Genomic DNA, 115,343 nt, shown 5'->3' on the forward strand with positions numbered 1-115,343 from the left:
TAGACGACATGGTTGATAGGCCAGGTGTGGAAGAGCTGTGAGGCTTGGAGCTGACTGGTACTAATAGATCGAGGGCTTTACTTAATAACAATAAGCAGATATGTGCAACAAATATATATAACCTTCTATGTGGTTTTCAGAGTACAAACTCTGACAGATTCAGTGGCGATAGCTACGAGGGTCCACCTGTTCCCATCTCGAACACAGTAGTTAAGCTCGTAAACGCCGAAAGTACTTGGCTGGAGACGGCCTGGGAGGATAGGAAGTCGCTGATTAAGCTAAAAGACACACCTTAGGGTGTGTCTTTTTTATATTCTATATTCTTTGTATTCATAATTTTTATCAATTTGTTGTGATATAATATGCATAATATTATGTATGTTACCTAAGGAGGGTTCATGTCTAAGAAGATTGCAGTTCTAGTGAACGAAGACACGATGCAACGTTGTTCTTGCGGTGGTTGTCTTAAGGCATATATGAATAAAGTGGATTCTTTCGAGCGCTATGCTGATGAGGATACTGAGCTGGTTGGTTTTACCCATAGCGGTGGCGATTTGGAGAAGAAATTGGCTTCTTTCAAGAAAAATGGTGTTACTACCATTCATCTTTCCACCTGTACGCGTAGTAAGAATGATAATTATGAAAGCATAGCTCGCCAATGCGCAGCAGCTGGATTTGATGTTGTTGGGTACACTCATGGTGGTGCTGTATCTAAAGATGGTAAGGTAGCCATTGAGCTTGTTGGTGAATCCAATAATTAGGGATCTATTGTTTAAGATGATAAGGTGGCCATTGAACTCGCCGATGAATCGAATTATTAGAAATCTTTGTGTTCCTATGGCGCATTTATGTTGTGAGATAATGAGAGAATAGCACACGTTTATTTTGAGAGATAACTAGAGAATAGAACGCGTTTATTTTGAGAGACAATGAGAGGATTAAATATGAATAAGAAAATTAAATCTTTGGTACTAGCTGCCGTGATGGGGCTTTCATTAACAACAGTTGCCGTAGTACCCGCAACGGTAGAGGCTGCTTCTGCGGGGGCTGCACAAACGTTAATTGGTGGTGCAGTGGCGTATGCATATGTATCCACGGCTTTCAATAAAATGGATAATTCTAAGGAAGGCCAAGAACAAAGCTTAGCTCGTGCAAAGAAACAAACTGGCTATTTAGAGGATAGTGCGGCACAAGCACGGGTGCAACGTATAATGAAGACCTTAGAGGCTTCGCCTAGCGTCAAGCGTTCGTATGTGGTGTACGCAAATCCTAGCGATGATTTCAATGCGTTCGCTACGGTTGGTCGCGTGATGTCTGTTAACAAGGGCGCTTTGGATCTATTAGATGATGATGAACTCGCTTATGTTATGGCTCATGAAATTTCTCATGGCGAGCATAAGGACATTGTCAATGGTCTCAAGAAGCAAGTAGGTTTATCTACAGCGGTGAGCCTTGCTGCTGGCGGTGGCGGTAATGCGGCTATTTTGTCCAATATTGCTGGTAATTACATGGAGAACCAAGTATTCACGATGGGCCAAGAAAAGGCCGCTGACGAATTGGGCTTTAAAATTTTGAGCGAGTCTCCTTATAATGTGGGCGGTGCTGCTGCTTCTATGGCGGTACTTCGTAATAAATATGGTGATTTGTACCGTGAAGGTTTGAACCAAGTATTTAGCCCTAACAATCACCCTAAGACGAGCAGCCGTGTAAAGGACAATATTGATCGTATGTATACGTATTCTGGCAATCACGTTACGGTCGATAATGGGGCGGTATTTGTGAATGGCGTGAATATCTATAGCCCTGCCAATAGCGGTCGTTATACGGGCGAAGAACGAGCTTATTTCATGGCTGGTAAATTGGCGCGCTTGTACCATAATGGTCAAATTCAGCCAGGTGGTGCATCTTATGATGGACCTACTGTGACCGTGGCAGGTCGTTCTATAGTCACAACTCCTAATGCTGATGTGGCCCTTATGGTTGCTACCAATTTGAATAATTCCTTTGTGAAAGCCGCAGGCCCTGCGAAAGGCAAACAAGCAGCAAAAACAAACAAGAAAAAAGCTAGTAAGAAATAGTTAAATAAGCAGCGAGACCAAGTAAAAAAGTTAGTAAGAAATAGTTAAACAAGCATATAGTATGACAGCGAAATACCTTATGTTGTAGTAGTTTGTGCTTTTACCAAAGAAATCGTATGACTCGTAAGTGATATACGGAGAGAGACCGCTTATGAAGAAGATAAAATGGATTGTACTACCATATATAGTGTTGGGCATTTGTATTGCCATAGGTTTAGTTCTAGGGATGGCGCCAGAGTTGTTAGGCGATGTCATACCGAGGCATGGCGTGATAGGCCGGATGATAAATGCTGCGAATCACCGGAAGGTTCAAGATAGTCAACATACGGAGATGGTCGTGCCGGATTATGTACAACGCGTTGTTACCTTGGGGACCGGAACGGTGGACTTAGTCGGTGCTGCTGGTGAGCCCTATGTCGTGGCCACCGATGGGTCTCCTTATGTCTCTGGTACAGAGATCAAGGGCCGTGTGCAGCCTACGGTAGAGTCCATAAAATCCTATGAACCGGATGTGGTTGTGGCACCGGAGACGACACCGCCAGGATTAGTGGCATCGTTGCGTGCTGCAGGCATTCCTGTATTTATTTATACGCTGAAAGATAGTTTAAAGGATGTAACCCTTAGTACGAATCAAGTGGCTAAGTTGTTTGATACCAAAAATGCAGAATATTCGATTAATAATTCTGTTATGAAGGTTAGAAAACAAGTAGAGCCTCATAAAAATGACGTAAAACCGGTGATTGCTTTGTATAATCCAACGCATGGGGTGTATCGGTCTGGCGTGCTTCGCGATATGATTGAAATGATTCATGGTATTGATGGTGCAGGGGACCTGAAGATTAAAGATAGTGGTAAAGACCCTAATGTGCTATCTGATGTATGGGACTATCGGGCGAACTATCCTACTTTCAACATGGAAGCAAATATGGGCACAAAAGCCGATTTGATTCGCATCAACCCAGATGTCATTTTTGTGCCTACCATATATGCGGTCAAACAACCTGAGTATAAGCAGGACATAGATGCTATTATGCATGATCCGGACTTGCAGAATATAACGGCTGTGAAAAAGGGCTATGTGTATCCTATTAATGACATGCACATCATGAGCTATTCGTCGTGGATGTATTATGAAATGGAACAGATGTCGAAATGGTTGTATGGCGATTGGTCGTATAAGAATTATGTAAAATACCAAAGTATGCCAGCTAATTAACGATATAGGTCTTATATTGTTGCTGCTAGTTTACAGTGTATTGCATGATGAGATTTTTTTGAAAGCATAGGAGGAGAGCTTATGCAATTACGTCGTTTGATGATTGTTTTGGCTATTTGTATTGTGGGTCTGGTGGTAGCAGCTCTTGGTATGTACCGTTCTTGGCAAAACTTTACAAGTGAGGGCCTATTTGGCATATTAAGCTCTCACGGGCACTATATGATGGTGGATGGAACCAGCACAACGGTTACATTAGATCATAAGGCAGAGCGTATCGTTGCCGTAGGGCCTAATGTGGCGGATTTGGTGAGCGAACTGGCTGGTGATTCCGTAGTGGCTACTACCGCAGCACCGTATCAAGTGACTAATACCGTTAAGCAACGGGTGGCGCCTGATGTGAATGCTATAGTGGCGTTAAAGCCGGATATTGTTATCATTGAAGATGGCGCTGAATCCATAGAACTCGTTAGTCCGTTGCGAGAAAAGGGCGTTAAGGTAGCATTATTAAGAGCGCCTGCGACTGTGAAAGACGTAGAGGACCAGACGCGCAATGTAGGTAAATTACTAGGCCGTGAAAGCAAGGCGGACAGCCTCATAGCGACGATGATGAACTATATCCGCGATACAGAATCGCTTCGTTTTGCGCACCGCGACGATCCAAAGCAGATCGTTGCTGTGTATAATGAAAACGGATTATATGGTAAACCGAAAACATTAATTGCTGATATGCTCACCTATGTGGGCGTAGATAATGCAGCTGCTAAGATCGGAGTGAAACAATCTAACTTTGGTACAAAGGCAGACCTTATCAAGGCCGACCCTGATGTTATCATTGTACCGATGGACATACATGCACCGGATTATAATCGCGATGCAATCTATGCCAATTACTATAATGACCCTGCATTGGCAAACTTGAAAGCTATTAAAAACAAAAAGGTAGCCATCGTGTCTACGGATGCCCTGTTGGTCAAGAGTTACCATATTGGACGAGGTATTTATACAATGGCTCAGGTGGTGTATGCAAGATAACACAACTGATATATGCGAGATAGTACAAGTGATATATACAAGCTAGTAGATGTGAAGCAAAGCCCCCTAGTTATGGGGGCTTTCATACTTTCACTTATAGGAATAGTAGCGACGATGATAAAACTATAGATTTTCTCTTGTAAAAGCACTATAATAGAATGTATCTATATATATCAATGTATGCGTATTACAGCCTTATTTTTGTGAAAGGCGTTTATTTAGAGGAGTTGGATTCTGTATGGAACTACCGGTTTTATCCCCGTATATGATGGCTCGCAAGCCGTCGGGGATCCGCATGGGGCAAATTAAATTTTTAGAGCGAAAGAACCCACCTATTTTGGTAAATGGTTCTATTGGTAATGTTATGCGTCCTATGCATCCCGCCATGCAGCGCCGACTATTTACGCTAGGCGGACCAAATAGTCCTTTCAGTACAGGCATCGTACCCTATGTACCAACAACGGGGACCGATGAATGTCGTGAAGCATTCTTGCATATTTTGCGTAGCCAAGGTTTCGATACAACAGGCCTTAATGTACTCGTTACAGATGGTGCGTCCATGGCGATGGAAATCATCATGCTTGGCGTTTGTGGCGGTGCAGGTGAAGAGGAACGTCCTCTATTGATGTTCAATCCGTCCTACACGAACTACGATGCGGTAGGTCATCGCATTGGTCGTAAAACGGTAACCGTAGAACGACGCCTGAACGAGAATGGTGAATTTGAATTGCCATCCATTGAAACTGTGGAAAAACGCATTATAGAAACAAAACCAGGGGCATTGTTGATTATTCCTTACGACAATCCAACTGGTCAGCTATTCAGCAAGGAAACTTTGATTGAATATGCATCTTTGTGCGTAAAATATAATTTATGGATTATTTCCGACGAAGCCTATCGTGAATTGGCCTATGAAAAAGGCAAGGAAACATCTAGTATTTGGACATTGACGAATAAGGATGTACCAGGTATCGAAGGCCGTCGTATCAGTCTTGAAACGGCCTCTAAGGTTTGGAATGCTTGTGGCCTTCGCATTGGTGCCATCATTACAGACAATGCGTTGTGTTATGAAAAATCTGTTGCTGAATATACGGCGAATCTCAGTGCTAATACGCTTGGTCAATATATTTTTGGTGCCTTGGCTCATGAAAGCCATGCTGATCTTCATAACTGGTATGAGCAACAACGTGATTACTATCGCGAAATGATTTATGAACTTCACAAGGGATTCAAAGAGGTAGAACCAGATTTCATTATCTCTAATCCAGAAGCGTCCATCTATTTCGTTATCGATGTACGCAATGTAGCAAAACCTGGCTTTGACGGCGTAGAATTTGCTGCTTGGTGTGCTGAACACGGCCGTGTGACCTTGGATGATGGCAATGACTATACATTGCTCATGGCTCCACTAAACGGATTCTACAGTGGTGCCGATAGCGAACACAATCCTGGTAAGACACAACTTCGCATATCCTTCTGCGAAAACCCAGATCTTTTAAAACTAGCGCCTGTATTGCTATCTAAACTATTTAGAGCATACGAAGCACAACGATAAATAAAACGTGTAAGGGCGAGAATCGATAAAACAGAAAAATAAATTTAAAAGGAGCTATATTGCTGAGGATACCCTCTAGCAGTATAGCTCCTTTATTGTTCCCTATAAAGCAATGATAGGGAGTTGTGTTTAGGTATTATCTTTTTCATAGTCTAGTCCCTTAGTAGATATGCCTATGCTTTGTTGTTGATTTAGCATAGAACTATCCTCTGTTGATGGATAGGATGTGTCGTCTAAGGTTACTGTTTCCAACAATTTGTCGATATTATCGGCTTGGATAGATACTTCTTTGTTGTACCATTCGCCAAACTCACGGATAACTGTTTCATTGCGCCTATAATAGGTGTATTGGTCAATTTTTCGCGATTCCACAAGGCCTGCACGCTCTAATATAGTCATAAATGTAGATACAGACGATTGCGATACACCACAGCGTTTTTGAATACTCTTAACGCTAACGCTGTTTGGAAAATCGATGAGAGTTTTAGAGTGTACTTGAACACCGAATTCTTGCTCTGGGTGCTTTAGCCACAATATAATATCTAACCGATGTGGATTGGATAATGCTTTCAGAATTCTTTGCGGATCCATATGGCCTCCTTGAGGTAAATACCAAAATGTTGAGTGCCTTACTTTGACCGTGGTCTTGCATTATGCGGTCGTATTATATACGCGTCTTGCTCCGTATAGAGAATATTACTTACATTTATCATACGCTAATTTTTATGGGTTGGCAATGTGAACTGCCAAAATCTTCCACCGGCCGGGTCTGACTCCGCCCTTCGGGCTACGCAGGGCCAAAGTCGTCTTTTGAAAGCCCGCACCTCCTCGCCAAAAACTTTATGTGCTAGAAGAGAAAGGCCCCTTTTTATTTTCTTATAAAATTTTCATGTACATGTGGTATGTTAAAAAGGTATTTTCAATCTGTATCGTGAATATATAATATATAGACTTATGTAAGTTAGGCTTTCATAAAAAGGAGCTGAGTATATGGCAATAGATCGAAATGAGAGATTTGACGTTATCGTCGTGGGGGCAGGGCCGGCGGGTGCTGCAGCGGCGTTACGTTTGGCGGAGCAGCGTGTGAAGGTGTTGGTCATTGAGCGCGGGATGGCGCCAGGTGCTAAGAATATGATGGGCGGCCGTATTTATACGCATTCCCTAGAGAAATTGGTACCGGATTTTAGGGATCATGCGCCTCTTGAAAGAAAGGTGACAAAGGAACGTATTTCCATCGGTGCTGGCAATGAGATGACGACCATCGAATATAGTTACCAAGATGTGAAAGAAAATGAAGAATCCTATGTTGTGTTGCGTGCTAAATTCGATAAATGGCTGGCCGAAGAGGCTGAGAAGAAAGGGGCTTTGCTCGTTTCTAATGTACAGGTAACGGAACTCATCACCGAAGGGGAAGGTAAAAAACGCCGCGTTGTAGGCGTGCGTTGCCACGATGATGAGGTGTATGCAAAGCTTGTTATCATTGCAGAAGGTACTAACACAGTGCTCTTAGAAGAGGCTGGTTTAACTGGGCCAACCGATCCTAAGACGATGGCTGTGGGTGTGAAAGAGGTATATAAATTCAAAAAAGAGGACCTCGAGAATCGCCTTATGTTATCTAGTGATGAAGGCATGGCATGGCTCACGTTGGGCGATATGACAGATGGTCTACTAGGCGGCGGCTTTATATATACGAACAAGGACAGCCTTTCCGTAGGCATGGTAGTAGGCCTTGAGGACATCGGCTTGGCGGATAAATCAGTTGACGAAATGTTGGAGGCTTTCACCAGTCATCCTAGAATTGCACCACTTTTGAAAAATGGTCAATTAAAGGAACACAGCGCGCATCTTGTGCCTGAAGGTGGTTATGAAGCGATGCCGAAATTGGGCGGCAAGGGTTACATCGTCGTTGGTGATGCAGCGCGGATGTGTATGAATCTAGGGTACACGATTCGTGGTATGGATCTGGCTATCGAGTCCGGCATGTGCGCGGCTGAGGCGGTCAATGTGGCGCTACGCGACGAAAATATGGATCGCGTTACTAAATTGTACGAAAAACAAATCAAGGCGTCTTGGTTGCGTCGCGATATGAAATTGTATAAAAATATGCCGAAATTCTTGGCCTCTAATCCGCGTATTTTTAATGAGTATCCTGCATTTGTAAACAATCTTATGCGTGATGTATTCACCGTAAATGGTGACGGTGCGGTGCCATTGATGAAAAAATTGTTGCGCCGCGTCAAGGATGTAGGCTTATTCAGATTGATTCGTGATGCATGGAAAGGGGTGCGTTCCCTATGAAATTAGAAGAGCGTTTGGGCGCGAATAAATATTATGTAGATGAAACGTGTCCTCACATCATTATTGATGGTGAAAGCGTAAGCCGAGAAGAGGCGATGAAGCTCGTGAATGGTTGTCCTGCAGGTTTATACACATTGCAAGAGGACGGCACGCTTGCTTTTGATTTTGCAGGTTGTCTCGAATGTGGCACATGTCGTGTGTTGTGCGGACATACGATTGTTAAATCTTGGAAATATCCTCGTAATGCCAAGGGAATAGAGTTTAGACAGGGGTGAGTGCATGGAATTATTAGTCTGTATAAAACAAGTACCGGATACGTCGGAAATTAAACTAGATCCGGAAACAAATAATCTCATCCGCACAGGCCTGCCTAGTATTGTAAACCCTTATGACATGCACGCGCTTGAGGCGGCTTTAACTGTGAAAGACCAAATTGAAGGCAGCCGTGTAACGGTTGTCACCATGGGCCCTCCACAAGCCGAAGAGGCATTGCGTCAATGCTTGGCGTTAGGCGCTGATGATGCGGTGCTCGTAACAGATCGTGCCTTTGGTGGTGCCGATACATTGGCTACAAGCTATACGATCGCATCTGCTATTCGTCATATTCAACGGACCATGAACCGTCAGTTCCAAATTATTTTCTGTGGTAAACAAGCTATCGATGGCGATACAGCACAGGTGGGCCCTCAAATCGCAGAGGAACTCGGTATGGCGCAAGCTACCTATGCTTGTGAATTTTCTGTAGACCAAGCCTCTCAAAAGGCGATTGTAAAGCGGGAGCACGAGAACGGTTATGAAGTGATTGAAGCTCCGTTGCCATTGCTTGTGACGACGACAGCCGAACTTAACGAGCCACGTCAACCTGGCCTTTGGAGCTCCATTTACGCGAAACGATATACTATTAATCATATTACCTTGCGTGATATGCCTCATATTGATGAAAGCCGCATTGGCCTTACCGGTTCCCCAACACGGGTACGCAAGGTATACCAACCACCGCTTCGTGGCAAGGTAGAAATGCTTTCATCCGTCGACGAAGGTGCCAAAAAGGTGCTCGAATTGGCGTACCACATCAAGCCTGAAAAGTTCGCACACCTTTTGGTGCCAAATGACACACCGGTTGTAGAGGCGCAAGACGATGAGGGCATTGACGTAAATGACCCAGTACAGCGAGCTGCGTCTGTTGAAAGCGTGGTGCCTAGCGAACCTAAGGCGGTAGATCCAAATACATTTGCAGCAGAGGCCGCTAAAGCTGATGCTGTTTCCGAAGGAGGTGACCGATAATGACAAATTTTGATGAATACAGAGACGTTTTTGTCGTAGCTGATACCATCGATGACGTAGTGCATCCAGTTACGTATGAACTTATCGGTCAAGCCCGCCGCATCGCCAAAGAACTGGGCCAACTCGTGCAAGTCATGCTCCTCGGTGAAAACGTACAAGCTGAGGCGGAGGAACTTGTGGCTCATGGTGCCGATATTGTTCACGTTTTTGAAAGTCCCCTCTTGAAATACTATACAACGGATGGCTATACAAAGGTATTGACGGATTTCTTTGAAGACCATAAACCGAATATCCTTTTAATTGGTGCTACCAACAATGGCCGTGACCTAGCACCGCGCATGTCTGGTCGCATGCAAAATGGCGTTGTAGCAGATTGCACTATCCTAACGGTAGATACAGAAGAAGGCCTTGTAGAATGGACCCGTCCTGCTTTAGGTGGCAATATCTTGGCTGAAATTATTTCGCCAAACCATCGTCCACAAATGGGCTCTGTTCGTCCTAATGTATTCAAAAAACCTGAGCGCATTGCGGACAGTTGGGGCCGTATCCAACTTGAACAATTTGACCTAAAGGCCGAAGACATTCGCACTAAACGGCTAGATTTTATTCCATTCAGCAAGTCTGGTTATAATATCCAAGAAGCGGATATCATCGTAGCTGGCGGTCGTGGTATGGGTTCAAAGGAAAACTTTGATAAACTCTACGAACTTGCTGATGCTATCGGCGGCGTTGTAGGCGCTACCCGTCCACTCGTTGAAAAAGGCTGGATTGAACTGCCATACCAAGTAGGCCAAACCGGTAAAACCGTAAGCCCTAAACTATACTTGGCATTTGGTATCTCTGGCGCTATCCAACACGTAAGCGGCATCTCTGGTGCCGATACAATCGTGGCCATTAACAATGATCCAAATGCAGAAATCTTCCAGCACGCTAACTATGGAATTGTTGGGGATTGTATGGAAGTTCTCAACGATATGTTGGCGCATTTAAAATAGAACATAAAAAGATTGGGCTCTTAGCTTAATTGCCGTAGTAGAAAGGACCCCTTCCAAAAAACTCCACCGGCCGGGTCTGACTCCGGCCTTCGGCCTCCGCAGGGCCAAAGTCGTTTTTCGAAAGGGGTTCTTTCTTATCTCTACAGTCAATACAGCCATAGGCCCAATCTTTTTATGTTTCCCCTTAAATTAGCGCCAACATGTTCGTTGAAATAATATAAGTAGAAATATGGTAAAATGGTGTTATACATATCATAGTTGAATGGACGTAGGGAGGTGATGTTGTGACTGCTGATAGTAATGGTTATGTAGGTTTTGATTTGGCATTGTTTATCGCTGAGAAGTTGCGTGCTCAGTTTGTGTTTGATATGGCTCAGATGGAGGGAAACACGGCAACGTATCCGCAGGTTGAGACGATTGTGTGTGGTACTTCTGTGGCGGGGCTCAGTGTAAGTGAGACTCGACAGATAGATAATATTAATCGTGGCTGGCAAGCCTTGATAGAGGATTTGCGGTTAAAACGATTTCAGATTAATAAGTTAGTGACTATCGAATATAATAAGTTGGTTTCTGAAAGTGAGAACCGGCTAGGATTTGGTGGTTTTCGCAATGCACCAGTAGCTATAGGTGGTACAAGTTACACACCGCCTAATCCTTTGGATTTAAATTCCTGTTGGGACCAATTAATAGCTAGGTGCCAAGAGCTAGAGGATAATCCGTTGGAACAATCGCTTCTATTATATGCCGAGATGGCTCGTAACCAGTTCTTTGGCGATGGCAATAAACGAACCGCTCTGCTCATGATGAATGGGAACCTTATTCAGAATGGATTATGCCCAATTACGATAACAAAATCTCGTGAAGTAGAATATCGGACTGCTTTAATTGGATATTATGAAAGCCCAGAGCAACATCGCATTCAATTCTTCGATTTCCTAAAACAAGAACAACAAACCATGCTAAAACGCTGGGGCTATGAAATCCAAGATATAAATGAAACCGAACTTGGTAAAACAATCGATACAAATCCAAAAGAAGGATCCACTAAACATAAATTATAATTGAGGCCCTGAATTACAACTTTCCCTTTCCCCGTAACAAAAATCTTTGCGGGAAATAAGGATAACGTATTTAAAACAGGTCCAGATGGGCTTCCAAACCCGACTTTGGCCCTACCGTAGAGAGGACACAATCTGATAGAGGTCCTGAATTACTTTCTTTTTCTTTGTTTAGTAATGAAAATCTTTGTGTTTTATTATGTAATTCAGGACCGATGTATTTAAAGTATGTGATGATAGGGGCGGGAAAAAGACTTCGGGTCCCGCTTGCGCGATAGCGTGTCTTTTTTCCGCCCCTGTCATCACTGTTAAATAGAAGGAGGAATACATATGAACCGCAAAATTTTCGTTACAGGTGCTACTTCTGGTATCGGCCTTGAGTGTGCCCGTGCATTCGCTCAAGATGGAGATAATGTATTGATTGCTGGTCGTCGTGCAGACCGCTTGGCGGCGATTAAGGAAGATTTTGAGCAACAATATGGCATTCGTGTGGATACGCTTGTACTTGATGTGAGCAAACGTGAAGATGTAGATGCTAAGGTAAAACCAGCTATCGAAGCTTTTGGTGGCATTGATGTACTTGTAAATAATGCAGGTCTGGCACAGGGACTCGATCCATTTCAAGATAGTACCGTAGAAGATGCAGTCACAATGATTAATACGAATGTATTAGGACTTCTTTATGTAACAAAGGCAGTATTACCTTTCATGATTGATAAAAATGAAGGTCATATTGTAAATATGGGTTCTACAGCTGGGATTTACGCATACCCAGGCGGTGCCGTTTACTGTGCTACTAAGGCCGCTGTCAAAATGTTGGCCGATGGCATTCGTATGGATACTATAACTACAGATATTAAGGTTACCACCATTCAACCTGGCATTGTAGAAACTCCATTTAGTGAAGTGCGCTTTCACGGTGATGCGGAACGCGCAAAATCTGTATATGCTGGTATTGAAGCCGTTCAACCAGAGGATGTGGCAGATGTTGTATTGTATGTAACAAATCAACCTAAGCGCATGCAAATCTCTGATGTGACCATCATGGCGAACCAACAAGCGGCAGGCTTTATGGTTCATAAGAAATAACAGACTATTATACTAAACTTGTTAAAATGATATAGGTAGCATTTATTACTTTAAATCCTACATCATTTAGGATATATTTATTAAGTATATTTTAATAAATATAGTTTTACAAAATTTGTTTTTGGAGATTGTTGTTATGACAACAAAGATAAAGACATTACTAGTGGCTTCTTTAGCATGTGCAGCTATTGGTTCCTATAGCATTACTAGTGCTCACGATCTATCTGTTGGGAATCGTTCTGTGTCTATGACTGGTGGAATCTCAGTTGAACCTAGGGAACCAAATTTTATTATGCCGAGTCCTGTACATGTGTTCACCACAGTTAAAGAAGCGGCGGAGTATATGAATATTACACCACAGATGCCAAAGTTGTTACCTGTAGGCTTTAATATTCAATCTGTCATCACTTTAGAGAAAGATATATTACAAGTTGTGTATGTCTATAAATCTGGTGCGGATCCATGTTATAATCAAGATGGAGGCGCATATATTATATATCGTTCATCTAAGTTAACTGGTGATATCAGTGGTGACCATAAAATTCATAAGGTTATAGAAACTGAAAGTGTAGATGGTACAAAGGTTACTTTCAAAGGCAGTGACAAAATGGCTTATCTTGCATCGTGGATGAAAGATGGACAAAATCATTCTTTAGATTTTTATCGCCCCGTTACACGAGATATGGCGAAGGCTATTATCCGTAATATTGTTGAGGAAAAATCACATACAAAATAAATGTGTTTTTAATAATTTTTATGTTACGCGAAGGGAGATTATACTCATGGTTAAAAAATTTGTATTAATGGCAGTTGCGTGTGCTTGTGTAGGTTCTTACACTGTTGCCGGTGCGCAAGGTACTTTTGATGTAAAACCAGATCCAGCTAAACCTGTAGTTGCAGAACAGGCAGCGCCAATGGTTGGTATGCCAAGTCCAATTCATAAATTCGCTACTATTGATGAAGCCGCTAAATACATGAATATTATGCCTCATCTACCTAAAGTATTACCTGTAGGCTATAATGTTGAGTCTGTAAGTACTATCGAAAAAGATGTATTACAAGTAGTATATGTATACCAAGCTGGCGAAGATGCAACGCGCAATCAAGCAGCAGGCAAACGTATTGTATATCGCGTAGGTACTACAAAAGGTGATATCAGCGGCGATTACAACAATTATAAAGTTACGGCTACTGAAAAAGTAAACGGCACAAAGGTGACTTTCAAAGGCGGTAATTACATGGTATACCTTGCAACATGGGTAAAAGATGGTCAAAACCATTCCATCTATTTTGAACGTCCTGTCAATCGCGATATGGCAAAAGCTATTATTACTAACACAGTGTCAAAAAAAACACATATGCAATAATATAATTTAAAATGTATACATATAAACAGCTCCTCGTATGAGGGGCTGTTTTTTCGTTATGTGAAACTTTCATAATGAGAATAGTTATAATATACCTGGATGGGTATACATGGATGTGCATATTATTGCTACAATAAAGGTGGATAGTTTCTTAGTAATAAAAGAAGGTAGGTGATGGATTGTATCGATTAATACTACAGCGTTTGGTGAGTATAGTTGGTATTTTACTAGTTGTTACTATCGGTACATTTGTATTGATTAAATTGTCGCCTATCGACCCGGTGGCAATGAAATTTAATCTCGTGGGTGCCACGCCTGATCCGGTGTTGGTGGCTCAATTAAGAGAACAATTAGGTCTCAATGATCCGTGGTGGCAACAGTATGTGCGTTGGCTTGGACAAATTGTACGGGGTGATTTTGGGGAATCGATCCTGTATTCAATGCCGGTAATCACATTGTTATCGGGGGCCTTGCCTAATACATTGGGCCTCGTATCACTAGCACTTGTCATGGGAATTGTAGTGACCATTCCACTAGGGATGCTGTCCGCCAAGTACAAGGATTCATGGGTGGATCATGGTGTACGATTATTGACGTTTCTAGCCTTAGCGATTCCTAGCTTCTGGGTGGGGTTATTGTTGCTCTACTTATTTGGCGTTAAATTACAGATTGTATCAGTAACGAACACAAATGGTTTCTCTGCTTATATATTGCCAGCTGTTACATTAGCTCTATGGCTATGTGGACTATATATCCGTCGCTTGCGTAATGCTATTTTAGAGATATCCAGGCGTCCCTTCGTACAAGGGGCGCGTGCATTAGGCTTACCAGAGTGGATGGTATTTACTCGATATATATTCCCTCATGTAGGACTGATGTTATTGCCTATGATGGGCGTAACGATGGGCGCTATGCTTGGTGGCTCTGCTGTTATTGAAACAGTATTCGCCATCAAGGGTATTGGGTACATGATGGTACAAGGCATTATGGCGCGAGACTTTGTATTGATGCAGGGCTATATCATTTGGATTACATTGGTGTTCATTATTATCAATATCATTATTGATGCATTGAGTTATTGGCTAAACCCTAAACGAAGGGCCGCTATACAAGGAGGCTCTTATGAATAGACAAAAGCCGTACACCTTATACATTATGTTAGTCTTAGCAACTTTATGGATTTTAGTATTCCTCTGTGCTCCATACATAGCTCCATTTAATCCAGAGGCTACGAATGTGGCAGACCGGTTGCAAGATATTAGTAGCACGCACTTATTAGGCACTGATCAGCTGGGCCGTGATGTGTGGTCTCGCATCCTTTATGGCGGTAAAGCCTCTTTAGGGATTGCTTTCACCATCATTGGCATTAGTGGGGCCATCGGTATTGTCATCGGTGGCTTGGCAGGATTTTCTACGCCTCGTATTGACCGCTGGCTATCTCGCTTGATTGATTTGGTGTTAGGGTTTCCGAATATGGTGATTGCCATCGCGTTCATCGGTATCATGGGACCTAGCATTCCGAATGTCATTATTTCCTTGTGTATTACAAAATGGGCGGAATATGCGCGCATTACACGTGGTCTTGTACAGATTGAACGTCACGCGGAGTACATTACCTTCGCTCGCATGTCGGGCGCATCAAATCTGCGCATCCTGTGGCGATACATTTTGCCAAATGTACTGCCATCCCTATTGATTGTAATCATTCAACATCTCGGTGACGCTATCATCTTGGTGGCAAGTTTCTCGCTTATCGGTATTGGTGTACAACCGCCAGATCCAGAGTGGGGCACAATCTTATTAAGTTCCCGAGATTTCCTACAAACGGCACCGTGGCTATTGATCTATCCAGGGCTTGCCATTTTTATTACTGTTGTTTTATTCAACTATATTGGCGATGCGTTGCGCGATGCCCTCGATGTATCTCGTTAACTGCGCTTTGTATAGATTTTTTATGGTGAAAGCCCTAGTGGGCGATGTATTTTTAAAGGAGAAAGTATGAAACGTTGGTTATTAGTATGTTTAGCCGTGTTGTCCATGGTGGCCCTCTTGACGGGGTGTGGCAGTGATACGGCTAAGCAAGGAAAACACATGAATGTTGGTCTGTATTGGTTTGGTGAAACATTAGACCCAACACACGAATGGGATGCGTGGACATTGACTCGTATCGGTGCTGGCGAAACATTAGCTGTTGTTACTCCCGACATGAAATTTGCCCCACAATTAGCGGATTCTTGGGAAAATGTGGACCCTACTACATGGAAATTTCATATCCGTGAAAATGTAAAATTCCAAAACGGTACACCTATGACGCCACAAAAGGTAAAAGAGTCCATCGAGTACACTATGAAACAAAGTGCTCGTTCCGCAAAAGCTGTAAAAATCGAGTCCATTACCGTAGATGGTCAAAACTTGATTATCAAAACAACAGAGCCTAATGGCTCCTTGTTGTCTAGCTTAACAGAACCTGCGTTTGTCATCATGGATACAGCGGATCTTAAGGACGTGGCAACAAAACCAGTTCTTACAGGCCCTTATAAAATTAAATCTTTCACAAAGGGTGAAACCATTGAACTAGAAGCCTTTGCAGATTACTGGGGCGGCAAACCAGGTCTTGATTCTGTAACAGTAAAAGACATCGAAGACAACAATAAACGTGCGATGGCATTGCAATCTAAAGACGTTGACGTCATCCAAAAGGTGGACTCTGCTAACCGTAGCTTGTTTAAAGATGGTTTCAATATCCAAGATATCTCTGGCGTTCGTGTGTTCATGTTAAAAATGAACCAAACTGCAGCATCTCCATTACATGATAAAGATGTACGTAATGCAGTAGCTCATATCATTAACTATGATTCCATGGCGAAAATCATCGGTAATGGTTCCACACCAGGTGCAGCACCATTCCCACCTTCTGCAAACCTAGGTTACGATACAATCGCTAACAAAGCGACAACTGATGTAGCTAAAGCGGACCAAATCTTAACACAAGCTGGCTATGCTAAAAATGCAAATGGTGTGTATGCTAAAGATGGTAAAGAATTATCTCTAACATTAGCTGTTTGGGGTAAAGACACTAGTATGTACGAAGAAATTCAACAAGAATTGAAACAAGCGGGTATCAATGTAACGCTTAAGAAATTACAAAGCCCTGATGAAGTGGATACACTAGGTACAGATGGTTTTGACTTGGTAGAACGTAATGTTATTACCATGTCTACAAATGATCCTTATTGGTTCCTCAGCTTATTCTACAAAACTGGTGCGAAATCAAACGTTGGTGGCTACTCTAACCCTCAAGTAGATGCGTTAATCGACCAATTGTCCGTAACATTTGATCAAAACGAACGCTCTAATATTACAAAACAAGCGCAACAAATCTTAGTTGATGACGTAGCAGATATCTATTTGTTGTATCCAAGTGCAACAGTTGTATCCACTAATAAGGTTAAAAATGTACCGGTACATCCAATCGATTACTACTTATTAACAAAGGATTCTACTATTGAATAAATCTGATTGTATCGTATTTGATAAGGTTACAATTTCATATGGTGCGGAAGAGGCGGTGCGTAATGTATCCTTCTCCGTGCCCACTGGTGAGGTCTTTGCCATCGTTGGTGAAAGTGGCTCTGGTAAATCTACATTAGTTCGTGCCGCTTTTGGCATGTTGAAACAAGCTACCATTAGCGGCCAAATTTTGCTAAACGGAACCGATGTTTCTACATTGAGTGATGGTGATTGGCGACAATTGCGGGGCACGAAGATTTCTATGATCTTTCAAAATCCCAGCGCCTATCTAAATCCAAATCGCACCGTAGAAAATCACTTTAATGATTTGTTCCGTGCTCATGGTGAAAGCTATGATGTAAGCCGCGTTATAGATATGCTTAATCTTGTTCACTTAACTGACGGAGAGCGTATCTTGCAGTCCTATCCGTTCCAATTGAGCGGTGGCATGCAGCAGCGATTGGCAATAGCTTTAAGCCTCATCTTGAAGCCGAGCATCGTATTTGCTGACGAACCGACTAGTGCCTTAGATATGCTCGTGCAAGCCTCTGTATTGGATCTTATGAAAGAGGTAACACAGGCTCTTGGGGCAACGGTGATAATTGTAACCCATAATATCAAGGCGGCGGCGCGCATTGCCAATAGGATTGGGGTTATGAATAAGGGGCAACTCGTTGAAGTAGGCTCTACTGAAGAGGTCATGACTCATCCAAAAGATGAGTATACTCGTATTTTGTTAGATTCCGTAATGAAAGTGGTGTAGTATGATTCAACTCGAGAATATATGTAAACAATATACGAACCACAATCATACGGTCCATGCCGTTGATAACGTATCCTTTTCCGTGGATCCCAATGAACGCGTAGGTATTGCTGGTGGTAGTGGTTCTGGTAAAAGTACATTGCTTAGGATGATTGCCATGCTAGAAAAACCTACATCTGGCATCTTGCGACTCTTTGGTGAGGAAATCCATTCCATTCAAAATCATACAGAAATATATCGCTCTATGCAGATGATGTTCCAAAATCCCTTGGCGGTGATTCCATCGAGGATGAAATTAGAAGCATTTCTCTTAGAGCCGTATATCAACTATGGGCTTATGGATATAGCCGCTGCAAAGGAAGATATCCGCCAATGGATTAAACATGTAGATCTACCTGAAACTATTGTTCAGAAATATCCTCATGAAGTAAGTGGTGGTCAGCTGCAACGGTTAGTACTGGCAAGGATTATGTTGATGCATCCAAAACTAGTACTCTTTGATGAACCTACATCAGCCCTTGATGCGGTGAACCAAAAGTTGGCGCTAGACTTATTACAAAAACTACATTCGGAACAACCCTTCGGCTATGTGTTCGTCAGCCATGACATTGGACTTTTACAAGCCGTAACAGACCGAATCATCGTTATGAAAGATGGGCAAATCGTAGAAACTATCGAATCAAAACGACTTAAAGAAGCGGTACACCCATATACAAAATCACTTGTCAGTGCTGGAGAATAAAGAAGGCCCCTGTTATACAGGGGCTTTTTTATACGTATAATCAATAAATTATACGATTTTAACTATAAGTAAAATTATAATAGTATATTATGGTATGATATTTTATGTATAAAAGGAGGTATATATGAGTGAGAGTATTATGGCATTGATAAATTTAGTTAGAAAGCGATTTGATTTATTTACAAAGATTTTTGTTTTACTTTTTTTATTATGTTTGTTTGCTGATTACTTATATACTTATTATGGAGTAAATATATTAGATTTTGAATCTATATTACCTCAAATAGTAAAAGTATTGCTAAAAAAAGTTGAGTTTATTCTTTATTGGCTAATCCCTTTTGTATGTAGCATACCAGGGATATTATTTTTGATACTACTTATAGCTTATATCTTAGAAGTTATAATAAAGCAATTAGATAAAAAAGAATACTTCATGAAATTATCTGAAGATTTTTATAAGTCGTTAAGCCATATGGAGTCATACTGTCAATTTATAAGTAATCAAAGTTTTGACTTATTACAATTATCAATAGTCTATATTCCTTTTATTGGAGGCGTATATTATATTCTTGCGATGTTTAATCATATAGGTGTTTTAATTTCTCCGGATTGGTATACTTCATCATTTGAAATCATCAATCCTATAAAGCACTTAATTTCTTTTAGCTGGTTACTTCCTAATATGACACATAAAGAATGGATTGAATTAGTATTCGTATTTAGTCGGAGCTTTATTTACGGATACTGTATATATTGGTTTTATATTAGTTTATATATCTATATAAAAAAAGAACGTGAACTTTTAAGAAAACGGAGTATAAGAGAGGAATAGCTGCTTGTGAATTAGAATTTTTTAGAACCGATGATAAATACATATTGTAAGATAAAGTATTTTGTAGAATATGTAAGATAGTAGGTCAAATTAGTTATATAAAGGAATTATATTTAGTTCATCTACAAATACTAAAAGGAGATATTTTATGAATACCTTAGAGCGTTTTTATGATGCATTAAAGATTGCATTAGATATGTTATTTTATAAAGATCAATACTTAATATTTAATGAAACTGATAATCATGTAAGTGAGTTGTCCATTTCACATAAAATTGGGCACTATTTATCATTATGTATAGATGAGTATGATGTAGACTGTGAATATAACCGGGATATAGCTGATTCTAAAAAGAATAAGGCTAATGAGTTGATAAGACCAGATATTATAGTGCATAGACGTGGATGTAATAGTAGCAATTTTGTTGTTATAGAAGTAAAACCTTGGTGGAATGATAATGCGGAGGAGGATATCAAAAAATTAGCTGAAATGACAGAAGAAAATGGAAGGTTTGAATATGATTATGGGTGTAGTATAATTATCACAAAAAATAGATACGATGTTACTGCAACCATATTATCTAAGGGGGATATTATAGAACGTAATATCAAGATATAAATCAAATAATATAAATAAAAATAGCTCCCTTAGGAGCTATTTTTATTTATATAAACTATTCAATTTCCGCTTTCAAATCAATAATATTTTTAGCAGCTACACAGCCAGGGCAGTCGCAGAATTCTGCGCCTTCTGCTTTAATGTCTTTAGCATGTTGTAATAGGTTAGCTGCGCCTTCTTCGCCAAGGATTTGTGTAGCAAGTTCAGACCCTGCAAAGCCTATTGTTTCATCGATAAGTGCAATGTTTTGTTCTGCTACGGATACGAGTTGTTTTGTAAGTTCTTCTTGTTTAGGTGTACCTTCTGCATTAATCCAAGATTGAGCGAATTCCTTTACTGTTTCATTGCTTGTAGGTGCATCTAATAAAGCTTGTACGAGTTGTGTTAATCGTGTATGTGTCATGATAATCTCCTTGATATAACTAGTAAATATAAGTTTGGAAAAATACACGTACTATCTATGAGCACCTGTTCATTTTTATAAGTTCATTATAGCACTTACAATAATTTTGAATAGTAGAATTATTTGCGATAGATACTATCAAATAGGATAGATTTATGATGATAGCTGTTTCAATTTTTAATGATATAATTTAGTTAATAAATGTAGTTTGTTTGCAGGGGATTGTATCATGAAAAAGGTTGTATGTGCGTTAGCTACGCTAGCTTTTATAGGTTCCATCAATGTTGTGTCCGCAGATGATTTGTTGCGGTTTCGTCTTAATGGTAATTCGATTTATGATCAGCCCTATGGTGATCGAAATGAGTTTCCTTGTCCAGATAGACTTGGAAGTTGCACTATGACTGATGAGGATTATAGAAGCACTCGTAAAGGTCAATCTTTAGAGGTGTTTGATACTCTATATGAGGCTAAGCAACATTTGAACTTTAAACCGCAGTTGCCAAGTGGTTTAGAGGGATTACGTCCTGTACATGTATCCATTGTAGATCACGATGTATTACAAGTTGTGTATGCTTATCATGAGCTTTTAAAAGGAACATATTTTGACCGTGTAGATGATATGCCAAAGTATATTAAGTATCGCGTATCGACAGTATCGGGTAATATCGCAGGTGACTATAAGGATTATGTACCTCAGAAAACAGAGATTATAAATGGCATGACCGTGACTTATCGAATGGTGGATGACGCCGTTTACTTAGCATCTTGGGAACATAAGGGGCAGAACCATGTGTTCTTATTTAATGAGCCTATTTCTATTGAACAGGCTAGAGAAATGATTAAATGCGTAGGGATAAATTGAGTTACTTATTGTACTATCTTTTTAAATATGATTAGTTTATAATATAAATATAAAGAGAGCCAATTAACGTGATTAGGGCGTTAGGCTCATCTAAAACTTGATAAAACTATGATGGCGCCTAACGTGTTAGAGGAATGCACTCCTTTATACGTTAGGCGTTTATCATTGTACTATTTGACTAGTACAATGATAGTGACTACTGATAACAGAATTATGATAATTACATAGGTAACTTCATGATTTGTCATAGTATCACCTCCTCGCGGAGATGAACCTAACTCACGTCAATTGACTCTCTTCGTAATTAGTATAGCAAAAATTAATACTAAAAATAATGGAGTTTTTTTATGCAAGTAGATAATTACAAGATTTCAAAGTTATCATATATAGAAAATGCCAGCAATGAGATAATGGAAAAGTACAATATAAAAGTGCAATATGAAACGGAACCGCCTCATGGAGATGCTATATATTCTATTTCTATAAAGGAGAAAGTATTGCCGTTTTGGATTTATGGTAGGGATGTTACTTTCATAGGTAATAGCATGGTTATGGTCGAGTCTGTAAGATACAAAACCTGGGATCCCATTGAAACCATCATTATTGATTTAGAGAATGAAGTGTATGCTAGTTTAAAGGAATGGTATACAGATATTTCATTTATTAATGGTCAAATAGAGCTATCTAATAAAGTGGTAAAAATGGATAAACGAATGTTAAATAATTTTGAGAATTTAGAGTGGATAAGCTTTTAAGATTGATTGCGTAGAGGGTACATTGACCATACTATAGTGAAGTGTTATTCTATATATGACAAGGGATGTCAATATGTGACATAGTCTCATATGAACGAAAAAATAGCAGGGCGGTCACCCTGCTATTTTTATTGTCCTATATTGACTCAGTAAAACTTCATCATATCCTAATTGACATTACTCTATAGAATAAAGTACAATATCTTTATATCTTAAAAACAAGCTATGAATGGGTATAAAGGTTTACAGATCCTGCTTTCAGAGAGTTGCCGGTTGGTGCGAGGCAATAGAGGTTGTACGCTGACACTCTCCCGTGAGCTTTGGTGGCGAATTCAGCAGTAGTCATCGACGGTGGTTCCGTTATACCCGCAACGAGTCCCAATTAGGGTGGTACCGTGTTATGTATATAACGCCCCTTTGAGCAACGATAGTTGTTCTGAGGGGCTTTTTTTTATAAAAGTTTAGTCAACCATACTACGTGACCGAATTAAAGTGGTGCTCTGACGCTCCAGCTAGCTTAACGGTCTTCGGTCTAGGGCCTCGACCTACTAAAGTCGCTTGCGAGCACGCACTTTAATTCTACGTTTTGTTTGACTAAACTTTCACAATTGATAGATATAATACAGTGTTATGGTTTATTAGTATAGAAAAGGTGAAGATTATGGATCAAAATCGCGTATATTTCTTCGATACAACCCTTCGTGATGGGGAACAAACACCAGGTGTATCTTTACAAACTCCTGAAAAAATTGAAATTGCGAAAGGCCTAGTACGCCTCGGCATCGATGTAATCGAGGCTGGTTTCCCAGCAGCATCCCCTGGAGATTTTGAAGCAGTACAAACGATTGCACGCGAAGTGAAAGGCGCAACAATTTGTGCGTTGGCACGTGCTAATGAAAAGGACGTACAAAAAGCGATTGATGCATTGAAAGATGCGGAACGTAGCCGTTTGCATGTATTCATTGCTATTTCTGAACTTCATATGGAATATAAATTAAAAATGACTCGCCAAGAGGTATTGGATAAGGTTAAATCCGTATTGGCATATGCAAAAGGTAAGGTTGATGAAATCGAGTTCTCTGGTGAAGATGCGGCACGCTCTGATTTAGATTTCGCATGCCAAGTATTTGGTGTTGCCATTGCTGGTGGTGCAACAATTATTAATATACCAGATACAGTAGGTTACATGAACCCTAATGAGTTCGGTGATAAAATCCGCTATATTAAAGAACATACACCAGGCATTGAAAATGCAATTATCTCCGTTCACTGTCATGATGACTTAGGTCTTGCTAATGCAAATACGTTAGCTGCTATTAAAGCAGGTGCACGCCAAGTGGAAGGCACAATTAATGGCCTCGGCGAACGGGCTGGTAACGTAGCGATTGAAGAAGTGGTAATGGCTCTTAAAACACGCCATGATTACTTCGGCGACCTTCAAGTGAACATTGATACAAAACAATTTACGAAAGTTTCTAAACTAGTAAGTCGTTTGACAGGTGTCGTAGTTCCACCAAACAAACCAATCGTAGGTTCTAACGCTTTTGCTCATGAGTCTGGTATTCACCAACATGGTATGATGAGCAATCCTGAAACATATGAAATCATGACTCCTGAGTCCGTAGGGGCTGAAAAAACAGATCTCGTATTGGGCAAACACTCTGGTCGTCATGCCTTTGCCGATCATTTGGCAAAACTTGGTTTCCAATCTTTCACAGAAGAGAAAATCAACGACCTCTTCGCTAAATTCAAAGAATTGGCAGACCGTAAAAAACAAGTATACGATGATGACATTATCGCTCTTGTAGTAGATAACTTACATCACAAAAAAGCATTCGAGCTTGTGGCTCAATATTACAAATTAGGTGAAAAAGGCTACGCATACGCTGACGTTCGCCTCATGACTCCAGAAGGTGAAAAAGCTGATGCTGCTGTAGGTGACGGTCCAGTAGACGCATCCCTTAAAGCAGTTGAACGTGTGGTTGGCTTGCCAATTAGCTTAAAAGACTACCAAATCCGTGCTATCACAGCAGGTAAAGATGCCCTTGGGGAAGCAACCCTTAAGGTTGAATATAACGGTCGCTTGTACCATGGTCGTGGTATCAGTACCGATATCGTTAAATCAAGTGTAAATGCATATATTAATGCAGTAAACTCAGTATTCCTAGCTATGGAGCTAGAACAACAGGAGGAAGAATAATATGGGTATGACCATTACTGAAAAGAATATGGCTCGCCACGCGGGTCTTGATGTTGTTAAACCAGGCCAAATCATCGAATGTCATTTGGACGCTGTTTTGATGAACGACATCACATTCCCACCAGCGCGTAAAGAGTTCTTAAAAATCGGCAAACCTGTATTTGACCGTCATAAAATCTACTTGGTGCCTGATCATTTCACACCAAACAAAGATATTCAATCTGCTACACAAGCGAAAGTCATGCGCGATTTCGTACGTGAACATGGTATTACAAACTACTTTGAAGTTGGTAGAATGGGTATCGAGCACGTTATTTTGCCAGAAAAAGGCCTTATCGGTCCTGGGGAAATGATGATCGGTGCGGACTCCCACACTTGTACATATGGTGCGGTAAATGCATTCTCTACAGGCGTAGGCTCTACTGATGCGGGCGTTGCTATGGCAGAAGGTAAAACTTGGTTCAAAGTACCTGAAACTATTAAGGTTGAGCTTATCGGCAAACCTAACAAATGGGTAACTGGTAAAGACGTAATCCTTGATTTAATCGGTAAAATCGGCGTAGACGGCGCTCGTTACATGGCCCTTGAATTCGCTGGTGAAGGCGTACAACACATGACTATGGCTGACCGCCTTACAATCTGTAACATGGCCATCGAAGCTGGTGGTAAATGTGGCGTATTCCCATATGATGAAATTACTGAAGAATACATTAAAGGTCGCGTAAATCGTCCTGTAGAACCAATTAATCCAGACCCTGATGCAGTATATGCTCAAACTGTGACTATCGATTTGTCCCAATTGCAACCAGTTGTAGCATTCCCTCATTTGCCATCCAACACACATTACATCAACGAGATCGACAAAGATATTAAAATCGACCAAGTTATCATCGGTTCCTGTACAAATGGCCGTTACGAAGACTTGGTGGCAGCTGCAGAAATCTTCAAAGGTCGCAAAGTAGCTCCGTTCGTTCGTTGTATCGTAATTCCTGGTTCCCAAGATGTATACGATCAAGCTATGAAAGATGGTTTATTGGACATCTTCATTCAAGCTGACTGCGCAGTGTCCACGCCAACATGTGGTCCTTGCCTAGGTGGTTACATGGGTATCATGGCAGCTGGTGAAAGAACCGTTTCCACTACAAATCGTAACTTCCGTGGTCGTATGGGTCACGTTGATTCTGAAGTATATTTGGCAAGCCCTTACGTGGCGGCAGCAAGTGCTGTATTAGGCCGCATTGCAGGTCCTGAGGAGGTTTAATATGGATTTTGAAAGCAAAAAAATCTGGCGCTACGGCGACGATGTAGATACAGACGTAATCATTCCAGCTCGTTACTTGGCAATTGCTGATTGGAACGAATTGGCAGAACATGCGATGGAAGATATTGATACAACTTTTGCTCCTAATGTGAAAGCTGGCGAAATCATGGTAGCTGGCAAAAACTTTGGTTGTGGGTCCTCTCGTGAACACGCACCAGGCGTTATTAAAGCAAAAGGCGTGCCTGTTATCGTAGCACACTCCTTTGCGCGTATCTTCTTCCGTAATGCCATCAATATCGGTTTACCAGTGATTGAAATCGGCGAACAAGTAGACCGTATCGATGCAGGCGATGCTATCGGCGTAGACTTGTCTAAAGGCATCGTGTACAACTTGACTAAAAATGAACAATACCAAGGCACTGAATTGCCACAATTCATTCAAGACATTGCGGCAGCAGGAGGTCTTGTAAACTTTGCGAAACATCGCAAGTAGTAAGTACGTGGCCGAGCCTCGGTGATGCTCTGACACTCCAGCTAGCTTAACGGTCATCGGCCGAGGGCCTTGACCTACTAAAGTCGCGTCAGAGCATGCACCTCGGCTCTACGTAGCTTATCATTGCGATTTTTTTCGCAATGATGTACATATGGATACATGTAGACGATGAAGCCCCGTCGCAAACGACTTTTGCTAGGGCGAGGCCTATGGCCTCGACCCGTTAAGGCAATGGAGGCTTGCAACGGGGCTTCATTGTCGGAGAGGAATATATAGATGAGCGAAAAAAATATCGTATTGATTCCTGGTGATGGTATTGGTACTGAGATTATTGCTGCAGCGAAGGCTGTGTGTGATGTGGCTTTTGAGAAAGCCGGTGTAAAGGTTAATTGGATTGATAAAAAAGCAGGCGGTGCGTCTATTGATGCATACGGTGTGCCTTTGACTGAGGATACTATTGAGGCTTGTAAAAAGGCTGACGCTGTATTGCTTGGCGCTGTAGGCGGTCCTAAATGGGATAATGTAGATCCTTCTATTCGTCCTGAAAAAGCAATTCTTGGCCTTCGTAAGGAGCTTGGTTTGTTCTGCAACTTGCGTCCTGTAAAAATCTATCCTTCCTTGCAAGAGTATTCCCCACTTAAAAAGGAACTTGTACAAGATGTAGATTTCGTTATTGTTCGTGAGTTGACTGGCGGTATTTACTTTGGTGAACGCGAAGAGGCACAAGGGGAAGGTGCTAACGAGTTTGCATGGGATAAAGAAACATACAGCCGTTATGAAGTAGAGCGCATCATGGACATCGCTATGGAAACAGCTCGCAAACGTAATAAAAAGGTTGTATCTGTAGATAAAGCAAATGTATTGGCTTCTTCTCGTTTGTGGCGTAAAATCGCTCAAGAGAAAGCGGCAGCTAATCCAGATATCGCAACAGATTACTTCTACGTAGATAACACAGCGATGCAACTCGTTGTAAATCCTGCACAATTTGACGTTATCGTTACAACAAACTTGTTCGGCGATATCTTGTCTGACGAAGGTGCTGTTATTTCTGGTTCTATCGGGCTTTTACCATCTGCATCCATGGGTACTGGCACAGCATTGTATGAGCCAATCCACGGTTCTGCACCAGACATTATGGGCCAAAACTTGGCGAACCCATTGGGTACAATCTTGTCCGCAGCTATGATGTGCCGTCACTCTCTTGAGTTACCTCAAGTGGCTGACGCTATTGAAAAAGCTGTTGAACAAGTGCTTGTTGATGGTTACCGCACAGGCGATATCTACCGTGAAGGTTTGAAACGTGTAGGTACCACAGAAATGGCGGAAGCCGTAATCGAACGTTTATAATAGGTGCGATTGAGTGCGTACTTATGTATTGAAGAGAGGGTAGTAAGGCCCTCTCTTTTTTGTGGGAGGCGTTATGTTACCATATTTTTTGCTAGCTTTATCTATAGGGCTTGAATTATTTGCAACGACCATGTTGAAAGCATCTGATGGTTTTACGCGGCCGTTACAGACTATTGCTTGCGTATGTGGCTATGTAGGATCTTTCTATACATTGACGCATGTTCTAAAATATATTCCTCTTAGTGTTACCTATGCTACCTGGTCTGGCGTAGGCCTCGTGGTGACAGCACTCATTTCGGTCTTTATCTTTAGTGAGGGCTATAATATGTACACCATTTTGGGGATAGGTCTTATTGTAGTTGGTGTTGTCATCCTTAACTTGTGGGGGAACGTAGGTCACTAATCTATAAGACTGTTAATATAGCCATTAATTAGATTGGTCTTATATCATAATTACCATAATCATATTGTTAGATGAGAGAAGAGCTAATAAGGAGGGCTTTATGAATTCTTCCATGTATCGAAATTTAACCATTACTGCGTTATTGATGGCTTTAGCAATTATGATCCCTATCGTAATGCCATTGAAAGTCGTCATACCACCGGCTTCTTATACACTGGCCAGTCATGTGCCAATCTTTTTGGCTATGTTTTTATCACGTAAATCGGCGGCTTGTGTAGTTATTGGATCCACGTTAGGATTCTTTGTAGCAGGATTCCCTCTCGTTATTGTTATGCGTGCAGCATCACATATCTTTTTTGCGTTGCTTGGTGCTTGGTATCTTAAAAATCACATGGAAGTATTATCAAATGCTCTTTCTTTTGTGACTTTTAACTTTGTGTGCGCTATCATTCATGCTATTGGTGAAGTTGTTGCCTGTTTACTATTCTATACAACTACTACATTACCGAATATCGACTTAATGTACGTTGTATTTGTCCTCGTTGGAGGTGGCACTATTGTGCATAGTATGGTTGATGGATATATTTCCTTGTATATTTACAAGGCCATACCTAAATCCATCATTGAATAAATGATAGTAACCTAATATGGAATGAAATAGGGGGTGACCATTGGTCACCCCCTTAATCTATCTTTTTAGTGATTATAATTGTTATAATAGATTTGTAGAATATTGAGGCAGAACATCTTATAACTAATTCTAGTAATGGAGGTGAAGATAGTGGCTACATCAAGCTTTTTTAAACCCTTAGTTGTGCGGCAACAAGATGAAGCAGCATGGGTTAAAGCCTTTGATACGACGGAGAAAATTAAGCGAAATAAAAATTATACAATCAATAAGTTGAATAAAGAAGCTGGCCGTAAAGTTTTAGAACAAGTTGTGAGGAATAGACCATGAGATATATGACTGTTTCTATCCGCGACTATTTAGATGATGAAAATTTATTATGTGGGATTTTTGAAACGTTTTCATGTCCTAAAAATAAAGATATTGAAGATTTTTTAAAAGAAAAATCCATTGATTTTGAGAAGAAACACTTTAGTCGAACGTACTTAGTCATTGATGAACATCGAAATTTGGCGGGATATTTTACTCTTGCCCTTAAAGCGATGAATTTGGATAAGAGTGTATCTAATCGTCTACGGAAGCTGGTTTCTGGGTACTCTAATAAACCAGATTCTGCTATATATCTTATCGGTCAGTTAGGTAAAAATTATGCAAATCCCTATGTTAAACAATTTTCTGGGGACTCCTTAATTAATATTGCTGTAGATTATATAAATGAAGCACAAGATATTGTTGGAGGAAGAGCGATTTTAGTTGAATGTGAAAATCGTAAATTACTTATGGAGTTTTATGAGCGTTGTGGATTTCAGCAATTATCTAAGCAAACTGGTGATGCGTTGTTAACATATGTAATAAGCTTAGATAAATTACATTGATATGAATAAGTCGATAGATAGCTGATATTTTGGGTGTAAAAACGGGTTTATTAGACATTGTAGGGTTACATAAAAAAGGTGTACCAACACATTGATTTGTGTTGGTACACCTTTTATCATTTATTTTCTGTTAAAGTACTATCGTCAAATGTAATATTGCCAAGTATAACTTTATTATGATTAGAGCCGATAGCTCGTTCACCATATTTATGGTATTTTAGTTCTAATTCACGACGCATAGCTGCTTGCATTTGTTGTAGAAAGCTATTGGTGAGATCAGAAGTTTCTTTTTGATATCGAACGTTATTGAGAAGGAAAGTCTTATCTTTTTCAATGTAACGAAGCATAGTGCGTCCTTCGTCATAGCTAAGCTGGTTTTTATATTGGTCCTCGTCAGCTTTCCCGTTTGCAGGTTGGACTGCTTTTGCAGTCGTTACTCTAGAGTCTTTATGCAAAATATACTTAATATCGTATTTGTTATTGGTGTTTGGTAAGTTGTCATTGGCTGTTACGAATAGAGCGAAAAGATTTGGTTTTGGTAAATCTTTTTCTGGAATATAAAAATATGTATCTTCTGTAACCATATATTCTTTTCCATTTTCTTGAATTGTGAGTCGATATAGAGCATTTTCTCCATCGTATCCAATCCATGTGCCCGTATAGTCCGGGTTATTGCTACAACCTGCAATAACTAGCGTAGAAAGTAGCGCCATCATGATGCATGTTAGTTTTATAATAGATTTCATATGCTATGTCTCCTTATTGTGCGGTGTCTAGAATAGAATCATCGAAGGAAAAGTTAAATTGGATGTTTGGTTTTGGTCGGAAGCTACCAACTGTATCCTTTTTTCTTCCTTGAATAACATCATCTTTCATAGCATCTTTTAATTTAGACAAATATGCTTTAACCGAGTTGTCATCAGATTGTTTATGGAATACTACATTATTGTAAACGAGGGTATCATCCTTTTCATTGTAGAGAATTGGATTTGGTCCTACATCTAATTTATTATTTACCGCTGTACGAAGCATATTATGGATAGAGTCTCTTTTTTTAGTTAATAGATAATCTGCATTGGCCGGCGCAGTATCAGTTCCTTGTTTTGTGCTATCTGCTTCATCAAGACCGCTTGAAAAATAATCCATTAATGGAGTATAGGAGTATGTATATAATGACACCAGTAATTGGTCGTCTACATTTTCAAATGTTAATTCTTGAATTTGATTTGGATCACTCTTTTGATTGTAAGCAATCCAAGTCCCTTCGAATTTTTTGTTGTCATTCTTATTACTAGAATTATTACCACAAGCCGTTACTAGTATCATGGTGAAAGTAAGTAACAGTGCGATTAAAATATTTCGTTTCATGAAAGCCTCCTTATGCAGCATCGCCATAATATTTACGACGTAAATAGAAGATATAGGCACCGCCTACTACGACTACTATGCCAATACCGATTCCGATATAAAAGAACCAACTATGATCTGGCTTAAATATGAAACGCATACGTTCATTTTGTGAAAAGGTTATAGTATTGTCATTTTTTAATGTGCCTGATTGTACACTGACTTTATCAATCGTGCCAGATACAGAAACTGTCGTGTTTCCAAGCGAAGTACCTAAATCTACTATATAAGTACCGGAAGTCGTTTTTTTCTAATGCTGGTGCTAGGTTTTTGTTTTTATCTTTCAATGTCATAGCATTTCTAACTAGCGTAAACTCATCTATATTTTTAAACTCGGATGCTATAGACCAGGCATTGTACTCTGTTGTGTCGTTATCCTCAACTTTGATTGCTTTACCATCGTTATTAATAGCCTTGATAGTATATTCAGGCATTGGATATTTAGCCAATACTTCGGTGATAACTTTCTTTTCAAATGGCTCGGCTTGAGATTTAACAGTTGCATCCCAAGTGCCGCTTCCATCGCGATTGATGTGAATATCCGAGTCAATAGTGGCACACCCGGATAACACTAACATACATAGACTTAGAATCATAAGGCATAGTCGTCTCATAATAGTCCTCTCTTTCAAACCACAAATTTAAACTATCTATAAAATGTCAGTTGTGATATATTGTACATTAATTAGATAAATATAGGCAATATAGAGTTGAAAGGAACGATGAAATGTTAATGAAGTTTAAACAACTTGGAATTGTAAAGGGGATACTGAGTATTGTAGCAGTAATTGGGGCATTAGTGTGTATAGGCTATGGATTGCATTATCAGTTTGTATATAAGCAGTCACCGGAATATTCATTACGTATACTATATAAATCAATTCAAGATGGTGATACGGATACATTTTTTGCAATGGTTGATGGTGAAGGAATTTTGCATAGGGTATTTGATCCGTATATTGAAAAACTGTTGAAAGAATCTGATGGGCGGAATATATCTCAAACTAATTCAAAAGGAGAAACTAAGATTTTAAACCTTGGAGAAGCGTTGTTGTTTACAGCAATAGATAATTATTATTTAGATGTAAAAGAGGTATTACTTAACCAAGATTTAAAAGGGCATATACCTCATAGGCCCGACCCTAAAGATCCATTTAAAGATAATTTGCAGACGTTAAAAGAGGTAGGTCGATATGAATTGATTTCTATAAAAGAGAAAAATAAGAATGATGGAGTTGTTAATATAGAAATTCGTGCATTGGATACAAAGACTAATGAAACCAAAGTATTCCCGGTAGAGATGACTCAAATGGATAACAAAATGTGGCGGGTTACTGGCTATGATTATAAGACATATAGTTTACCATATGATGGATTTGATAGAATTTAAATAGAGGCTGTTTCTTGTGTTGCTTAATTGACATCAATAAAATTTAATTGTTATACTAATCGTATAGAATAACACTAAAGGGGGCCTTGATAGAGCGAAATGTTCGCCCCATAGTTATTATGAAACATTTTGTTTCATACCCCATACTTTGTATGGGGTTTTCTTATATCCAGCTATTTCCTCATCTTGAATTGGGCTTATTAATTTTATACGATATCTGTAATATTAATTTCGGGGAATGCAGCATATTTAGGAGAGATAGTAGTCAGCCATTTTGCATTGCCTTGCATCAAGTATTGCTGAGTTATTTTTACAATCCCATTTAAATAATTTTAAAATATTATCGAAGTCGATAACTCCTTTATATTTAAATGTTAGAGTGTGTGGTAATGCTACTGTAAAAATACTTTCTCTGGCCGTAGTAGTCGTGTTCATGCACTCTCTCCTTTAATTGACATGAGTTAGGGCACTTGTTATACTTAACACATAAGATAACGTTTAGAGACCTAGATAGGACGGAATGTTCGTCTCTCGGTTGTCTCAGTTGACCCCATACTTTGTATGGGGTTTTCTTATATCTATATTATAGAACTAATGTTTGTAAAAACAAGAGAAATATAGCTATTATGATTTATTGATACATATCTACTATTATTTCATGATTTTTGCAGTTTTATCATACCGTTCCGAAGTAGTTTCATTTTTCTGTATGTCCAGCTATTTCCTCATCTTGAATTGGACGTATTAATTTTATACAATATCTGTAATATTAATTTATCGGGATGTAGCACGTTTAGGAGAGATAGATGGTTGGTCAGAACTGGTGGCGCTGCCTAGGTTTAGTTATGTGTATTGCAGCGAGTGTAGGCGTTGTAAGTGGCTGTGAGTTTAATATGGATAATTTAAGGAATAGTAGTCAGGTGAAAGCTACGCAAAGCGATAGTGAGAAGGAAATCTGGCGTGTTTTTAAATTTTATTTAGCTGCCACAAATGAGTTTAATTTCACGAGTGTAAAATATAGCCATCAACATATGGAAACGGTGCAGCAAGCACGACAAAATATACCGTTAGCTGAGTTTAAAGAGCGGGATTATGAACGTCTTGAGCAAGAACTCATTGCTGCGCGAGATGCGGGGCATACACATAGTGACTTGGAAGCCGCTACGGATGCTTTATTACCGGTATTGCACGACATTGTGGTAGCTGTAAAAGAGCTAGATACGTATTATAAAGAAAAGCGCTATGAATCAGATAATTATGCATTTGCTCACACGCAGTTGGAGAAACTTTCATCATTAATGGATGTATTTGAACCAAAATATGATGCATTAGATACTATTGTTAAAACATATTATAAGCAAGAGGGCGAACGTTTTGTTAAGCTCATGCGTAATAATGGACAAACTAATGGTGCTAATATGTTGGAAATGATGATTATTTATAGCGATATAGTAGATCATATTATGGAGCATAAATCCGATAGTGATTTCCAATGGGTGAAAGCACAGAAAGAAGCCGCCGATGGGATTGGGGCAAAGGTTACTGCTGCCGAGGCTCAGAATCGTTTAGAGCAAAAGAAACATCTTGATAAAGCGATTGAGGATTTTATTGCTGATCCTCGTAGTGAAACGGAAGAAGCCGTGGTTGAGCAATATAATGAAATGGTAAGTAGTCCAATGAATTTTGCATTATTAGATTCTGTGCAGAAGCCGTATGTGCCGCAAGAGTTATAATGTGAAATGGTATATGTTAAACATGATATAAATTTCGGGTAGAATATATTTGACAAGCTACCCTTATGAGCCCTATAATTATCTATTATATGAATATTGCGTTGAAAAAGACGGCACGTCTCAGACGGATTTAGTAGAGACCAAACTCATGGGCTGAAAGGTTTGGAAATCTAGAGATGTGCGGATCACTTTGGAGCAAGCAGGAACCCTGCCGGTGAACACCGTTATATGTCTAAGTGGCTTTCACAAATTGAAGCCTAGTTATTTCGTATGCTCGGAATATTCTAGCTTTCACAGAAGGTCAGTAGGGTGGTACCACGGATATTACGTCCGTCCCTTCGGGGGCGGGCGATTTTTTTATGTAAAAGGAGCACATCATGGATTACGGTAAGACGTTACATTTGCCTGAAACAGAATTCCCAATGCGCGGCAATTTGCCTAAGCGCGAACCAGAAATTTTAAAGTTCTGGGAAGACAACAAAATTTATCAAAAACGTTTGGAATTGCGTAAAGACGCAAAACCTTTTATTTTGCATGATGGCCCTCCATACGCAAATGGTAAATTGCACATCGGTCATGCCCTCAACAAAACGTTGAAGGACATCATCATGAAATACAAAACAATGACTGGTCATTATACTCGCTACATCCCTGGTTGGGATACGCACGGTTTGCCAATCGAGCATGCGGTTATTAAAAACACTGGTCTTAACCGTCATGAAATGGCGCCTCTTGATTTGCGCAATAAATGTAAGGAATATGCATTAGAATGCGTAGAAAACCAAAAACAAGACTTCATTCGCTTTGGTGTATTAGGCGAATGGGAGCGCCCTTATTTGACATTGCGCCCTGAGTTCGAAGTAAAACAACTTGGTATCTTCGGCGAAATGGCAAAACGCGGTCATATCTATAAAGGTCTTAAAACTGTATACTGGTGTACGCACTGCGAAACTGCATTGGCAGAGGCAGAAATCGAATACGCTGAGAAAAAATCTTTCTCCATCTACGTAAAATTCCCTTACGTATCCGAGAAAAAGGTAACATTGCCAGCTGGCGTAGATCCAAAACAAGCATACTCCGTTATTTGGACAACTACTCCTTGGACAATGCCTGCCAACGTAGCAATCTCCGTTAACCCAGAGCTTGAATATGGCTGGGTAAAAGTAGGCGACGAATACTACTTGATGGCTACTGAACTCGTTGATGCGGCTATGAAAGATATCGGTATTGAAGACTACGAAATCGTTAATCGCTTCTCTGGTGCAGATTTAGAATTGGCTGAATTCAAACATCCATTTGTTGAACGTAATGCTACAGTATTGTGTGGTGACCATGTAACACTTGAAGCAGGTACTGGTTGCGTACATACAGCTCCTGCACACGGTGAAGACGACTTTAACATCGTTATGCGTTATAACAAGGAAGGCAAAACTGAACTTCCTATCGTATCCCTTGTTAACGAAACTGGTCACTATACTAAACAAGTAGACGACAATCGTTATGGCGATACTGAATTCCCATTAGCTGGCGTAGAAATCCACGATGCAGAAGTGCCTGTAATCAAAATCTTGGCGCACAACAATGCATTACTTCACAAATCTAGCTTGCGTCACCAATACGCTCACTGCTGGCGTTGTAAAAACCCTGTCATCTACCGTGCCACAGAACAATGGTTCTCCTCTGTAGATGGGTACCGTCAACAAGCGCTTGATGCAATCGACAATCAAGTACAATGGATTCCAAAATGGGGCCATGATCGTATCTTCAACATGGTTCGCGACCGTGGTGACTGGGTAATTTCCCGTCAACGTATTTGGGGCGTGCCAATTCCTATTTACTATTGTGAAAGCTGCGGCGAGCACATCATCAACGATGATACTATCAAAGCATTACAAGAAAAAGTAGCTGTAGAAGGCTCTGATGCTTGGTGGGCTCACAGTGCAAAAGAATTGTTACCAGAAGGTTTCAAATGTCCTCATTGCGGTCATGATGAGTTCAAAAAAGAAACAGACATCATGGACGTATGGTTCGACTCTGGCTCTTCTTGGGCTGGCGTACTTGAAGTTAACGGCTTAGATGTACCATGTGCTATGTACCTTGAAGGTTCTGACCAACATCGCGGCTGGTTCAACTCTTCCTTGTTAACTGCAGTAGCAACAACAGGTAAAGCACCGTACAACTCCGTATTGACTCACGGCTTTGTTGTGGATGGCGAAGGTCGCAAAATGTCTAAATCTGTAGGTAATACAGTAGCTCCTAGCGATATCATCGACGTATATGGCGCTGACGTTATGCGTTTGTGGGTATCCTCCGCAGATTACCAAGCAGATGTACGTTTGTCCAAAGACATCGTAAAACAATTATCCGAAGTATACCGTAAGATTCGTAATACATTCCGCTTCTTATTAGGTAACTTGGATGACTTCAATCCAAACACTGACAAAGTGGCTTACGCAGATATGTCCGAATTCGATAAATGGGCATTGTTGCGTTTAGAAGAAGTACGTCAAAAGGTTACTGAAGCGTACGAAAACTATGAATTCCACATGTTGTACCATGCAATTCATAACTTCTGCACAGTAGACTTGAGCTCCATCTACCTTGATGTAATGAAAGATACTATGTATGCTGAAAGCAAAAACAACGTAGCTCGTCGTTCTGCTCAAACAGCCATGTACGAAATCTTGAAAACATTGGTAGCTATGGTATCCCCAGTACTTTCTTTCACAGCAGAAGAAGTTTGGAAATACATGCCTAAAGAAGACGGCATGCCTGAATCCGTTATGCTTCAAGATTGGCCACAAGGTCATCCTGAACACTTCAACCAAGAATTGGCTGATAAATGGAGCCAATTGTTAAACTTGCGTACATCCGTACAAAAAGCATTGGAATTGGCTCGTCAAAACAAAACAATCGGTCACCCATTGGATGCATCCGTTACAGTATACGCTGAAGGCGCTGCATTCGACGCATTGAACGCTCTTGGTGAAGAAGGCTTGGCTAAACTTGTTATTGTATCCGAAGCTCACATCGTAAACGGCGCTGCTCCAGCAGAGGCTGTAAAAGACGAAGAAACAGGCGTAGCAACAGTAGTTGCTCCATCTGAACTTGAAAAATGTGAACGCTGCTGGATCCACCGCGATACAGTAGGTCAAGATAGCGAACACCCTACACTTTGCCATCGTTGTGCAGAGGTAGTGAAAGCACTATAATAACAGTTGCATATAGAAAATGGGCTAATACCGTTTATTAGTTTGCAAATAATCCCCTCATCGAAAGCCTCCACTGGCCGGGTCTGTTCCTTCGGAACAGGGCCAAAGTCGTTTTCGATAAGGGGATTATTTTTTACTATTTAGCAGTTAGCCCATTTTTTATATGCAGGGGACTCTGGGAAAGGCCAAAAGTCGCCTTCTAAAGGGGCTATTTTTGGTATTTCACTCGATTTGTGGGATTATAGCGCTTTTCTGGTGTTTTGGTTTTGTGATACAATTATGGAAATGTTGGCTGCTAGTAGAGGGAGGGATTATTATGCAATTTATGTTAATGCATAGGGATGTACCTGTCTTACAGTTTGCTATTTTTGATGATAGAAATTGGGCCCATATTGTTGATATATTGAATGCGGCTCATGTACCTGTTAATATGCTTGTGCAGCCTCATAACAGAGAACGTGCTTTAAATGAATTTATTGACCATCGATTTATTCCTCAAAGTCGTTCTAATTATGATGTTATTAAGGCATTGTATAAGGCAAAAGATGGGTTTGAATTGTCCATGCGATCGTATATGGTTAGTATTTCTGACCATTATTGGGTTAAACCTTGCGATAGTTCGGTGACTTGGTCTGATGTAAACTTTTATGATAATCCCATTCCTGATGATCAAGTGTTAATAGGGGCTATTGATACATTACATCAATATGATCCGTGGCGTCGGACGCCGAATACATCGAATAATGGGACATTGCGTCAGATTTGGTTGCACCGCGGAGATGAAATTTTGCTTTCAAAAGCGGGCGAATTGACCTTTAAACAGGAACCATTTAATGAGGCCGTCGTCAGTGATGTATTGGCGTACTTTGATGTGCCTTATATAACGTATTATTTGGATTATATGTCGGATGAAGCTGAGAATGTATCGGTTTGCGACTGTTTTACGAATCGAAATGTAGAATATATTCCTGCATGGCAATTGACGTCTAACACGAAATCTAACGATGTGAGTGAGTACGCGCATTACGTGAATCAGTTGCATTCATTTGGTCTTACTGATGTGACGAGTCAGTTAGAACAAATGATTGTGCTTGATGCGCTCATTGCTAATGAGGATCGTCATTGGGGGAATTTTGGTGCTCTTCGTGATAGTGAAAGTCTAGAATTTATCGGCCTTGCGCCTATTTTTGATAACGGAAACTCCTTGGGGTATAAAGCGGCATCTGTTATGCGCAATCGTAATACGGATATGTCCGTAGCTTTTAACAAGACTCATACGCTGGAATTGAAACATGTATCATCTGCTGTGAAAGTAGACTGGGATGGTATTATGAATCATTGTATGGAGATTGTAGAACATAGATATAATCAACTGGTAGAACCGGAGTTTGGTATGGATCGTGCACATATGATTGGTCAATTGATACAAGAACGAGCAAAAAAACTAAAAACTTTTTAGATTTATGAATTCATTGTATACTACCATTCTCCTCAAATATATGATGATAATTGTTATCGTCCGATTTTCCTCATGAAAGCTTTATGTGTAAAAATCTACTCGTTTCATATTATAGTTAAAATACTCGTTTATGATATTTATAGTTAGTTTAGTAAATGAGTGTATGAGAAGGAGGAATATGCAATGGTAGTAACAATCATTAAAGCTGTTATGACTGCTCTTACTGGTTTGGTAAACGCATTATTGCCTTTATTTAAATAATAAAGCTCCCAAAACCCTCATAAACCCTCAAAGCTTGAGTATGTATACTCGGCTTTGAGGGTTTTTTCTTTATGTATATTTTTACTTACAATGGAATGAAATAATATACAGATTTGAGATTTAAACGATATTTATTGTTGGTTTAAATGTAGGTAGTTTTGTTGACTATATCTAAATATATACATATAATAAAAATGAAATAAAGATGAATATATATCTTAGAACTATATATAGAGGGAGACTGAGAGACATGAAAAGAATATTAGTGGTAAAAGCTATGGTTCTTGGGGCCATAGCTTGTTCTATTAATGCTATTGGATTTGCAGCGGGTGTAGAGGCTACACCTATACAAGATGCAACCAATATTCAACAAAATAAACAAGATACGGAAAAACATGAGGCAGTCAATCTAACTGGATGGACCGTACGGATATTGCTGTAGGTGTACAGTCCGGAGGCCAGTCCAAATTAGATAAAGGACACTTTCTAACAGATGATTTGGATACCATTTATAATAAGAAATCTGATTACGGCAATCTAACGAAAGCCTATATAGAAACATTGCAGCCTATTTCTCATTATGATGAGAACAGTAAAAGTATTCTATTTGTACAAGGGCGCATTGGACGTGGCGGTGAGAAAATAGTTTCAAAAGAGCTGCGTGGTTACTTTCTTCCTGAATTAACAATCAATCGGCATGGGCAATCTAGTTTCACTAAAATAAATACGGATGAAAAATCATCTGAAACATTAGGGATTATTGGTACTGTTGGTATTGGCTATCGACGTCTTAGCCGCAATGAACATGCCTATGTAGGTGTCAATGCATTCGTAGATCGAGCTTTCACAGACAATTACAATCGTATTAGTGGCGGTGTAGAGTATGTAAATGGGCTCAACGAGGTATATGCCAATGTGTACAGAGGGCTTAGTAATAAGGATCTTGTAAAAGGTGGTGGTGGTAATCCATATCCTAAACGCTTGTATCCTAATGGCTATCCAGATAGATTCCCTTATAATACGATTCCTAGTGAAAATTATTATACCTACAAAGGCAGTAGAGCACTAGGAGGCTATGAAATCAGTTTTGCTAGGTCCTTCAAGAATGCCCGTTGGGTTCGTACTTATGTAAATGGATATCGCTGGAAGGGGCAGGGTTTTGGCCATGAACAACATTATAATCCGGGGCGACCAGGTCATTGGTCCGTACCATGGTTTTCTGTGAGGGATGCAAACCACTATAAGGGCATTAAAATCGGTGCTGAATTACAGTTAACACCACATATATCCTTAGATATTGGGTATAACAATGCAAACAATATGTCGAAAGGCATGTATGGTACTGTGAAATATACATTAGGTACATCTAAATTTGCCTACTGGGGTGGCAAGCATAGTGATGATACGATTACTACAGCTCGTTCTAAAATGCTAAATAAGGTACGTCGTCAAGACATGATTGTAGAATCCTTTGATGATATTGAATACGATTATTTAGCACCTATTGATCATTTATAATATGGAGAAAATGTTAGTTTTATCATTATCATGAGAGGGGACTATATATAATGTCAGGTAAATTATTATTGAAAGCCATGGTTTTTGGGGCTATGGTTTTTAGCATATCTACAATAGGAATGGCAGCAGAGGTTCAAGATGTAAATGGACTATATTCTGCACAGCAAACAATTGCATCCGATACAGCTAGAAAAGAGGCCGTTCGTTCTAACTGGATGGACCGTACAGATATTAAAGTTGGCACACAATCGAAGATGGGTAAGCAAGTGTCTGTAGAAACATTGCAACCTTTAACTCATTATGATGAAAACTCCCAGTCCGTATTGTTTGTACAAGGCGGTATTGGTAAAGGTGGTCAAGAGCATACATTTAATTATTTTGATGGGGCTGGTGGCTATTGGTATCCATACGACTCAGCTACAGGAACTGTGCAAACAAAAACTAAAGCAGAACGACATGATGAGATAAAATCTCTAGGTACTGTGGGTAATATTGGCTTAGGATATCGTCAGCTCAGTAAACATGAACATGCTTATGTAGGTATTAATGCATTTGTAGATCGCGCCTTCTCTGAGAATGCTAATCGAGTTAGTGGAGGCTTAGAATATGTATCAGGTCTTAATGAAGTTCGCGCTAATGTATATAGAGGTTTGGGAAATATAAAATCTCAATCATATTCGAAGGGGGTATCGCACCTTCCATTTCCTTTGAATGGTGGTACTGCTAGTATTAATGTGTATACATCTCAAAAAGTATTATCTGGTTATGATGTAAGTTACACTCGTTCATTTAAAAATGCACGATGGGCTCGTATGTATATAGGAGCTTATCACTGGAAGGGACTTGGTATTTCGACGTATAGTGGAGGAACGTCGCCAATTTCGGATCTCAATAATAGTTCTGGTTGGCAAGTGGGTACTACATTACAAGTGACACCTCATATTTCACTAGATTTAGGATATACATCCGATAATAAGTATGCTAGTGGTGCTTATGGATTTGTTAAATATACATTGGGTACATCCAAGTTTGCTTGGCATGGAGGCAAACATAGTGATGATACTATTACGAATGCTCGAGCTAGAATGTTAGATAAGGTAGAACGTAGTCCTATGGTTATAGGTAAGTCATATGAAGAATTTTGGGTAATAGTACCACGTGACCCAGGCTTATAAGCCATAACAAAATACTCTTAATATAATAAAAAGAACGCACAGCGGCCCCGGCATTCAATTGATAGGTTGAGTATCGGGGCCTTGTATGCGTTCTTTTTATTTTGTTTGTTATTGCAAATCCTTAGGTACGCTGAGCGGTTTCCAGTTATCTAGTTCTGGAATGTCTAAGGTCGTAATGGTCCGTTGTATCCAGTAGTTCAAGGATACTTCATTGCCAAAGTACTGTTCAAATAGATATGTATTACCTGGAATGTCCTTTTGCTTGCCGTGTTCATCGACGATGTGGCGCATGGATTCCTTGAGGTACAGTTGCACCCTAAATGGTGTGGACCGCTTGCCCTTAAATATGAAATAGGATGGCCCAATAAAATCGTGGGTACGAACGTTGATTTGTTCGTAGCGATTGCTCTTGAGGCCCTCCAAGGATGCTTGTATCATGGCGTTGGCATCGTCATATTCCTCGAGTAGGAATGGTTCTTGATCGACGTCGAGTACATAGTGCCACGTCGGTTTTTCTTCGTCTGTTTCGATGGCCCATGCATCTGAAAGCTCCGGTAAATGGTGGCTTTCATAAAGATCATGCCACAAATTGTGGGTGTCCTCTGCATTGAGCAGCGATTTATAGATAACCTCGTGCCCTTCAGTTGGGTCGTATCCGTATAACCGAACCTGATAGGTATTACGCGGCATATGTTTACTCTCTAACTTATAGATATTCCGCAATTTGTTCGGAATGGTTAGGAAATGATTGTAAAAGCTAAGCACCACCGTATCTTGTGTAGATAGGGCATGGTCGATAGTTTCTAGGTCATATAAGGTAGTATCCCACTGAAAGCAATTCATATTGACAGCTAATCGAGCTGCATTGTGAGGCCATGTGGTAGGGGCCGGGCGCATGGTTGTAGAGGATTCGGTAATACCTTCCTTGTAGTGCCAATGGCCGTCTACCTTTTCAAAGGCCGCTAATCGTTCTGCAGCCTCATCATCTACAGGAACATCCTTAATTTCTTCGCTGCGATTAGCAAGATGAGACACAATGTACTGATGGGAACTTTCATAATAATGAACCGCACTGTCGAGGTCAGGCGTTCCCGTCACATATCCTTTTTCATAGGCATAGCCCAAGGCAACGCGTGTAAGCGCACGGGTGATGTCGTAGAAGAGCACGCGATCCTCCTCTTGAAGCGCTCGTTTTTCTTCCTCTAAAACGCGGGTCAAGGACTGAACGGCAAATCGGATGTTTTTGGTCACGCCGATGCCGTGAATGCGCATGTAACTGATATACGGCAAGGAGAACAGAAATCTATCCTTCGTCGCCGCCATATGCGTCAAATCGGCGATGAGCCCCCAGTCGAGAGGGAGGCCGCCAATGTGAAAGATATAGTTAAATGCAGCCTGCAACGCGGCATAACCGGCATCATTAAAGTCCTTTGTGGCCGCCCGTTGATATAGTTCAGTAGCCTTGATTGGGTCATATGGAATGGCCGCACGCAACAAAGGTTGCTCGTAAAAATGATAGTAATAGTCCGCAAGTTCTGCGATACATTCTGGCTGGCCTAGGTCAGCACCCTTTGTAAACCATGTGAAAGCCTCTGTAAATTCGCCCTTTTCGTGATGGTCGAGGCCCGTATAGAGCATCATGGTGGGGTTGCCTAATTCAGCGGCCCTGCGTGCCACACGGCGCGCATTATCGTAATCGCCTTCGTCGATATAAATATTGCGCAAGTTCCCTTGGAACATGGCTAGCCCTTGATCGAGGGCTTTGGTAAACCAGTATTTCGCATGCTCACGAGATTTTGCTTGTAGCGTTTCCTCATCTACCATACCGCGCAAGGTAGCAATGATTTCACGTAAACTCTTGCTGCGCGTCGCTTGGTGTAATCGTTGACTAAAGCTAGCCTTTTTGGGGCCTAATAGTTGTTTAGCCTCGTTAATAACGTGGTAATCGCCCCAAAAGAATACGTTGCCTATAATATATTGGCAGTATGCATCGTCCTGCTTTGCATAATCATAGATGATGCGGAATGCATCATCAAAGGACAACTGCATATCTCGCCTCACCGTAGGCGTAATCGACCCAGCTATGCGCAATGCTTGTAATGTGCCAATTGGACTATTTTGGCGGATACTATCATGCAAACACTGATACGTGCGCATATTATCCTCTGGAAAACCCGACTCGGCCCACGTAAATCGCGGTCCAGCGTACACACGTGCCAATAGGGCGTATGCGTCTCCTAATTCACGTTCTTCTGGAGATAAAGCCTTCTGGTAGACCTCCTCAGCATCTGATTCACCAACGCTGCCTTGTGATGTAGTCGTGTTGCGTAACTCATACTGAATCGGCTTTGTCACATTCGATTGATTATTTACAATCGACTCTAACATGCGCAGACCCTCTTGAGCGGACTGCGGATCATAAGACATAAAAATTAAGTGGAAGACCCGTTGGAGGCGGTCTGTGAAATATTGAGCCATAGGCCCTCCTTTCGTTTTTATACAATACACTACTATTATATACCGAATACACAGCTCGTGAAAGGTAGGAAAGGTGATGGGGCCTCTGAAAGCCGACACGCTACTGCGCTTCGCGGAGCCCGAAGTCGTTTTCAGAGGCCCCATCACCTTCAACTATCTCGTTCTATGTTAATTCGGTATATAATAGTAGTGAAATTGATAAAATCCGTTATTGCCAACCCAACCGTTGGACAGAGAAAGGAGGGCCTACGGCCTGTGTGACGACATGCCCTGAGAACCTCCACCGGCCGGGTCTGATTCGCCCTTCGGGCTCACAGGGCCAAAGTCGGATTTTTAAGCCCATCGGTTCTATCTCTCAATCCATAGCCGACACGCGGTATATAATAGTAGTGAAATTGATAAAATCCGTTATTGCCCACCCAACCGAGGGACAGGAGGGCCTACGGCCCGTGTGACGATGTGCCCTGAGAATCTCCACCGGCCGGGTCTGATTCGCCCTACGGGCTCACAGGGCCAAAGTCGGATTTTTGGGCCCATCGGTTCTATCTCTCAATCCATAGCTGACACGCGGAATATAATAGTAGTGAAATTGATAAAACCCGTTATTGCCAACCCAACCGTTAGACAGAGAAAGGAGGGCCTACGGCCTCTCTCTTATCCGTATAACAAAAAAATAATTTCTAAGTCAGGTTAGAGTGGATGTGAAAAAAGATACCCCATGAAAAAACGACTTTGGCCCTGCCCCGTAGGGGACAGACCCGGCCGGTGGAGTTTTTTCGTGGGGTATCTTTTGATTATCGTTCTAGCCGTTGACTAGAAATTATTTTTTGTTATAGTCACCAAACCATTTATCATAGATTTTTTGGTATGTGCCGTCTTCTTTAAGTTCTTTAAGAGCTTTGTTAACAGCTTGTTGTAATTCTGTGTTGCCTTTTTTAACACCAAGTACTGTACCAGGTGCTTTTGTAGGTTCGCCTACGAGTTTAAGGTCTTTGTCAGCGCCTTGTTTTAGGTAGTACATAGCAACTGCGTTATCGATGATTGCGCCATCGATTGTACCGGCTTTTAATTCCATAAAGATATTGGCGTTGGAGTCCATTTCTTTTACTGTTGTGTTAGGAATTTTTTTAGCCATGTCTGCAGGAACAGTACCGATTTGAACGCCTACAGTTTTGCCAGCAAGTTCATCCATGTTATGGATTGTGGAGTTGTCTTTACGAACAACTGTGATGAAACCGCCTTGGTCAAAGTATACATCAGAGAAGTCTAATGCTTTTTCACGTTCAGGAGTTGCGTTGATGCCTGCTGCGATCATGTCGATGTCGCCAGATTGAACTGCTGGAATCAAAGCGTCGAAGCCCATGGATTTGAATTCCATTTTTAGGCCCAATTTTTTAGCGATTGCTTCGGACAAATCAACGTCGAAACCAACGTATTTATCGCCTTCAGTGAATTCGAATGGTGGGAATGTAGTTTCAGAACCTACACGCAACACACCAGCCTCTTGTGTCATTTTGCTTTTTTCACTGCCACAACCAGCCAATAAACCCATAGCAGCAACGGCTACGAGTGCGATAGCTGTTAATTTTTTGAATTTAAACATAGTATCCTCCTCAAACATGATACAAACATATTAATCTGCTTATATTGTACGGAATTTTGAACCAATAGGCAATAACATTGTATAATTAAAGGTGCGAAAACAATTTATGTACATGAAATGTACCTTTTACCAAATAAGGTCGGTTATTTATACATACATTTAGGAGGACCTATGTCTCTTACTGAACAATTTTCCAATGCTTGTGAAAGCTTCGCCCAAGAGGCTTTCACCATTAATTATACATTGGCGAAGAATCCTGAACTGTCTAGTCATGAATTTAAATCCGTTAAGACAATCGGAGCTGTTCTTGAAAAGCACGGCATCCCTGTGACTTATGAGTTCTGCAATTTGCCGACTGCTTTTAAGGCGTCTGCTGTGAAAGTAGATCATCCTAAAGGGCGTTTAGCGATTTTATGCGAATACGATGCGTTGCCAGATGTGGGTCATGCGTGCGGACATTGTGCGAGTGGATCTATGAGCACCTTGGCAGCCCTTGCATTACATAAGATGCAGCAAGATGGCGTAGCTTTCAACATGGACATCGACATCATCGGTACCCCTGATGAGGAAGCAATGGGGTGTAAGGTGGATATGTGCAACGCTGGCGTATTTAAGGACTATGATTTTGCCATTATGGTCCATCTCGATGGTGAAGAAACGCGCCCAAACTCGCAATTCCTAGCCCTCGACTGTTTCCGCGCCAAGTACCATGGTAAATCGGCCCATGCGGCAGGCGAACCTTGGAATGGTATCAATGCGGTAAATGGCGTGCAACTCGCCATCCATGCCATGGATATGCTGCGCCAACAAGTGCGATCAGAATCTCGAATCGGTACGTGGATCATTAATGGCGGTACCGCGTCTAACGTCATTCCAGCCTATGGCGAACTAGAAGTGACCGTGCGCCATACAGAACGGGAGTATTTGAACGGTTTGTCCGAGCAAATTAAAAAGATTTTTGAAGGCGCTGCCCTTTGTACCGGAACGACTGTAGACGTTGAGTTTTACGGCAACCCTTACGATGATATGAACCAAAACCATCGCGGTACACACCTCATCGAAGACGTGATGGCTGATATGGGCCTCGATTTTGAACCAGGTCCAGCAGACATTGGCGGCAGTTCCGATATCGGTAATGTGAGCTATCAATGCGCTGCATTTCATCCTAAACTACGCTTGGCAGGCCCAGATAAGGTGTGCCATGCGAAGGAGTTTGCGGACGCCATGCTCGAACCAACCATAGAACAAACCATTGTAGATGGCGCTAATATCATTGGTCGTACATTGTTGAGCTTAGTTGAGAATCCAGCTGTTTTAGAAGAAATTGTAGCCGAGTTCAACAGTACTAAGTAGTTTCTAATCGAGATTCACAATGTTAATAAAGTGCTTCCTATATCTATCGGGAGAGCTGTAATATCGTAGATAGAATTCGGTATCTGTTTCAGAGTTATTGATAATAGATGATAATGAAATACTGCCATTTATAAAGCTACAATTTTTGGTAAAATAGGCACCTACCTCAACGTCGTGGTGATAGAGCGCCCATACTACGTCATTGCCAGCGATGAATTGGATGTATTTAAATTCAAGAAGTTCAAATAAACCGGCTATGGTTATATCATCAGGTACGGTAAATTTTTCACGATGATGACTCATATCATCGGCTGCACAAACGGCATCTCGATCGATTAGTATATGCATATGATTTCACATCCTTTGAACCGATAATTCTATAAATTATATGCTATCTTTATTGTACATCAATCAAAAATTTTTTTGATCTATTTTCTACCCTGTATTAAAGGAGGTTGTATGTCCTCATCTGAACCATTAGATATCAAAAATTATATAGGTCTTACTGGCGATACCCCGATTCGATTCATCGCGTCCGACGTGGACGGTACCTTGGTGAATGACGCGAAATCCGTGGACCCTGAGGTGGTGGCCGCTGTTCGTGCCGCTCGTGAAAGCGGTATTCGCGTGGCTATCGCATCGGGCCGTGCGTGGCATGAAATGGATGATGTTATCGATGCCATGCCGTGCTTGCGCTACTTTGTGTGCACCAATGGCGCCTATGTCATGGATAAAGAGGAACAAAAAGAACTCGTTCATATCTCCTTTGATAAAACCCGTGCCATAGATTTAGTACGGAAACTCATGACCTACGGTGTGTTTGTAGAGGCTTATGTGAAAGCCGAAATTTTCGGCCAATATCCAACAGTGGGCAATGAAACATCACAAGCGGAGCATTTCTTTAGACCTAATATTAGACCTTTTATCTTGAAAACGCGCACGATGGTGCCTGATTTATTGGCACATCTAGAATCTTTGCCAGAAGGACCGGAGAAAATCCAAATCTTTTACGGCGATGAACGTATACGTGAGCGCATCCTAGCCGATTTACGCGATGAGTTTCAAGGGGCAGCCACAGATGGTAAAGGGCGCGAACGTTTTTACGATGTCCTTGAATCAAGCGAAGGGAATTTAGAATTTGTATTGCCTCATACGACAAAAGGCACGGCTGTAGAGGCTTTGGCTAACCATTGGGGCTATACGCCTGACGAAGTGATGACTATTGGTGACAGCGAAAATGATCTATCTATGATCCGCTTTGCTGGCGCTAGTGTAGCCATGGGGAATGCACGAGATAATGTGAAAGCTGCCGCACGCTATACGACAACGGATAATAACAATTACGGTGTAGCTCGTGCACTCTATTCGGCTATTGCACATAATCGCGAATTAGAAGGTAAATAGAAGTATACTCGATAGTGAATTGACCATTAATCCCATGATTGATTGTGAGGTGATGTAATATGGGCAATCTAAAATTTGATATAGACGATACCTGCGTTAAATGCGGTGCTTGCGCTGAAGACTGCCCAGTACAATGCATCACCGAAGGAACCACTAAATTTATTATTGGTAACGGCTGTATCCGCTGTGGTGATTGCTATTCAATCTGCCCTGTTGGAGCCGTACAAATGCATAAGCTACTTAAAGATAGTACAGGCCTGTAGTAATTTGAAATGGGTGAGTGTAATAGGCCGTCTAAAAAAAGAACAGGCCTGTACTAATCTGAAACGGGCACGTGTAATAGGCCTTCTAAAAATAGAACAGGCCTGTAGTAATTTGAAATGGGCACGTGTGATAGGCCATCTAAAAAAATAGAACAGGCCTGTTCTATTTTAAAATAGGTATGTGAAAGGTCGACATTAGAACCTTTAAGATATGAAATAGACGAAAAATCCGAACGTTAAAAAGTATTTTATAACTTTCATACGGAATATATGGAGTACATATGGTTCCTATGGTATAATAGACTGTAATAAAAAATTGGCGTTTTGTTTGTAAAACGCACCCCCAGTACAGGAATGTATGGACATTATAAATTGGTGAATATACTTTCACAAATAGATGCATACGGAGGAACTATGGAAAACAAGGAATTTGTTATTGTTGTCGATTTTGGCGGTCAATATAATCAGTTGATTGCACGCCGCGTTCGTGAAAATCATGTATACTGCGAAGTATATCCATACAACAAAGCATTAGAAAAAATTAAGGAGTTGAAGCCGCAAGGTATCATCTTTACTGGTGGCCCTAACAGTGTGTACGAAGAGAATTCCCCTAAAATTGAAAAGGAAATCTTTGAACTTGGCATTCCAGTTCTTGGCATGTGCTACGGTATGCAATTTATGGCACATACATTGGGTGGCGAAGTTAAATCTGCGGACAACCGCGAATTTGGTAAAACACCTACTAAAGTGGATACTACATCCCCATTGTTCAAAGGATTGGACGAAGACCAAGTTGTTTGGATGTCCCACGTTGACTATGTAGCAAAAGTTCCTGAAGGGTTCGAAATCATTGCGCATACAAAAGACTGCCCTGTTGCATCTATGCAAAATAAAGAACGCAAATTATACGCTATGCAATATCATGCAGAAGTATTACACACTGAACATGGTAAAGAAATGCTTCACAACTTCTTGTACGAAGTATGTGGCTTCACAGGCACATGGACAATGGCAAACTATGCAAAAACTGCTATTGAAGAAATCCGTAACACTGTAGGCGATGGAAAAGTATTGTTAGCATTGTCTGGCGGTGTAGATAGCTCTGTTGCAGCAGCTCTTATTTCTAAAGCTGTTGGCGACCAATTGACTTGTATCTTTGTTGACCATGGTTTAATGCGTAAAAACGAAGGCGATGAAGTTGAAGCAGCTTTCAAAGATTCCGGCATGCATTTCATCCGCGTCGATGCAGAAAAACGTTTCTTAGATAAATTGGCTGGTCTTGAAGATCCAGAAGCGAAACGTAAAGCTATCGGCGAAGAATTCATCCGTGTATTCGAAGATGAAGGTCGTAAAATCGGCTCCGTTGACTTCTTGGCGCAAGGTACAATCTACCCTGACGTTATTGAGTCCGGTACTGGTGAAGCAGAAGTTATCAAATCTCACCACAACGTAGGCGGCTTGCCTGCAGTTGTAGACTTCAAAGGCCTTATCGAACCATTGCGCAACCTCTTCAAAGACGAAGTACGTGAACTTGGTTCTGAATTAGGCTTGGCTGACTATCTCGTATGGCGTCAACCATTCCCAGGTCCTGGTCTTGCTATCCGCGTAATGGGCGAAATCACGAAAGACAAACTCGACATCTTGCGTGATGCGGACTACATCTTCCGTGATGAAATTGCAAAAGCTGGCCTTGATCGCAGCATCAACCAATACTTTGCAGTATTAACATCTACACGTACCGTAGGCGTTATGGGTGACTTCCGTACATACGATTACACATTGGCATTGCGTGGCGTAACAACAACAGACTTCATGACTGCTGACTGGGCGCGCATCCCTTACGACGTATTGGACACAATCTCCCGTCGTATCGTAAACGAAGTACAACACATTAACCGTATCGTGTACGATATTACATCTAAACCACCTGCAACAATTGAGTGGGAATAAAAATTAGAACAACATCGTATTTAAAGAATACATATACAAAGGCCTTTCATCGTTATGGTGAGAGGCCTTTTGTGAAAGTAGTAGTTGCTCTAATTTATTTTGTTGTTGCTAGTAGATATCTTTAAGGAAATAAGGGTATGGAAACTATAAAAGAATTTTTAGTTAGTGACATATATTTAGATATTATAAAAGAACTAGGTGTCGACAACTTTAATCAAGACGTACAAAGTGTTGAAGTAGAAGAGCTAAAAAATCGATTAAGACAGAGACAATTCTTACTAGAAGGCTTTAATTGTAAGGTGCTTTCAGAAAAAGAGATGGTGCAGTTTTACGCGCAAATGATAGAAGAATATGGAAAAGATATTATCGTTTGGTCTAAAAAGTTTTTGCAATATAGTGACGATACTATTGAGGAGTATCCTGATGGAGAATTTCCAAAAGGAGAGAAAATATCTGAGGAGGATGTATCAACTACAATTGAAATAGGAAAATATTCTAAAATGAGTATTGCTTTGTATATAATTGAGTTCGATCTCTTGAAGAACCATCAAGAGATAGTAGCTGACTATTATAAAAGATTGGGCATTCCTCGGGCCGCGAAATATGCAAAAGACATAATAGCATTTTATAAAGAGGTTTTTACTTTAGGTATTTAAATATTAATGATTGAGGGCTGTTTTGTTACAGCCCCTTTTATGTTATACAAAAAAATTGGTATACTGATTTTAAGTTATAGATTTTGGTTAAACAGTTGTTTGAAAATAGAGGTCCTATGAAAACGACAAAATCTTTTGGCGAGTATCCCAAATATTCTCTCCATGATGCAAGGGTCCAAAAAATAGCATACGGAGATGGTAATTTAACTTTTATCTTTGATTATATTTTTTCTTATGAGAATGGTGTTGAACAAACTCATAAGGCCAAGATTGTATTTGAGAAATGTGATGTTGATGATCTAGAAATTCTTGTCTTTAATAGTACAATATTAGATACTTTCACAGGTAAAAGAATTGAGTTACCTCAGTATCAGCAGGATTATAGTGAAAGTGAGTTCGAGGTCATTACAGAGACTTATAACTGGGGTCGAGCTGTGCTGCAGGGTTGGTTATGGACCGAAGGGAATCCTGTACATTGTATAATGAACATATACTTTACAGGTGATATGGTATATGTAGTTGATGAGAGCTTGTAAAATAAATCTTTCAACATAAACCGTATAGGAGTAAATAACTATGGGCTATAAAAATGTATGTGTAAACTGCCGAATCTCCTTGTCGGAGGGCACAAACTACGAGTTGTTTAATACAAATAAAACCTGTCCTATATGTAAAGGTAAAATGTACTTTGTAAATGAGAAGTTTAAAGCTCCTAAAAAATCTAATGATAAAGAGTGGAAGATTATAGAGTATTTGTTATTGAGTGGCTATGATTTTAGGAATCCCATTTATGGAACTGAGAGATATATGTATTTCGAGTTTCCAAAGAACTTACAGGAGGCGGAGGCATTCGTTCGTGAGATGAGAAAGTTATAGTAAACTATATGAGCAAAGCGCTTTAATGATATGTAAATCAGCATTATCATATTACATAGTATATAAATTGAGAATAGAATATGCATAGTGAAGGCTACACAAGAGAATATGTCTTGGTGTAGCCTTTAGTGGTTAAACAGTATATACTTAGGGTAATAGCAACATAAATTTTAAAGAGAGGAGGCAAAACTATGTGTGAAGTAACAATAACACAAGCTACAGCAGAATTGCCTATGCTTGTAAAAAAACTACAGACAGGAGAAGAGTCTGTTGTGTATATCAAACAAGATGGACGGACTGTAGCACAGCTTACACTATCTGAAGACAATAGGCAAACAGAGTCTAAAGTGGATGTGTCGAAACGTATAGGCATTGCAAAAGGTAAATTTAAAATGCCAAAAGATTTTGATAAATGGGATAAAGATATAGAAGAACTGTTTGGAGATACAATATGAATATATTATTGGACACACATTATTTACTATGGTCTATTTTAGGTGATGATTCATTATCTAAAGAAGCAAGTGATATGATAATGAATCCAAATAATAATATTTATTACAGTATTCTTTCACTATGGGAAATTGAAATTAAGCATCTTAAACGTCCAATGTGTATGCCTATTGATGCAGTAATGGTAGAAGATAGCTGTGCGGGGGCGGGTTTTACATTGTTACCTATATTGGTTCCACATGTGTTAGCACTATCTACATTACATCGTGATGAGAATGCTAAAGCTCATAAAGATCCATTTGACCGTTTGTTAATTGCTCAGGCTAAAACATCTGATATGATATTTTTAACACATGATGAGCTTTTACCAGATTATAATGAACCATGTATTTGTTTTATGTAATATGAAAGATTAAATAATATGCTTATACGAAAAGCCACTACCGATGATTTAGACATTGTTACAAATATAGAATCCACCTGTTTCCCACCAGCCGAAGCAGCCCCTCGTGAAGCGTTTAAAGAGCGCCTTGCTCATTATGCAGACCATTTCCTTATAATTTTTGATGGCGATACACCTATTGGTTTTATCGATGGATTTGTAACGGATGATGAAATCCTAACCGATGAGATGTTTGCTGATGCATCTATGCACAATCCTGATGGGGCATGGCAGATGATTTTTGGTCTAAATACAATGCCAGCGTATCGCAATCGCGGTGTAGGGGGGCAGTTGATTGAGGCTTTCATAGACTTGGCCAAAGAAGAAAATCGAAAAGGCGTTATTCTAACCTGTAAGGAAGAAAAGATACCTTATTACGCCAAGTTTGGTTTTCTAAATGAAGGCGAATCAGAGTCTGATCACGGCGGTGCTAAATGGTATCAAATGCGGATTGTATTTTAGGTGCTTAGAAATGAGTAGAGATTAACTATTTATGGTTTTACAATAAAACTGAATATAATAGTTTCCATAAAAAAGAAGCTGAAATCTTGCAGATTAGCATTGGTTTCAGCTTCTTTTTTGTTGGGAAAAGTATTGGTATTGTATTTAAATAATTTCTTTAACTTGCGCCACGCCTTTATCGGTCAGCATATAGTATCCATTTGTTACATATAACAAGCCTCGTTTCTTAAGGTGTGTTGCGGCTTGGTGGGTATAGTCTGGTTTCCAGTTCAAGTGTTCGTGAATGGTGCCGATACCATTTTCAATGGCCGCCACAGGTGTATTCATATGGGTGTAGATGTGGCAGAGCATCATCGTTTCTCGATAGTGACGACGCAAGTGGCGTTGGCGAAGATAGGTTGCAATATAGCCTGTCTTTGGTGTGCAAATAACGGCAATTAATAATGCGAGACCAATCGTTGTTGCGATAGCGCCTGCAATGGATATGTCTAGGGTGAAAGCGACTTCTGTACCGATGATGGCACAGATAATGCCGATGATGATACTGCTAATGAGCATGGCTTTCACAGAGTCCGTCCATAAATAAGCGATAACCGCAGGTCCAATCATGAGGCCGATAACGAGGATGGCGCCTACTGCTTGGAATGAAGCCACCACAGTGAGGGACACCATGGTCATCAACACGTAGTGGATGAGGGCGGGCATGAAGCCGAAGAGCCCTGCTAATAGAGGATCGAAGGTAGATAGCTGCAATTCCTTGTAGAAGAGCATAACTAATAGGAGGTTGATGACCGCTACTCCAAGAGAAATCCATAGTGATACAGGACCTAAGTCGGTACCGTTTACAATCCATCTGTCGAATGGGGCGAATGCGATTTCCCCTAGAAGTGCCGTATCTACGTCAAGGTGTGCGTTGCCGCTATAGAGACTGACGAGGATGATGGCGATGGAGAATAGAAGGGGAAAGATGATACCAATGGACGCGTCTTCGTTGACGAGGCCCGTGTTATGAAGCATCTCTGTAAGCCACACTGTTCCTACGCCGACTACGGTTGCCCCTACTAAAAGCAAGGGAGAGTTTAAGTCTTCTGTTACAAAGAAAGCGAGTACGATGCCGAGAAATACGGTATGCGTAATGGCGTCGGCCATCATGGACATGCGGCGTAGCACGAGGAATACACCAGGGATAGCGCACGCGATAGATACTGTAATGGCGATGAGTAAAATCTCTGTATGTACTGTCATGGGGCACCTCTTTTCCGGAATTGCCACAAGATGCCTCTATTAGGTGCAAATATGAGGCTCAACAGTACAATAACCGACAGAATGACGATGATTGCAGGACCTGTAGGCAGTTTTTGTACTGTTGTACTCCAAATGGTTCCGCCAATAGCAGATACCATACCGAAACATCCTGCTAGTATACACATGGTACCTAGCTTGTTCGTCCACTGACGGGCCCCTACGGCTGGTGCAATAAGGAGCGAACTGATTAAGATAGCACCTACTGATTGAATGCCGATGATGATGGTCATGATCAATAGGGAACGATATAAAATGAGGGTAAAAGTGACGGGAATTTGCAATGTTTTGGCGTATTCTACGTCAAAGGAAATGAGCTTTAGCTCTTTCCAAAATAAGGCTGTTAAAACGATAATGATGAGCGCTGCCGCCGATGTAATGTACACATCGCGAGCTAATATGGTGGCGGCCTGTCCAAATATAAATTTTGAAAGCCCCGCCTGACCCGCATTGTTTAGACTTTGAAGGTAGGTGAGTAGAACCATACCAAGACCAAAGAAAGCAGATAGTATAGTAGCCAGAGCGCCATCGAATTTGATTTTACTATTTTCTACGGTGATGGTAATGAGCCATGCCGCAGTGATAGAGGACAGGGCAGCACCTATAATGAGTACCTCAATGTCTTTTATACCGGTCAGCAAGAATGCGATGACTACACCAGGCAGTGCTGCGTGGGAGAGACCGTCACCGATGAGGCTTTCTTTGCGCAGTACTGCGAAGGTGCCTGCAATACCACTGGCAAGGCCCAAGAGAGCCGTGCCGAGCAATACCATCTGTGTCGTATAGGATTGGAGTATGGTCATACAATCCTCCCCTTGCCGTAGGTGCGCTCGATGGCCTCATCGGTAAAGGTCTCTGCTACGGGACCATAGGCAACAGTTTGCTTATTGACCATCGTTACCCAGTCGAAATATTGAGGTACCGTATTTAAATCGTGATGTACGACGATCACCGTTTTGCCGCGCGCTTTCATTTCTTGTAAAAGAGAGATAATGGCGTGCTCCGTCGTTTTATCGACGCCCTTGAAAGGCTCGTCCATGAGGTAAATATCTGCTTCTTGTACGAGGGCTCTTGCGAGGAATACACGCTGCTGTTGGCCCCCTGAAAGTTGACGAATTTGCCTATTTACATAGTCGCTCATGCCCATTTTTTCAATCATGGAGAGGGCAAGTTCCCTATCCTTTTTACTTGGTCGTTTGAACCAACCTAGATGACCATAGCGGCCCATAAGTACGACATCTAATACGGTAGTAGGAAAGTCCCAGTCTACGCTACCGCTTTGAGGGACATAGGCGATTTTCTTGTAATCCTTTTTGTCCATCGCAAGGTGATGGTCGATATAAAACTTAACACTACCTGAGATAACTGTTAATAGGCCTAACATGGCCTTTAATAATGTAGATTTACCGGCTCCATTAGGGCCGACGATAGCCGCTAAGGAACCGATGGGTACCTTCATATCTACGTCCCATAATACGGGTTTTGTCGTATAGGCTACGGTCATATCTTCAACTTCAACGGCCCATTCCATAGAGACCTCCTTTTATCATTGTTTATTTAAGTGCTTTAGCGATGGTATCGATATTGGCTTTTACCATACCGATATATGTGCCGCCTTCAGTGCCTTCAGAACCGAGGGAGTCGGAGTATAATTCGCCACCGATGGCAACGTTCCAACCTTTAGCCTTAGCTGCTTCTTGAACGGCTTCAATTGTTTTGTGCGGTACAGAAGATTCTACGAAGATCGCTTTAATTTTGTGATCTACGATGAATTGCACAAGTTCATTCACATCTTGTGTGCCTGCTTCTGTAGCAGTACTTACACCTTGCAAACCTTTTACTTCAAAGCCATACGCACGAGCAAAGTATTGGAAGGCATCGTGTGCTGTTACGAGAACGCGAGATTCTTTAGGAATTGATTCTGCTTGAGTTTTGATGTATGCATCTGTTTCATCTAATTTAGTGAGGTATGCATCATAGCGTTTTTTGAAATCCTCTTTGTGAGCTGGGTCTGCTTTTGAAAGTCCTTCGTATACAGCCTTGGCTGCAAGTTTCCAATTTGCTACATCGAACCAAATATGAGGGTCTTTAGTTTTCACGCCATCTTCTTCGTCAAAGTCGAGTAGAGTAGCTGGATTAATGGCGTCGGATACGCGGATAGTAGCTTTATTTTGTTTTGTTAAATTGTCGAAAATAGAACCCATTTTACCTTCTAAGTGAACACCGTTGTACACTACAACATCTGCCTTAGACATAGTTGTTACATCGCCGGCGCTTGCTTGGTAGAGGTGAGGGTCTACGCCAGGACCCATGAGTCCTTGGACGGACACATGGTCACCGCCAATTTCTTTTACTAAATCCGTTAACATCGTCGTAGTGGCAACGACGTTTAATTTCTTCTGGTTGTCTTGTGCTGCATCTTTTCCACAGCCTGCTAATGCGAATAACATAAATGCTAATGATACGACTATTAGCAAGATTCGATTGAATTTCATAATAAACCTCCTTTTATAGGTACTGAGTTTAACATCTTTGGTTATCTTATTAACTACCCTTATTTAAGCGGAAAAATAGCCGATACTAACGTAGCGGCTATTGGCAGTTATACAGTCTTCTGCTAGGGTCATGATTATTTAGTGGATAAGAGCTTGTAGATGGTTTGGCCCAACGAGGGCAACGATACCAAGTACCATCATGACCTTCATTTGAATACGCTTTCTACGTCTCATGATGAACCTCCTTTTGTAATTTTGTTACATCAACTTGATGTGTAATCCGATCAATTTAGTCAATATGAATATAACATAGATGAGAAAAATTATCAATAAAAATTATTCTATACATATATTTTTTAATAATAGACTACATTTTGCAGTTGGGTATTTTTTTCTTCATCTTTATCGAGTATTATATATGTATATTTATTATATTAATTTCGAGGGGGAACAAACCATGAATATATTAACTCGATTCGCGTGTGCTGCTGTTCTTACATTTGCGGTAGGTGCTATGATGCCTGCTCATGCTGATGCGGCTGCGGGTAGATTTACAGAAGCACCTCGCGAGGTATCCATCGTTAAACCTACGATGCCAGCTATTCCAAATGGAATTACCGTAGCAGATCATATGCGTGTACGATTCCTAATTAACAAACAAGGCAAGGTTGAAAATGTTTTTGTAGAACAATCCTCTGGTTATGGTCCTGTTGATGAGGCTGTGAAAGCTGCTATTAGACAATGGGAATTTACGCCGGCTATTGGCACAGATCAAAAAGCCCATGCATCCATCATAGGCATGACAATTACATTGCCAAAGGGTAATGCTCCAGCTAAGTCCGGCAATGGTAAATTGACGGTAGACAAATCACAGTCTAATGATAATCATGCATCTGATGTGAATGCGAAAGCGAATGGTCCTAAGGCAAAATAAGGAGTGAAACAGTCTAGGACTCAATAATGAGAGTAGTCATAAGACTAAATGAGGAGAAAGATGATGAGTAATGTATTGCGTTGTGTTGCCTTAACGGCATTAATTATGTCCATGTCTGCCGCTGTTTCTTTGGCGGCCACACCTTATGAAGCGCCAAAAGCAGTATCTACACCAGGCTTTGATTCTGGTGTACTACATGGTTATGCCGGTGATGCAACTGTTGTTAATGTAAACTTTACTATTAATACAGATGGATCCGTTTCTCATGTAGAATTACAAGGGTCTACTGGTAGTAGTGATGCGGATGCATCCATTGTAAACACGATTTCTACATGGAAATTTACACCGGCTACGGATAGCAATGGCAATCCTGTAGAGGCATCTAAAACTGAATATATTGATTTGAGAAATTAATAGAAGGCACTCATACATTGTATGGGTGCCTTTTTATGTGCTGGTGAAAGTACTTAAGGATTTAATTATATTGGGTGAAAGTGTTTTGTGGCTCAATTATCTTGGGAAATGTATCTGTAGCAACTGAAAATCACTTTCAAAATAAATATAATAAAAGTATATTTAATATAGTAATAATATATTGTATATATTAATAGTCTTTGACCCCTGGAGGTATAAGCATATGAATCCATTACAGCAAAAGCTAGACATTAATAACGAACGGTACAGAATTATTGTATCTATTAAAGAGGATTATTTAGATGGTAAATTATCCTTGGAAGAGGGTAACCGTATTTTAAAAGAAAAGTTAGGCACTTGTACGCCTGACGAATTTGCTTATGCAGAGCAAAGTTTGAAAGGTGTCTATAAGGATGAAGAAATACTAGACAAGATGGATGATTTGTTGAATTTATTTGATGGTATATTAGTGCGTGCCGAAAATGAGTACCCAGAGAATCATCCGTTGTGGGCTTATTTAGAAGAAATTAATGCGGTTGAAAAGGTAGCTCTTGAAGCGGATGAATTGTTAAAACAAGATAAGTTTATTAAAAATCCTTGGCTTGGTGTTTTTGATTCCTTAGCAGAATGGCGTATCCATCTATCTCGTAAGCAAAATCAATTATATCCAATGTTAGAGAATCATGGTTTTGATCGTCCTACGCGTATTATGTGGACTTTTGATGATGGCGTGCGCGATGCTATCTCTGCATCCTATGCATTGCTTCGTGAAGATAAATATGAGGAGTTTTTAGCATCTGTTCCAGAAACACTGGCAAAGTTACGTGATTTGAACTCTAAGGAGTTAGAGGTTTTATTGCCAACATCCTTTAAATTATTAAGCGATGAAGAGTTTGTGCGCATGAGCAAAAATGACCATGAAATCGGTTATGCTATTATTAACGCACCGGGTTTATATGTAGTGCCAGGTATTAACGATTCCGCAGCCCAATTAAATGGAAATGCTGTTGGTCAAAATAGTGCAGTATCTAATGAGTTCCTAAACGATTTAGCAGGTCTATTATCTAAATACGTTGGTCCTGTAGGTGGAACACAAGTTGGTAAGGATACAGTCCTCGATGTAGCAACAGGTAAATTGACCTTAGAGCAAATTAATTTGTTGTTCCGCCATCTACCTGTGGATTTATCCTATGTAGATGAAAATGAACTCGTTAAATTCTACAGTGATACACCACATCGCATTTTCCCTCGTAGTGCTAATGTTATTGGCCGTGAGGTGAAGAATTGCCATCCTGCGAAGTCTGTTCATGTAGTAGAAGAAATCGTAGAGAAATTCCGTTCGGGAGAACAAAGCCAAGCAGAATTTTGGATCAATAAACCGGGCTTGTTTATCTATGTTATCTACACGGCCGTGCGCGATGAAAATGGTAAATTCCGAGGCGTACTAGAAATGATGCAAGATTGTACACATATTCGTGAACTTGAAGGTTCTCGTACATTGTTGACTTGGGATAAAACTGACTTTGTAGGCGATAATCAACACATTTATTAATAAAAATAAAAAGTAACTTTATTATTACAAAATGTGTTGCACTAATTTAAAATAAACATACAATAATTTACTTTTATTCATCTCTTTCGTGTATACAAATTTATTAAAAACAGGTAAAATAGAAATTATTAGAAGTATTTTCAATACACGTACCGATAGGTTTTTATAAAGTTATACGATAAAGGTGAGGATTAGAATGGCAACACGTCGCATTTGGAATCAAAGTGAAATCAAGACAAATCCGTTATTTTCTAAATTACGCAGCACCATTGAAACTGCGTTTTATGGCAATAACGTAAAACCTGTTACATCTGTAGCAGAAGCGTATACATTGGCAACGCAAGAACCAGGTGTCATTCTTCTTGATATGCCTGTATTTAAACCAGAAGAACAAGGTTTACCAGCTGATGCTAAAATTCTCGTAACTAATGATGGTAAAACGACTGGCCGCTATGCGAAGGCTCGCCGTATTATTGGTGATGAAGGTATTGATGAAGTCGAATTAGCCGGTATCGCTCGTGATGCTGTGTATGATAGTCGCAATAAAGAATGGATTTCTACACAAGTTGTGGTTGGTCTTGATCAAAAATTCACGGCTCGTGCTCATCTTATGATTCCAAAGGATCATGCATCCATCATGTATTCTTGGATTATGAACTTTAAATTCTTTGACGATGCAGTGAAAGAGTTCTATAACAACAGTAAAGATATTCCAGAAGGGGATATTTACATCTATTCTGACCCTGATTATGTTGTGCCAGGTCATCCAGGTGGTCTTGCTATTTTTGACCCTGCTCATAACTGCGCTATGATTCTTGGCATGCGTTATTTTGGAGAACATAAAAAAGGCACATTGACATTGGCTTGGTCCTTAGCAAACCGTTATGGCTACGTAGCCTGCCACGGCGGTATGAAACGCTATAACCTTAAAACTGGTAAGTCTTTCACAATCGGCGTATTTGGTCTATCCGGTTCCGGTAAATCTACATTGACTCACGAAAAACACAATGGTCGCTATGATATTTCTATCTTGCATGATGATGCATATATCATCAATACAAATGATTTGTCCTCCATTGCGATGGAACCAACATACTTTGATAAAATGCAGGATTATCCTGTGGAACACCCTGCTAACAAATATTTGTTAACATTACAAAACGTGGGTGTAACCCTCGATGAAAATGGTAATAAGGTCGTATTGGCTGAGGACGTGCGCAACAATAATGGCCGTGCTATTAAATCCCAATTCTGGACAGATAATCGCGTAAACCACGTGGACGAACCGGTTAATGCCATTGTGTGGCTGATGAAAGATAAAACATTGCCACCAATCCTTAAAATCGACGACCCTGTATTAGCTGCCACTATGGGTGCAACCCTTGCAACACGCCGCTCTACTGCGGAAAAACTCGATGCCAACGTCGATCCAAATGCACTCGTTATTGAACCATATGCAAACCCATTCCGTACCTATCCGTTAGTTCGTGATTATGAAAGCTACAAAAAACTCTTCAAAGAATGTGGCGTAGATTGTTATATCATGAACACCGGATTCTTCCTTGAAAAGAAAATCCCTAAAGAAGTGACCCTTGATTTATTAGAACGCCTAGTAGAAGGAGACCTACAATTCGAACCATTCGGTGCCTATGAAAACCTATCCTACGTAGAAGTGCCAGGATTCGAACCACCATTTGATGTACGTGAATACCACCACCAACTACACCAAGCCTTTGAATTCCGCTCTGAATACGTAGAAAAACTCAAAGACGGTAAAAATGAATTACCACACGAAGTACTTGATGTACTAAAAACTTTAATGTAACACTTTACAATAACCGAAATAGCCCCTCTGGAAAAAACACGCTACTGCGCTAAAGCGGAGCCCGAAGTTTTTTCCAGAGGGGCTATTTCTTTTTCTGTATTTTTTACATTAAAGTTTTTATTACACCGGCGTTAATACAGACACGCTACTGCGCTACGCGGAGCCCGAAGTCGTTTGAGGAGGATTTTTTCATCCTTACTTATTCAGTAAGTACATTAAAGTTTTTATCATATCTGCGTTAAGAGAGATACGCTACTGGGCTAAAGCGGAGCCGGAAGTCATTTGTGACGGGCTGTTTTTACTTTGTCCTTTATGCTTATACATTATAGTTTTTAGCACATTTGCGTTAGAGAAGTTACTGGGCTAAAGCGGAGCCCGAAGTTTTTTCCAGAGGGGCTATTTCTTTTTCTGTATTTTTTACATTAAAGTTTTTATTACACCGGCGTTAATACAGACACGTTACTGCGCTAAAGCGGAGCTAATGTTTTAAATATTTTAGATGGAGCAGTAAGATTTTGTGAAAATGATGCAGGAGAATTATTGATGTATATCGAAGTAGTATTATGAGGCATTTATTTCTCGTGAGTGCTTTTAATTCCTATAATAAACAGGAATTAAAAATCAGTTTATTTTATGAAGTTATTATGAGTTTTGTAATTGAAAAACATTGTTATAATGGGGATAGGAGCGGATATTTTTTTATAATATGTATAAAATTTAATTGACAATTGTCCTCTCAACAAATATACTTATGATAGTTTAAAACATATTTATGAGATAGGATTTAAAACCCACAATTAAGGTGGATTTAAGTTAGATAGAAGAAGAATATGTTTTCTTGTTATTAGCGGTTGGCCTACGTAGGCCCCTAGGAGGTTTAAAATGAGTAAAGACGTGGAAAATAAAAATACCCATGACCATAGCTATGGTGAACATCATCATTGCCATTGCGGCGGTCATCATCACCATCATGACCATGACCACAATCATGATCACGACCATGACCATGAACATCATCACGACCACGACCATGGTCACGATCATAGCCATGAAAAGGCTTTGCCTACAGATAAATGGGTGCCACACACTCATGAACCAGGCGTTCCTCATGAACATGGCGTAAATGATTATCTTAAGGCTGTTGCTGAGTATCGTAAAACATGGCCTACTAAGCAAGATGTTATCGAGCAAACTCCTGACCCTGCCGTGCGTGAGATGATTCTTCGTATGGAACAAATCGGTTGCGACACTGTATTCGACCGTTTCGATAAACAACAACCTCAATGTGCGTTCGGTATTGCTGGCGTATGTTGTCGTATTTGTTTCATGGGTCCATGTAAAATTACGCCTAAGAGCCCTCGTGGCGTCTGCGGTGCCGATGCTGACCTTATCGTAGCTCGTAACATGACACGTGCTGCTGCTGGTGGTTTGACTCAACATGGTGCGCATGCTCGTGAAATTTTGATTTCTTTGAAAGCTGCCGCTAATGATCAATTGGATATTCCAATTTTGGGCGAAGAAAAAATCCGTACTGTATGTAAGGCTTTCAACATCCCTGAAGAAGGTCGTTCTTTGAAAGAAGTAGCTAATGATTTAGCAGACGTTCTATTAGAAGATTTAAGTCGTGCATTGCCTGGCGAATATAAAACAATTACAGCAATGGCTCCTGCTGAACGTCGCGAAGTTTGGAAAAACTTGGATATTTTGCCTATTTCCGCGTACAATGAAGCATTTGATGCATACCATCGTACATGCGTAGGTACAGATGGCGATTGGGAAAGCAATATGAAACAATTCTTGCGTTGTGGTCTTGCTTTCACATTCACTGGCGTAGTAGCGGCAGATATTGCTACAGATGCCTTGTTCGGACAAGGCGGTCGTCGTACATCTAAAGTTAACATTGGTGCCTTGAAAAAAGGTTATGTAAATATCGCTGTTCATGGTCACTTGCCAACATTAGTATCTCAAATTTGTACAATTGGTGCCTCTGAAGAGTATTTAGAAAAAGCGAAAGCTATCGGTGCCAAAGGCATCCAATTCTACGGTATCTGCTGCTCTGGTTTGTCCAGCATGTACCGTTATGAAAATGTTATTCCATTGTGTAATGCTATCGGTGCGGAACTTGTACTTGGTACAGGCGCACTCGATTGCTGGGTAGCTGACGTTCAAGACGTTTACCCTGCTATCATGGACGTAGCACGTTGCTTCAATACAAAGGTTATCACTACATCTGATGCCGCTCGTTTACCAGGTGCAGAACACATTGGTTACGATCACCATCATACTAACTTGTCTGAAACAAAAGCATTGGCTCGCAAAATCTTGGATCGCGCTCTTGAAGCTCATGAATTGCGTAAAGGTATGCCTGTATTCATTCCGCCATATGAAATCACTGCTGAAGTTGGTTTCTCTCCAGAATCCACTGTTAAACATTACGGTTCCTTCAAACCGTTGGCAGAGGCTTTAAAATCTGGTAAAGTTCGTGGTATCGTAAACGTAGTAGGTTGTTCCAATCCTCGCGTTATCTACGAAAAAGCAACTGTAGATATCGTTGATACACTTATCAAAAATGGCTGTATCATCTTAACAAATGGTTGTGCGTCCTTCCCATTGATGAAACTTGGTTACTGTAATACAGATGCTATTAAGAAATGTAGCCCTGCATTGCAAGAGTTCTTGGGCGATGATCAACCACCAGTATGGCATGTTGGTGAATGTGTAGATAATGCACGTTCTTCCGGTATTTTCGCTGGTATTGCAGGCGAATTAGGCCTTAACTTGCCACAAATGCCATTCGCTATGTCTAGTCCTGAATGGTCTAATGAAAAAGGTATCGATGCATCCCTTGGCTTCCGCCTAATGGGCATCAACTCCTACCACTGCGTTGAGCCACCTACACAAGGCTCTGATGCTGTCACAAAATGGTTGAAAGAAGACACTAAAGACATCTTAGGCTCTGTTATGTATGTAAATACAGATCCAGCTAAAGTTGCTGAAAAAATCTTGGCAGATATCGATGAAAAACGTGCTGCTTTAGGTTGGGCAGAAGTAAAATAATATAATATAAACAAAAGACCCTCTCCATAATCCTCCACCGCCCAGATCTGTTCCTTCGGAACAGGGGCAAAGTCGGATTCTGAAGAGGGTCTTTAACTAATAATTATTTATGAAAGAGTAAAAGCGGCAGGCAGACCTGACGCTTCATTTTTTAATCAAAAGCTTATTAACTTAATCTATTACATCATTTATAACTCTGCTATACTAATAATAGGAGTCATTGACGTGAGTTAGGTTCATCACCGAAAGGTGGTGATACTATGAGTAAATTCGAGAAGGTTTATATAATTCTTTTTGTAATTTCCATAGTTGTATCTATCTTAAGTTTATTCAAATAAACTTAAGAAACGCCTAACGTAATAAGTACTGGTAATACTTACACGTTAGGCGCATCTCGTTTTACTAATTTTTAGATGAGCCTAACGCTTGCACACGTCAATGACTCTCTTTATGTTTATAGTATACCTCAATAACAACATAAAAACAACATAGGTATATAGTAACTTATAGTATAATAGTTTCTCCATCCTCAGGGACTGCTACATGGCTTTCGATATTGGTGCCTTTGATAAATTTGCGCACATCCTTACGGCTTGTTGCTGTATGATTAACTGTATCCATATGAACAGCGATGATTTTAGCTTCTGGTTTGCGTACTACCATGCGGCCAATATCTTTTGTCCCCATAATAATACTATCTTCAAAGCCCAAAACTTGAGCATATCCTGTATTCATAATAATAACATTAGGGTCGAAGCGAAGGAGAGCCTTCTCTACATCACTTGTCCAAACTGTATCGCCTACAAGGTACACAGTTGGTTCGTCTGCTGCTTCAAAAATAACGCCCATCGCATCGCCTGCTAATGGTGCGAGAACTGGATTTGCATACATTTCTACCGTGCCGTGGGAGCCACCTGTTTTTCTTAATGTGATACCATTAAACTCCAGACTTTCAAAAATGATGCGTACATCATTAAAGCCTTGTGAAGTAATAAGTTCTTTGTCCGCTGTATTTTGTACAAAAATAGGAAGTGATTTTGGAATAGCATTAATTGCCGTATCATCCCAATGATCAAGATGTGTGTGTGTAACTACCACTGCAGTTACATTGCTTAATAGATTGTCCATTGATAGAGGTAAATCAACCATAGGCATTCTTTGTTGATAGTTAAATGTTCCTTCAAAGCCAGGATAAGTATCTTTTGGTGCTAAGAATGGATCAATAAGAAATGTTGTGTTTTTTATTGTTAATTTTCCTGTAGCATTTCTAATGTGAGTATATTGTGTCATAGGTATCTCCTTAATTGTATTTTGAAAATCTAATCAAATAGATTACTGTTTGTAATTCCTAGAATTAGTGTACCTTGTTTTGTTATACTAGTCTCAACAATAATTGACACTATGTTTGTTAATAGACACATTGTATAAATGTGTCTATGTAGGAGGTTATATGATAACTCGAAAAGAAATGACACGAATGTTGTTAAAAGAAGGGTTGCTTAGTTGTTTAGAAAACCATTCTTTTGAGTCTTTAACCGTAACATTGTTGTGTAAAGCATCAGGTATAACTCGCTCTACTTTTTATTTACACTATAGTAATATCATGGAAATTGTTGATGATTTAGTAGATGATGCAATCGCTTATTCAAAGCCAGGAATGGTAGATAATAATAATTTACAAACTATAGCTCAAACCTTATCAGCTGCTTCTAATTCTGTTTCGTTGAGAGAAGCATACGATTCTATTTTTGATAGATTGCCCTTATGTCAGCGTATTATACGACATAAAAAGTATTTACCTTTATTTTTAGATGACCAAATTTCAGAATATGTATTGCAACGAATTATACGGAGTGAAAAAAATCGGCAAGGGCTTGTTATGGCAGAAGCACTTGGGACTTCATTTGACGTGGGTGTATCCGTTTTTGTATTTTTAGTGCACGGACTATATGCTGTTAATAAACAATATAAGTGGTCCCAAAGCGATGAATGGTTAGAAGCGCAGAAAGTTATCTTTGAACTCGTTTACCGTGGGTTACAAAGAAAATAAGCATATAAGGCTCACATACTTCCTTGGTGCATCTTAGGCAATACATGCTCTCCTAGAAATTAGAACAGGCCTGTTCTAATTTTTAGAAGAGGTATATGGATGAGGTCAAGGCCCTAGGCCGCGACCGTTCTGTCTATTTAGAACGCATAAATTCATGGGCGACCGTAATTGCTGTGGCAGAAAATATAATTTACTATGTGATGCTCTAATACAGATCTAAATTTCAATAAAAGAACACCCACAATTATCCGACTTTACTAGGTCAAGGCCCTAGGCCGCAGACCGTTGTGTTTGTTTAGAATGCATAAATGAAGGCGTAAAATTGAAGATTGTAGAACTTTAGTGGTGTTAATAGAAATATAATTTACCTGTTTTATTTATCTACTTGAACTCTAGATTCTAATAAAAGAACAGTCCCAATCATCCGACTTTACTAGGTCAAGGCCTTAGGCCGCAGACCGTTAAAGTAGCTGGAGGATGATTGGGACTGTCTTTTATTACTGGGGTTAGAATGTAAATTATATTTCTAAGTACCTAGAATGTAACGGATAATCTTCAATTTTACGCCATGAATTTATACGTTCATGTTTGCCCCTTTTCTCACATAGAACCAGAAGCAAACCGCAACTGTTACGATGTTGAATGCTAGTAGTACTGCGAATGCAGGGTGAATATTGCCGAATGTGGAGTATACGAAACCGAAGATTTTAGGTGTAATGAATGCACCGTATGCAGCTACAGCAGCTACGAAACCTGTGATTAAAGAGGATAACAACGGATTGCCAAATACGTGAGGAATCATACGGAATGTAGCACCTGTTGCAAAGCCACAGCATACGAATGTCAATACGGACATAGCAAAGAAGAATGGGAAGTTGTGCATATCTACACCAACTGCGATCAATGCAGTGGTAGCACATAAGCCGATGAGGCTAACAAAGGTAACTTTTGTACCGCTGTTGATCTTGTCGGATAACCAACCGCCTACAGGACGAAGGGCACCTGCAACAAGGGGACCAACGAATGCGATGGATGCGAATGGAATTTCAGGGAATTCTTTACCTACCAAGAGACCAAGTGCTGCTGCATAACCAGAGAAAGCACCGAAGGAACATGTATAAAGTAATGTAAACGCCCAAGTGTGTTTGTTCCCAAAGATTTGTACAAGATTTTTAGGATTTGGTTTTTCTAGTGGTAAGTTATCCATGAAACGTGTCATAAGTGCAAGGATAACAACGAGTGGTACGATCCACATGAAAGCTGCATTGGCAAGGTATACTGCGTTACCTTTGATGATAGCTGGTGTTACACCAAATACACTACCTAGTGCAGCGGAACCCATAGCAAATGGAGCCAAGAAGTAGATTACAGAAACACCAAGGTTACCAACGCCGCCGTTGATACCAAGAGCAGTACCTTTTTCGGATTTAGGGAAGAAGTTGCCAATGTACGCCATGGAGGACGAGAAGTTGCCGCCCGCTAAACCGATAAGGGCAGTCAAAATCATGAATGTCGTATAAGAAGTTGTTGTATCTTGAACGGCAAAGCCAAGCCATACAACAGGAACTAATAAAATAAGTGTGGAAATAAATGTCCAGTTCTTACCACCGATTAAGGCCGGCATGTAGGTATATACGAAACGTAATGTAGCACCTACAAGACCTGGTAAGGCTGCGAGTGTAAATAATTGTTCAGTTGTAAAGTGAAAACCTGCGCCATTTAATTGTGCCGCGATGGTAGCCCATAGATACCATACGCAAAAGGCTAAGGTTAAGGCAATAGTGGATATTACCAAGTTTTGTTTGGCGATTTTTTTACCAAACTTTTCCCAAAATTCGGGATTTTCTGGTTGCCAGTTCGCAACAATCTCTTTGCGACTCGCACCTACTTGAGGCATTTTCAGTTCTGACATGAGAGCTCTCCTTTAACTAAAACACATGTGATAAAGGGTAGATCTTTTCACACGAATATGTGGCACATCTCGTTTAAAAGCCTTGTAAAATGTGGTACTATAATAATAGAGAGTGTGCCTAAAATCACACCATTATTATATAGGACAGAATATAATGTGAATGTGACGAAAAACACACTTATATGAGAATTAATCGGTTATAATAGGGATAATATACGTAAAGTATATAGTATATGTGCCTTTTGTGCATGGCTGATTGTGAAAGCTACTTTCACAATCAATATGGACAAATGACACTGAAAGATGCACGGTGATAGTATGGAACAGGAGTTAATTAACCAGTTACTTGCATTGCCAGGAGAAACAATTCACCTTGAAAAAGGCGAGTTTTTGTTTCACGAAGGTGATATAGCAGATCATTTTTTTATTGTCCGTGAAGGGCGACTTAGTATTAAGAAATTTGAGGCAAGTGGTCATATTTTTGCTCATCGGTTGGTGGGGCCAAATAATGTGCTTGGTGAAATTCCTTTGTACGAGACGAACACCCGGACTTACGTGTTCAATGCGATTGCACGTGAAAAATGCTCGGTATATTCCATCCGTTATGATGTTTTAGAACCAGCCATTGCAAAGGACCATTCACTGGCCATTGCAATGATGAAAATCTATACACTTCATATGCGGCGACAACAAGCCAAATACAGAGATTTGTTGTTGTATGGCAAAAAAGGTGCATTCTATTCGACACTATTGCGTTTAGCTAATAGCTATGGTATTCAACGTGATGACGGTATCTATATAGACATCGCGTTAACAAATCAAGAGTTAGCTGAATTTGCTGCCACATCTCGGGAAAGTTTAAACCGCATGCTCAGTGAGTTACGAAAATTAGGCTATGTAGCCTATGATAAACACCATCTGGTAATCTGTGACTTAGATGCATTAATCGGATTACTCGATTTAGATAGCGACACGATCGATCCTAATATCAGTAATATCGAATAATTGTGGATATTCGCCCTTGTTGTTGGCATTGCTAACGCAAGGGCTTTTTTGTAGTTTTAAGGAGGACACGAGATGAGTTTATTGTCTCAGAAATTCAAGTTTCTTCGCAAGAAGGACGTATCTCAAAGCGGTCACCAAATCACAGAAGAAGGCGGTCGCGAATGGGAAAATTTTTATCGTGACCGTTGGTCCTACGATAAAGTAGTCCGCACAACACATGGCGTAAACTGTACAGGTTCTTGTAGCTGGAACATTTACGTTAAAAATGGCGTCGTAGCCTGGGAAAACCAAGCTACAGATTATCCGGAAACACCGGATGATATGCCGGACTATGAACCACGTGGGTGCCCTCGTGGTGCGACATTCTCTTGGTATTTATACAGCCCATTGCGCGTAAAATATCCATATGTACGCGGCGAATTGGCTGAGCTTTGGAGAGAAGCTAAGAAAACAGCTAAAAATCCTATCGAAGCATGGAAATCTATCGTAGAAGATCCTGAAAAGGCGAAAAAATATAAATCTGCCCGTGGTATGGGTGGCTTTGTGCGCTCCACTTGGGACGAAGCGACAGAAATTACTGCAGCATCTTTACTATATACAGCAAAAACATACGGCCCTGACCGCAACGCAGGCTTCTCTGTAATTCCAGCGATGTCCATGTTGTCCTATGCAGCAGGTGCTCGTTTCCTTAACCTAATGGGTGGTTCACCATTGTCCTTCTATGACTGGTATGCCGATTTACCACCATCCAGTCCACAAGTTTGGGGTGAACAAACGGATACACCTGAATCTGGTGACTGGTACAATGCTGGTTACATCATGACTTGGGGTTCCAACGTACCGTTGACTCGTACGCCTGATGCTCACTTCTTGACAGAGGTTCGTTACAAAGGTACTAAGGTTGTATCCGTATCTCCTGACTATGCGGAATCTACAACTTCTTCCGATGCTTGGCTTAATGTGAAAGCCGGCACTGATGCGGCTCTTGCTATGGCAATGGGTCATGTTATCTTAAAAGAATATTACATCGATAAGGAAACTCCATACTTCAAAGAGTATGCTAAAGAGTTTACCGATATGCCATTCCTTGTACGCGTTGAAGACATCAACGGTGCAGTACAACCAGGTCGTTTCTTAAACGCTAAGGATTTAGGTAGCAAAGAAGACGGTGCTGATTTCCAAACTGTATTAATTGATGAAACAACAAATGAAATCGTTGTTCCAAATGGTACAATGGGCGACCGTCACACAAATCCACAAAAATGGAACTTACGCCTTGAAAACCGCAATACAGGGGCTAAAATTGACCCTCGCTTATCCGTATTTGACCAACGTCAAGATGTGACTGTTGTTAAGTTGCCATACTTTGGTGATGAAGAGCACGAAGGCGTTATTGAACGTGCTATTCCAACTATTACAGTACAAACTGTAGACGGTCCTGTAAAAGTAACTACCGTATATGACCTTATTCTTGCTAACTATGGTATTGACCGTGGTATCGGTGGTGAAGTAGCGAAAGCTTACACTGATGACACTCCTTACACACCTACATGGCAAGAAAAAATCACTGGCGTAAAAGCAGATATCGCTATTGCTACAGCTCGTGAATTTGCAGATAATGCAGAAAAAACTAAAGGTCGTTCCATGATTATCATGGGCGGTGGTATCAACCACTGGTACCATGCGGATATCATTTACCGTACAATCTTGAATCTCATCATGTTCTGTGGTACAGAAGGTGTTAACGGTGGTGGCTGGGCTCACTACGTAGGTCAAGAAAAACTTCGTCCTGTTGAAGGTTGGGGCGGTATCATGACAGCTAACGACTGGAGTAAAGCGCCTCGTTTGCAAAATGGTACATCTTGGTTCTACTTTGCTACAGAACAATATCGTTCTGATTGCATCGATTTGGCAGACCGCGTATCTAAATTAGCTAAGCCTCGTTACCGTCACCCTGGTGATTACAACGTATTGGCTGCACGTTTAGGCTGGTTGCCATCGTACCCTACTTTCAATAAAGGCAGTCAAGAATTGATTAACGACGCTCGTGCAGCAGGTGCTGGTACAGAAGCAGAAATTAACCAATATGTGGCGCAAGCGTTGAAAAACAAAGAATTACAATTCTGCGTAGAAGATCCTGCGGCTAAAGAAAACCACCCACGCAACTTGTTTGTATGGCGTGCGAACCTTATCGGTTCTTCCTCTAAAGGCCATGAATATTTCTTGAAACATTTACTTGGTACAAAACATGGTGTTCTCGAAGATGATGACGCACCAGTAAAACCAGAAGAAATCAAGTGGCGCGAAGCAGATGAAGCTGGTAAGCTTGACCTCTTAATCGACATCGACTTCCGTATGGCTTCTACCGGCTTGTATTCTGATATCGTGTTCCCAGCGGCTACATGGTATGAAAAAGAAGACTTGTCTTCTACAGATATGCATCCATATGTACACGTATTCCAAGCGGCTGTTGATTGCGCATGGGAAACTAAATCTGACTGGGATACATTCCGTACCCTTGCTGAAACAGTATCTCGCGTAGCGAAAGAGTCTGGCTTCACAGAATACGAAGATATCGTAGCATTACCTCTTGGTCATGATAGCCCAGGTGAAGTGGCTCAACCAGAAGGTAAGGTTCTCGACTGGAGCAAAGGCGAATGTGAACCAATTCCTGGTAAAACAATGCCGAACCTCGTTCATGTAAAACGCGATTATAGTAAAATCTTTGAAAAATACATTGCATTGGGACCTAACATCGAAAACAAAATGGGGGCTCATGGCATGGCTTGGGATGTATCTGATGAATATAAGACATTATATGATCAAAATGGTGTCATCGATAATCCAGAATTCATTTCTCATGGCCGCCCTAGCATTTACGAATGTAAGGAAGCTTGTAATGCTGTATTGACATTGTCCTCTTGTACAAACGGTAAATTGGCTGTTCGCTCTTGGAAAGCAATGGAAGAAAAAACAGGCCTTTCCGGTCTTGAAAAGAACGCAAAAGGCCGTGAACAAGAAAAAATTACCTTCGATGACATGGTTCGTCAACCACGCTTCATCATTAGCTCTGTAACAAGTACTGGTAAGAACGATAAAAACCGTCGTTATTCTCCATTTACTACATCTACAGAAGATAAGGTACCATTCCGTACCGTAACAGGTCGTCAATCCTTCTATTGCGACCATGAAATGATGCGCGATTACGGTGAAGCTATGGCATTGTACAAACCGGTATTGTCCTATAAACCAGTACAAGGTGACTACAAACAAGAAGGTGTTCCTGAAATCACATTGAAATACTTAACACCACATCACAAGTGGTCTACACATAGTATGTATTTCGATAGCCAACAAATGTTGACATTGTTCCGCGGTGGTCAAACTATTTGGCTCAACGAAGACGATGCAGCAGAAATCGACGTTAAGGATAATGATTGGGTAGAAGCTTTCAATAAAAACGGTATCGTTGCAGCTCGTGCTGTAGTTTCCCCACGTATTCCTCGCGGCATTTCCTATATGCACCATTCCCAAGATCGTCACATCAACGTTCCTGGCGCGAAAGTTAAGAAACAACGCGGTGGTACGCATAATGCACCAACTCATATTCACATGAAACCGACACACATGATCGGCGGTTATGGCCAATTGAGCTATGGCTTTAACTACTATGGCCCAACTGGTAACCAACGTGATATGACAATTGTGGCTCGTAAAATGAAGGAGGTAGATTGGCTTGAAGATTAAGGCTCAAGTATCTATGGTCCTAAATTTGGATAAGTGTTTGGGTTGTCATACATGCTCTATCACTTGTAAAAATACATGGACGAACCGCGAAGGCGCGGAATATATGTACTTCAATAACGTGGAAACTCGCCCAGGTGTAGGTTACCCACGTCATTGGGAAGACCAAGAAAAATGGAAAGGCGGCTGGACATTAGATAACTCTGGCAAATTAGCTCTTTCTACAGGTTCTAAAACAAATCGTTTGATGAAATTATTCTTCCATCCTGAACAACCAGAGTTGAAGGATTATTTCGAACCTTGGACTTACGACTATGAAACATTGATTCATGGTGGTCGTAAAAACAACCAACCAGTTGCTCGTCCTCGTTCCCTTGTGACTAAACAAAAAATGGAAGTTACTTGGGGCCCTAACTGGGATGACGATTTGGCTGGTGGTCAACATGCTCGCTCTGATGTGAACTTAACTAAGATGGGCCAAGATATCGTATTTGATTACGAAGAAGTGTTCATGCGCTACTTGCCACGTCTTTGTAACCACTGCTTGAACCCTGCATGTGTAGCTGCATGTCCATCCGGCGCGATTTATAAACGCGACGAAGATGGTGTGGTTCTCGTATCTCAAGATGTATGCCGCGGTTGGAGACATTGCGTTCCATCTTGTCCATACAAAAAAATCTTCTATAACTGGGAAACTAATAAAGCTGAAAAATGCGTATTCTGTTACCCACGCTTAGAAAATGGCTTGCCTCAAATCTGTGCTGAAACTTGTGTAGGTCGTATGCGCTATGTTGGCGTTGTATTCTACGATATGGACAAAGTAGAAGCTATGGCAGCTACAAAAAATGAACAAGATATTTACGAAAATACATTAGATTTGATTTTGGATCCTCATGATCCAGAGGTTATCAAAGCGGCTCGTGCAGAAGGCATCTCTGAAGCATGGATTAAAGCAGCTCAAAAATCTCCTGTATACAAACTTGTAAAAGAGTGGGGCGTGGCATTGCCATTGCATCCTGAGTATCGCACATTGCCAATGGTTTGGTATGTACCACCACTTAGCCCAATCTTGCAACGTGTAACATCTGATGTATACTTGCCAGATGCACATGAAATGCGCGTACCTGTACAATACCTTGCTAACTTGTTTACAGCAGGTAATACAGAAATTTTAGCTCGTACATTGCAACGTGTTCTCGACATGCGTGAATACATGCGTCGTCGTGAAACAGGTGACGGTCCTATCGATCACAATGTGGAGTTAACAGAGGATCAAATGTACGGTATGTACAAATTGTTGGCATTGTCCAAATACAATGATCGCTTTGTTATTCCATCTGATGTGAAAGTATCTCGCGAAGGTCGCCTAGAAATGCAACAAAATCGCGGTTTTGCTTGCCCTACAGGGGGATGTCAATAATGAAGGATGCTCAGAAAATCGCTCTTATTGCGTCATTTCTTCTACGCTATCCTGATGAACAATGGTATAACGAATTACCTGAATGGAGAGAGGACGCCCAATCCGTTGGGCATCCTCAACTTCGCCAAGGTTTATTAGAATTCTTCGACTATGTAGAGGAATCCAATAAAAAAGAATTCGAAGACCAATTTGTTCGTACCTTTGATTTTAGTCAAAATACAACGATGTATTTGTCGACTTATGAATTACAAGGTACTGGGGAACAAGCAGAAGAACTCGTTAAATTTAAAGCGTTCTTCCTCGAAAACGACTATGATTTGCCAAAAGAAATGCCAGACTATATTCCAGCACTTCTTGAATTATGTGCCGTTATCGATGATGAAAAAGCAAAAGAAATTTACGACTATTGTAAGCCAAAATTGGAATACATTAGAGAACGCTTCATTGAGGCTAAATTGCCTTATGCATTCTTGTTTGATATTATCTTGTCTGTTGCAAATGGATTGGAGGACGGTGCACGATGAATCTATTCCTTTGGGGCGCTTTGCCTTACATCGCTTTCACCTTCTTAATCGTAGGTACTTTGGTTCGTTTCTTCTACTTTGAAAGAAACTGGACTACAAAATCGAGTGAATTTTTAGAGAAAAAACAATTGCGCATTGCCAATCCATTGTTCCACTTTGGCTTGTTATGCGTTATCGGTGGTCACGTAGTAGGTGTGTTAATCCCTAAAACTTGGACTGCTGCAATCGGTATTAATGACCATATGTACCATGAAGGTGCGTTATACATGGGTGCTGTAGCGGGTATCATCTTCATCGTAGGCTTCTTGCTTTTGATGAAACGTCGCTTTACTGTGCCTGCTATGAAAGTTAATACATCTGGCCTTGATAAATGGTTATACTTGTTCTTAACATTAGCTATTTTTAGCGGTATGGCTGGTACATTGCTTAATGCATCTGGTTTCTTTGATTACCGCGTATCCATCGGCCCTTGGTTCCGTAGCCTAATCTCCTTTATGCCGGATCCATCCTTGATGGAAGGCGTACCATTCATGTTTAAATTCCACATGTTAGCGTGGATGGTGGTAGCTATTATCTTCCCATTCAGCCGTTTGGTACACTGCTTGAGTGTTCCACTCAACTACTTAGCACGTCCGTTCATCGTATATCGCAAACGTGATCGTGTGTAATTGAATAGTTGAAACTTTATATCGGTTGCATACGGTATACTAGTTTCTCTAATAGCCCTCATGGTTGTGAAAGCTGTCGCTTTTACGGCTGTGAGGGCTTTTAGTATTTATCTGCTCTTGGATAGTATTTAAAGTCTATATTGTAATATGGGCATATTCCTGCTATATGAGTAATATTCATGTTTTTATGTGAGATTGGTATACATTTTCACTTTACTGTGAGAATGAAAATTGGTATTATCTTATGTGGAATTATTTAACATCATATATATTTAACTGTGAGGAGTCTCGATAATGGCAGAAGTAGTGAAGAAACAATTTAAGAGTAAGTATCATATTCTTATTTGGATCGCTGTGTTAGCACTTATTTTAATGGGAATGGTAGAATATGGGTATGTAACTAGCGGCAGATCATTTGGTAACTGGAAGGTTCATTTAGGTTTAATTCCCTATGCTGCATGGCTCGTATTAACCTACATTGCAACGAAGCCAAAATGGTTTATCAAACGATATAATCCTAAAGAAATGTTTGAAGTGCATCGTATAGTAGGTATTGTCAGCGTTGTCTTAGTCTGTGCTCACTGGTATGTATACTTCTTAAAGGCCCTAAAATCTTTCTTAGGTTTTTGGGGCGGTTATATCTCCCTTGGAGCCATGTTTATTGCTCTTATTTTTGGTGTACTATACTTAACACCTTGGATTGGAAATATGGCAAAATCCGTATCTCGTAAGAAAGCGATTTGGATTCATCGTTTAAATCTTATTGCCATCATTGCAGCAAACATTCATGTTCATGGTTTTGGTCGTTTGTCCAAAATGGTACCATTCTTACCTGTATTTGATGTATTAACATATGCATTGGTTATTTATTACATCTATTGGATGATCAAACAAAAGCAATACTAAGAATGTAGTATATATTTTTTATAAATAGAAGCTCTCGTCTATTACTAAGAGATGAGAGCTTTTTTCGTACCTATCTTTACTTATTAGTGCATAAGAGATGGTCTTTTTTTCTTGTTTACGATACAATATATAGGTAAGTTATCTTAATATATTTAGGTAAATATATTCTAAATGATGTATATTATTTAATTGCTTGAAGGTTGTATGGATATTTCATGGAAGCGCATCATCTATTTGATTTGCGCTATACAAGTCGGTGCGGGTATTACTATTATCGGCGTATTATCATTTATACCTTTATATTTGGTAGATCTAGGGCTGACCAATCAAGGAGAGGCTGCTATGTGGGCTGGTCTTGTATCTGGTGTAACACCTTGTATGGTAGCCTTGAGTGCTCCCTTTTGGTCCAGGAAAGCCAATGAACTAGGGCCTCGCCGGGTGATGATGTTCATCCTTGCCACTCTGATGCTAGCTGTAGGGGCTGCCGGTTTTGCACAAACGCCGAGTCAGCTATTAGTGCTGCGTACCTTACAAGGCTTAGTGGGTGGTTTTGTACCCATTGGACTTGGTATCATTGTATTAATCACACCAGAGGAACGCGTACCATGGGCGATGGGATTGTACCAAGCATCGATGGTGATGGGTCTTGTTTTTGGCCCTCTTATGGGTGGTCTTGCTGCTGATTTATTAGGCTATCGGGCTCCGTTCTTTATGTTTTCCATCTTATCAGGCTTGTGCTTGTTAGCTGTGTACCTACTCATGCCTAATCTACAGCATACGCATAAGGTAGATAGTAATGAGTCCCAATGGGCATTAATTAAATCATTTCTTGCTATCCCACGTGTACGATTGCTCGTGGTTATGCAATTTTTATGTAACTTTGGTATTACCGGTATAGGCCCTATATTGCCACTCTACATTAAACACTATATGCAAGTAAATGATGATTTTGTGGCCACCATTGTAGGTGTTATTATCTTTGGGGCCGGTCTGTTTAGTGCACTAGCATCGATTTCAATCGGTCGCATTACTAAATGGATGTCTATGCCGAATATATTATTGACGGCCACCTGTGGTGTAGGCGGATTTTTTATCCTCCAATATCTTATGCCAAATGTGTGGAGCTTAGGTATATTTAGAACCATTGCAGGATTCTTTATGGGCTTTATTACGCCTATAGCGAATACCTTGATTTCAAAGGCTGTTCCCAAAGAGCGGCGAAGTATTGTCTTTGGCGCTGTATCTAGTGTAGCCATGATGGGCAATGTGTTGGGCCCTATGATTAGTGGTATGATCGCTAATTGGTTTGGTTATGGCATGGTATTTTGGAGTACTGCTAGTATCTTTTTTATAGCCGCTATATTTGTGTGGCGTAGCCTGTTGCGTGAGAGTATCTAGATGTCTGGATAGTGACAGGTTTATTGTTTGAGATTATGTGTATTGAGAGAGTTCATCATGTTATTAAAACAATTGGAGTATTTTATTTCTGTTGTAGAGCATAACAGCTTTACACAGGCAGCCTATGAGCACTATGTGTCTCAGTCGGCTATTTCACAACAAATTAAATCCTTGGAGGCTAGCCTTGGCGTTCCATTGATGATACGTGAAAAGCGTAGCTTTCATCTAACACCGGCTGGTGAATATTTATATCGGAATGGTAAACAGCTGATGACGCGCGTTAAAAATTTACAAGATGAGACGGTGCGTGTCGGTAAAAATGAGCGTAAGTATTTGCGTATTGGCTATTTAAATCGCTATAGTGGCATTGCATTGCAGCAGGCATTAATGCGCACTACAAAACGGTATCGTGATCTCGATGTGCGTATGTATAGTGGCAGCCATTCTGAATTGAATCAAATGCTCGATGATAATTTGGTGGATATCATTTTTAATGATTATTGGCAAATTAAGTCGGATAATGATTATGTAACATATCCTATTAGTAAGGCCACCGTTATAGCAGAGGTGCCCAAGGGGTATACCCCGGAGGGGTCTGTAGAGCTGAAAGAATTATTAGATTTGCCGTTAATTCTTGTATGTCATGATGACCAACGGTTAGATGAAGAGGAAAACTATCGAAAATCGATGGGATTTATGGGGTCGTTCCTACAAGTTAAAAATCTTGAAGAAGCTCGTTTTCTCGTTGGTGCTGGACAAGGTATATTATTGGTAGACCGATTCAAGTATCTAGTGGATACCATTCCAGGTATTGAGCGGAAATGTATATTAAATAATGGTAAACCTATAGAAAAGGATTACTATTTCTATGTGAGTCCACAAAATCCTAATACCTATGCAGAGGCATTTAAAGATATTTTCCTACAGGTCCTCGATGAATTTTAAATAACAATATATATGAATAAAACAGGTATCGCCTAAAACCACACAGCTTTATGGTGTAGTGATTTCAGGTGATACCTGTTTTGTGTTTATATGGACAGCATCATTAGAATGCCATCATAGACGAGCTTTATGCCATATATGATTAATACGGTACCGCATACGCGATTGATCCATACGAGATGGGATATCTTAATTTTCTTAGCTAGTACATACATGGTTCCAGCAAGGAATCCAAACCAAATCGGTGTCATCGCGAGAAATCCAAAGAAGAAGTGATATATGCTTTCAGCAGGAATATTAGCGCGAAAGGCGCCGAGCATCATGGATGCATCGATGACTGCTTGCGGATTGCCCCATGTAACGAGAAGTGCCATTAACAGGATATTTTTGATGGGGATATTCGTATCAACCTTTTTAAGTGAAGGTGTAGTTTTAAATGTTTTGTATCCTAGGTAGGCTACGAGCAAGCCGCCTGCAATGAGAATGATCAGGTTGAAGACTGGCCATGCCTCGAGGAGCGCCCCAATGCCGTAAAAGGCCGCCGTACTCAAGGTCATATCGAATAGACCAATGATAGTGATAGTTAACAGGATACGTGGCAATGGTTGGACGAGGGCCGTATTAATGATAAATAGATTTTGCATCCCAATCGGTGCAAATGTGGCGAGACCTACTAATAAACCTTGCAGGAAATACATAGATAATCCTCCTTTCTTGATGGATGATACGTTTAGGTAAATTTGGTACGTATAATAAAAGAATAGACCCCTGTGTAGTGTTATAAAGTACTACATAGAAATCTATTCTGTATTAAACGAAGCTTTATTCTATTTTACCATAAACCGATAACATGTTGCATCCCTAGGCTGACGAGGGTGATGCAAATCCAGCATACAGCGCCTAATGCAAGGGCACTACCACCAGATTTGATAAGCTTAACAAGATTTGTATTAAGCCCAATAGCAACCATGGCCATGGTGATAAAGTATTTAGAAATAGTTTTGAATATGTCTAAGAAGTGAATATCTACATTTGCATAGGACAATACAGTTGTAATAAGAGAACAAATGACAAAGTAAAGAACGAACTTAGGGAAGATAGCTGCAATATTAACAGATTCAGCGTTATCGCTTGCCTTAGCCGCTTGTTTGGCTTTGTACACTTGATAACTAGCAAGACCTAAACAGATGGGGATGATTGCCAATGTACGTGTCAATTTAACGATGGTTGCATATTCAAGAACTTGCGTGCCTGTGCCCTTCATGCTATCCCAAACAGCAGCAGTAGCTGTTACAGATGATGTATCGTTAACGGCTGTGCCCGCAAAGAGGCCAAAGCCCATGTTAGACAATCCAATAGCATCGCCAAGAGGTGGGAATACGAATGCAGCGACTACATTGAAGAAGAATACAACGGAAATAGCTTGTGCAATATCTTGATCGCTAGCTTTCACAACAGGCGCCGCCGCAGCAATGGCACTACCACCACAGATGGAAGAACCGACACCAATCAAAACGGCTGTGTTAGAATCGATATGCGTGGCTTTGAATATGATGTAAGAAATGATAAGCGATGTGGCAATGGTTGAGATGATAATTGGTAAGGAAACCCAACCTACATGCAATACTTGGGTGATGTTAAGACCAAAGCCGAGAAGGATAACGGCCCATTGTAGGATTTTTTTAGACGTAAATCCAATGCCGGCGCCCGTTTTTTCTCGTTTCCAAGATGTGAATAATGAACCAATAATAATACCGAGGATAATAGCGAAGATTGGACTACCGATAAAATGAAAATGCTGTCCTAATAGCCAACATGGAATGGCTAGAATTGCACAGAGCAATATGCCTGGCAGTGTTTTTGCGTTGATACCCATCATAAAACCTCCTAACTGTACCTACTTGGTACATACATCGCTGCGGTATCGCGCAGGATGTATAAATAAACTACGACTTAATAGTAACATAATCGGGGGAATTAATCGAGGGGGATTCCTCATTAAGTATCTTGTATACATAGCTTATAGTATTGTATCTTATGGTGAAAGTTTTATATAATCTTATACGGGATAATTATACTTAATGAAATATGATTCCTAGTAAAATACGTAGAGAACATCAACATGTCTCATAGAATATGCGAGGTGCATTATGATTGATATTAATGGCATTATTGAAAAAAACAAAGAATATGTAGCTAAACATCCTGAGCTTGCTCAAAAGGGTTTAACTAGTCATCCTACAAAGAAATTAGCCATTGTAACATGTATGGATACGCGTTTAGTGGGGATGCTCGAAGAATCTTTAGGATTTGATCGCGGCGAGGTTATCACCATTAAGACGGCCGGCAACAGCGTAACGCAACCGATTGATAACATCGTTCAAAGCTTGCTTGTGTCTACATACGGTATGGGCATCGAAGATGTAATCGTCATCGGTCACGAAAACTGTGGTATGATTGACTTTTCCGCAGAACAATTTATGGAATCTATGAAAGCCAAAGGCATTAATGAAGATGCCATTCGCATGATTGAACCAGGTCTTATCGATTGGATGGACCGTTTCCACATTTCTGAAGAAAATGTACGCTATACAGTTAAATTCTTGCGTCACCATCCATTATTCCCAAGAGGTATGGGATTCTATGGGGGGATGATGGATCCTGATACAGGGGAATTCCGCTACATTGAGGTTTAATTTTATAACCCGATGAGCTTGTTTACAATTGCAAATTTTGGTATAGAAACAGAGATAACCTTTCCTCGCTCCACCGGCCGGGTCTGACTCCGGCCTGCGGCCTTCGCAGGGCCAAAGTCGCTGCGGGAAGGTTATCTCTGTTTCTATTTGCATTTGATGTAAATAAGCCTCATCGGGTCATATCTAAGCGAGGGAGAGTCGCGCGAGAGTATGCGTGGCTCTTGCTATAACTATAGATGTAATTAGGTCCCATCGAGTTTACGTATAACCACAATACTCCGGAATTCCTCTGTATTTAATGAGAGAAACACCGGCCGGGTCTGACTCCGGCCTGCGGCCTTCGCAGGGCCAAAGTCGCTGTGGAAAGGGACCCTCTATTTCTATTTACTTTGCGTGTAAACTAGTCTCATTGGGTTATGCTTACCCGCTCAATATAGCGGAATCTCTCTTTATTTAATAGTGGAATGTCGCTGCGAAGGTATGAGTGGCTCTTGTTATAGCGAAAATTGTCAACCTGTATAGATTGTATATAGTTGACTGTTCTATTTGTAAGTTTTATACTGTAATTAAATTGTCAACTAATTATATATGCATAGTTGTTAATGCTGATTCGATATGGTAAAGAGGTGCTCGTATGAGACAGTTAGGTGTTTCTATTATTGGTACGGATACGGATGTAGGTAAGACGTTTGTCACAGGTTTGCTTGGGGCGTTAGCAGTGGACGATGGTTTTGATGTGGGCATGGTTAAGCCTGTGTCGTCTAGTGCGGTTCCGTTTTCTCAATGCGGAACGATGGATGAAGATGAAATATGCATGGGGCTTGAAAGTAAGGATGCTACCTATTTGATGCAGTCTGTAGGTATTCCTGAGTCGCGTCGTCGCGAGGTGAATCCTATTGCATTGGCAGGGGATTATTCACCGCGTTTGGCGGCAGAGTTGGCCGGTGTGGACATCGATTATCCAGAGATTGTAAATCATGTGAAAAGGGTTGTAAATCAACACGATATTACATTTGTAGAAGGGGCTGGTGGAATTACAACGCCTCTTACTAAGGATATTACGTTTACAAATCTTATGACGGATATTGCATATCCTGCCATATTGGTTGCTGATGGGCGTCTAGGTTCTATCAATCGCGTTGTGTTAACGTATGAGTATGCAAAACAGCATCATATTGATGTAAAAGGAATCATTGTAAATGATACGACTGTGGTGGATCCATTCTTATTAAAGACGAATATTGAGGATATGGAACGGTATACCGGTATTCCGGTGCTCGGTGTACTTCCTCCATATCAAGGACCTAATCAAGCTCATATCAAACTTGGTTGGGGGCGTTCATTCTTAGATTCGGCTAAGATTTGGCAAACTGTATGGGGCATTTAGTGAAAGCTCCATATACAAGGAATCTGGAATTAAGTAGATAGTATAGATATAAAATCTTAAGTATGAGGTGTTATGATGGCAGAGAAACAACTTTCACAAATTGCACAATGGGACCACGAATTTGTATGGCATCCATTTACACAAATGCAAGACTGGTTAGCACAAGAACCTGTAGTTATCGAACGCGGTGAAGGCGTGTATTTGATCGATGACAAGGGTAAAAAGTATTATGATGGTGTATCATCCTTGTGGGTTAATATTCATGGCCATAATCATCCTGTGCTTAATCAAGCGTTGAAGGACCAAGTTGATAAGATTGCGCATAGTACATTGCTCGGATTGGTGAGCCCTCCATCAGCGCAGTTGTGTAAAGAATTAGTTGAATTGGCACCAGAAGGTTTGGAAAAGGTATTCTTATCCGATGATGGTAGTACGGCTATTGAAGTCGCTATTAAGATGGCGTACCAATACCGTCAATTAGTAGGTCAAACAAAGAAAACGAAATTTATTGCACTCAATGCGGGCTATCATGGTGATACATTAGGTACTGTATCTGTAGGTGGGATTCAGTTGTTCCATCAAGTGTTCCATAATTTGTTGTTCAAACCTTTAACCTTGCCAAGCCCTGGTGTATACCGTGATGTAGCAGATCGAGATAAAGCATTTGAAGATTCCTTAGCAGAATTGGAACGTATCCTCAATGAAGAAGGAGACGAAATTACAGCTCTCGTTATGGAACCATTAGTGCAGGCTGCGGCCGGTATGCTTGTTATGCCTCACGGCTATTTAAAACGCGTTCGTGAGTTAACTTCTAAACATGATGTATTCCTCATCGTTGATGAAGTGGCAACAGGCTTTGGTCGTACAGGTAAATTCTTTGCTTGTGAACATGAAGGCGTATCGCCTGATTTTATGACCTTATCCAAAGGGATTACGGGTGGTTATTTGCCGTTGGCCGCTACATTGACTACAAAACGCGTATTCGATGCATTTCTTGGCACATTTGAAGAAAAGAAAACATTCTATCATGGCCATTCCTACACCGGTAATGCCTTGGCATGTGCTGTTGCATTGGCTTCGTTGAAAGTATTCCGCGATGAAAAGGTTATCGAAGGATTATCTGCGAAGATTGAGGCTTTTACAAAGGCACTCAAACCTATCGAACAGTTAAAACATGTTAAAGAAGTACGTCAACGAGGTCTTATTGTAGGTATTGAACTTGAAAAGGACGTTGCTACTCACGAAGCGTATCGCCCAAATGATGCGGTAGGTGCAAAGGTTGCCGTTTTAGCTCGTGAACAAGGCCTTATTTGCCGCCCAATCGGCGATGTGGTTATCCTTATGCCACCATTGGCATCCACGGTGGAACAATTGGAAGACATGGTTCGCATCGTAGGTGACAGTATTAAACGTGCCACAGAAGAAGAGGGCGTATTAGAAGATTTGAAGCCAATCATTCTATAATAAAAAGCATTTTACTTGCATAATGTAAAATATATTCTATACATTCTCAAAATACGATGATTATTCTGCATATCTATGATACTATATATGTATAGTATATATATTCAAAGGAGGTCATCGTATGGACATTTATGTAATTATGCAAGTCATTATCTTGTTCGGTGCCATCTTCTTGGGCGTACGCCTCGGTGGCATGGGCATCGGCTATGCTGGCGGCCTCGGCGTCGTATTGCTGAGCCTCGGTATGGGGATGTTCCCAGGGCAAATCCCTTGGGATGTTATCCTAATCATTATGTCAGCCATTGCCGCAATTTGTGCATTGCAGTTGGCTGGTGGTTTAGATTATTTAGTACGCATTGCGGAAAATATCTTGCGTAAAAATCCTAAACACATCAACTATTTAGCTCCTACAGTTACGTATTTCTTGACAATCTTAGCTGGTACAGGTCATACGGCATTTTCTATGATTCCTGTAATTGTAGAGGTTGCAAAGAGCGAGAACATCAAGCCGTCCGTACCTCTATCGATTGCCGTTGTAGCCAGCCAAATCGGTATTACCGCAAGCCCTGTATCCGCAGCGGTTGTTGCTATGAGCGGATTCCTTGAACCGTTCGGTGTTAGCTATCCAACATTGCTTGGTATTTGTATTTCCACAACATTTATTGCGGTTATGATTACTGCCTTTATCATGTCGACCTTTACGAACAATGATTTGTCCTCTGATCCTGTTTACCAAGAACGTTTGGCCGCAGGCCATGTGGCACCACCTCGCGAAAAGAATACGGATTTCCATCTAAAACCAGGTGCGAAAAAATCTGTATTAATCTTCTTAATTGGTATCATTTGTATCGTATTCTATGCAACAGCAATTTCTAAGAATATCGGTATTATTAAACCGGTTATCTTTGGCCGAAACGATGCCATCGTCGGATTCATGATGATTATTGCAGCGGCTATCACATTCTTCTGCAAATTAGATACAGCACAACTTGTCAACACAAGTACATTCAAATCTGGTTTATCTGCTTGCGTCTGTGTTCTCGGCGTAGCGTGGTTAGGCGATACCTTTGTAAAAGGTCATATCCCTGAAATTAAAGCCATGGCCTCTAGCATGGTAACGGCATATCCATTCTTGTTAGCAGTTGCCTTCTTCTTTGCTAGTACGCTTTTGTATAGCCAAGCAGCGACTACACAAGCACTTGTACCGGCAGTAATCCTTGCTTTAGGTATTACACCGGAAAATACGGGATCTGTATATATCATTATCGCATCCTTTGCGGCCGTATCTGCACTCTTTGTACTACCTACATACCCAACACTTTTGGGGGCTGTACAAATGGATGATACAGGTTCGACCCGAATCGGTCATCTCGTATTTAACCATCCATTCTTCATCCCAGGCGTACTTGCCATTGCTATTTCTGTAGCACTTGGCTTCGTTATTGCTCCATTGATGTTGTAATTGGTGAAAGCGTATAAAATCCTATACTATGCATAATACACAGGGCCTAGTCACATACGACTAGGCCCTGTTAATTGTTGTGCAATGGATACATTATTGGAAAAATGCTATACTATAAATAAGAGAGGGATATATAGTATGGTAGAGAAAGATGATATAGGAGCCTATTATGTATACGATTTCTATCAAGCTAGATATGAATCGCATCCCGCCGGAAGCATTCGAGGCATTGAGAGAGAAGCATCATATCTGGTATAAAACATATTTTGATGCAGGAAAATTTTTAATGTTTGGCACAAGACCAGATAACTCTGGTGAAAGCCTTATTATCGCTCAAGGAACAGTTGAGGACTTAGAAGAGGCTGTACAATTTGACGCATATTATGCGGAGCAATTGGCAACCTATGAGATTCGCGAATATAAGGTAACATTGTTCAATGAAGCGATTAAAAACTATATAGATTGATATTAGATATCCCATATGAAAGGGCCCCTAGTACATTAGACTAGGGGCCCTTTTGGCGTTTTATCTGTTTTTACAGTCCTTGCAGATTCCTGCAATTTCTAGGTGATGCTCTGTTACTGTAAAATCTACATCTGTAAGTTCCTGTGGCATTTCTACGACGGGGCAGGTATGTAGAGGTATCATAGTTCCACATTTCGTACATACCGCATAGTGACGGTGCGTATGGGGTGTAATTTCGTAGTATGCCATGTCGCTACCCATGATGGTGGTACGTGTAACGATATCTTTTGTTTCTAATAACTCAAGGGTGCGGTAAATGGTAGACATCCAGGTGGTGCTGCCATCGCCTAATCGTTCAGCAATTTCGATGGCGGTAATCGGTTTATCCATTGAGTTTAATACGGACCAAATAGCTTCGCGCTGTTTGGTCTTTTTTATGCCTTCTGGCCAATGTGTTGTATTCATAATAATGCTTTCTATTATGGGTTAACTATTAACTGTATGTACTCTTGTACACATACTATTTATTTACTAAATTGCATCCTCCGAATAATGGATTTAATATTCTTGATGATGAGTACTACCAATAGGATGAATACCGATGTAAGTGATACAAAGCCACCTGGTGCTACGTTAAGATAATAGGATCCGAATAGGCCGATAATCATGGCTAGTAAACTAAATCCAATGGAGCAGAGTAAGGTTGTTCTAAAACCTTTTTCCAATTGTAATGCAGAGGCTACCGGTAAGGCGATCATGGCACTTAATACGAGAACGCCGACGATTTTGATGGAAATGGATACGGCTGCCGCCATTAAGATAGCAAATACATAGTTAATCAAATCCACTTTTACACCCGCTACTCGTGCTGCCTCTTCATCGTAGGCGATGTAGAGCAGTGAGTTGTAGAGGAAATACAAGGTTAACACAGATAATATGGTAAGTACTGCAATGCTAATCATATCTGTAGTATTTACGGTTAAGATGCTACCGAAGAAGAACACGTTAGCGTTAGCTTTCAGCTTGCCAGAACTGATGAGGGTAATGGCTGTACCGATGCTGAGAGATAAGATGATGGTAAGAATTAAATCAAGATGATGAGAAAAGTATTTTCGCAAGAACTCGATAAGAGCGCCGCAGATAGCGGTGAATATGAAAGCCCCTAATATAGGGTTCGTATTGGTTAATAAGCCTAGGGTAATTCCGGCGAGGGATGCGTGGCTCATGGTGTCGCCAATCATACTGGACCGGCGTAGTACCATAAATATACCGATGCATGGGCATAATAGAGAAATGCAGACTGCTACGAAGAAGGCATTTTGCATGAAATCATAATTAAACATGGCGCACCTCCTTAGATGTTGTATCATCAGCCTGAGCCTGAGCCTGAGCCTGAGCCTGAGCCGTCACGTCTGTAAAGCAGGAACAGTTTTTATGGTCTACAGGATTGCACCCCGTGTTATGCATGATTTCGCTAGCATATTGTTCAGGGGAGCAGAGATGACCTTGACCATTTGCAATATGATAGATATTTGTTGAGTTTGCAAGGGCCATTTCTAAGTTATGTTCTACGGAGATAATCGTAATATGATGCTCTTGATTTAACGAGCACAAGAGGGCATAAATACCTTCTTGGCTCTTGCGGTCGATGCCCGTTGATGGTTCATCGAGAATGATGAGATCTGGATTGCCGATAAGGGCCCGTGCGATAGAAACGCGCTGTGCTTGACCGCCGGATAATTTGCTGATGAGGCGGTCTTTAAACTCCGTCATATGTGTGAGTTCAAGAACGCGATTCACTTCATGCTTATCTTTGATGTTCAATAGCTTGCGATAGGAATCTAGAATTTCATGGACTGTAATAGGAAATCCAGCATGGGAGAAATCATTCTTTTGTGATACATAACGAATATTGTTCGTGTTACATGTGATGGAACCTTTTACAGGCGTTAGAAAACCTAGAATGAGGCGCAAGAGGGTGCTTTTACCAGAACCATTGTCGCCTACGATGGAAATATAATCGCCACTATGGACCTCTACGTTTAAATCATTTAGCACATAGGGCGGTTGACCTTGGTATGAAAAATAAAGATGTTGAATTGATAACATAAAAACCACTTTTCTGATTGACAAAATTATTACTACGTTTATACTATAACTATATTACAAATGCAACTGAGTCGCAACTGCAACTAAAGAATACTATATATACTATAATAGCATGAGCACTCAGGATTTAGAAAAAAGGAGGCCTACTATGGTCAAGAAACTGGTATTGTTAGTAGTTGGCGTGCTGATGGCTGCTCTATTTGCAGGCTGTGGTAATGATGCGCCAAAGGAACAAGCAGGTAAGAAAATCCAAGTGGTAACAAGTTTTAATGCTATGTCTGAATTTGCGAAGGCTATCGGTGGCGATAAGGTAGAGGTATCTACGATTATTCCAGATGGTACGGAACCACATGACTTTGAATTAAAACCAGAGAATATGAAACAATTAGCATCAGCGCAAGTATTTGTTTATAACGGACTCGGCATGGAACCTTGGGCGCAACAAGCGATTGATGCGGCTAAAAACGATAAACTTGTATCTGTGAAAGCATCTGACGGTGTAGAGGCTATTAAGAACACAGATCCTGACGAAATTAAAGAGCATGGCGCTGAAGACCCTCATACATGGTTGTCTTTGAAAAATGCTAAGATTGAAGTTAAAAATATTAAGGATGCATTGGTAAAGGTAGATCCTGCTAATAAGGATTATTACGAAAAGAACTACAATGATTATGTGGCAAAATTAGATGCGATGATTCAAAAATACGAAGGTCAATTCGCAAAAGCTCCACATAAAAACTTTGTAACAGGTCATGCTGCTTTTGCATATCTATGCCGTGACTTTGGATTAGAACAAAATAGCGTAGAAGATGTGTTTGCAGAAGGTGAACCAAATGCGGCACAATTGGCTAAACTCATCGAATACTGCAAGGAAAACAAGATTACCACAATCTTCGCAGAAGAAATGGCTAGTCCAGAAGTATCTAAGACATTAGCTCAAGAAGTAGGCGCTAAGGTAGAAACTATTTATACTATCGAAAGCAAGGAAGACGATAAAACATATCTTGAACGAATGGATGATAATTTGACTAAAATCTTAGGAAGTTTGCAATAACTTTTTATGAGTAAAATTAAACTATTTATAACATAAAAATATAATAAAATTAAAAGCAAGGTATATTCTATACCTTGCTTTTATGTTATAATAAATGAGCGTTTCATGAAATAATGTACTATTTATGTGCATTGACGCATACTTTGTATTGTGTTGTATTAATAAGTATTAAGAGGACATATGATTGAATTCTTTGATCGATTAGTAGGGCCTATCGATACGGATGGCGTACGCATATATCGTCAACGTACCAGCATAACTCAATTAGTCGTGATGATGGTGCTAGCCGTTATATGTTACCAATTCACCGCTATAGGTGATTCGGTATATGCGGAGGCTATGAAACACTTCATCATGAATCCCACAACATTTATGAAAATTGAACAACTTCCTATGGTTAATATCATTGAAATCAATGGATTGCTACAAAAGTTGAGTACGACGACACCTCTGTGGGATGTGAGCAGATGGCTATTGCTGATTGTGAAAGCTTTAGTTATGGCTATACTTATCAGTGGATATGCATTATGGCGTGCTCGTCATTGCTATACGATGACTATTTTAACCGGTGTATTCCACTGTATTGCATATGCGCAAGTGGTAATCGGTATCTACATGTTGAGCATTGGTGTACTCTTTGCTTTCGCTAAAGCTCCTGTCGTCCTCGTGTTGTTATTGGGCGTATTTCTTACGATTATTTGCCTTCTTCTTACCATGTCCTTAATCACCGTGGTAGGACGTATTGTGGGGGCCTCCGTTTCGGGCAATGCCTTTGAAGGACTTCTCGTTATATGCGGTGCGTACATCATCTGGGTAGGCATAAAATTTTTAGGCATACTACTATTTTAAAAAGACACATTCCGTTTTTTGGAATGTGTCTTTTCATCGTTATATAGCAACTACGCATGATTTGCCCGATAATTCTTATTTGTCATGGTTGTTGTTTTCATATTCATTAAATAAGAATGCTACATTATCTTCATCGTATTCGATTTGTTCAGACCAGCGTCTAATTTGCTCTGGCAGATTTCCGAATTGATGTGTTAGCAATGCGATGAATACTGTGGCGTCAAAGGCGTATCGCACAAGGCTTTCTAACGAGTATTCTGCAAGCATATCAATTTGGCGGTATAAGATGTATTGATACACCTTGTTGAGTGCGGATACATCGATGGTGTCGGCCTTAAGTAAGTCCATCGTAGTTGATGCCGTTGTCGATGACAGCATGGCCTCTAAATGGGTTAGTTGATTTGTCCATTCCTCATCGATAGGCTCCGTTTTCTTATATATAGTAACTAACTCTTGGCAGTAGTGGATAGAATGATTGAGTGTAAACTGACAAATAGCCGGATTAATACCTAATGCTAAGAGGTCAAAGATATTTTCGAGTACGGGACGGTCTTCAGCAGTAAATTCGCAGTCATCATCTTCAATGGTGAATTGCAATTGATCGCCTTCGGTAGCTAGTAACTTTTCTACCGATTCTTCGCAGGATAGACCGACGCCACAGAGCTCGAGGTCTTCGATATATTTATAGAACCGCGGATGCATATGACAGGTATCGCATAAACTATCTTCGCCTAGTTCTAAGACTACGCGGCACAATCCATCTTCCCGTAGCAACGGACAGGTAGGCTGTTTGTCGCTAAACATGAAATAATAGCCTTCGTCATCGACAGTCATAAATTTCCGTAGATCTTCACCTAATGGTGTAGGCAGTGTTTGGTATAATTTAGCCGTCTCCTCATCTACATCGATAGTCCACTTTTGACAACATGTATGATGACATTGATTGGCTTTGCATTGAAATGTATGGTAAAAGGTTGGATATAAAGAAATCATAGTACTCACTTGTATATATTATTAACTACTGTTTTACTAATTAAATTGTAACATATGCTATCTATTCGTGGGTGTTATTTTAGATTATGATTTTGTTCGTGAAAGTCCTAATTATTGTGTATAATAATAGTATATGGAATATTTACTAATCTTATTATGTAGGAGGAACTTATGAAATCTATGTTCGTAAAAGGCGGTATTGCATTGGCACTAGCAGCGGCATTTGGGGTAAATGCACCAGTTGTTGATGCGGCAAGTATTGTACCGGTACAACCGACAGTAGCAGTTGTTGATGCTAATCATGCAGCTATTGTAGGCGCCAATACATTGCTCAATGCTTTCATTCAACAACATCCAAAAGCAGCGATTACAGAAATTGCATTTGATGGCGAAGATGGTCAAATTAAATATGAAGTTGAAGGCTTTGATTCAACAGGTAAATATGAGTTGAAATACAACTACAATACAAATCAAATTGGTGAAACAAAAGAAGGCGCATACAAGGTTGGTTTAGAGAAAAAGGCCTTTGATCCTACTCGTATTTTAACGCCAGACGCAGTTGTAAACTTTGCCTTTGCTCAAACAAAAGGCCAAGCAACAAGCCTTAATAGCTGGTCTGTAAAAAATGAAAAAGGTCGTTTTGTATACGATGTAGCATTTGGTGCCGCTAATCATCAAGAAATTGAAGTGCATGTAGACGCTTTCACAGGTGAACTTGTATCTGTAAAAGGCGTAAAATAGGTGTATTTGACATCTTACTGCAATAGGAGTAGGATGTTACTATACACATGCTGGTATAGCTCAGTTGGTAGAGCGGCTCATTCGTAATGAGTAGGTCGTAGGTTCGAATCCTATTATCAGCTCCATCTAATTTTATGAATTTCTGTGAGTATCAATGAATTGGATAGATTAAATAAATATAGATAATACCAGCTTTATTGATACTCTTAGATATTCATGATAGTCTATAAGTTGATTATAATTTGTCCTCTCTAAAAAACCCTTTAGGTTATCGCCTAGGGGGTTCTTATTATATATTAGAGTATGTTAATATATGTCAATATATGTTTAATAGCTTTTTTAGGGTATCTGGAATGTTGCGTTTTGTTGAAAGTATCTAATATATAAAAAAACCCCATTTAGAAATTTGGAGTTGTAGAGGTGAGCATTTGGAAGAAAATAGACCTGATTTTAGAGATATAAAATCATTTGAAGAATTTAACAGATACTACTGGTATCGAGAAGAGCTTTCACAAATTTGTAAGTACCTTGGATTAGAATACAGATGTACAAAAAAAGAATTAAATCATATTATAGAACAATATTTTAAGGGAAATAGAGTAGAAAAATTTTTGAGGAAAAGAAATAAAAATCAAACCGAAATAATAACCCTAAATACATCATTACTTGAATGTGGGTTTTCCTTTAATCAGAAATTTCGTGATTATTTTTCAGCTGTAACAGGTGTTAATCCCTTTAAATTTAATGCTGATATGGCAACAGCTTGGCGAAAAGTAAAACGGGACAACAACATAAATTTTACAATCCAAGATATGATTAAAATATACTATGGAGAGTCAGACTACGCCAAGTATGATAATTCAGCTTGCCAATGGAATCAATTTCTAAAGGATTTTTGTGCAGATGAGTTTAGCAATCATTACTCTAACAAGTTAAAAGTTGCGGCTATTCTTTGGAAAGAAGTTAGAGATTCAAAAAATAAAAAGATTTATTCACGGGGACTTCTAAAAGAATATAGCTACAAAATAGAGGAGTACTGTAAGTAAACAACTTCAAGTTTGTCGAAGGGAATATAAAGTATTAAAGACGATAGAAATAAAAAATCTATCGTCTTTTCCATGCCTATTTTCAATTTATATTGCGAGCAATAAATAGGGAAAACTCGCAAGAGTTACTAACCAGTATTTCAAATTTATTTTTTAAAAATTACAAATCTATTGGTAGCTTTTTGGTAGCTAAATATAGTATTTTTTCTAAAAATTTACTCATGAATGATCTAGCTGTGGGTCATATTGAAAAAATTAGTATTTAATAATATGGGAAATGTTGCATGCTATGGGCTTTCACAGAAATCAGCAGACATAATATGAATTGATGATTCATGAATCACATTTGTAAAAATTCTATAGAAATTTAGCCGAAAATTCATATATATTTCATGCAATAAATTGAGCTGTTCTGATATCTTAATTTGCATCTCATACGCGGTGGCTAAGATGGTCTCAGTTAGCCGCCATAGGCCTAGGTGGTAAACAGATGTGATTGTAGCTGGGTTAAGTAATATAACCTATATGCGATTAACTATTTGAAACTTAGGAGGACATGATGAAGAAATCTATCGTAAGAACTAGCCTTGCATTGGCAGTAGCTGGTGTATTAGGCACTAGCGTAGTTGCTTATGCAGCAGAAGCCCCACAAGTACAACCTGTGCCGGTCGTTAAAGAAGCAGTACAAACTGCACAACCTGTCGTAGTTCCTGCTGTAGCAAACCCTGCAGCTGCGTCCATGGATGCTGATACAACTCCTGCAGTTGCAAAAGCAGATAAAAAGGATGCAAAAACAACAAAGGTTATAAAAGCGGATAAAAAAGACCATAAAACAACTAAGGTCGTAAAATCCAATAAAAAAGCTCAACCTGCTCCAGCTGTAAAGGCTGAAAAAGCAGATAAAGCTCATAAATAATCTACTATACCAATACACATACATTGCGCTATCCCATCGGCGCCTTGGGGTGCATACATCTCCCAGTGCACCCCGATGCGGGCCCTTTGGTGGTTCAGACATACATTGACTCTCTCCTATGCCGTCTGTCGCCTTAGGGCCTCCTTATGAAGGGGTCCCTCCCAATTCATAAGTATATACATGATGTATATACATATCTCTCTCACAACACACAATACACACACAACACACACAATCCATATGTGTATGGTATAGGAGAAAAAAAGCACCACCGAATTTTCGGTGGTGCTTTTACTTTTGTGGATGACATTGGAATCATCAATGTCATCCTTTTTGCGTTATATGTATTGTCGTGGCACGCGATCAGAGAAGCCACAGAAGATTTCATAAGGAATGGTGGAGGCGAGGGCTGCGATTTCAAGGGCAGAGATGCTTTCATGTCCTTGAGAACCCAATAGTACAACCTTGTCGCCTGGTTTAACCGTAATCGTATCAGGTACAGCCACCATGAATTGGTCCATACAAATACGTCCTACTACAGGGCAACGGGTACCTTGGATGAGGACGGTACCACGATTGGATAGGCTGCGTGGATAACCGTCGGCGTAGCCTACAGGAATAGTAGCGATTGTCATCGGCTCTGGAGTAATATAGGTAGAACCATAACCAATGCCTTCGCCTGCTTCGAGATGTTGCACGTGTACGACTTCACTGTGGAGGGATAGGACTGGTTTGAGGCCTAATCGGTTTGGTACATCGAGAGATGGCATGATGCCGTATTGGATGATACCTGGTCGTGCATCTGTGAATAGACTATCCTTTACGGATAATAGACCGGCGCTGTTTGCCAAGGAGAAGCGATAGTCCGCATCAGGTCTAAAGGCACGGATTTCGTCCACCATTGTATGGAATTTTTGCGCTTGCCCATGGGCGTGGCTTTGATCGGCTGCATCGGCATTGCTCATGTGTGAAAAGAATCCATCTACTGCAAGATTGGGATAGGATTCAACGCGCTTAATGAACTCCACCGCATCCTCTGGTTTAATGCCTATGCGATGCATGCCTGTATCAACAGCTACGGCGACACGGATAATCATATCGTGGTTGTCAGCCACCTTGTTAAGGGCCTCTAAATCTGTAGATTCGCAAACAGCAGGAATAGAATTGGTATCCGCTACAAGTTCAAAGGATTGTGGTCTCGTAAGGCCCAATAGATAAATAGGAACCATAATACCAGCATTGCGAAGTGGTACAGATTCTTCTGGAATCGCGACAGCTAAGGATTCATAACCTTCTTCAACAGCGATACGTCCCATCATAACGCTACCGTGACCATAGCCGTTGGCCTTGATAACAGCTGTGGATGTACTCCACTCAGGGAGACTGTCTTTTATTTTGCGTAGGTTCTCGCGAACCAAGCTTGTATCAATCGTTAAATATGTTGGTCTCATGATAATTTCACTCCTAAAATACATTACTTTTATTGTATAACTTTTAGGGAATTAAACAATAGTTTTTGTGAAAGTTTATGCTAAAATTTCATTTACACTTATTATCTAGATGTTATTAGTCATAATTAGTATAGGATGATATTGAATATGACGTATAATTCACAGCTTTTGGTAGTATAATTAGTATATAAGATGCTTTCACAAATCATAGAAACATAGAGGAGGATATGATGAACGAACGAGTTGTAGTAGTTAATGCTAGCAAGATGAACTACGATCATTTACTAGATTTTTCTGTTTTATCAAATGATGTACAGGTCTATGACGATAGCACTAATGAAGAAGTTATTGAACGTATTCAAGGGGCTGGCGTGGTGGTGACCAAAGAATTGCCAGTAGGGGCGGATTTACTCTCACAATTCCCTGACTCAGTAAAACTCATCGTAGAAGCGGGTACTGGATATAATAATATCGACCTTGATGCGGCGCGTGCAAAAGAAATTACGGTGTGCAATATCCCTGCATATAGTACGGAACGTGTGGCACATACTGTGATTATGATGCTTCTCAATTTTTCATCTACTATGCAGCAACAAATCGGTATGCTTGCTAAAGGCGACCGTAGTAATTTTACAAAATATCTACAAGTGAGCCATACAGAAGTGAATGGTAAAACACTAGGTGTGGTTGGCGCTGGTCACATCGGTATGGAAGTCATCAAAGTAGCAAAGGCACTAGGTATGAATATCTTGATTCACACACGTACACCAAAGGCAGATGGAGATGGTATTCGTTATGTAAGCCTTGATGAATTACTAGAACATAGTGATTATATTACCTTACATTGCCCATTGAATGAGCAAACTAAACATATGATTAATAAGGATACAATCGCTAAGATGAAATCATCGACGATCATCATTAATACTGGTCGTGGTGCACTCATTAATGAAGCAGACCTTTGTGACGCATTAGCGGCTAAACGCATTGCAGGTGCAGGCCTTGATGTACAAGAGGTAGAACCTCCAGCCGAGGATAGCCCTCTATATACACTCGATAATGTTATTATCACACCTCATATGGGATGGAAAGGTCTTGAAACACGCCAACGCTTGGTAGGCATTATTCGAGATAATGTACAAGCCTTTTTTAAGGGTGAACCAATTAATGTTGTATCTTAATAGATAGACAAATAACCCCTGACCGGTTGTGTGGTCAGGGGTTATTTTCGTTTAGGGCTAGATCATAGATCAAGTTTTTAATATATATAGTATATATATCAAGGGAGGTAGTTATCCTCAAACTTGATTATGATTAGTTGGTGTTTTGATGGGACACCACCAATGTCTACGATATGCTTTTATGCCTTCTACAACGGTTTTGCTCGCTTTGGCAGCTAAATCCTTTGTAGCGGCCGGGATGCCATCAAGGCGGTAAGTGATACCTAATTCCTTGTATTTAGCAACACCCATCACATGATATGGTAAACAGTCGACGGCCTGTAAGTTGCGTAGTGAGCCTAAGAAAAAGCCTAGCCTATAGTGACGATCTGCGTTGTCTGTAATAGTAGGTACCACCACGTGACGCACCCAAATCGGCACATTTACATCAGCTGTCAGTTTTGCGAATTGAAGGATTGGTTCTAAAGGCTGTGCGGTTAGCCATTTGTGGACAGTAGGATCGATGTCCTTAATATCCAAAATGACGAGACTCGTTACACTCAGTAACTTACGGTATGCCACCTCTTGGTGGGGATCAAAACAAATTCCACTTGTATCTAAACAGGTATGGACGTTTCTTTCACTAAAATATGTGAAAAGCTCGATGACAAAGTCAATTTGCATCAATGCTTCCCCACCTGTGACAGTAATGCCACCGTTCGTATAGAACTGACGGTTACGTTCGTATTGCTGCCAAATCTCTTCGACGGTCATAAACTTAGCTTCTTGGCTTTCTTCATTCCACGTGTCTGGATTATGGCAATAGGCACAACGCATGGGGCATCCTTGAAGAAATACCACCATGCGCATGCCTGGACCATCAACCGTACCCATCGTTTCTAGTGAATGAATACGTCCTGTCATAGAAAACCTCGATTAGATTTGTTGATGGAATGTACGGGAAATAACTTCATCTTGTTGTTGTTTCGTCAATTTGTTGAAGTGTACTGCATAACCAGATACACGAACAGTCAATTGAGGATACAACTCAGGATGTTTTTGAGCGTCTAACAATGTTTCACGAGTGAACACGTTAACGTTCAAATGGTGACCGCCCTTTTGGGAGTAGCCATCCAATAATTCTACCAAGTTATCCACTTGTTGTTGGTTGCTCATGGGTATTCCTCCTTTCAACCAAAATATGAGTACTGATGCCGGTGAAAGCATACAATACGGCGGAAGATTATTTATCTTCCTCTATAGTAACATTTGGTTCGCTGCAAGCGAAGTTTGTATTGCTGTTAGGCAATTGAGAAGGGTCTAACTCAATATCAAAATCGCCTACGGATACAAATGTTTCACCAGATTTACCTAATGCGTCTGGAACGATAGAGAAGGTATTGGAAATACCGTCAGAGCAATCGCGCCATGGCATTTTTGCAACGGAAGACAACGAAGCTACAGCACCGTGAGAGTCACGACCATGCATAGGGTTAGCACCAGGAGCGAAAGCTTGACCAGCCTTACGGCCGTCTGGTGTGGAACCTGTTGCAGTACCATATACTACGTTAGAAGTAATTGTTAACAAGCTCATAGTAGGAACGGATTGACGGTATGTAGGGTGTTTACGCACCTTGTTCATGAATGTGGAAACAACCATGGAAGCCAAGCTATCTACACGATCGTCATCGTTACCATATTTAGGGAATTCACCTTCGATTTCGAAATCAACTGCGATGCCGTTTTCGTCACGAATAGGTTTTACCTTAGCGTATTTAATAGCGGACAAGGAGTCAGCTACTACGGATAAACCAGCAATACCAGTTGCGAACCAGCGAGTTACCTTGCGGTCATGCAATGCCATTTCTAGTTTTTCATAAGCGTATTTATCATGCATGTAGTGAATGATGTTCAATGCGTTTACATATACGCCTGCCAACCATTCCATCATGTCGTCGAATTTTTCCCATACTTCGTCAAAGTCTAAGTATTCGGATGTAATAGGGCGGTATTTAGGCCCTATTTGTTTCTTAAGTTTTTCGTCAACGCCGCCGTTGATTGCATAAAGCAAGCATTTTGCTAGGTTAGAACGAGCGCCGAAGAATTGCATTTCTTTACCAATACGCATTGGAGATACGCAACATGCGATTGCATAGTCATCACCGGAGTTAGGACGCATCAATTCGTCGTTTTCGTATTGGATAGAAGATGTTTCGATAGATAACTTCGCACAGAAACGGCGGAAGCCGATAGGCATGCGAGGGGACCATAATACAGTGAGGTTTGGTTCTGGAGCAGGACCAAGGTTAGTCAATGTATGTAGGTAACGGAAGGACATTTTGGAAACCAATGTACGGCCGTCAGTACCCATACCACCGATAGATTCCGTAGTCCAAACAGGGTCGCCTGTGAATAAGTTGTTGTATTCGTGGATACGTGCAAAGCGAACCATACGCAATTTCATGATGAAATGATCTACGAATTCTTGGATTTGTTCTTCAGTGTATGTGCCGTTGCGAAGGTCGCGTTCAGCGTAGATATCGAGGAATGTAGAGTTACGGCCGATGGACATAGCGGCACCATTTTGTTCTTTGATAGCGCCAAGGTAGCCAAAGTAAATCCATTGCATAGCTTCTTTAACATCTTTAGCCGGTTCAGAAATATCGTACCCATAGGATGCAGCCATTTCTTTCAATTCTTTCAAGGAACGAATTTGTTCTTTGATCTCTTCGCGGTCTCGGATTATGTCCTCAAGCATATCACCCATAGTGATATTGAATTCTTGATTTTTCTCTTCGATTAAGTAATCGATACCGTATAGAGCGATACGACGATAGTCACCGATGATACGACCACGGCTGTATGCATCTGGCAAACCAGTTACGATGTGTGCTGTACGAGCGGCACGCATTTCTGGAGTGTAAACATCGAATACGCCGTCATTGTGCGTTTTACGGTGCTTTTTGAAGAAGTCCTCTGTTTGAGGATCCATTTTAAAGCCATATTCTTCGATAGCAGATTTTGCTGTACGAAGGCCGCCATAAGGGAACATAGCGCGTTTTAGAGGTTTATCAGTTTGTAAACCAACGATTGTTTCAAGGTCTTTGTCGATATATCCTGGCGCATGCGCAGTGATGTGTGTTGCCACGGAAGTATCGGCATCAAGCATGCCACCTTTTTCGCGTTCTTCTTCGTATAGTTTCATTACCTTGTCCCACAATTTTGTAGTACGTTCTGTAGGACCAACTAGGAAGGAGTCGTCCCCTTCATAGGGAACATAGTTTCTTTGGATAAAGTCGCGTACGTCAATCGCTTTATCCCACACACCTGTGTTAAAATCTTTCCATGCAGTATGTTGCATTTTGCACCTCCATAAATGGATATAACTATAGATTTTGATATATCTAGTGTACAATGTTTATCTAATACTCACAACATATAAATGATATGGATTTTCAATACATACTATGCAAATTTCGTAAGAATAGATGTTATTTGTAATTTAATAATATTGAAAACACTATATAAATATATTGAAAATGTAGTACTTAACTTGCTTTATTTGGGTGTGTATATTTGAAATAACTATTTTTTGCATTATCTTTAAATAATGAAAACTTATATCGATAAAAGGAAAGCATTCGATATATGGTGATGGATTTTCTTGGAATTGTAGGGCCTTATTATGGTAATATTTAGATAGTATTGATTATAGAGTTACGTAGAAAGGTGGATGCTAATGACAAATCGTATGAAAGCCATTTTAGGGGCATCTGCCACCATTGCCGTTTGGGCTACGGCGTTTCCTTTTGGTAAAGTAGCATTGCAATCAGTAGATGCATTGACACTCTCGGTAGCGAGGGTTGTAGGTGGTGCTATACTCATGCTAATTATTGGTGTATTTAAGGGATTACATATACCTACATCTTGGCGTGAGTGGGGCCTATATATTCTGTTAGGGGCTACAGGAAACTTCGTTTATCAAGTCGTTTTTAATGAAGGATTGCGAACAATACCGGCCGCTACATCTAGTATTATTATGGCTTTGACACCGATGACTACAGCATTGATGGCATTGGTAGTCTATAAGGATAAAATACGTCCTATAGGTTGGATCTTCACCATAACTGCTTTTATAGGTGTGGCCGTTATTATTTTTTGGAATTCCACTCTGACCATTCCAATGGGGGCCATATGGACGTTGATTGGTATGATACTGTTTGCGGTTTATAATATTCTAAATCGCGGGCTTAGTCTGAAAGGTTATGACTCTATTACTATCGCTATGTGGTCCATGTTTACAGGTGCCATTATGGCACTACCTTTTGCAGATCATGCTATTGAAATGATTGGAGCCGCACCAATTACTGCGAAGCTTGCTATGGTATACCTAGCATTCTTTTCTAGTGCATTAGGATTCGTATTCTGGAGCTATGCCTTTGAACATGCTGAGAAAGTTTCGGATGTAACCAATTTTATGTATATTTCGCCAATCGTGGCAGCCGTAGTAGCAGCCTTTTTATTAGGAGAATATCCTAATATGGGACTCTATATTGGAGCGCCAATTATACTAGGATCATTATTCTTATTTAATCGATATAGATAAATAAAAGAACCTCGACCTTTTTTGAACTGCACCCCAAAAATTGGACACAATTTTTGGAGGTGCAGTTCATTTAGCGTTGAGGTTCTTTTTTGTGTTTGACAGTCATTATAAATTGTAGTAATCTAAGTATACAATTAAAACATACTTTAAAGATATGTTTTAGAAAAATATTAATTCCTACTAATATATAGGGAAAGAGGTGGTACAGTGATTGCTATACGAAATGTAACGAAAGAGTTTGACGTTAATAAGCAAAAGGTTACTGCATTATCTGATGTAAACTTTACCATAGAAAAAGGCGATATATTTGGCATTATTGGCTTTAGTGGAGCTGGAAAATCTACACTGCTTCGCATGATTAATGCCTTAGAGGTACCTACCTCTGGTCATGTTGAAATAGATGGTGTGAATATCAATGGTTTAAGTTTTAATGAGCTTAGAAAGGTTCGTAAGCGCATCGGCATGGTGTTTCAACAGTTCAATTTGTTGAATGCTAAATCTGTGTATGATAATGTGGCTATCCCACTAATTCTTAATAAGGTGCCAAAATCCGACATTGATAAAAAAGTTAAAACCTTATTAGACTTTGTTGATTTGGGCGATAAAGCAAATGCATATCCAGGAGAATTATCTGGTGGTCAAAAACAACGCGTTGGTATTGCCCGTGCATTAGCTACAGATCCATCCATATTGCTTTGTGATGAAGCAACCAGCGCTCTAGATCCTGATACGACAGAATCTATATTACAATTACTAGAACGTGTTAATCGTGAACTAGGAGTAACAGTAGTTATCGTAACTCATGAGATCGATGTAATTCAGAAAATATGTAATCGAGTTGTAGTTATGGAGCATGGAAAGCTCATAGAGAGCGGATCTGTACTTGAGGTGTTTAGTAAACCTAAATACGAAACAACAAAGCGATTTGTTAGGACTGTAATTCCTGATGAAATTCCATCAACAGTGAAACATACATTAGCTTGTGATAAAAGGCCATACACAATTCTTAAGATGCATTTCTTAGGGAATAATACGACAGATAATGTTCTATATCATATTAATAAAACCTTTGATTTAGAAACGAGTGTATTATTTGCTACGGTAACAGAGTTAGAACATACTGTACTTGGTATATTCATTGTTCAGTTTATTGGTGATGATCTTGAGATGGGTAAGGTAAAAGAGTATCTTATCGGTCAAGGTATTGAATGGCAGGAGGTGACACTATAATGGATTTCTTCATGCAAGAACTTGGTGTTCCAGGATCGCAGTTATTATTAGCCGCAGAACAGACATTATATATGGTGTTCCTATCTCTATTCATTGGTACAGTACTAGGTCTAATTATCGCAGTCACACTGGTAGTAACAAATCCTAATGGTATCGTTAAAAATAGTATTGTTTATACCATTACAAATACAATTGTTAATATTGTGCGTTCCGTACCATTTATCATTTTGATGGTGTTTATATTACCGTTAACTAAGATGATTGTAGGTACTCGTGTTGGTACAACAGCGGCTATTGTACCACTTGTTATATTCATTGCACCTTATCTTGCTCGACTCTTTGAGAACTCTATTTTAGAGGTTAATAAAGGCATTATCGAGGCAGCACAATCGATGGGGGCCTCTCATTTTGAAGTGATTTGGCATTTTCTTTTACCAGAAGCAAAAGGTTCGCTTATTTTATCTATTACAACGGGTACTATTGGTCTAATCGGTGCTACTGCTATGGCTGGTGCTATTGGTGCTGGTGGTGTAGGTGATTTGGCCCTCACCTATGGTTATGAACGGTTGAACTTCCCATTGATGTTATTTACCGTAGTTATTTTGATTATTTTTGTTCAAATTATTCAAACAATAGGTAACTATTTTGCACGTCGTGCGCGTCGTTCCTAATTTGATGAAATAGATTTTAGTTATATTGATTGTGAAAGTATAGGAGAATGTACTATGAAATTTAAAAAGCTTCTTGCCCTTGGTGCAGCATTAGTATTTAGCGTAGCTTTTATCGCAGGCTGCGGTTCTAATAATAGCGATAATGGTGCTAAAAAAGAATTAACCTACAGTAAATCTCAGGGGCCTTACTCTGAATTGTTTGAAAAAGGTGTAAAACCAATTTTGGAGAAACAAGGCTATACCTTTAAAGGCGTAGATATGTCTGATTTGGTACAAGCTGACCAAGTGTTAAGTGATGGTGAGGTTGACTTTAACGTTGAACAACATACAGCATACATGAAAAACTTTAACGAAAAACAAAATGGTCATCTTGTAGCATTAACACCAATTCCAACAGTACCAGCAGGTATCTTTAGTGGTTCTAAAACATCTTTAGATCAAGTGGCAGATGGCGACACTATTGCTGTACCTAATGATGCATCCAACATGGCTCGTGCTTATGCGTTATTGCAAAAAATCGGTTGGATTAAGCTTGATCCTAACAAAGATTTAGCAACAGTAACTCAAGCAGATATTATTGAAAATCCTAAACATCTTAAATTTACAGAAATGAAATCCCTTACAATTCCTTCTGTACGTACTGACTTCGATTATATCGTTATTACAGGCGCTATTATTTATAATGCAAAAATTGATCCTAAATCTGCATTGGCAAATGAAGACGTACTACCACAATGGTTATTACAACTCGTAGTTAATGAGAAAAACAAAGATGCACAATGGGCAAAAGACATCGTAGCAGCTTACCACTCTCAAGAATTCAAAGACTACATGGATAAAAATAACAATGGCCTATGGTTCGTACCAAAAGGTGAATAAAAAAGACGGCACTGTACAAGTATGCGACTTTAGTAGTGTCTGTTAGTACATAGCGTAAAGAAACCCCTACACAAGCACAGCGACTTTAGTAGGACAAGGCCAATGGCCTTGTCCGTTAAGCTAGCTGGAGCGAGCATGTGTAGGGGTTTCTTTCGCTTTAAATTCTTATTCCTGCCGCATAGTTTTCATAGAGTTCTTTATAGTGACCACCACGCTCTATCAGTTAGTGATGTGTCCCTTGTTCTACAATGTGCCGTTTTCTACTACTAGTAGGATGAAATTTATTACTAAAAGTTTATTATCAATTAATAAGTGTTATGATTGAGTTTATATCATCTTATTAAAATTTTTGATATACTAAATAGGCATTTTTTTGCAATTTTTGTTTTGAAGTAGTAAGGAGAGTTTCTAATGAAGTTGAATTGGAAATTATTCGCACCGCTTGTAGTAGCTATTATTGTATGGCTCATCGGTGCTCCTGAAGGTCTTAGCGCAAATTCTTGGATTTATGTAAGTATTTTCGCAGGCCTTGTGGTAGGGTTGATTTTAGAACCAATCCCACCAGCTTTTATCGGTATCATTGCTGTTACCGTATCTATGTTGTTTAAGGTTGGTCCTGCCCCTGTGGTAGATAAAGCAACCGGTGTCGCTAAGGCGATTACTGATGCGCAAGCTATCAGCTGGGGCCTTAGTGGTTTCTCTAATGCCATTGTATGGTTGATCTTTGCCGCTTTCATGATTGGTATTGGTTATGAAAACTCTGGCCTTGGTCGTCGTATTGCATTGTTCCTCGTAGCAAAGCTTGGCAAGTCCTCTTTAGGTCTTGGTTATGCTATCGCTATTACGGACCTTGTATTGGCTCCATTTATTCCAAGTAATGCGGCTCGTTCTGGTGGTACCATTTATCCAATCGTATCTAGTATTTGTCCGATGTTTGACTCCTATCCAGATAAGAACCCTCGTAAAATTGGTTCCTATTTGAACTGGGTAGCGTTGGCAACTACATGTGTGTCTAGCTCTATCTTCTTGACTGGTGCAGCGCCAAATCCATTGGCTCTAGAATTGTCTGCTAAATCTGGTATCGTAGCGGCGAACTGGGGCACATGGTTCCTCGCATTCTTGCCAGTAGGTCTTATCTTGTTCATTATCACTCCGTTGTTGACCTATGTATTCTGCAAGCCAGAGGTGAAAGGTTCCCCTGAAATTGCAGCCTGGGCAAAGGATGAGTATAAGAAACTAGGCTCCATGACACGCAGTGAAATCTTCATGGCCTTAATTTCTGTATTGGCTCTTGTACTGTGGATTGGTGCTTCTACATTCAAAGTAAACCCTACAACAACAGCTTTGATCGTTATTATCTTGATGATTTTCACTAAGATTATGACATGGCAAGACTTCCTTGCTAACAAACCAGCATGGAATGTTTTGACTTGGTTTGCTACACTCGTACCTATGGCTTCTGGCCTTAAAAATGTAGGCTTCTTGGAATGGCTTGCTAAATCTGCTGGTGGTTCTTTGGTTTCTTTAGATCCTACAATGGCAGTTCTTGGTTTGTTATTAGCATTCTGCTTGCTTCGTTATTTCTTTGCTTCTGGCACTGCTTATGTAACAGCTATGGTAGGCTTGTTTGCTACTCTAATTCTTCAAATTCCTGGTGTTGATCCAGCTCAAGTTATGTTAATTCTGTTAGTACCGATGGGTATTATGGGTATCCTCACACCATATGGTACTGGTCACAGCCCAATCTGGTTTGCTAGTGGCTATAACAAAGGTCCTGAATTCTGGAAATTAGGTGCTATCTTTGGGATTATCTACCTCGCTATCTTTATCGTAGTGGGTATTCCATGGATTCAGTTCGTAATGCCACTTTTAGGCTAGTTTTAAAGCCCTAATATATCTCTCTGCGCTCCAGTTCTTCGCAAGTCGCTCGATAGATATATTAGGGCTTTTTCATACCTAAAATGAAACGCTAGATTGTGTTATAATAACGCATATAGAGGTTGCATATAAACGCGAGGTATATATGTCTATTCTTGAACGTACGATACAATCAGTAATATTTGAACTGGGTGCGATTTTAATCGGGATGCTAGTCATTGAATTTATTCCTCATGAGGGGCAACCATTGTTATTGATGATATTAATTTCGTTGACTGCAGTCATATGGAATTTCATATTTAACTGGATCTTTGATAAATTAGTACCAGGTGATCGATTGGTACGAGGTCCTGTAATTCGCACGATTCATGCTGTATTGTTTGAAGGTCTATTATTGGCGGCTACGGTGCCAATGATTATGTATATGATGAGTATCACTCTGTGGATGGCTTTTATTACAGATATTTCTATGACTTTGATTATCTTGGTGTATACCTATGTTTATAACTGGGTATATGATCGGGTACGTTTATTTTTTGTGAAAGCTTAATGCATGTATTTGAGGTAAGTACCTCTTGTAAAATTTATATCGTATAAGGGGAGGTTCTTATGTCTACAAAATCTATTACAGGCACCGGCCTTTTGTTGGCCGTAGCCTTGTTAGCGCAAAGTTTGCGTCTTATGTTTCCATTTATTCCAAATCAGATCAGTATGTTTCTTATTGGGTCTATCACATCGGCTACATTTGTGCTTGCCACATGGCGTTATGGATGGAAAAATGGTCTTGTTATTGCCTGGGTTGCGCCAGTTGTAGCACATTTACAAGGCATGTTACCATTGCCACCATTTATTTTTATTACAGGATTAGGCACGACAACCTATGTATTAGTCGCACATTGGTTGCAACATAAACCAAAACTTTTACTTATCATTGTGGCTTCATTGGTGAAAGCAGGTGTTCTATTTGGTGGATATTCGTTGTTTTTCTCTTTATTCCAACTTCCACCAAAGATTGTAAATGCCATGCTCTTTGTATCTAGTTGGCCACAACTTGTGACATCCTCATTAGGGATTATATTGGCATTGCTAATTATGAAACGTGTTAAATAGGTTTGATGGTTCTTTTATAATACATCAAATAGATAATAAAAAGGTGTTACACATCCTCGTTGTATTGATAACAGCTAGTACTGTTTCAATAGGGGATGTAGTAACACCTTTTTATATTTGATATTCTATTGTTTTTTCTTCATAGATTTAAGAATAAAACCACCCACAGTTCCGGTGATACCGAAACCTAAGAGCCCCATACCAATTGTATGCATTAAAATACTTGTTTGATTGTTTTTAGAGATTTCTTGTGCCGCTTGCATTGCACTAGTAGCTTTTTTGGCAATCTCCACATTGTTAGCTGATGGATCTGGAATAACAAATAAGATTACGATGGCAATAATTAAACTAATAATACCAGCAATGAATAAATACTTTCCACGTTGGTTTACTTTTTCCATAATATCCTCTCCTTTATATATTACGAAATAAGATATATAGTGTTCATCTTGATTATATCCTGTATGTATATAAATGTAAATTAATAATTCTGTATATGATTTTCATAATTAAGTACTTATGGAAGGTTAGTGAAAATGAAAAGGAAAAAGACAGTTTATGGTTTGTTTAAAAATAGAGATTTGATGTGGTTGAGATAATGTTCGAATTAATATTAAAATATATTTAAAAATACATAGAAACAACTAATTATTCAGCATCGTAAATGAATAGAAATATCTAGTGTTCATGATTAGTTCATGAAAATATAGTGAGGGCAATGCGTTTTGGATTTACTGTGCTTATTAAAATATTGATTATTTATAAGTAAATTGATGTATCGTATGAAAAGGGCACAAAATATTCTGATTTTAAAGCTCATCATAATAATTGATGAGTATATCAATATGGCATAGAAGAATGGCAATCATGCTATTTTTAATGTATATGAAGTGTTATTAATGAACTTTATATGGAAAAAAAGTCTTGTGCATATCGTAAAATTTTGATATGCTATGCAAGTAATTAACAATATAAATTTTTCTTAAACTAACTTAAATATAATTCTTTTGAGAGAGAAAATATGTTTAGGTCAGGCTAAAGAGAGAGGCGAGTAGAGAGACTGAAAAATTGTATTGTATATTGTTAAGGATTTTAATTTAGTGAGGGTGTAAGATGAGAGAAAACAGATATTCTAAAAAATTAGCATTTGCAGTATTAGCTGCTACAGCTGCTGTAGGCGTATCCGCAGTTGCTCCTGTTAGTGCGGCACCAATTAATACTGCTGATGGTTTAATTGTAACTAGTGATACACCAGTATCCAGCAATGTGGCAGTACCAACAACTGTAGTAACAGGTTCAGGTAATATTGCAGTAGGCCAACAAAATGAAGTGCGCAGCACATCTGGTTCCACTAGTGCATTTGGTAACCAAAACTATGTAAATGGACAAGATGCTAACGCTTTTGGTGATGGCAATGCAGCATTTGGCCGTTATGCACAAGTATTTGGTGACACAAATGAAGCAAATGGTAATCAAACAGTAGCATATGGTTATAACAACATTGTAGGTGAATTCCAAGCAGCAGCATCACCAACAGATTCCCATCGTGTGGATCCAACTACTGCAGCAAATCGTTCTGCTGCTGTTGGTGTACAAAATAAAATCGATGGTGGTGCAGAAAATGCAACAGCTTTTGGTGTAGGCAATACAGTATCTATTGCAGACCATTCTTTCCGAGATCGTACAAGCGATAATGAGCCAGATAGTGCTACGCGCCAAGCGGGTTCTTATGGCGCTAACTCTGTAGCTGTTGGTAATTCTAATTCTGTAAGTGGTGATGCAGCAATTGCTATTGGTAGCAAATCTCAAGCAACATTAAGCAATGCAACTGCTATTGGCAATACTGCGACTGCTAATCGCGTTGGAACTATAGCAATTGGTACACGTGCACAAGCAGGTGATTTTGTTGCTAATCCTAATGTCGCTACAGATGCTCAATTGGCTGGTAAATTGTCTGCTCGTCAAGATGGTGCAGATCGTGCCGTAGCTGTTGGTTATGAAAGTCGTGCTGTTGGATACAAATCTAATGCAATTGGATCTGGTGCATGGGCATTAGATAATCACTCTACCGCTATTGGTTCCTCTGCGCAAGCCACTGCCAACCATGCACAAGCTTTTGGTGCAGGTGCACAAGCGACAGGTGTGCGTTCTAATGTATTCGGTTCAGACGCTATTGCAAACGCAGATTATAGCATTGCTATTGGTAATAAAGCGAATGCATCTGTTGCAAATTCCATCGCATTAGGTGCTGATTCAACTACTCGTGCAGCAACTAGTGTAACTAATGGTGTTGTAGCAGGTCATACATTTGGTGGCTTTGCAGGTACAAATCCTGTTGGCTCTGTATCTGTTGGTAATACAAATGAAGTACGTCAAATTCATAATGTAGCAGCTGGTAAAATTTCCGCTGACTCCACAGACGCTGTAAATGGTAGCCAATTGTACTCCGTAGCAAATGATTTACAAACTCAAATTAACAACTCTACCCCAGGTGCCATCAACAATAACATTACTAACTTGACTAACCGTGTAGGCGACGTAGAACAACGCGTTAACAAAGTAGGTGCTGGTTCTGCTGCATTGGCTGCGTTACATCCATTAGACTTTAACCCAGATGATAAATGGACAGTAGCTGCTGGTTATGGTCACTACCATAATGCTAACTCTGCTGCATTGGGTGCTTTCTACCGTCCTAATGAAGACACAATGTTCTCCATCGGTAGCACAGTAGGTAATGGTAATCCTCAATTAAATGCAGGTGTATCCATTCGTCTTGGCAAACGTGCACCTGAATCTCGTTCCCGTGTAGCTATGGGCCGTGAAATTGCTGAATTGAACGCACGTCTTCAAGATATTGAAAATAAATACAATAACTTGTTACAAGTATTGAATCCACATGCAATCGATCCTAGCAAAACTGCTGAATTCCCAGATGTTCCTCGCAATCACTGGGCTTACCAATACATTAGCCAATTGGCTGGTAATGGTATCCTTGTTGGTTACCCTGATGGCACATTCAAAGGCGATGCAACAATGACTCGTTACGAATTCGCAACTATGTTGTACCGTGCTCTTCAAAACGGTGCACCTATCGATGATAACATGCGTCGTGCTATGGACGAATTCCAACCTGAATTACAAAATATTCGTCTTAACCATTACCGTGTTGACCGTATTTCTGGTGGCGATAATGACCGTCATAAAACAGAACGTGTTCGCGTTAACAACGAACCTAAAAACCAACGCGACGTATATGGTTCCCGTATTAGCCAATAATACATTGACTATAACTTCCCCTCGAGCTTGTGAAAGCTCCAAAACAGGATGTATCCTCGTGATGCATCCTGTTTTTGTTTTATTATAAAGATTATAAAACTTCATCAAATATTTATGTAGAATTATTGCATTTAGATACATATAGTAGTATAATTACATTCATGATAATAAATATACAGAATATATGTATAAAATATAAAAATAGTAGTTTGATAAAGATATAAAATGAGGGCAAGACAATGAAAGAATTCAGACAATTAACAGTAGAAGATACAGCGGAATACCATAAGGTTTTAATTGATGGTTATGCAGCTATTAAAGATTTTCCAATCACCTTTGATGCCATCGATTTTACCGAAGAAGAATCTAAAGAGTGGATTGAAAACTATCCTGTATATGGATTGTATATTGACGGACAATTAGTGAGCTCTATTACATTCTGCATGCCATGGGTTAAATACTCTACACCGGATAAATTTCCACATATTGCCCATTTCGTAACAGCACCAGCTTTCAAAGGCAAAGGCTATGCACGGGAAACACTTGGTTATGCAGAAGAGTTGTTAAAAACTCAATTTAAGACACCAGCTGTTACATTGGGGACGGCTAAAGAGCACCCATGGTTGCCTAAGATGTATGAATCCTTTGGATTTAAAGCTTATGATCAAGTACACTTTAGAGGAAAACAACATACAACGGTATTGTTTAAAAAAGACTTGATATAACTAATACATGCACCTCGTAAGGATATTCCTCATGAGGTGTATTTTTTTGTACAAGATAGTACAGGATTTTTACATTTGGATATATAATATATACATATATGTCATATCTATGCGTTCATTTTGAATGGTAGATGGTTTATTGAAAGGATGTGAGACTATGTTAGTCTTATCTGGTATTTTAGTGATGGTCATCGGTCTGATGCTGCGCTTTAATGCCTTGTTAGTTGTCGTAGCCGCAGGTTTTGTAACGGGCCTTGCAGGTGGTCTCAGTATCAACGATATCGTTGGTGCCATTGGGGAGGCTTTCGTTAAAAATCGTTATATGTCATTATTTATTTTGATTTTACCTGTTATTGGTCTTATGGAACGTCATGGCTTACGTGAACGGGCAGAAATTTTGATCGGCAAGATCAACGCTGCTACGGCTGGTCGTATCTTTATGATTTACTTATTTGTGCGCCAAGTCACTGTAGCTTTTGGTATTAACATGTCCGGTATGGTTGCCATGGTACGTCCGTTGATTGCACCTATGAGTGAAGCTGCAGTAGCTCAAGGTAGCCCAGTATCTCAACGTACTCTTGATAAGGTGCGTGGTGTAGCTGCTTCTGCAGATAATACAGGCAATTTCTTCGGTCAAAACTTGTTCCTTGCTGCTGGTGGGTTATTGCTTATCAAAGGTGTTATGGAACAATTAGGCTATTCTGTAGAGTTAACAGATATGGTGTTATACGGATTGCCAACTGCTGTTTGTGCCTATATCGTTAACTTCATTCGCTTTATTATCTTTGATAAAACAATTCAAGCCTCTGTAGCTCGTGACGAAGATGATATGAAAGCTGGTAAATTAGTACCTAATGAATTTAATATCCTTGTTACACCAGAAGAATTAAAGAAGGAGGCTGAATAATATGTTAGAACTTATCTATAAAATGCAGCCCTTAGATTATGTATATCTTCTTGTAGGGATTATTCTATTTATCTTTGCCATTCAATCATTTTTAGATAAAGAACATAAATATCGTATCGGTACAGGCCTATTCTGGCTCTTGTACAGCGTGTCCTTTATCTTTGGTTCTTATCTATCAAAGGAAATAAATGGCTGGCTCGTTATCGCCATGGCTGCTATCGTCTTGGTAAAACAACTCGGCAAAGGTCATTACTTTGAGTCTCCTATTGAATTCAAAAAAGGCGAAGCAGTTCGTATTGGTAATGTTATTTTCGTACCAGCGTTGCTTGTTGGTATCATCACATTTATCATTGGCTTCTTTACTAAATTAGGTGCTCTTGTAGGTCTTGGTATTGCCGCTATCATTGCAATGTGCGCTGCTCTTTACATCACTAAGGGTTCATTTAACCAAGGTTTCCATGAAGGTCGTCGTCTTATCGATGCTATCGGTTGGACTGCTATCTTGTCCCAATTATTAGCGGCCCTAGGCTATCTATTTAATTTGGCTGGCGTTGGTAAAATTATCTCCAGTGCTGTAGCTAGTGTGGTGCCTGCAGATAATGTATTTCTCGTAGTTGTAGCATACTGCATCGGTATGGTCATCTTCACAATGATCATGGGTAACGCTTTTGCAGCCTTTGCGATGATTACAAGTGCCATCGGTGTTCCAATGCTCGTTGTAGCTCATGGTGCAAACCCAGCTGCTATTGGTGCTATCGCAATGCTTGCTGGCTATTGCGGTACCTTGATGACACCTATGGCTGCCAACTTTAACATTGTACCGGTAGCGCTTCTTGAAATGCGTGATCAATACGGTGTTATTAAAGCTCAACTTCCAATTGCATTGATTATGCTCGTGTTGAATATCCTATTGATGTACTATTTTATTTAAGACCTTGTTCTGTGGATGAACAATCTTTTGAAATATCCTTATGAGGTGTTATGATGAAAACTATTTTAATTACTGGATTTGATCCATTTGGTGGCGAACCTATTAATCCTGCATGGGAAGCTGTAAAAACGATGGATGGTTATACTGATGGCGATTACAAGGTGGTAACTCAAATGGTGCCAACTGTACGTTATACTTCTGTTGATACTGTGAAAGCAGCTGCTGAAAAATGCCAACCAGACTTTATTCTATGTGTAGGTCAAGCAGGGGGCCGTCCAGATATTACGGTAGAACGAGTTGCTATTAACTGCGATGACTTCCGCATTCCAGACAATGCAGGCAACCAACCAGAGGATGAGCCAATCGTAGCTGATGGGCCTAGTGCGTACTTTGCTACATTACCTATTAAAAACATCGTCAATGCATTGCATCAAGCGAGCATTCCTGCAAAAGTTTCTAATACGGCTGGTACGTTTGTATGCAATCATTTGATGTATGGTGTGTGCCATTATGCGGCACAAAAGGGCAATATCAAGGCTGGTTTTATGCACATTCCGTACTTGCCATCTCAAGTGGTGGATAAACCAAATCAACCTAGCATGGCTGTTGAAACTGTACGTGCCACATTGGAAACCATCGTGCATGTATTGGCTCATGGTGAAAGCTACAAGGCACAAGATATTAACTATACAACACCTCATGAATAGGCGGTATCTTTAATACGTGTATCGCATGTTATATAGTATGATGATGCGGTGTAGAGAATATAGATTCATATATTTTGTTTGTGTATAGATGAGAGTGGGTTATCTCTATGAATAAAAAATTAGTAGCAAGTTTAGTTTCTTGTTTTGTATTGGGTTCTGTCAGTGCCTATGCAGCCAATCCATTTAGTGATGTAGAGCCTTCTAGTTGGGCCTATCAATCAGTAGAACAATTGGCATCTGCCGGCATTATTAATGGTTATCCAGATGGGACTTTCAAAGGCAATAAAGATATTACACGCTATGAAATGGCTCAAATGGTAGCAAAAGCCATGGCGAATCAAGACCGCGCTAATGCAGAACAACAAGCTATGATCAATCGCTTGGCCGATGAATTTAGTAATGAACTCAATACATTGGGCGTGCGTGTAGCAAAATTAGAAGATCAAGTGGGTAATGTGAAGGTAACAGGAAATTATCGTTTACGCTATCGCGGCAGCCAATTGAAAAATGATGCGTATGCTTATGGAAAGCATTCCTCCTTTGATTATCGGGCGCGTGTGATTTTTAATGCTAAGGTCAATGATAAAACCGATGCCGTTGTTCGTGTACAAGGTTCCGGTGAGCTCGGCAATAGCAATGCTAATATAGCTCAAGTAAATCTTGCCTATGTAGATCATCATTTTGGCAAGGACACAACATTGCGCGTAGGTCGTCAACT

At 40.2% G+C, this 115,343-nt stretch carries 109 protein-coding genes, 1 tRNA gene, 2 rRNA genes, 1 pseudogene and 1 other annotated feature (1 of these 114 running past the window's edge); of the genes and pseudogenes, 85 read left to right on the top strand and 28 right to left on the bottom strand.

Features of this window, described 5'->3' with window-relative positions; all coding sequences use genetic code 11:
• The 7 genes from HMPREF1151_RS08070 to HMPREF1151_RS08100 form a co-directional block, all read left to right on the top strand.
• A 23S ribosomal RNA gene (locus tag HMPREF1151_RS08070) occupies positions 1-84 on the top strand; the annotation flags it as partial.
• Positions 85-158: 74 nt separating this feature from the next.
• Positions 159-275, top strand: a 5S ribosomal RNA gene (gene rrf / locus HMPREF1151_RS08075).
• A 123-nt stretch (positions 276-398) separates the two neighbouring features.
• Positions 399-761 carry a CGGC domain-containing protein gene (locus HMPREF1151_RS08080; protein ID WP_009661822.1) on the top strand — a complete coding sequence of 121 codons (363 nt, stop codon included), beginning with the start codon at positions 399-401 and terminating at the stop codon, positions 759-761.
• A gap of 183 nt (positions 762-944) precedes the next feature.
• Positions 945-2,078 (top strand): M48 family metallopeptidase, encoded by a 1,134-nt coding sequence (locus tag HMPREF1151_RS08085; RefSeq protein ID WP_009661734.1) that lies wholly within the window; start codon positions 945-947, stop codon positions 2,076-2,078.
• Positions 2,079-2,229: 151 nt separating this feature from the next.
• Positions 2,230-3,294, top strand: coding sequence for an ABC transporter substrate-binding protein (locus HMPREF1151_RS08090; protein WP_009661860.1), 1,065 nt, complete (start codon positions 2,230-2,232; stop codon positions 3,292-3,294).
• 81 nt (positions 3,295-3,375) lie between these two features.
• Complete coding sequence (locus HMPREF1151_RS08095) at positions 3,376-4,326, top strand: ABC transporter substrate-binding protein (protein WP_009661764.1); 951 nt, start codon at positions 3,376-3,378, stop codon at positions 4,324-4,326.
• Positions 4,327-4,564: 238 nt separating this feature from the next.
• Positions 4,565-5,881: a pyridoxal phosphate-dependent aminotransferase gene (locus HMPREF1151_RS08100; RefSeq protein ID WP_009661752.1), complete on the top strand. Its 1,317-nt coding sequence runs from the start codon at positions 4,565-4,567 to the stop codon at positions 5,879-5,881.
• A 129-nt stretch (positions 5,882-6,010) separates the two neighbouring features.
• Here the strand turns inward: HMPREF1151_RS08100 and HMPREF1151_RS08105 are convergent, their stop codons facing one another.
• Entirely contained in the window at positions 6,011-6,472 is a 462-nt protein-coding gene (locus tag HMPREF1151_RS08105) for a helix-turn-helix transcriptional regulator (RefSeq protein WP_009661795.1), read from the bottom strand.
• Between the two features lie 399 nt (positions 6,473-6,871).
• Between HMPREF1151_RS08105 and HMPREF1151_RS08110 the strand changes: the two genes are divergently transcribed.
• The 15 genes from HMPREF1151_RS08110 to HMPREF1151_RS08180 all read left to right on the top strand — a co-directional run bounded on the left by HMPREF1151_RS08110 (position 6,872) and on the right by HMPREF1151_RS08180 (position 20,438).
• Positions 6,872-8,179, top strand: coding sequence for an FAD-dependent oxidoreductase (locus HMPREF1151_RS08110; protein ID WP_009661877.1), 1,308 nt, complete (start codon positions 6,872-6,874; stop codon positions 8,177-8,179).
• Positions 8,176-8,454, top strand: a complete 279-nt coding sequence (locus HMPREF1151_RS08115) for a ferredoxin family protein (protein ID WP_009661744.1) — start codon at positions 8,176-8,178, stop codon at positions 8,452-8,454. Before HMPREF1151_RS08110 ends, HMPREF1151_RS08115 begins: the two co-directional genes overlap by 4 nt.
• A gap of 4 nt (positions 8,455-8,458) precedes the next feature.
• The gene (locus HMPREF1151_RS08120) at positions 8,459-9,463 is read left to right on the top strand and encodes an electron transfer flavoprotein subunit beta/FixA family protein (RefSeq protein ID WP_009661876.1); all 1,005 of its coding nucleotides are present in this window, start codon (positions 8,459-8,461) and stop codon (positions 9,461-9,463) included.
• Complete coding sequence (locus HMPREF1151_RS08125) at positions 9,463-10,458, top strand: electron transfer flavoprotein subunit alpha/FixB family protein (RefSeq protein ID WP_005384276.1); 996 nt, start codon at positions 9,463-9,465, stop codon at positions 10,456-10,458. Before HMPREF1151_RS08120 ends, HMPREF1151_RS08125 begins: the two co-directional genes overlap by 1 nt.
• A gap of 284 nt (positions 10,459-10,742) precedes the next feature.
• Complete coding sequence (locus HMPREF1151_RS08130) at positions 10,743-11,519, top strand: Fic family protein (RefSeq protein ID WP_005384278.1); 777 nt, start codon at positions 10,743-10,745, stop codon at positions 11,517-11,519.
• 327 nt (positions 11,520-11,846) lie between these two features.
• On the top strand, positions 11,847-12,605 hold the full coding sequence (locus HMPREF1151_RS08135; RefSeq protein ID WP_005384280.1) for an SDR family NAD(P)-dependent oxidoreductase: 759 nt from the start codon (positions 11,847-11,849) through the stop codon (positions 12,603-12,605).
• 136 nt (positions 12,606-12,741) lie between these two features.
• Complete coding sequence (locus tag HMPREF1151_RS08140; protein ID WP_009661811.1) at positions 12,742-13,341, top strand: hypothetical protein; 600 nt, start codon at positions 12,742-12,744, stop codon at positions 13,339-13,341.
• Between the two features lie 46 nt (positions 13,342-13,387).
• Positions 13,388-13,972, top strand: a complete 585-nt coding sequence (locus tag HMPREF1151_RS08145; RefSeq protein ID WP_009661867.1) for a hypothetical protein — start codon at positions 13,388-13,390, stop codon at positions 13,970-13,972.
• Positions 13,973-14,151: 179 nt separating this feature from the next.
• Entirely contained in the window at positions 14,152-15,102 is a 951-nt protein-coding gene (locus HMPREF1151_RS08150) for an ABC transporter permease (RefSeq protein ID WP_009661714.1), read from the top strand.
• The gene (locus HMPREF1151_RS08155) at positions 15,095-15,904 is read left to right on the top strand and encodes an ABC transporter permease (RefSeq protein WP_005376468.1); all 810 of its coding nucleotides are present in this window, start codon (positions 15,095-15,097) and stop codon (positions 15,902-15,904) included. The genes HMPREF1151_RS08150 and HMPREF1151_RS08155 overlap by 8 nt, the downstream gene beginning before the upstream one ends.
• A gap of 66 nt (positions 15,905-15,970) precedes the next feature.
• Positions 15,971-17,485: an ABC transporter substrate-binding protein gene (locus HMPREF1151_RS08160; protein ID WP_009661875.1), complete on the top strand. Its 1,515-nt coding sequence runs from the start codon at positions 15,971-15,973 to the stop codon at positions 17,483-17,485.
• Positions 17,478-18,245, top strand: coding sequence for an ABC transporter ATP-binding protein (locus HMPREF1151_RS08165; RefSeq protein ID WP_009661820.1), 768 nt, complete (start codon positions 17,478-17,480; stop codon positions 18,243-18,245). Before HMPREF1151_RS08160 ends, HMPREF1151_RS08165 begins: the two co-directional genes overlap by 8 nt.
• A 1-nt stretch (position 18,246) precedes the next feature.
• On the top strand, positions 18,247-18,987 hold the full coding sequence (locus tag HMPREF1151_RS08170) for an ABC transporter ATP-binding protein (RefSeq protein WP_009661773.1): 741 nt from the start codon (positions 18,247-18,249) through the stop codon (positions 18,985-18,987).
• A 124-nt stretch (positions 18,988-19,111) separates the two neighbouring features.
• Complete coding sequence (locus HMPREF1151_RS08175; RefSeq protein ID WP_005384291.1) at positions 19,112-19,819, top strand: hypothetical protein; 708 nt, start codon at positions 19,112-19,114, stop codon at positions 19,817-19,819.
• A gap of 148 nt (positions 19,820-19,967) precedes the next feature.
• The gene (locus tag HMPREF1151_RS08180; RefSeq protein WP_005384293.1) at positions 19,968-20,438 is read left to right on the top strand and encodes a hypothetical protein; all 471 of its coding nucleotides are present in this window, start codon (positions 19,968-19,970) and stop codon (positions 20,436-20,438) included.
• Positions 20,439-20,493: 55 nt separating this feature from the next.
• Here the strand turns inward: HMPREF1151_RS08180 and HMPREF1151_RS08185 are convergent, their stop codons facing one another.
• Entirely contained in the window at positions 20,494-20,841 is a 348-nt protein-coding gene (locus HMPREF1151_RS08185) for a hypothetical protein (RefSeq protein ID WP_005384295.1), read from the bottom strand.
• Positions 20,842-21,070: 229 nt separating this feature from the next.
• Between HMPREF1151_RS08185 and HMPREF1151_RS08190 the strand changes: the two genes are divergently transcribed.
• The 10 genes from HMPREF1151_RS08190 to HMPREF1151_RS08230 all read left to right on the top strand — a co-directional run bounded on the left by HMPREF1151_RS08190 (position 21,071) and on the right by HMPREF1151_RS08230 (position 29,665).
• Positions 21,071-21,703: a hypothetical protein gene (locus tag HMPREF1151_RS08190; protein ID WP_005384296.1), complete on the top strand. Its 633-nt coding sequence runs from the start codon at positions 21,071-21,073 to the stop codon at positions 21,701-21,703.
• 347 nt (positions 21,704-22,050) lie between these two features.
• A complete protein-coding gene (locus tag HMPREF1151_RS08195) occupies positions 22,051-22,458 on the top strand; it encodes a hypothetical protein (protein ID WP_005384298.1) in 408 nt (135 codons plus the stop codon).
• Positions 22,459-22,674: 216 nt separating this feature from the next.
• Positions 22,675-22,878, top strand: a binding site (T-box leader).
• A 241-nt stretch (positions 22,879-23,119) separates the two neighbouring features.
• Positions 23,120-24,658: a 2-isopropylmalate synthase gene (locus tag HMPREF1151_RS08200; protein ID WP_009661840.1), complete on the top strand. Its 1,539-nt coding sequence runs from the start codon at positions 23,120-23,122 to the stop codon at positions 24,656-24,658.
• A 1-nt stretch (position 24,659) separates the two neighbouring features.
• Positions 24,660-25,919, top strand: a complete 1,260-nt coding sequence (leuC, locus tag HMPREF1151_RS08205) for a 3-isopropylmalate dehydratase large subunit (protein WP_009661766.1) — start codon at positions 24,660-24,662, stop codon at positions 25,917-25,919.
• Position 25,920: 1 nt separating this feature from the next.
• Positions 25,921-26,412 carry a 3-isopropylmalate dehydratase small subunit gene (locus HMPREF1151_RS08210; RefSeq protein WP_009661705.1) on the top strand — a complete coding sequence of 164 codons (492 nt, stop codon included), beginning with the start codon at positions 25,921-25,923 and terminating at the stop codon, positions 26,410-26,412.
• 276 nt (positions 26,413-26,688) lie between these two features.
• Positions 26,689-27,759: a 3-isopropylmalate dehydrogenase gene (gene leuB / locus HMPREF1151_RS08215; protein WP_009661796.1), complete on the top strand. Its 1,071-nt coding sequence runs from the start codon at positions 26,689-26,691 to the stop codon at positions 27,757-27,759.
• 73 nt (positions 27,760-27,832) lie between these two features.
• Positions 27,833-28,162 carry a multidrug efflux SMR transporter gene (locus HMPREF1151_RS08220; protein WP_009661754.1) on the top strand — a complete coding sequence of 110 codons (330 nt, stop codon included), beginning with the start codon at positions 27,833-27,835 and terminating at the stop codon, positions 28,160-28,162.
• A gap of 100 nt (positions 28,163-28,262) precedes the next feature.
• Complete coding sequence (locus HMPREF1151_RS08225) at positions 28,263-28,793, top strand: hypothetical protein (protein ID WP_009661809.1); 531 nt, start codon at positions 28,263-28,265, stop codon at positions 28,791-28,793.
• 150 nt (positions 28,794-28,943) lie between these two features.
• Positions 28,944-29,120, top strand: coding sequence for a hypothetical protein (locus HMPREF1151_RS09850; protein WP_005376470.1), 177 nt, complete (start codon positions 28,944-28,946; stop codon positions 29,118-29,120).
• Positions 29,117-29,665, top strand: a complete 549-nt coding sequence (locus HMPREF1151_RS08230) for a hypothetical protein (RefSeq protein ID WP_232198023.1) — start codon at positions 29,117-29,119, stop codon at positions 29,663-29,665. The genes HMPREF1151_RS09850 and HMPREF1151_RS08230 overlap by 4 nt, the downstream gene beginning before the upstream one ends.
• A 116-nt stretch (positions 29,666-29,781) precedes the next feature.
• Here the strand turns inward: HMPREF1151_RS08230 and HMPREF1151_RS08235 are convergent, their stop codons facing one another.
• The 4 genes from HMPREF1151_RS08235 to HMPREF1151_RS08245 all read right to left on the bottom strand — a co-directional run bounded on the left by HMPREF1151_RS08235 (position 29,782) and on the right by HMPREF1151_RS08245 (position 31,686).
• Entirely contained in the window at positions 29,782-30,411 is a 630-nt protein-coding gene (locus tag HMPREF1151_RS08235) for a hypothetical protein (protein WP_009661779.1), read from the bottom strand.
• A gap of 13 nt (positions 30,412-30,424) precedes the next feature.
• Positions 30,425-31,033 carry a hypothetical protein gene (locus HMPREF1151_RS08240; protein ID WP_009661721.1) on the bottom strand — a complete coding sequence of 203 codons (609 nt, stop codon included), beginning with the start codon at positions 31,031-31,033 and terminating at the stop codon, positions 30,425-30,427.
• Positions 31,034-31,043: 10 nt separating this feature from the next.
• Positions 31,044-31,172: a hypothetical protein gene (locus HMPREF1151_RS09950; protein WP_009661839.1), complete on the bottom strand. Its 129-nt coding sequence runs from the start codon at positions 31,170-31,172 to the stop codon at positions 31,044-31,046.
• A 67-nt stretch (positions 31,173-31,239) separates the two neighbouring features.
• The gene (locus HMPREF1151_RS08245) at positions 31,240-31,686 is read right to left on the bottom strand and encodes a hypothetical protein (RefSeq protein WP_232198024.1); all 447 of its coding nucleotides are present in this window, start codon (positions 31,684-31,686) and stop codon (positions 31,240-31,242) included.
• Positions 31,687-31,805: 119 nt separating this feature from the next.
• Between HMPREF1151_RS08245 and HMPREF1151_RS08250 the strand changes: the two genes are divergently transcribed.
• Complete coding sequence (locus HMPREF1151_RS08250) at positions 31,806-32,462, top strand: hypothetical protein (protein ID WP_156795058.1); 657 nt, start codon at positions 31,806-31,808, stop codon at positions 32,460-32,462.
• Positions 32,463-32,711: 249 nt separating this feature from the next.
• Here the strand turns inward: HMPREF1151_RS08250 and HMPREF1151_RS08255 are convergent, their stop codons facing one another.
• A complete protein-coding gene (locus HMPREF1151_RS08255) occupies positions 32,712-32,897 on the bottom strand; it encodes a hypothetical protein (protein WP_038141554.1) in 186 nt (61 codons plus the stop codon).
• Positions 32,898-33,923: 1,026 nt separating this feature from the next.
• Complete coding sequence (locus HMPREF1151_RS09995) at positions 33,924-33,998, bottom strand: hypothetical protein (protein ID WP_369075466.1); 75 nt, start codon at positions 33,996-33,998, stop codon at positions 33,924-33,926.
• 574 nt (positions 33,999-34,572) lie between these two features.
• On the opposite strand from HMPREF1151_RS09995, the gene ileS reads away from it, so the two are divergent.
• The 4 genes and pseudogenes from ileS (at position 34,573) to HMPREF1151_RS08285 (ending at position 41,820) form a co-directional block, all read left to right on the top strand.
• Positions 34,573-37,407: an isoleucine--tRNA ligase gene (ileS, locus tag HMPREF1151_RS08265; RefSeq protein WP_009661747.1), complete on the top strand. Its 2,835-nt coding sequence runs from the start codon at positions 34,573-34,575 to the stop codon at positions 37,405-37,407.
• A gap of 316 nt (positions 37,408-37,723) precedes the next feature.
• Positions 37,724-38,866 carry a protein kinase gene (locus tag HMPREF1151_RS08270; protein WP_009661789.1) on the top strand — a complete coding sequence of 381 codons (1,143 nt, stop codon included), beginning with the start codon at positions 37,724-37,726 and terminating at the stop codon, positions 38,864-38,866.
• A gap of 511 nt (positions 38,867-39,377) precedes the next feature.
• Positions 39,378-40,645: pseudogene (locus HMPREF1151_RS08280) on the top strand (inverse autotransporter beta domain-containing protein).
• 50 nt (positions 40,646-40,695) lie between these two features.
• Complete coding sequence (locus HMPREF1151_RS08285; RefSeq protein WP_009661835.1) at positions 40,696-41,820, top strand: inverse autotransporter beta-barrel domain-containing protein; 1,125 nt, start codon at positions 40,696-40,698, stop codon at positions 41,818-41,820.
• Positions 41,821-41,928: 108 nt separating this feature from the next.
• Here the strand turns inward: HMPREF1151_RS08285 and HMPREF1151_RS08290 are convergent, their stop codons facing one another.
• Together HMPREF1151_RS08290 and HMPREF1151_RS08300 are read right to left on the bottom strand one after the other, a co-directional pair.
• Positions 41,929-44,298 (bottom strand): tetratricopeptide repeat protein, encoded by a 2,370-nt coding sequence (locus HMPREF1151_RS08290; RefSeq protein WP_009661838.1) that lies wholly within the window; start codon positions 44,296-44,298, stop codon positions 41,929-41,931.
• Positions 44,299-45,118: 820 nt separating this feature from the next.
• Positions 45,119-45,901 carry a basic amino acid ABC transporter substrate-binding protein gene (locus HMPREF1151_RS08300; protein WP_009661749.1) on the bottom strand — a complete coding sequence of 261 codons (783 nt, stop codon included), beginning with the start codon at positions 45,899-45,901 and terminating at the stop codon, positions 45,119-45,121.
• A 171-nt stretch (positions 45,902-46,072) separates the two neighbouring features.
• On the opposite strand from HMPREF1151_RS08300, the gene HMPREF1151_RS08305 reads away from it, so the two are divergent.
• Positions 46,073-47,254 (top strand): amidohydrolase, encoded by a 1,182-nt coding sequence (locus HMPREF1151_RS08305; RefSeq protein ID WP_009661704.1) that lies wholly within the window; start codon positions 46,073-46,075, stop codon positions 47,252-47,254.
• Between the two features lie 3 nt (positions 47,255-47,257).
• Here the strand turns inward: HMPREF1151_RS08305 and HMPREF1151_RS08310 are convergent, their stop codons facing one another.
• Entirely contained in the window at positions 47,258-47,602 is a 345-nt protein-coding gene (locus HMPREF1151_RS08310; protein WP_009661790.1) for a hypothetical protein, read from the bottom strand.
• A 111-nt stretch (positions 47,603-47,713) separates the two neighbouring features.
• On the opposite strand from HMPREF1151_RS08310, the gene HMPREF1151_RS08315 reads away from it, so the two are divergent.
• From HMPREF1151_RS08315 to HMPREF1151_RS08355, 8 genes are all read left to right on the top strand, one after another.
• Positions 47,714-48,658 (top strand): Cof-type HAD-IIB family hydrolase, encoded by a 945-nt coding sequence (locus HMPREF1151_RS08315; RefSeq protein WP_009661724.1) that lies wholly within the window; start codon positions 47,714-47,716, stop codon positions 48,656-48,658.
• Positions 48,659-48,717: 59 nt separating this feature from the next.
• On the top strand, positions 48,718-48,921 hold the full coding sequence (locus tag HMPREF1151_RS08320) for a 4Fe-4S binding protein (RefSeq protein WP_009661783.1): 204 nt from the start codon (positions 48,718-48,720) through the stop codon (positions 48,919-48,921).
• Between the two features lie 414 nt (positions 48,922-49,335).
• Complete coding sequence (guaA, locus tag HMPREF1151_RS08325) at positions 49,336-50,871, top strand: glutamine-hydrolyzing GMP synthase (RefSeq protein ID WP_005381404.1); 1,536 nt, start codon at positions 49,336-49,338, stop codon at positions 50,869-50,871.
• Between the two features lie 137 nt (positions 50,872-51,008).
• Entirely contained in the window at positions 51,009-51,527 is a 519-nt protein-coding gene (locus HMPREF1151_RS08330) for a hypothetical protein (protein WP_009661826.1), read from the top strand.
• Between the two features lie 116 nt (positions 51,528-51,643).
• Positions 51,644-52,063 carry a hypothetical protein gene (locus HMPREF1151_RS08335; RefSeq protein WP_009661843.1) on the top strand — a complete coding sequence of 140 codons (420 nt, stop codon included), beginning with the start codon at positions 51,644-51,646 and terminating at the stop codon, positions 52,061-52,063.
• A 531-nt stretch (positions 52,064-52,594) separates the two neighbouring features.
• Positions 52,595-52,858, top strand: a complete 264-nt coding sequence (locus HMPREF1151_RS08345) for a type II toxin-antitoxin system Phd/YefM family antitoxin (protein WP_009661849.1) — start codon at positions 52,595-52,597, stop codon at positions 52,856-52,858.
• The gene (locus HMPREF1151_RS08350; RefSeq protein WP_005384355.1) at positions 52,855-53,259 is read left to right on the top strand and encodes a type II toxin-antitoxin system VapC family toxin; all 405 of its coding nucleotides are present in this window, start codon (positions 52,855-52,857) and stop codon (positions 53,257-53,259) included. The genes HMPREF1151_RS08345 and HMPREF1151_RS08350 overlap by 4 nt, the downstream gene beginning before the upstream one ends.
• Positions 53,260-53,277: 18 nt before the next feature.
• Positions 53,278-53,760 carry a GNAT family N-acetyltransferase gene (locus tag HMPREF1151_RS08355; protein WP_009661864.1) on the top strand — a complete coding sequence of 161 codons (483 nt, stop codon included), beginning with the start codon at positions 53,278-53,280 and terminating at the stop codon, positions 53,758-53,760.
• A 144-nt stretch (positions 53,761-53,904) separates the two neighbouring features.
• Here the strand turns inward: HMPREF1151_RS08355 and HMPREF1151_RS08360 are convergent, their stop codons facing one another.
• Genes HMPREF1151_RS08360 through HMPREF1151_RS08375 form a run of 4 tightly spaced genes read right to left on the bottom strand, consistent with a single transcriptional unit; the run spans position 53,905 to position 57,557 of the window.
• Positions 53,905-55,005: a metal ABC transporter permease gene (locus HMPREF1151_RS08360; RefSeq protein WP_009661801.1), complete on the bottom strand. Its 1,101-nt coding sequence runs from the start codon at positions 55,003-55,005 to the stop codon at positions 53,905-53,907.
• Positions 55,002-55,865: a metal ABC transporter permease gene (locus tag HMPREF1151_RS08365; RefSeq protein ID WP_005381446.1), complete on the bottom strand. Its 864-nt coding sequence runs from the start codon at positions 55,863-55,865 to the stop codon at positions 55,002-55,004. The genes HMPREF1151_RS08360 and HMPREF1151_RS08365 overlap by 4 nt, the downstream gene beginning before the upstream one ends.
• Positions 55,862-56,593, bottom strand: a complete 732-nt coding sequence (locus tag HMPREF1151_RS08370; RefSeq protein ID WP_009661800.1) for a metal ABC transporter ATP-binding protein — start codon at positions 56,591-56,593, stop codon at positions 55,862-55,864. The genes HMPREF1151_RS08365 and HMPREF1151_RS08370 overlap by 4 nt, the downstream gene beginning before the upstream one ends.
• A 22-nt stretch (positions 56,594-56,615) precedes the next feature.
• On the bottom strand, positions 56,616-57,557 hold the full coding sequence (locus HMPREF1151_RS08375) for a metal ABC transporter solute-binding protein, Zn/Mn family (protein WP_009661745.1): 942 nt from the start codon (positions 57,555-57,557) through the stop codon (positions 56,616-56,618).
• Between the two features lie 457 nt (positions 57,558-58,014).
• Here HMPREF1151_RS08375 and HMPREF1151_RS08380 point away from each other — a divergent pair, with 457 nt between their 5' ends.
• The 5 genes from HMPREF1151_RS08380 to cooS all read left to right on the top strand — a co-directional run bounded on the left by HMPREF1151_RS08380 (position 58,015) and on the right by cooS (position 65,339).
• On the top strand, positions 58,015-58,491 hold the full coding sequence (locus HMPREF1151_RS08380) for an energy transducer TonB (protein WP_005378233.1): 477 nt from the start codon (positions 58,015-58,017) through the stop codon (positions 58,489-58,491).
• A 63-nt stretch (positions 58,492-58,554) separates the two neighbouring features.
• On the top strand, positions 58,555-58,905 hold the full coding sequence (locus HMPREF1151_RS08385; RefSeq protein WP_009661715.1) for an energy transducer TonB: 351 nt from the start codon (positions 58,555-58,557) through the stop codon (positions 58,903-58,905).
• 223 nt (positions 58,906-59,128) lie between these two features.
• Positions 59,129-60,457 (top strand): DUF438 domain-containing protein, encoded by a 1,329-nt coding sequence (locus tag HMPREF1151_RS08390; RefSeq protein ID WP_009661781.1) that lies wholly within the window; start codon positions 59,129-59,131, stop codon positions 60,455-60,457.
• Between the two features lie 196 nt (positions 60,458-60,653).
• Complete coding sequence (locus HMPREF1151_RS08395) at positions 60,654-62,282, top strand: phosphoenolpyruvate carboxykinase (ATP) (protein WP_009661837.1); 1,629 nt, start codon at positions 60,654-60,656, stop codon at positions 62,280-62,282.
• A gap of 882 nt (positions 62,283-63,164) precedes the next feature.
• The gene (gene cooS, locus HMPREF1151_RS08400) at positions 63,165-65,339 is read left to right on the top strand and encodes an anaerobic carbon-monoxide dehydrogenase catalytic subunit (protein WP_009661828.1); all 2,175 of its coding nucleotides are present in this window, start codon (positions 63,165-63,167) and stop codon (positions 65,337-65,339) included.
• Positions 65,340-65,843: 504 nt separating this feature from the next.
• Here cooS and HMPREF1151_RS08405 read toward each other — a convergent pair.
• On the bottom strand, positions 65,844-66,629 hold the full coding sequence (locus HMPREF1151_RS08405) for an MBL fold metallo-hydrolase (protein WP_009661756.1): 786 nt from the start codon (positions 66,627-66,629) through the stop codon (positions 65,844-65,846).
• 160 nt (positions 66,630-66,789) lie between these two features.
• Between HMPREF1151_RS08405 and HMPREF1151_RS08410 the strand changes: the two genes are divergently transcribed.
• Complete coding sequence (locus HMPREF1151_RS08410) at positions 66,790-67,389, top strand: TetR/AcrR family transcriptional regulator (protein WP_009661824.1); 600 nt, start codon at positions 66,790-66,792, stop codon at positions 67,387-67,389.
• Positions 67,390-67,963: 574 nt separating this feature from the next.
• Here the strand turns inward: HMPREF1151_RS08410 and HMPREF1151_RS08415 are convergent.
• Positions 67,964-69,301 carry an MFS transporter gene (locus tag HMPREF1151_RS08415; protein WP_009661777.1) on the bottom strand — a complete coding sequence of 446 codons (1,338 nt, stop codon included), beginning with the start codon at positions 69,299-69,301 and terminating at the stop codon, positions 67,964-67,966.
• Between the two features lie 318 nt (positions 69,302-69,619).
• On the opposite strand from HMPREF1151_RS08415, the gene HMPREF1151_RS08420 reads away from it, so the two are divergent.
• From HMPREF1151_RS08420 to HMPREF1151_RS08455, 8 genes are all read left to right on the top strand, one after another.
• Positions 69,620-70,306 carry a Crp/Fnr family transcriptional regulator gene (locus tag HMPREF1151_RS08420; RefSeq protein WP_009661772.1) on the top strand — a complete coding sequence of 229 codons (687 nt, stop codon included), beginning with the start codon at positions 69,620-69,622 and terminating at the stop codon, positions 70,304-70,306.
• Between the two features lie 72 nt (positions 70,307-70,378).
• Positions 70,379-74,053 carry a nitrate reductase subunit alpha gene (locus HMPREF1151_RS08425; protein WP_005384382.1) on the top strand — a complete coding sequence of 1,225 codons (3,675 nt, stop codon included), beginning with the start codon at positions 70,379-70,381 and terminating at the stop codon, positions 74,051-74,053.
• Positions 74,043-75,470: a nitrate reductase subunit beta gene (narH, locus tag HMPREF1151_RS08430; RefSeq protein WP_005376657.1), complete on the top strand. Its 1,428-nt coding sequence runs from the start codon at positions 74,043-74,045 to the stop codon at positions 75,468-75,470. Before HMPREF1151_RS08425 ends, narH begins: the two co-directional genes overlap by 11 nt.
• Entirely contained in the window at positions 75,470-75,994 is a 525-nt protein-coding gene (gene narJ / locus HMPREF1151_RS08435; RefSeq protein ID WP_009661827.1) for a nitrate reductase molybdenum cofactor assembly chaperone, read from the top strand. The genes narH and narJ overlap by 1 nt, the downstream gene beginning before the upstream one ends.
• On the top strand, positions 75,991-76,662 hold the full coding sequence (gene narI, locus HMPREF1151_RS08440) for a respiratory nitrate reductase subunit gamma (protein ID WP_005381556.1): 672 nt from the start codon (positions 75,991-75,993) through the stop codon (positions 76,660-76,662). The genes narJ and narI overlap by 4 nt, the downstream gene beginning before the upstream one ends.
• A gap of 294 nt (positions 76,663-76,956) precedes the next feature.
• Positions 76,957-77,568, top strand: coding sequence for a hypothetical protein (locus HMPREF1151_RS08445; protein WP_005376652.1), 612 nt, complete (start codon positions 76,957-76,959; stop codon positions 77,566-77,568).
• A gap of 204 nt (positions 77,569-77,772) precedes the next feature.
• Positions 77,773-78,966, top strand: a complete 1,194-nt coding sequence (locus tag HMPREF1151_RS08450) for an MFS transporter (protein ID WP_009661759.1) — start codon at positions 77,773-77,775, stop codon at positions 78,964-78,966.
• A gap of 57 nt (positions 78,967-79,023) precedes the next feature.
• The gene (locus HMPREF1151_RS08455; RefSeq protein WP_005381524.1) at positions 79,024-79,911 is read left to right on the top strand and encodes a LysR family transcriptional regulator; all 888 of its coding nucleotides are present in this window, start codon (positions 79,024-79,026) and stop codon (positions 79,909-79,911) included.
• A gap of 86 nt (positions 79,912-79,997) precedes the next feature.
• Here the strand turns inward: HMPREF1151_RS08455 and HMPREF1151_RS08460 are convergent, their stop codons facing one another.
• Complete coding sequence (locus HMPREF1151_RS08460) at positions 79,998-80,609, bottom strand: LysE/ArgO family amino acid transporter (RefSeq protein ID WP_005376659.1); 612 nt, start codon at positions 80,607-80,609, stop codon at positions 79,998-80,000.
• 134 nt (positions 80,610-80,743) lie between these two features.
• Entirely contained in the window at positions 80,744-81,787 is a 1,044-nt protein-coding gene (locus HMPREF1151_RS08465) for a YeiH family protein (RefSeq protein WP_009661832.1), read from the bottom strand.
• 274 nt (positions 81,788-82,061) lie between these two features.
• On the opposite strand from HMPREF1151_RS08465, the gene HMPREF1151_RS08470 reads away from it, so the two are divergent.
• The 5 genes from HMPREF1151_RS08470 to HMPREF1151_RS08490 all read left to right on the top strand — a co-directional run bounded on the left by HMPREF1151_RS08470 (position 82,062) and on the right by HMPREF1151_RS08490 (position 87,386).
• Positions 82,062-82,607 carry a carbonic anhydrase gene (locus HMPREF1151_RS08470; protein ID WP_005376646.1) on the top strand — a complete coding sequence of 182 codons (546 nt, stop codon included), beginning with the start codon at positions 82,062-82,064 and terminating at the stop codon, positions 82,605-82,607.
• A gap of 634 nt (positions 82,608-83,241) precedes the next feature.
• Positions 83,242-83,994, top strand: coding sequence for a dethiobiotin synthase (gene bioD, locus HMPREF1151_RS08475; protein ID WP_009661821.1), 753 nt, complete (start codon positions 83,242-83,244; stop codon positions 83,992-83,994).
• 75 nt (positions 83,995-84,069) lie between these two features.
• Positions 84,070-85,458, top strand: coding sequence for an adenosylmethionine--8-amino-7-oxononanoate transaminase (bioA, locus tag HMPREF1151_RS08480; RefSeq protein WP_038141564.1), 1,389 nt, complete (start codon positions 84,070-84,072; stop codon positions 85,456-85,458).
• Between the two features lie 121 nt (positions 85,459-85,579).
• A complete protein-coding gene (locus HMPREF1151_RS08485; protein ID WP_009661817.1) occupies positions 85,580-86,920 on the top strand; it encodes an anaerobic C4-dicarboxylate transporter in 1,341 nt (446 codons plus the stop codon).
• 169 nt (positions 86,921-87,089) lie between these two features.
• Positions 87,090-87,386, top strand: a complete 297-nt coding sequence (locus tag HMPREF1151_RS08490) for a YciI family protein (protein WP_009661768.1) — start codon at positions 87,090-87,092, stop codon at positions 87,384-87,386.
• 60 nt (positions 87,387-87,446) lie between these two features.
• Here the strand turns inward: HMPREF1151_RS08490 and HMPREF1151_RS08495 are convergent, their stop codons facing one another.
• The 3 genes from HMPREF1151_RS08495 to HMPREF1151_RS08505 are packed head-to-tail and all read right to left on the bottom strand — an operon-like array spanning position 87,447 to position 89,495.
• Entirely contained in the window at positions 87,447-87,851 is a 405-nt protein-coding gene (locus tag HMPREF1151_RS08495; protein ID WP_009661878.1) for a Fur family transcriptional regulator, read from the bottom strand.
• 59 nt (positions 87,852-87,910) lie between these two features.
• Positions 87,911-88,729 carry a metal ABC transporter permease gene (locus tag HMPREF1151_RS08500; RefSeq protein ID WP_005376649.1) on the bottom strand — a complete coding sequence of 273 codons (819 nt, stop codon included), beginning with the start codon at positions 88,727-88,729 and terminating at the stop codon, positions 87,911-87,913.
• Positions 88,722-89,495 carry a metal ABC transporter ATP-binding protein gene (locus HMPREF1151_RS08505; RefSeq protein WP_009661863.1) on the bottom strand — a complete coding sequence of 258 codons (774 nt, stop codon included), beginning with the start codon at positions 89,493-89,495 and terminating at the stop codon, positions 88,722-88,724. Before HMPREF1151_RS08505 ends, HMPREF1151_RS08500 begins: the two co-directional genes overlap by 8 nt.
• 148 nt (positions 89,496-89,643) lie before the next feature.
• Between HMPREF1151_RS08505 and HMPREF1151_RS08510 the strand changes: the two genes are divergently transcribed.
• Together HMPREF1151_RS08510 and HMPREF1151_RS08515 are read left to right on the top strand one after the other, a co-directional pair.
• A complete protein-coding gene (locus tag HMPREF1151_RS08510) occupies positions 89,644-90,549 on the top strand; it encodes a metal ABC transporter substrate-binding protein (protein ID WP_009661805.1) in 906 nt (301 codons plus the stop codon).
• Positions 90,550-90,729: 180 nt separating this feature from the next.
• Positions 90,730-91,398, top strand: a complete 669-nt coding sequence (locus HMPREF1151_RS08515) for a hypothetical protein (protein ID WP_005384405.1) — start codon at positions 90,730-90,732, stop codon at positions 91,396-91,398.
• A 75-nt stretch (positions 91,399-91,473) separates the two neighbouring features.
• On the opposite strand, the gene fliB is transcribed toward HMPREF1151_RS08515, so the two are convergent.
• Entirely contained in the window at positions 91,474-92,391 is a 918-nt protein-coding gene (gene fliB / locus HMPREF1151_RS08520) for a flagellin lysine-N-methylase (protein WP_009661700.1), read from the bottom strand.
• Positions 92,392-92,562: 171 nt separating this feature from the next.
• On the opposite strand from fliB, the gene HMPREF1151_RS08525 reads away from it, so the two are divergent.
• From HMPREF1151_RS08525 to HMPREF1151_RS08540, 4 genes are all read left to right on the top strand, one after another.
• A complete protein-coding gene (locus HMPREF1151_RS08525; RefSeq protein ID WP_005384409.1) occupies positions 92,563-93,132 on the top strand; it encodes a PepSY domain-containing protein in 570 nt (189 codons plus the stop codon).
• 49 nt (positions 93,133-93,181) lie between these two features.
• Positions 93,182-93,257: transfer RNA gene (locus HMPREF1151_RS08530), tRNA-Thr, on the top strand.
• Positions 93,258-93,560: 303 nt separating this feature from the next.
• Complete coding sequence (locus HMPREF1151_RS08535) at positions 93,561-94,178, top strand: SAP domain-containing protein (protein ID WP_005376691.1); 618 nt, start codon at positions 93,561-93,563, stop codon at positions 94,176-94,178.
• A 556-nt stretch (positions 94,179-94,734) separates the two neighbouring features.
• Positions 94,735-95,094, top strand: coding sequence for a hypothetical protein (locus HMPREF1151_RS08540; RefSeq protein WP_232198025.1), 360 nt, complete (start codon positions 94,735-94,737; stop codon positions 95,092-95,094).
• A gap of 338 nt (positions 95,095-95,432) precedes the next feature.
• Here the strand turns inward: HMPREF1151_RS08540 and alr are convergent, their stop codons facing one another.
• On the bottom strand, positions 95,433-96,545 hold the full coding sequence (alr, locus tag HMPREF1151_RS08545; RefSeq protein ID WP_005381499.1) for an alanine racemase: 1,113 nt from the start codon (positions 96,543-96,545) through the stop codon (positions 95,433-95,435).
• 230 nt (positions 96,546-96,775) lie between these two features.
• Here alr and HMPREF1151_RS08550 point away from each other — a divergent pair, with 230 nt between their 5' ends.
• A complete protein-coding gene (locus HMPREF1151_RS08550) occupies positions 96,776-97,726 on the top strand; it encodes a 2-hydroxyacid dehydrogenase (protein ID WP_009661776.1) in 951 nt (316 codons plus the stop codon).
• 117 nt (positions 97,727-97,843) lie between these two features.
• Here the strand turns inward: HMPREF1151_RS08550 and pflA are convergent, their stop codons facing one another.
• From pflA to pflB, 3 genes are all read right to left on the bottom strand, one after another.
• Positions 97,844-98,629, bottom strand: coding sequence for a pyruvate formate-lyase-activating protein (pflA, locus tag HMPREF1151_RS08555; protein ID WP_009661722.1), 786 nt, complete (start codon positions 98,627-98,629; stop codon positions 97,844-97,846).
• A gap of 12 nt (positions 98,630-98,641) precedes the next feature.
• Positions 98,642-98,881, bottom strand: coding sequence for an autonomous glycyl radical cofactor GrcA3 (gene grcA3 / locus HMPREF1151_RS08560; protein WP_005376651.1), 240 nt, complete (start codon positions 98,879-98,881; stop codon positions 98,642-98,644).
• Positions 98,882-98,948: 67 nt separating this feature from the next.
• Positions 98,949-101,066: a formate C-acetyltransferase gene (gene pflB / locus HMPREF1151_RS08565; protein ID WP_005384415.1), complete on the bottom strand. Its 2,118-nt coding sequence runs from the start codon at positions 101,064-101,066 to the stop codon at positions 98,949-98,951.
• 378 nt (positions 101,067-101,444) lie between these two features.
• Between pflB and HMPREF1151_RS08570 the strand changes: the two genes are divergently transcribed.
• The 7 genes from HMPREF1151_RS08570 (at position 101,445) to HMPREF1151_RS08600 (ending at position 108,079) form a co-directional block, all read left to right on the top strand.
• Entirely contained in the window at positions 101,445-102,311 is an 867-nt protein-coding gene (locus HMPREF1151_RS08570) for a DMT family transporter (RefSeq protein ID WP_009661853.1), read from the top strand.
• Positions 102,312-102,518: 207 nt separating this feature from the next.
• Positions 102,519-103,541, top strand: a complete 1,023-nt coding sequence (locus HMPREF1151_RS08575; protein ID WP_009661780.1) for a methionine ABC transporter ATP-binding protein — start codon at positions 102,519-102,521, stop codon at positions 103,539-103,541.
• Positions 103,541-104,212 (top strand): methionine ABC transporter permease, encoded by a 672-nt coding sequence (locus HMPREF1151_RS08580; RefSeq protein WP_005381510.1) that lies wholly within the window; start codon positions 103,541-103,543, stop codon positions 104,210-104,212. Before HMPREF1151_RS08575 ends, HMPREF1151_RS08580 begins: the two co-directional genes overlap by 1 nt.
• A 54-nt stretch (positions 104,213-104,266) precedes the next feature.
• Positions 104,267-105,091, top strand: coding sequence for a MetQ/NlpA family ABC transporter substrate-binding protein (locus HMPREF1151_RS08585; RefSeq protein ID WP_005381439.1), 825 nt, complete (start codon positions 104,267-104,269; stop codon positions 105,089-105,091).
• Between the two features lie 411 nt (positions 105,092-105,502).
• Complete coding sequence (locus HMPREF1151_RS08590) at positions 105,503-106,969, top strand: DASS family sodium-coupled anion symporter (RefSeq protein WP_005381470.1); 1,467 nt, start codon at positions 105,503-105,505, stop codon at positions 106,967-106,969.
• 145 nt (positions 106,970-107,114) lie between these two features.
• Positions 107,115-107,519: a PACE efflux transporter gene (locus tag HMPREF1151_RS08595; protein ID WP_009661857.1), complete on the top strand. Its 405-nt coding sequence runs from the start codon at positions 107,115-107,117 to the stop codon at positions 107,517-107,519.
• A gap of 59 nt (positions 107,520-107,578) precedes the next feature.
• Positions 107,579-108,079 carry a hypothetical protein gene (locus HMPREF1151_RS08600; protein WP_005381468.1) on the top strand — a complete coding sequence of 167 codons (501 nt, stop codon included), beginning with the start codon at positions 107,579-107,581 and terminating at the stop codon, positions 108,077-108,079.
• Positions 108,080-108,204: 125 nt separating this feature from the next.
• Here the strand turns inward: HMPREF1151_RS08600 and HMPREF1151_RS08605 are convergent, their stop codons facing one another.
• Entirely contained in the window at positions 108,205-108,480 is a 276-nt protein-coding gene (locus tag HMPREF1151_RS08605) for a membrane protein (RefSeq protein WP_005381441.1), read from the bottom strand.
• A gap of 712 nt (positions 108,481-109,192) precedes the next feature.
• Here HMPREF1151_RS08605 and HMPREF1151_RS08610 point away from each other — a divergent pair.
• The 6 genes from HMPREF1151_RS08610 to HMPREF1151_RS08635 form a co-directional block, all read left to right on the top strand.
• Positions 109,193-111,355 carry an S-layer homology domain-containing protein gene (locus tag HMPREF1151_RS08610; protein ID WP_009661710.1) on the top strand — a complete coding sequence of 721 codons (2,163 nt, stop codon included), beginning with the start codon at positions 109,193-109,195 and terminating at the stop codon, positions 111,353-111,355.
• A 239-nt stretch (positions 111,356-111,594) separates the two neighbouring features.
• Positions 111,595-112,080 carry a GNAT family N-acetyltransferase gene (locus tag HMPREF1151_RS08615; protein ID WP_009661765.1) on the top strand — a complete coding sequence of 162 codons (486 nt, stop codon included), beginning with the start codon at positions 111,595-111,597 and terminating at the stop codon, positions 112,078-112,080.
• A 157-nt stretch (positions 112,081-112,237) separates the two neighbouring features.
• Positions 112,238-112,987 carry a DUF969 domain-containing protein gene (locus HMPREF1151_RS08620; RefSeq protein ID WP_009661736.1) on the top strand — a complete coding sequence of 250 codons (750 nt, stop codon included), beginning with the start codon at positions 112,238-112,240 and terminating at the stop codon, positions 112,985-112,987.
• A 1-nt stretch (position 112,988) separates the two neighbouring features.
• Complete coding sequence (locus tag HMPREF1151_RS08625; protein ID WP_005381544.1) at positions 112,989-113,918, top strand: DUF979 domain-containing protein; 930 nt, start codon at positions 112,989-112,991, stop codon at positions 113,916-113,918.
• A gap of 53 nt (positions 113,919-113,971) precedes the next feature.
• Positions 113,972-114,625, top strand: coding sequence for a pyroglutamyl-peptidase I (gene pcp / locus HMPREF1151_RS08630; protein WP_038141567.1), 654 nt, complete (start codon positions 113,972-113,974; stop codon positions 114,623-114,625).
• 107 nt (positions 114,626-114,732) lie between these two features.
• On the top strand, positions 114,733-115,343 hold the start of the coding sequence (locus tag HMPREF1151_RS08635) for an S-layer homology domain-containing protein (RefSeq protein WP_009661760.1). 718 nt of this gene lie beyond the right edge of the window; 611 of the gene's 1,329 nt are visible here — the first part of the coding sequence; the start codon lies at positions 114,733-114,735; the stop codon falls past the right edge of the window.

The sequence above is a fragment of the Veillonella sp. ACP1 genome (assembly GCF_000286635.1).
In the GTDB taxonomy this organism is placed as follows: Bacteria; Bacillota; Negativicutes; order Veillonellales; family Veillonellaceae; genus Veillonella; species Veillonella atypica.

Excerpts from the sequence above, each read along its gene's own strand:
- HMPREF1151_RS08515 (WP_005384405.1), top strand. The coding sequence starts at position 90,730 with ATGATTGAATTCTTTGATCGATTAGTAGGGCCTATCGATACGGATGGC.
- HMPREF1151_RS08375 (WP_009661745.1), bottom strand. The coding sequence starts at position 57,557 with ATGAAATTCAATCGAATCTTGCTAATAGTCGTATCATTAGCATTTATG.
- HMPREF1151_RS08140 (WP_009661811.1), top strand. The coding sequence starts at position 12,742 with ATGACAACAAAGATAAAGACATTACTAGTGGCTTCTTTAGCATGTGCA.
- narI (WP_005381556.1), top strand. The coding sequence starts at position 75,991 with ATGAATCTATTCCTTTGGGGCGCTTTGCCTTACATCGCTTTCACCTTC.
- HMPREF1151_RS08290 (WP_009661838.1), bottom strand. The coding sequence starts at position 44,298 with ATGGCTCAATATTTCACAGACCGCCTCCAACGGGTCTTCCACTTAATT.
- pcp (WP_038141567.1), top strand. The coding sequence starts at position 113,972 with ATGAAAACTATTTTAATTACTGGATTTGATCCATTTGGTGGCGAACCT.
- HMPREF1151_RS08585 (WP_005381439.1), top strand. The coding sequence starts at position 104,267 with ATGAAATTTAAAAAGCTTCTTGCCCTTGGTGCAGCATTAGTATTTAGC.
- HMPREF1151_RS08490 (WP_009661768.1), top strand. The coding sequence starts at position 87,090 with ATGTATACGATTTCTATCAAGCTAGATATGAATCGCATCCCGCCGGAA.
- HMPREF1151_RS08185 (WP_005384295.1), bottom strand. The coding sequence starts at position 20,841 with ATGACACATACACGATTAACACAACTCGTACAAGCTTTATTAGATGCA.
- HMPREF1151_RS08230 (WP_232198023.1), top strand. The coding sequence starts at position 29,117 with ATGAGATATATGACTGTTTCTATCCGCGACTATTTAGATGATGAAAAT.
- HMPREF1151_RS08310 (WP_009661790.1), bottom strand. The coding sequence starts at position 47,602 with ATGCATATACTAATCGATCGAGATGCCGTTTGTGCAGCCGATGATATG.
- HMPREF1151_RS08525 (WP_005384409.1), top strand. The coding sequence starts at position 92,563 with ATGAAATCTATGTTCGTAAAAGGCGGTATTGCATTGGCACTAGCAGCG.
- HMPREF1151_RS08460 (WP_005376659.1), bottom strand. The coding sequence starts at position 80,609 with ATGTATTTCCTGCAAGGTTTATTAGTAGGTCTCGCCACATTTGCACCG.
- HMPREF1151_RS08605 (WP_005381441.1), bottom strand. The coding sequence starts at position 108,480 with ATGGAAAAAGTAAACCAACGTGGAAAGTATTTATTCATTGCTGGTATT.
- bioA (WP_038141564.1), top strand. The coding sequence starts at position 84,070 with ATGGCAGAGAAACAACTTTCACAAATTGCACAATGGGACCACGAATTT.
- HMPREF1151_RS08620 (WP_009661736.1), top strand. The coding sequence starts at position 112,238 with ATGTTAGTCTTATCTGGTATTTTAGTGATGGTCATCGGTCTGATGCTG.
- HMPREF1151_RS08200 (WP_009661840.1), top strand. The coding sequence starts at position 23,120 with ATGGATCAAAATCGCGTATATTTCTTCGATACAACCCTTCGTGATGGG.
- narJ (WP_009661827.1), top strand. The coding sequence starts at position 75,470 with ATGAAGGATGCTCAGAAAATCGCTCTTATTGCGTCATTTCTTCTACGC.
- alr (WP_005381499.1), bottom strand. The coding sequence starts at position 96,545 with ATGAGACCAACATATTTAACGATTGATACAAGCTTGGTTCGCGAGAAC.
- HMPREF1151_RS08470 (WP_005376646.1), top strand. The coding sequence starts at position 82,062 with ATGATTGATATTAATGGCATTATTGAAAAAAACAAAGAATATGTAGCT.
- HMPREF1151_RS08080 (WP_009661822.1), top strand. The coding sequence starts at position 399 with ATGTCTAAGAAGATTGCAGTTCTAGTGAACGAAGACACGATGCAACGT.
- HMPREF1151_RS08270 (WP_009661789.1), top strand. The coding sequence starts at position 37,724 with ATGCAATTTATGTTAATGCATAGGGATGTACCTGTCTTACAGTTTGCT.
- HMPREF1151_RS08370 (WP_009661800.1), bottom strand. The coding sequence starts at position 56,593 with ATGGAATGGGCCGTTGAAGTTGAAGATATGACCGTAGCCTATACGACA.
- HMPREF1151_RS08465 (WP_009661832.1), bottom strand. The coding sequence starts at position 81,787 with ATGGGTATCAACGCAAAAACACTGCCAGGCATATTGCTCTGTGCAATT.
- HMPREF1151_RS08355 (WP_009661864.1), top strand. The coding sequence starts at position 53,278 with ATGCTTATACGAAAAGCCACTACCGATGATTTAGACATTGTTACAAAT.
- HMPREF1151_RS08160 (WP_009661875.1), top strand. The coding sequence starts at position 15,971 with ATGAAACGTTGGTTATTAGTATGTTTAGCCGTGTTGTCCATGGTGGCC.
- HMPREF1151_RS08170 (WP_009661773.1), top strand. The coding sequence starts at position 18,247 with ATGATTCAACTCGAGAATATATGTAAACAATATACGAACCACAATCAT.
- HMPREF1151_RS08110 (WP_009661877.1), top strand. The coding sequence starts at position 6,872 with ATGGCAATAGATCGAAATGAGAGATTTGACGTTATCGTCGTGGGGGCA.
- HMPREF1151_RS08595 (WP_009661857.1), top strand. The coding sequence starts at position 107,115 with ATGTCTATTCTTGAACGTACGATACAATCAGTAATATTTGAACTGGGT.
- HMPREF1151_RS08510 (WP_009661805.1), top strand. The coding sequence starts at position 89,644 with ATGGTCAAGAAACTGGTATTGTTAGTAGTTGGCGTGCTGATGGCTGCT.
- HMPREF1151_RS08120 (WP_009661876.1), top strand. The coding sequence starts at position 8,459 with ATGGAATTATTAGTCTGTATAAAACAAGTACCGGATACGTCGGAAATT.
- HMPREF1151_RS08175 (WP_005384291.1), top strand. The coding sequence starts at position 19,112 with ATGAGTGAGAGTATTATGGCATTGATAAATTTAGTTAGAAAGCGATTT.
- HMPREF1151_RS08250 (WP_156795058.1), top strand. The coding sequence starts at position 31,806 with ATGAAGTTTAAACAACTTGGAATTGTAAAGGGGATACTGAGTATTGTA.
- HMPREF1151_RS08380 (WP_005378233.1), top strand. The coding sequence starts at position 58,015 with ATGAATATATTAACTCGATTCGCGTGTGCTGCTGTTCTTACATTTGCG.
- HMPREF1151_RS08590 (WP_005381470.1), top strand. The coding sequence starts at position 105,503 with ATGAAGTTGAATTGGAAATTATTCGCACCGCTTGTAGTAGCTATTATT.
- HMPREF1151_RS08505 (WP_009661863.1), bottom strand. The coding sequence starts at position 89,495 with ATGTTATCAATTCAACATCTTTATTTTTCATACCAAGGTCAACCGCCC.
- HMPREF1151_RS08395 (WP_009661837.1), top strand. The coding sequence starts at position 60,654 with ATGGCAACACGTCGCATTTGGAATCAAAGTGAAATCAAGACAAATCCG.
- HMPREF1151_RS08390 (WP_009661781.1), top strand. The coding sequence starts at position 59,129 with ATGAATCCATTACAGCAAAAGCTAGACATTAATAACGAACGGTACAGA.
- HMPREF1151_RS08495 (WP_009661878.1), bottom strand. The coding sequence starts at position 87,851 with ATGAATACAACACATTGGCCAGAAGGCATAAAAAAGACCAAACAGCGC.
- HMPREF1151_RS08090 (WP_009661860.1), top strand. The coding sequence starts at position 2,230 with ATGAAGAAGATAAAATGGATTGTACTACCATATATAGTGTTGGGCATT.
- HMPREF1151_RS08410 (WP_009661824.1), top strand. The coding sequence starts at position 66,790 with ATGATAACTCGAAAAGAAATGACACGAATGTTGTTAAAAGAAGGGTTG.
- pflB (WP_005384415.1), bottom strand. The coding sequence starts at position 101,066 with ATGCAACATACTGCATGGAAAGATTTTAACACAGGTGTGTGGGATAAA.
- leuB (WP_009661796.1), top strand. The coding sequence starts at position 26,689 with ATGAGCGAAAAAAATATCGTATTGATTCCTGGTGATGGTATTGGTACT.
- HMPREF1151_RS08405 (WP_009661756.1), bottom strand. The coding sequence starts at position 66,629 with ATGACACAATATACTCACATTAGAAATGCTACAGGAAAATTAACAATA.
- HMPREF1151_RS08570 (WP_009661853.1), top strand. The coding sequence starts at position 101,445 with ATGACAAATCGTATGAAAGCCATTTTAGGGGCATCTGCCACCATTGCC.
- HMPREF1151_RS09950 (WP_009661839.1), bottom strand. The coding sequence starts at position 31,172 with ATGCGTTTCATATTTAAGCCAGATCATAGTTGGTTCTTTTATATCGGA.
- HMPREF1151_RS08485 (WP_009661817.1), top strand. The coding sequence starts at position 85,580 with ATGGACATTTATGTAATTATGCAAGTCATTATCTTGTTCGGTGCCATC.
- HMPREF1151_RS08085 (WP_009661734.1), top strand. The coding sequence starts at position 945 with ATGAATAAGAAAATTAAATCTTTGGTACTAGCTGCCGTGATGGGGCTT.
- HMPREF1151_RS08195 (WP_005384298.1), top strand. The coding sequence starts at position 22,051 with ATGCAAGTAGATAATTACAAGATTTCAAAGTTATCATATATAGAAAAT.
- HMPREF1151_RS08425 (WP_005384382.1), top strand. The coding sequence starts at position 70,379 with ATGAGTTTATTGTCTCAGAAATTCAAGTTTCTTCGCAAGAAGGACGTA.
- HMPREF1151_RS08240 (WP_009661721.1), bottom strand. The coding sequence starts at position 31,033 with ATGAAACGAAATATTTTAATCGCACTGTTACTTACTTTCACCATGATA.
- ileS (WP_009661747.1), top strand. The coding sequence starts at position 34,573 with ATGGATTACGGTAAGACGTTACATTTGCCTGAAACAGAATTCCCAATG.
- HMPREF1151_RS08500 (WP_005376649.1), bottom strand. The coding sequence starts at position 88,729 with ATGTTTAATTATGATTTCATGCAAAATGCCTTCTTCGTAGCAGTCTGC.
- HMPREF1151_RS08190 (WP_005384296.1), top strand. The coding sequence starts at position 21,071 with ATGAAAAAGGTTGTATGTGCGTTAGCTACGCTAGCTTTTATAGGTTCC.
- grcA3 (WP_005376651.1), bottom strand. The coding sequence starts at position 98,881 with ATGAGCAACCAACAACAAGTGGATAACTTGGTAGAATTATTGGATGGC.
- HMPREF1151_RS08255 (WP_038141554.1), bottom strand. The coding sequence starts at position 32,897 with ATGAACACGACTACTACGGCCAGAGAAAGTATTTTTACAGTAGCATTA.
- HMPREF1151_RS08420 (WP_009661772.1), top strand. The coding sequence starts at position 69,620 with ATGGAACAGGAGTTAATTAACCAGTTACTTGCATTGCCAGGAGAAACA.
- bioD (WP_009661821.1), top strand. The coding sequence starts at position 83,242 with ATGAGACAGTTAGGTGTTTCTATTATTGGTACGGATACGGATGTAGGT.
- HMPREF1151_RS08105 (WP_009661795.1), bottom strand. The coding sequence starts at position 6,472 with ATGGATCCGCAAAGAATTCTGAAAGCATTATCCAATCCACATCGGTTA.
- HMPREF1151_RS08285 (WP_009661835.1), top strand. The coding sequence starts at position 40,696 with ATGTCAGGTAAATTATTATTGAAAGCCATGGTTTTTGGGGCTATGGTT.
- HMPREF1151_RS08100 (WP_009661752.1), top strand. The coding sequence starts at position 4,565 with ATGGAACTACCGGTTTTATCCCCGTATATGATGGCTCGCAAGCCGTCG.
- HMPREF1151_RS08350 (WP_005384355.1), top strand. The coding sequence starts at position 52,855 with ATGAATATATTATTGGACACACATTATTTACTATGGTCTATTTTAGGT.
- HMPREF1151_RS08365 (WP_005381446.1), bottom strand. The coding sequence starts at position 55,865 with ATGACCATACTCCAATCCTATACGACACAGATGGTATTGCTCGGCACG.
- leuC (WP_009661766.1), top strand. The coding sequence starts at position 24,660 with ATGGGTATGACCATTACTGAAAAGAATATGGCTCGCCACGCGGGTCTT.
- HMPREF1151_RS08600 (WP_005381468.1), top strand. The coding sequence starts at position 107,579 with ATGTCTACAAAATCTATTACAGGCACCGGCCTTTTGTTGGCCGTAGCC.
- HMPREF1151_RS08550 (WP_009661776.1), top strand. The coding sequence starts at position 96,776 with ATGAACGAACGAGTTGTAGTAGTTAATGCTAGCAAGATGAACTACGAT.
- HMPREF1151_RS08305 (WP_009661704.1), top strand. The coding sequence starts at position 46,073 with ATGTCTCTTACTGAACAATTTTCCAATGCTTGTGAAAGCTTCGCCCAA.
- pflA (WP_009661722.1), bottom strand. The coding sequence starts at position 98,629 with ATGACAGGACGTATTCATTCACTAGAAACGATGGGTACGGTTGATGGT.
- HMPREF1151_RS08135 (WP_005384280.1), top strand. The coding sequence starts at position 11,847 with ATGAACCGCAAAATTTTCGTTACAGGTGCTACTTCTGGTATCGGCCTT.
- HMPREF1151_RS08540 (WP_232198025.1), top strand. The coding sequence starts at position 94,735 with ATGATGAAGAAATCTATCGTAAGAACTAGCCTTGCATTGGCAGTAGCT.
- HMPREF1151_RS08445 (WP_005376652.1), top strand. The coding sequence starts at position 76,957 with ATGGCAGAAGTAGTGAAGAAACAATTTAAGAGTAAGTATCATATTCTT.
- HMPREF1151_RS08125 (WP_005384276.1), top strand. The coding sequence starts at position 9,463 with ATGACAAATTTTGATGAATACAGAGACGTTTTTGTCGTAGCTGATACC.
- HMPREF1151_RS08385 (WP_009661715.1), top strand. The coding sequence starts at position 58,555 with ATGAGTAATGTATTGCGTTGTGTTGCCTTAACGGCATTAATTATGTCC.
- HMPREF1151_RS08245 (WP_232198024.1), bottom strand. The coding sequence starts at position 31,686 with ATGAGACGACTATGCCTTATGATTCTAAGTCTATGTATGTTAGTGTTA.
- HMPREF1151_RS08610 (WP_009661710.1), top strand. The coding sequence starts at position 109,193 with ATGAGAGAAAACAGATATTCTAAAAAATTAGCATTTGCAGTATTAGCT.
- HMPREF1151_RS08330 (WP_009661826.1), top strand. The coding sequence starts at position 51,009 with ATGGAAACTATAAAAGAATTTTTAGTTAGTGACATATATTTAGATATT.
- HMPREF1151_RS08625 (WP_005381544.1), top strand. The coding sequence starts at position 112,989 with ATGTTAGAACTTATCTATAAAATGCAGCCCTTAGATTATGTATATCTT.
- HMPREF1151_RS08450 (WP_009661759.1), top strand. The coding sequence starts at position 77,773 with ATGGATATTTCATGGAAGCGCATCATCTATTTGATTTGCGCTATACAA.
- HMPREF1151_RS08225 (WP_009661809.1), top strand. The coding sequence starts at position 28,263 with ATGAATTCTTCCATGTATCGAAATTTAACCATTACTGCGTTATTGATG.
- HMPREF1151_RS08320 (WP_009661783.1), top strand. The coding sequence starts at position 48,718 with ATGGGCAATCTAAAATTTGATATAGACGATACCTGCGTTAAATGCGGT.
- fliB (WP_009661700.1), bottom strand. The coding sequence starts at position 92,391 with ATGATTTCTTTATATCCAACCTTTTACCATACATTTCAATGCAAAGCC.
- HMPREF1151_RS08580 (WP_005381510.1), top strand. The coding sequence starts at position 103,541 with ATGGATTTCTTCATGCAAGAACTTGGTGTTCCAGGATCGCAGTTATTA.
- HMPREF1151_RS08220 (WP_009661754.1), top strand. The coding sequence starts at position 27,833 with ATGTTACCATATTTTTTGCTAGCTTTATCTATAGGGCTTGAATTATTT.
- HMPREF1151_RS08115 (WP_009661744.1), top strand. The coding sequence starts at position 8,176 with ATGAAATTAGAAGAGCGTTTGGGCGCGAATAAATATTATGTAGATGAA.
- guaA (WP_005381404.1), top strand. The coding sequence starts at position 49,336 with ATGGAAAACAAGGAATTTGTTATTGTTGTCGATTTTGGCGGTCAATAT.
- HMPREF1151_RS08180 (WP_005384293.1), top strand. The coding sequence starts at position 19,968 with ATGAATACCTTAGAGCGTTTTTATGATGCATTAAAGATTGCATTAGAT.
- HMPREF1151_RS08145 (WP_009661867.1), top strand. The coding sequence starts at position 13,388 with ATGGTTAAAAAATTTGTATTAATGGCAGTTGCGTGTGCTTGTGTAGGT.
- HMPREF1151_RS08615 (WP_009661765.1), top strand. The coding sequence starts at position 111,595 with ATGAAAGAATTCAGACAATTAACAGTAGAAGATACAGCGGAATACCAT.
- HMPREF1151_RS08155 (WP_005376468.1), top strand. The coding sequence starts at position 15,095 with ATGAATAGACAAAAGCCGTACACCTTATACATTATGTTAGTCTTAGCA.
- HMPREF1151_RS08360 (WP_009661801.1), bottom strand. The coding sequence starts at position 55,005 with ATGACAGTACATACAGAGATTTTACTCATCGCCATTACAGTATCTATC.
- HMPREF1151_RS08300 (WP_009661749.1), bottom strand. The coding sequence starts at position 45,901 with ATGTTTAAATTCAAAAAATTAACAGCTATCGCACTCGTAGCCGTTGCT.
- HMPREF1151_RS08415 (WP_009661777.1), bottom strand. The coding sequence starts at position 69,301 with ATGTCAGAACTGAAAATGCCTCAAGTAGGTGCGAGTCGCAAAGAGATT.
- HMPREF1151_RS08315 (WP_009661724.1), top strand. The coding sequence starts at position 47,714 with ATGTCCTCATCTGAACCATTAGATATCAAAAATTATATAGGTCTTACT.
- HMPREF1151_RS08210 (WP_009661705.1), top strand. The coding sequence starts at position 25,921 with ATGGATTTTGAAAGCAAAAAAATCTGGCGCTACGGCGACGATGTAGAT.
- cooS (WP_009661828.1), top strand. The coding sequence starts at position 63,165 with ATGAGTAAAGACGTGGAAAATAAAAATACCCATGACCATAGCTATGGT.
- HMPREF1151_RS08455 (WP_005381524.1), top strand. The coding sequence starts at position 79,024 with ATGTTATTAAAACAATTGGAGTATTTTATTTCTGTTGTAGAGCATAAC.
- HMPREF1151_RS08235 (WP_009661779.1), bottom strand. The coding sequence starts at position 30,411 with ATGAAATCTATTATAAAACTAACATGCATCATGATGGCGCTACTTTCT.
- HMPREF1151_RS08335 (WP_009661843.1), top strand. The coding sequence starts at position 51,644 with ATGAAAACGACAAAATCTTTTGGCGAGTATCCCAAATATTCTCTCCAT.
- HMPREF1151_RS08345 (WP_009661849.1), top strand. The coding sequence starts at position 52,595 with ATGTGTGAAGTAACAATAACACAAGCTACAGCAGAATTGCCTATGCTT.
- HMPREF1151_RS08095 (WP_009661764.1), top strand. The coding sequence starts at position 3,376 with ATGCAATTACGTCGTTTGATGATTGTTTTGGCTATTTGTATTGTGGGT.